A 92,821-nucleotide genomic window follows, 5' to 3' on the forward strand; every position below is an offset into this window, starting at 1 on the left:
ATCCGCGCCGTAGACATTCCCTTTCCCACCGGCACCGAAAGCGTGCTGGCCGGCGCGATCGATTTTGATCCCGACCCTCATTTCCCGCGCGCCCGGCTGCTGACCATGGACCGGGTCAGCCAGTTTGCGCTGGTGGCGGGCCGCGAAGCCATGTCGCAGGCCGGCCTGGGGGACCCCGCCGCCGTACACAACAGCTTCGCCGCCGAGCGCTTTGGCGTGTCCCTGGGCACGGGCAGCGGCGGCGCGAGTTCCACCGATGTGGCTTACACGGCCCTGCTCGAGCAAAAGGTTGCCCGCCTGCGCCCCATGACCGTGGTGCTGGCGATGAACAACGCGATTGCCGCCCATGTATCCATGGAGTTCGGCCTGAAGGGGCCGAGCAGCACCATCTCCAACGCCTGCGCCTCCTCGGCCGCCTCCATCGGCGAGGCCTTCCGGCAAATCCGCCACGGCTATGCCGACGCCATGCTGGCCGGCGGCTCGGAGGCGCTGCTCAACCGCGGCACCATCAAGGCCTGGCAGGCCATGCACACCCTGGCCAAACCCCACCCCGAAGGCCCCGAAACATCCTGCCGCCCATTCTCTTCCGACCGCAGCGGCCTGGTGCTGGCCGAAGGCGCCGCCATGCTGGTGCTGGAAGAGTGGGAGAGCGCCAAACGCCGCGGCGCCACCATCCTGGCCGAGCTGTGCGGCTACGCCTCCACCACCGACGCCCACCACCTGACCCAGCCCGATGCCCAGGGCCAGGCGCGTGCCATGACGCTGGCACTGGCCGACGCGGAAATGCGGGCCTCCGACATCGGCTACCTCAATGCCCACGGTACCGCGACCGACGTGGGTGACGTGGTGGAAACCAGCGCCATCAAGCTGGCCTTCCAGGAACTGGCCTGGAGCCTGCCCATCAGCTCCAGCAAGGGCGTGCACGGCCATGCCATGGGCGCGGCTGGCGCCATGGAATTCATCGCGAGCGTGATGGCCCTGCGCGCCGGGCAACTGCCGCCCACGGCTTTTTTGCACCATCCCGATCCGCGCTGCGACCTGGACTACGTCCCGCTGACGCCACGCGGCGCCAAGGGCCTGCGCGCGGTGATGTCCAATTCCTTTGCCTTCGGCGGCTCCAATGCCGTGCTGATCGCCAGGAACGCCTGAGGCCGCCGCACCGGCCTCAAGCGCCGCCCGCGGCCCTGATTTTTTTCACCAGCGCGGTGGTCGAATAGCCGTCCACAAACGGGATCGCCCGGGCATCGCCGCCATAGGCCCTGACCACCGCAGTTTCCGCGAGCTTGTCCATGTCGTAGTCGCCGCCCTTGACCAGCAGGTCGGGCCGCAGCTCGGAAATCAGCTCCAGCGGCGTGTCCTCGTCGAACCAGGTGACCAGGCTCACGGACTCGAGCGCGGCCATCATGATGGCGCGGTCCTGCTCGTTGTTGAGCGGCCGGTCCGGGCCTTTGCCGAGCCGCCGGGCCGAAGCGTCGGTGTTCAGGGCCACCACCAGGCTGCCGCCCAGCGCGCGCGCCTGGGCCAGGTAGCTGGCATGCCCGCGGTGCAGCACGTCAAACACCCCATTGGTGAAGACGACAGGGCGGGGCAGCGCAGCCAGGCGCTGTGGCGCCTCCTCTCGGGAGACGATTTTTTTCAGGAATTCGGGGGGCTGGGGATGGCTGGGCATCCCGCGACTTTAACGGAAGGCCTGGGCCACGATCTCGACCAGCAGGCCGCCGTCCAACTGGGCGCCCACCACGGCGCGCTGGGGCCAGGCGGTGCTGTCCTCGCCTATCCACGCACGCCAGGCGGTGTCCAGATGCTTTTTGTGCCGCATGTCGGCCAGGAAGATCTGCACGCTCAGCAGCGATGCGCGCGAAGCACCCACGTGCGCCAGGTGGGCGTCAAGCATCTCCAGCGTCTGCAAAAGCTGTCCATCGAAATCCAGCTTGGCGTCGCTGGCGTTCGCCACCGCGAACACCTGCGCGCCGCGGGCAACCACCCGACTCCTGCCGCCGGCGCTGCTCGGCCAGCGCAGGTCCTGCATCATGCGCCGGCGGGCGAGGGCTTGGCGGCGGCGATGGAGTCGGCAAGCTCCTTGCCGATTTCCTTGCGGTAGCGGTTGAGCTCCTGCACGGTCTTGAAGCTCTGGTTCATCAACAGGCTCAGGTTGTGCAGGATGCGCTCAACCACCTTGCCCTCCCACACCGCGTCGAACTTGATCTGCGTGTCCAGCCAGTGCTCCAGCCATTCCGGGTTGGGCAGGCGGCTCTGGATGGTGTCGCGCGGAAACAGGCTCTTATTCACGTGCAGATTTGTCGGGTGCAGGGCCTGCGCCGTGCGGCGGGCGCTGGCCATCAGCACGCCGACCTTGGTGAAGGCGGTCTTCGCTTCATTGCCGAAATTGTTGATGGCGCGTTTCATGTAGCGCAGGTAAGCGCCGCCGTGGCGCGCTTCGTCCTGGCTCAGCTGGGTGTAAATCTGCTTGATGACCGGCTCGGTGTGCCACTCACTGGCACGGCGATACCAGTGGTTCAGGCGGATCTCGCCGCAAAAATGCAGCATCAGGGTTTCCAGCGCCGGAGCGGGCTCGAACTCGAAGCGAACCTCATGCAACTCTTTTTCGGTGGGCGCCAGGTCGGGCCGGAAGCGCTTGAGGTATTCCATCAGCACCAGCGAGTGCTTTTGCTCCTCGAAGAACCAGATCGACATGAAGGCCGAGAAATCGCTGTCATCCTTGTTGTCGCGCAGGAACATTTCCGTGGCGGGCAATGCGGACCATTCGGTGATGGCATTCATCTTGATGGTCTGGGCCTGCTCATCGGTCAGCTTGGCCGGGTCAAAACTGGCCCATGGAATGTCTTTGTCCATGTCCCAACGGACGGATTCAAGTTGTTTGAACAGTTCAGGGTAAAGCATATGAACTCCTTCGCGATCAAATTCGCGGATAAATCTGCCTTGGATACTGTTAGGCGCATCCTGGGTATTGGGGGTGATTTTAGGCGGCTAATGTGACAACTTGCGATTTGTCGGCAATTTACCGGCAAATCAGGCAAATTCAGGCCCATTCCGGCGTGTTTGCCTACGTGAGGCTCGATTCCGGCCGCATTTTTCACTCAAAAAGGCTTGAATCCCACAAGTGCCGCAACGCCTGCAGTGGGGTCTCCCGTCCAGGCGATTTGTGCCGCCAACCGAACAGCGCCAGAATGGACCGCCGTCAACCCACCGCCCCATTGCCCGTGAGTTTAACCATGCCCGCCTTCAAGCCCCGAAACCCCATGTGGGCCATGTTTTATGGCGGCGCCCTGCTGGCCGCCTCCCTCGCGTCGGCCGCTCCGGCTGGCCCGGCGCCCACCGCCTGCCCCGGTCTTTTGCAACAAAACTTTTTGCGCCTGCAGGACGAAAAGCCGCAGTCGCTGTGCCAGTACAGCGGAAAAGTGGTGGTCGTGGTCAATACCGCCAGTTTCTGCGGCTTCACGCCTCAATACCAGGGGCTGGAGGCGCTTTACGCCAGATACAAGGACCGGGGGCTGGTGGTGCTGGGCTTTCCTTCCAACGACTTTTCGCAGGAAACCGGCAGCAACAAGGAGATCGCGGACTTCTGCGAAAACACCTTCGGGGTGAAATTTCCGATGTTCACCAAGACCAGCGTAACCGGCAAAGACGCCAATCCGCTTTTCAAGCAGCTGGCGGCCAAAACAGGCACCACGCCGCGCTGGAATTTCTACAAATACGTGATCGCGCGGGATGGCAGCAGCGTCACCAGTTTCAACTCCACGGCCGATCCGGGCGGCCGATCCTTCATTCAGGAGATCGAGAAGCAACTTGTGGTGGCGCCATGAAGTGCGATGCCGTCCGAGGCCGTTTCGGCATGCCACACCGGCCGCTGCGTCGTTAACAAAAATTTACCTGATGCAGTGTGGCCGCGGGGAACTCCGGGCCGCTTGTGCGCTCATACTTAGGCAAGCGCATATTTGCTGTCACAAGCAGCGCTGGCACAAAACAGTTTCATTGTTGCGAAGCCTTCTGAGCCGTCCAGGCTTAGCTGCAATCCCGGGGCGCTCCTCCTCCTCCCTCCCTCCCTCGTTCGCGCCGGGGCGCTTCGCAGCATTTTTATATTCCAGCCAGCAAGGCCCCGCCCATGGGCGGCGTGCCCTTGCGCGTTGCGGTCCTTTGGCTGCGGGTGCTCACCCTCTGTTGCGGCGAGCGACCGGGCGGAAGCTCCCCTGTCTGATCAGCCCGGCGGAATCGTTTCCGCGAAGCTGGGGCGCTGCATCAGCTTGTCCTGCAGCCGGGTCAGGTTGGGATAGAGTTCGCGCCAGTTGACCTGCGTGAAGCGCAGATCAAGATAACCCAGCGCGCAGCCGACCGCCACGTCCGAGAGGCTGAAGTGGATGCCGCTGCAAAAGGCCTTGTCACCCAGGCCGGTGCTCATGGCCTTGAGGGTGGCGTCAATCTTGCCCATCTGGCGGTCAATCCAGGCGTCGCTGCGCTGCTTGGCGCCGCGGCCGCTCCAGGTGGCTTCCAGGCGCGCCAGGATGGCGGCGTCAATAAGGCCGTCGGCCAGGGCTTCCCAGGTCTTGACCTCGGCACGCTCACGGCCCTGGGTCGGAGTCAGCTTGCCGACAGGCGACAGGGTGTCCAGGTATTCGACGATCACGCGGGAATCGAACACGGCTTCGCCGCCTTCCATGACCAGGCAGGGCACCTTGCCCAGGGGGTTGGACGCGCTGATGGTGGTGTTCGCCGCCCAGACATCTTCCAGGATGAACTGGAAGTCGAGCTTTTTCTCGGCCATTACGATGCGCACTTTGCGCACATAGGGGCTGGTGGCGGATCCGATGAGTTTCATGGTGGTGTGAGATCGTGGTCCGAGGGAAGTGCATTCTATCGAGTAAGCCCGGGCCCCGGCTGACAGCTTCCTCCAAACGTCGCAAATCTGGACAGTCCCACAGGCCGGCCCCGGGGCCGCCCCTACAATTGGAGGATGAGCTCTTCCACCCCGTTTTCCACCATCAACGCCCTGTCCCCGCTGGACGGCCGCTACGCCGGCAAGCTTGCCCAGTTACGCCCCCTGATGTCCGAGCAGGGCTATATGCACCGCCGCGTCCAGGTGGAAGTGGCCTGGTTCATTGCACTGTCCGACGCCAAATTCGCCGAATTCAAGCCGCTGAGCCCGGGAGCCCGCACCTATCTGCTGGGCCTGGTGAAGAATTTTTCGGAAACCGACGCCGCAGCCATCAAGGACATCGAAAAAACCACCAACCACGACGTGAAAGCCGTCGAGTACTGGATCAAGTCCAAATTCGAGGCCAGGCCCGAACTCAAGGGCGCCAGCGAATTTGTGCACTTCGCCTGCACCAGCGAAGACATCAACAACACCAGCCACGCGCTGCAGCTCAAAAGCGGCCGCGACCTGGTGGTGCTGCCGGCGCTCGACAAGGTGATCGCCCAGTTGCGCGAGATGGCCCATCTGTTCGCCGCCGAGCCCATGCTCAGCCGCACGCACGGCCAGACCGCCAGCCCGACCACGGTCGGCAAGGAAATCGCCAACGTCGTGGTGCGCCTGGCCAATGCGCGCGAGAAGATCGCCGCCGTCAAGCTGATGGGCAAAATGAACGGCGCCGTGGGCAACTACAACGCCCACCTCTCGGCCTGGCCCGATTTCGACTGGGAGGCCTTCAGCCGCAGCGTCATCGAAACGCCCGAGCCGCTGGGCCTGGGCCTGACTTTCCAGCCCTACAGCATCCAGATCGAGCCGCACGACTACATGGCCGAGCTGTTCGACGCCGTGGCGCGCGCCAACACCATCCTGATCGACCTGGCCCGCGATATCTGGGGCTATGTGAGCGTGGGCTACTTCAAGCAGCGCTTGAAGGACGGCGAAATCGGCTCGTCCACCATGCCGCACAAGGTCAACCCGATCGACTTTGAAAACGCCGAAGGCAACCTGGGGCTGGCCAACGCGCTGCTGCGCCACCTGAGCGAAAAGCTGCCGATCTCTCGCTGGCAGCGCGACCTGACCGACTCCACCGTGCTGCGCAACATGGGCGTGGCGCTGGGCTATGCCGTGCTGGCCTACAACTCCATGAGCGTGGGCCTGAACAAGCTCGAGCTGAACCGCGAAGCGCTCAACGAGGACCTCAACAATTCCTGGGAAGTGCTGGCCGAGCCGATACAGACCGTGATGCGCCGCTACGGCGTGCAGGGCGCGTACGAAAAGCTCAAGGAAGTCACGCGCGGCAAAACCGTGAAGGCCGAAGACCTGCACGCGCTGATCCGTTCGCTGGAAATTCCCGAAGCCGAAAAAACCCGCTTGCTGGAAATGACGCCGGGTAGTTACGTCGGCCTGGCGGCCGAACTCGCAAAGCGCGTCTAGGCCGACACCGCGGGCGGCGTCGGCATGTCCGCGCCGCACTGCCAGCACTGCTCGAACCCGCCCTCCACGATCTCTCCGCAGGCGCACAGCCAGCGCCGTTGCGGCATGTTCTGCAGGCTGTGCAACAGCTCCTTCGCGCGCGCCTCTTCGTGGTCGTGCGTGAGCCAGACTTCGGGCAGGCACTGGTCGGGCGGCAGCTCGCCAGCCACACTGCCCAGGAAGTAGCGCTGCACGCTGGCCGCAAAGCCGGCCTGTCGCAGGGCGTCCACCCACAGCGCGGCAATAGCGATATTGGGGGCGCGGGCCAGTCTGAGCATGCAGGCAGTGTAGCCCGCTTCACAATCGCTCGCTACCAAATTGATAGCTGTTCTACCCGCGAAATCAGGTCTTTTCGTCGGCCGGGGCCGGCGCTTTCCCCTCCAGCGCCCGGTCGGCGTAGCGGCCGAAGCGCCAGGCGCTCGCCTCCTGTGTGATGCGCCGCCAGGTGGCACGCTTTTCGCCCGGCGTCATTTCGGGCCAGTGCTGCACTTCGTCGAAGGTACGGCCGCAGCCCTTGCACAGGGCGTCGCCCTGGCTGGTTGAGCAGATGGCGATGCAGGGCGTGTCGGCGGTGGTGTCGTACCAGGCCCGCCAGGCCGCGAGCGCCTTGGGCGGAAAGGTTTTTTCGTCGGCTTCATCCTCATGGTAGAAAACCATGAGCGCATAAACCTCGGCCAGGGCGCGCAGCTCGGGCGCCAACGTCACGCCGTCGGGCGAGGGCTTTTTGTCGCGCCAATAATTGATGGCGGCTTCGATATCGGTGATGTGGATGCCGGGCATGGGAAATAAGGTACCAAATTAGGGGGCTGGCCGCGTCAAGGAAGAAGGATGCGCGAAGCTGCAGAGCCGGGCCGTTCATTATCAGCCAGACGCCAAAATCGCTTTCCCCGCGCGGGTTTAGCCGCCATCAGCGAGATCGGGCTCCCAATCCCCAGAGGAATAGGGCCCCACAACCCAGCAGCCCCACCCACTTGGCCAGCGCCGCCACCGTCATGGCCAGACCCAGCAGCGGCTCCACCCCGGCCAGCAGCGGCCAGGGAAAGGCCGACACCAGGGCCAGCGTCAGCAGGTTTTCCGCGATGTCGCCCAACACGGCCGTCATGGCGGCCAGCCCCAGCGCATTGAGCAAGGCCGGCGGCCTGTGCCCGGCACGCTGTACACGCACGATGCGGGCAAACGCCCAGGTCACGGCGCGGGCCAGAATGCAGGCATAGGCAGCGATCAGACCGAAATCGGCCCACACGGCACCGGCCACGCGGTCGGCCGGCTGCGGCAGTGTGGCCAGCGGATAGGCCCAGGACGCCACCCAGTCGATCTGCCAGCGCGCCAGCGTCAGGTTGGCGGCCGCCGCCTGGCCCGCATCCCGGCCCAACGCCAGCAGGCACTCCCACAGCGTCATGCGGGCCGGCACAATGCCGCCGTTCAACAGCCCGCCCACCAGCAGCCAGAAAGCCACCGCCAAGGCCAACGCCACCAGTAGCCCCGCTACAGGCCGGCGGCGCGCCCAGACCGTATCAGCGGGAAAGGACAGGCCCAGCGCCGCCACCGAAGGATGCTCCAGCGGCACCACCTGCTGCGGCTTCCCGGCGTCCAGCACCACGTGCGGGTTGCGCTGCTGCAGGCCGGCCAGCGCCCACAAGGCCGTGGTGTAGGTCTGGCTGTGGATGCGGGGCTGGGGCGGCTGGCCGCCGGGGGTGGGTGGCGCCAGAGCAGCCAGCACCGCCTGCGTATCGAGCTGACCCGCGGCGTCCACCAAGCCGGCGCGCAAGCGCAACTGGCAGGCCCCTGCCTCCTGCAGCATCCAGAACAGCGGGTCGCGCGACAGGCGTGCCTCGGCCTGGGCGTAACCCCCGCCCACGTCGCAATGCGCACCCGAAAACCACAACTGGGCAATGCTCTGCCCGCCGGCCGCGTAGTCGTGCGCGGGATCCACGTAGTAGGGGCGCGGCTCGAAGGAACGGCGGTATTCGTCGAGGGCCAGTGCCTGGCGCACATGGTGAAAGCGCTTGCCGACAATCGTCGGCGAGGCGGTGATGGTACGGCTCAGCAAGGGCGCGCCCACAGAAGACACGGTCTCCCAGACACCGACAAACCAGACCGGCGCCGCACGGGTCTGCTCGGAGGCAAAGAGCCGGCTGATCTGGTCGCGGATCGCGGTGTACCTGCGCCCGCCGCGTTCGCGGTCCGAAAAATAGACGTGCAGCAGGGTAGGCACCAGGCCCTCCATCTCGGGGCGCAGCAGGCCGAATTGGGTGACCAGTCCGCCTATGCTGCGCGCCGTGAAGGCGCCGCGCGAAAAGCCGAACAGGAAAATCTGGTCGCCGGGCCGGTAATTGCGCATCAGGAACACATAAGCCTCGGCGATGTTTTCATACACGCCCTTGCCGAAGGCCAGGCCGTGCAGCCGCTCGAAAATACGGCTGATGCTGTCGGTCAGGGACGCGCCGGGCAGCTCGCCGGGGTTGCCCACGCCGGGGTCGTAATACAGCAGTTGGTCGTTGTCATCCGGCGCCAGCAGACCGCACAGCTTGGTGACGTTGGTGTCCCTGGCACCGCCAGTCAGGTTGTTGTTGGTGCCGTCGCAGCAGATGATCAATTGCCTGTTCATGGACGCGCTCCTTCACCGTGGATGGGAACGGGAGCAACCTTAAGCCCGGCGCGGGCCGCTGTCACCCTCCGGATGGAGGAGCCGGACGCACCCGGGCCCGGATGAACGGGGGGATTTGCAAAAAATCCATTTTTATTGTCAAATATCCAGACGAAGGGGAGTAACTCCCTCGTTTTGCTGCAATATTCGATAACAGACACCACAGCAAAATCGCTAACAGCAAGTCGTCATTACGAAGTTCACACTTCCGGCTTGTTGGGCATGCAGCGACACTGCATGTCGAGCCAGACCTTCGATTGAAACCTGAACAGGTTTGATCGAGGCGTTCGCGGCATCAGTCCCTGACCCGAACCATCCACAAACCTGTTCCGGTTTCACGAACCGGAAATCCGTCCATTCGGATTTCCAAGTCGAAACTTGACATGGAGTGTGAGCTTTGGAACTATTTACCGCCCCCTGGTGGTCCGCCTTGCTGGCGATCATCCTCATTGACCTGGTGCTCGCCGGCGACAACGCCATCGTGATCGCCCTGGCCGCGCGCAACCTGCCGTCCCACCTGCAGAAAAAAGCCATTGTCTGGGGCACTGTGGGCGCCATCGTGGTCCGCTCCGCCATGACCGTCGGAGTGGTGTGGCTGCTGAAAATCCCCGGCCTGATGCTGGTAGGCGGCTTGGGCCTGCTGTGGATCGCCTACAAGCTGCTGGCCGACCAGGGCGACAAGGAACACGACGGTCCCGTCGCCAGCACCTTCTGGGGCGCCATGAAGACCATTGTGGTGGCCGATGCCCTGATGGGCATCGACAACGTGCTGGGCGTCGCCGGCGCCGCGCATGGCTCTTTCGACCTGGTCGTCATCGGCCTGCTGGTGAGCATCCCCATCGTGGTCTTCGGCAGCACCATGGTGCTCAAGCTGGTGGAGCGCTTCCCCGTCATCATCAACATCGGCGCCGCCGTGCTGGCCTTCACCGCCGCCAAGATGATCGTGAGCGAACAGCTGCTCGACCCGATTTACGGCGGACCCGGGGCCTTGCCCTCCGCCGCCACCCTGCACACGGCCGCCCAGTGGGTCACCTATGCGGTGGCGGTGGCCGGCGTGCTCGGCGCGGGCTGGTGGGCCACCCGGCGCAACCGCTCGAGCCGCGACGCAGACCTGATCCCGCACTGAAACCCGCAACCAGCAAGCTTTCTAAAACGACGACAACTCAAGGAGAACTTCATGGACAACATCATCGTGTACGTTGACGACGCCGCATATGCCCTGCAGATGCTGCAACCCATGCTGCCCACAGGCGGCTCCCGCAACCCCACCCGCTGGATCGTGGTCGGCTGCGCACCCCGGGTGACGCACCGCGTCAGCAAATGGGTGACGCACAGCGCACGCGAAAGCTGGCGCGGCAAGTGGGCGGAAAAAGTCTTCGCCCAGCTGATGCCCCTGCTGGAACAAGAGGGTGACACAGTGCTGACCCAGCTGGCACAAACCACCCTGATCACCCAGACCGAGTCCCTGATCAAGCAGCATGGCGCGGCACGCGTGCTGGATGCGCGCCGGCCGAAGTTCGGCCAGGACATGCAGCCGGTCACGGCCTCGCAGGCCCAGGAAAGCCACGGGGTGCTGGGTTACGCCACCGCGCTGGCGGGCGCCGGCCTGCTGGTCGCGACCGACTGACCGGCCCGCCAGCCCTTGCCAATGCGCCCCCAGGGGCGCATTTTTTCTTTGGGCGGCCCGATGGTATTCTTTGGGTATGAAACTCATCCTCAAATGGATTTTCAGCGCGGCCGCCCTGCTGGCGGTCGCTTACCTGTATTCGGGCGTGGTGGTGAGCAGCTTTACCGGTGCGCTGATCGCGGCCGCCGTGCTGGGCGCGCTCAATATGGTGGTGCGTCCCATCCTCGTGCTGCTGACGCTGCCCGTGACGCTGGTGACGCTGGGGCTGTTCCTCTTCGTCGTCAACGCGCTCATGTTCTGGGCCGCGGCCGGCCTCACCAGCAACTTGATGAACGTCACGGGCTTCGTCGCCGCGCTGATAGGTTCGCTGATTTATTCAGCGCTGCAGCTAGTGATCGACTTTGTCCTGGAGCGCCTGTTCCTTGACAAGTGATTCCGTCTGGCGCGTTCGCGTGTCGAGGATGGAGCCTTCCATGTAATCCGCGCTGCCGGGGTTGCTGCGCATCAGGGCCTGTGCCGCCTTGAAACGGTCCAGCGCCGCCGGATAGTCCAGTTGCGCCGCCCGGCTTTCCGCGTCGGCCCGGATCGCCCGCACATTCTGGTTCTGGTTGCCGTAGGCGACCGCGAGCAGCTGCCAGGCGCTTGCATCCTTGGGATGCGCGGCCACCCAGGTCTGCAGCCGGCTTGACACATCCTGGGCCCGCTGCGCCGCCAGCAGCGAGCGTGCCTGGGTCAAAACCTCCGCGCGCGATGCCGCCTTTGAAATATCGAAGCTCGCGGCCGTGGCCGGGACCACGCCAGCCAGCAGGTCGATGTCGACGGCAAGCAAATCCGCCGCGCCGGCCGCCTGCGGCAGCTCCGCGACCAGCGGCCTGAGTTTTGCCAGCAGGCTTCGGGCGCCCGCGAAATCGCGCAGCTGCGCCGCCGCATACGCGCCCGCGTACATAACCCCGGCATCGCGCACGTTGTCCGCCGAGGCCGGTGACTGCAGGACCAGGGGGGCGCTGCGGCGCTGGGCCTCCGCCACCATGGACCGCAGCGCGTCAACCCCGGGCGCCGCCAGAATGCGCGCGCGCGAGGCCATCATCGCGTGCAGCACGCGAGCCTTGCCGGCCTCGAGCAGCTTTTCACGCGAAGGCTTTTCGGCCTCCGCGGAGGCCAGCTGCACGCGCGCCTGTGCTGCGGCAATCCGTTCGGTGGTCAGCGGATGGGAGCGCAGGTAGGGAAAGGAGCCGTTGTCGTTCAGGCGTGAGGCCTGCTGCAGCTTTTCGAACATGGTGGTCACGCCGCGGCTTTCAAAACCGGCATCGGTCATCACGCCGAACCCGATGCGGTCCGCTTCCCTTTCCATGTCCCTTGAGAAATTGAGCTGGTTTTGCACCGCGACTGCCTGGCCGCCGACGATGGCGGCACTGGCGGCATCGCCGTTTTTTCCGGCCGCCAGGGCGCCCAGAACCATGGCGGCAATCATCCACGGCGTCTGGCGCGATTGCTGCGTCAGCATGCGCGAAATATGCCGCTGCGTGACGTGGCTGAGTTCGTGGCCGAGCACCGCGGCCATTTCATCGGCATTGCCGACCGCGGCGATCAGGCCCAGATGCACGCCGAAATAACCGCCGGGCAAGGCGAACGCATTGATGCTGCGGTCCCGGATCAGGAACACCTGCCAGGCAAAGCGCTCTTCAAGCTCCGCATGCAGTTCCCCGCGCGTGCGCGCCGCGGCCACCAGTGGTTGCCAAATGCTTTGCAGGTAGTCGGTCAGCACCGGATCGTCGATGTAATCAGGGTCCCGGTAAATGCTCGCGGCGATGCGGTCGCCGATCCGGCGCTCCGCGGCGGCCGCCAGTTCGGAAGTCTCGCCCAGCGAGGGCAAGGAACCCGTCGTGGCGCCGGGCACGCTGGCGGGTGCCTGGGCCAGCGAGAAGTTGGCTGAGGCCGCCCATGCGAGCACAGCCAGCGCCAGTCGGCCCAAGACGGGGCCTCGCCTCGGCGGCCGGGTCTGTTTAGAACGAATCAATGGGTACAAAAGCGATGACCTCTGCGGTGTTGGTGTCCAGCAAGACCGTCCAGAATGTTTTCCGCCCCACCATGGGGATATAGCCTACAGGCTTGGCCTTGTCACTCCCTCCAGAGGCTGATTTCAACGCGGCATCAATTTCGCCCACCTGGGCCGGAAAGCGCTTCTTCAGGTCGTCCAGCGGCTTGGCACGCGCCAAAACCTGGGATTTACCCTGATCGTAGCGCTGCCAGAACCCGGGACGCGTGCCCAGGGGCTTACCCGCCAAGGCCTCAAAAGTCATTTCGGAACGCTCCTTGTCGTCCTTGAATTCGCGCACCGAGAGCAGCGTCGGCCCGGTCAAGGGCAGCGTGGCCAATCCGGCCGATGCCAGCCCCAACTCCTCTTTGGGCACCTCGATGGCATGGACCACCCTGAAACGGTCTATTTCAAACACCAGGTGCACTGGACGCACCACGAACACCGTCCATAGACCGTAGGCCAGGGCGACCAACTGGAGTAACCCTATCACCGTCAGGTCAAGCCGAAGCAGTTTGGCAGCCTTTTTGACATTAAACACCGCCAATGTGAGCAAAGGACCCATGACCACATCGACAGCCACCACGATCATGAACAGCTCGCGGCCGCCTGAGATTTCCCGGTAAGGGTAGGGGTACCAGACCACAAAAACCAGCGCCGCCGCGAGAGCGGCAATGGTCACACTGATACCAAAGTGAACACCCGCCGCCAGCAAACGGCTCTTGAGAGGACTCTGACTCGCAAACATGGTCTTATGATGAGGGCCCGTTGTAAAGGTTTCGTAAAAGCATGGCCTCCCCTCCCGCACTCACCCACTTTGACGGCCAAGGCCAGGCCCATATGGTTGACGTGGCGGGCAAGGCGGCCACACACCGTGTCGCCATTGCGCAGGGCCGTATCGTAATGAATCCGGCGACCTTGTCCATCATTCTTGAAGGCAACGCCAAAAAGGGGGACGTGCTGGGCATCTCGCGTGTCGCCGGCATCATGGCCGCCAAAAAAACCAGCGAACTGATTCCCCTGTGCCATCCGCTGGCCCTGACCCGCGTGGCCATCGACTTCCTGCCGCAGGAGAGCGATTCCAGCATCGCCTGCCGCGCCACCGTGGAAACCGTCGGTCCGACGGGGGTGGAGATGGAGGCCCTCACCGCGGTGCAAGTGGCGCTGCTCACGATTTACGACATGTGCAAGGCGGCCGACCGCGCCATGACCATCACCGACGTAAAGCTGCTCGAAAAACACGGCGGGAAATCCGGCAGCTTTACCAATCCCTGAGCTAAGGCAAGCGCTCCACGCCTTCGGGTATACCGGCCTTTGCCGCGGCCCAACGCGCGTGCTCCTTCGGGAAAGCCGCCCTGAAACGCGCCAGATGCATCAGGGCCTCGTCGTCGAGCCCCAGCATGACAGCGCTTTCAATCACTTTTTCGATCATGGACGGCTCAGGCGAGTAGTGCAGCAAGGCGGTCGCCGTATCGTAGGTCCACCGGGCGTTGTCCCGTGTCAACGGCGTCAGGTTCAGTTCGGCAAAACTAACCTGGTTGCGAAACAGCCATGAGTCCCGGATCTTGGCCAAAGTGCCGTCGCGGTAGGCCGCACTGCGGTCCTGCGGTGCCAGGTAAATCTGGCTGACCCGGTGGTAATCCCATGCGGCGTAGGCGCAACACACCATCGCCGCCGCGGCCAGCAGCCTCCTCAAAACAAGCGCTCTTGGCACGCCAGAAACCGGCGCGTCGTCGCTGCCGCGCCACAGCAAGCCTACACACAAGCCGAAAGCGATCTGGAACGGCCCGTACCACAGGGGGTATTCGAGCAGGCTGTGCAGCAGGATCACCGCCAGCACGCTCCAGGCCAGCTGGCGTGCGGCATCCGTCTCGCGCCAGGGCCGCCGCCGCACCACCCACCACCCGCCCAGGCCGCAAACCAGCAGCGCCACCGGAATGCCCAGCTCCACCGCCAGGTGCAAAGGCAGGTTATGGGCATTGTCCAGGATCTCGCAAAACCGCGGTCCGGCATACAAGGTGGCGTAATGCGCATAGTCCAGCTCCCCCCAGCCCCAACCCAGCCAGGGTTTCAGCGCGATCAGGTCCAGCACGTTAGACCACAGCACCATGCGGCTCGCGCATGCCAGTTCACCGCCGCGCAGCCGGGCCAGCATGCCATGCGCCGCCGGGTCCAACCCCAGCAGCCAGGGCAACGCCAGCGTCGCCACGGCATAGGCCAGCACCGCCGTGAGCAAAAGGCGCAAAACGGGGGGCTGGCGCCACGCCCCCCATATCCCCGCCAGGACACAGAGCACGACCAGCTCCAGCAAGCCCGCGCGCGAGGAAGACGCGGCGTTGCCGATCGCCAGCAAGAAAGCCCCCAGATACACCAGCCACTGGCGAGGCCCGTCGGTACCGCGCCGGCTGGCGACCCAAATCAGAGCCGCCAGGGCGATATTGGTGAGGCTGGCAAACTGATTGCGCTGGCGGAGGTTGGCAAACGCCTCTCCGGGCGCCGGCGTCTGGCTTACCCACGCCCCCAGCGCCGCCGTGGCGCCGAAGTATTGGAGCAGGCCTATCAGGCTGCTGAGCAGGCCCGCAAGCAGCCAGGCCCAGGCCGCCGCTGCCACCCAGCGCTGGGCAAAAGAAGCTTCACTTAAGGGCTGGCCCGAAACAGCGCGCAGCGGGGCCAGGCACACCAGGGCGGCCGCCGCGGCGAGCGAGACCAGCCAGGGCACCACGCCTGGCGAAGGGCCGGGCGCAAGCGGGTTAAGCCAGGGGAGTGCCAGAAAAAAGATGGCGATCAATTGCATAAAGGTAGGACGCCGGAAGGCTCGAAACGATCACTCACCCGAAACGATGAGAACAAGACCGAAGCTTGCGAGATTAACTGATCCGGGGACTGGGAATTTGCATCGGCACGGGCAAATGGCAAGCAGGCAATCAGGCCAATCCCCAGCCGCCGGTCCGCCGGCTTGCACCGGCAAGACATTCGAAGCGCAACAGCAGCGACTTTTCAGGCTCTCATGCGTTAGCATCGTGCCGTTACGCCTTGGAACCATGTAAGAACAAGGCTTTTCGCGCCGGTACCGCCATCCATCACCGAAAACCATGCACACCCCCCGTGAACAAGCGCGATCCAAGCTCCCTCGAGCCGGGCTTGCTACCTTAGCCGCTGGAGCGCTTGCCAGACCATGAGCTCGGATGTTTTCAACCCTCTTCGGATCATTTCCGATATCTGGCGCCACCGCTACCTGCTCGGCCAGCTCATCAAACGGGATGTGCTGTTGCGCTACAGAGGCGCGATGTTCGGGGTGTTGTGGATTTTCCTCAGCCCATTGCTGATGCTGGCGATCTTTGCCTTCATCTTCGGCGAGGTCTTCCAGACGCGCTGGCCCCAGCAAGATAGCGGCCTGCCGTTCTGGTTGCTGCTCTACAGCGGCCTGATCACTTTTAATGTCTTCGCCGAAACCGTCTCCCGTGCGCCGGCATCCGTACGCGGCTATCCCAGCTTTGTGAAGAAGATCATCTTTCCCGTGGATATCCTGCCGGTTGTTCCGCTGGGGGCCGCCCTGGTCCACGGCACGTTCAACTTCCTGATCCTTGTGGCAGCGCTGGCATGGGTGGGCGGCCTGCACGGCCAGATCGTGCTCTTCCCGCTTCTGCTGCTTCCAGTTGTGCTGCTGGCCCTGGGACTCTCGTGGTTTGTGGCGGCCTGGGGCGTATTCATCAAGGACATGACCCAGATCCTGCCGGTGTTTGTGCAAATGCTGATGTTTCTGTCACCGGTCTTTTATCCGATGAGTGCGGTACCGGCCGCCTTGCGCCCCGTTTACCACTACAACCCCCTGGGCATAGTCATCGAAGCCTCACGCGCTGTCGTCACCGGGCAGGCCATTGACTGGAACGCATGGACCATGGCGCTCGGTTTTTGCCTGCTTGTGTCGGTGCTGGGCTACGCCTTCTTCCAGCACAGCCGGGAGGAGTTCGCCGATGCACTCTGATGTCGCCATTTCCGTCAAGAACCTGACCAAGACTTACCGCATCTTCGGTCACCCTGGTGACCGGATCAAGCAGGCGCTCACCTTCGGCCGGATGCGTTTTCACCGCGAATTTACCGCGCTGAAAGATGTCTCTTTTGAGATCAGGAAAGGGGAAACGGTCGGCATCATTGGCCGCAATGGATCTGGAAAAAGCACGCTGCTGCAGTTGATCTGCGGAATTCTGAAACCGACCTTGGGCTCAGTCCAAACGAATGGACGAGTTTCGGCGTTGCTGGAGTTGGGAGCGGGTTTCAATCCGGAGTTCACAGGACGGGAAAACGTTTATTTCCAGGGTGCGGTGATGGGCCTCAAGCGTTCCGAAATAGATGAACGCTTTAACGAAATTGCCGGGTTCGCAGATATAGGAGAGTTTATTGATCAGCCTGTAAGGATTTATTCCAGCGGCATGTTTGTCCGGCTCGCGTTCGCAGTAGCTGTCAACGTTGACCCGGACGTCCTGATTGTGGATGAGGCTTTGGCCGTGGGAGACATGGAATTTCAGGAGCGATCCATCTCGCGGATGAAAAGCTTGCAAAGCGCCGGAACCACCATTCTTCTCGTGACCCATGCCATGCCCGCAGTCAGAAACTTTTGCCAACGGGCGATCTGGCTGGATGACGGAACGGTGATGCAAAGCGGCGAGGCTTCCCAAGTTTGTGCTGCCTATCAGGAGCGGATCAATCAAGATGTCCGTAGACAAAATCAGACGAGAGACTCCCTCCCCGCCCCTCAAGAGAATCGGGACGATTTTCCGTCAAGGCAAGGCAAGATCATCTCCATCGCAAAGGCCGAAGTGGAAAACAGGCGACTGGATGTCGGCGGGAGTTTGGCACTGCGCTTTTCGTTGCGCTTTTCCGGGTTAAAACCGGCGCCGGCTGAATTTGGCCTGGGGGTGCAAATCCACAATGATCAAGGCAAATTGATCGCAATTTTTAACACTCTCCGGGACAATATTTTTCTCTCCGGCACAGCGCAAGACATTAGCCTTTGTTTGCCCAATATCGGATTTATGCCTGGTCACTATTGGGTTTCAGCGAATGTTTGTGATCGTGACGCCATGTTCGCTTACGATGAGTTTGAGAGGTGCGCTTCATTTGAGGTCTTGGATGAGTTCAACCACAAGGGAATTCCTCGATGGGAAGGAGAGGTCGCCTGTGCGCATACCTGGCTTTGGTAAATGGCATCTGCGCAAGTCCGAAACCGTCGTGATCGGCAACAAGGCGCTACTATCGGGAAAACACGACTTAATTGGAATCACTCGGGTTCGCAATGAATCCCTCATACTTCGGGACACTCTGAACTACATCGGAGCACAAGTTGATGCGATTGTTGCTTATGATGACGCAAGTACCGACGATACGCTTGAGATCCTTCGAAGCCACCCAAAAGTTGCGATGGTCGTCGCAAATGCCTTGTGGGAAAGTGACGCGGTGGCACGGCTTTCTGCCGAAACACGACACAGAGGACTTTTGCTTCAGCTGGCGCGCTCAAAGTTGAATTTCGACTGGACCCTTTGTTTTGATGCCGACGAACGGATTACAGGCGATTTGCGCGGATTCATTGGCAGCGCCCCTGCCAGTCGATGCAATGGCGTGCGGGTCCGACTGTTCGACGCTTACATGACAGCCGACGATCACGCCCCCTTTCGACAGGGACAGCGCTTGCTCGGCTTTCGACGATTTTTCGGCCCCGAACAAAGAGATATCTTGATGTTGTGGCGAAACCTTCCGACGGTGCGATATGAAGGACTTGACTCCAGAGAGCCCACCGGGGTCGATCAAGTCACTACGGATTTTTTCTGCCAGCACTATGGAAAAGCCATTTCCGTCGAACAATGGGAAGAAACCTGCGACTACTATGTCCGACATTTTCCGGCTGAGACCTATGGACAGAAATGGCTGGCTCGCAAAGGGCATGCGATACATGCGCGGTCCGATTTCGCGAGACCATTGTTCGAATGGGGACCATCTCTTTTCGGCAATTCAGTCCAGATAGGCCCGCCGGCCCCCGAGGCCTCAGAAGACCATAAAGACGGACCTGCGCCCAATTGAACGCCACTCCTGTCAAGCGCGCACTTATCGCAACTCACAATCTGGTCGGCTATGCAGGCTCGGAAGTGTTTACGCTCGAGCTCGCTGTCGAACTGCGCGGTATGGGCTGGGAGGTTCTGGTTGCGGCTTTGATGACAGGCGATCCCATGGCACCAGAATTTGAGAACCGCGGTTTTCGAATTGTTGATTTGCTTACTGAATCGTCGGCTATTGAAGGTATCAAGTTCGACTTGGCATGGATTCATCATGCGCCGGTTTTTTATGAGGTTTTTTTAACACAGAAGATCGAGGCAGGCACTGTCGTTTTCTGCAGCCTCTCTCATTTTGAGCCGCTTGAAGCGGTGCCCGCCTACCGGGATAAATTCGACCTGTTGCTGGCCAATTCCATTGAGAATAAAACCCACATCAAAGAAACCCTTGGATTAGACGAAAGCCAAATTGTCGTTTTCCCCAATGCCGTTCCCAGCAATTACCGAGGTCTGCGCAACAAGGTCAATAGCCCTTCCGTGAGGCAGGTAGCCATCATTAGCAACCATCCACCTCTCGAAGTACTGGAAGCAGGGGCTCTTCTTGAGAACCAAGGAGTGGCGATCACGCACATTGGCACGGGTGGCACTCCGACACTGATGAGTCCCAGCCTGCTGCTTAACTACGACGCCGTGATAACCATCGGGAAAACCGTCCCCTATTGTTTTGCATTGGAGATTCCCGTCTATTGCTACGATCATTTTGGCGGGCCCGGCTGGTTGACTGAAGCAAACTTCGACATTGCCAGTCGGAACAATTTCTCCGGCAGGGGATTTTTTAAGAAAACTCCCGCAACCATTGCAGATGAGGTCCTGGCAGGATATCGCGACGCCCTCGGCCGGCTCAATGCGTACATGACGCTGGCCGAGAAGTTCCTTAGCCTGCGAAAGAACTTGGCTTCTCTTTTTACCCACCCCAGAATTGCGTATTCGGAGAAGGAAAATACGATCAATGTCGGCCAGATTTTGACGCAACATGCGCAATACATTCGACTCGTAAAAATACTGCGCGGCCGAGAAGCGGAACTTTCGGGATTCCACAAAGAACTGTTGCGCATCAAATCCACCGTTTCGTGGCGCATTACAAAGCCGCTACGATTTATCTGGAACAAGCTTTTTCTACGCGCCAAATAGCGAGCGCCCGAATCTCGATCACGACTGACGGAAGACGCTATATTAGTCGGCCGTGCGAAGATCGAGGCCGCGCCTTTGCCACCAGTTGCAGCCGCATGGTACGCCTGCTCACCCGACGTGTCGAAGCTCGGCCGATCATTGGATATGGGGCGTATAGCTCGCTTGCGTCTTATATTGAATGGCTGTTGTTGAGGCGAGAAGGAACTATGGGTTACGCACAATGATGCATCCAAACCACGAGACTATCGATCGCCTGCCGATCATTGATCTGTCGGCGGTCACTTACAACTCATCAAAATGGATAGCCGGTTTTTTCGGAAGCCTCGTCGAGCAGGACTATCCGCTCGACAGGATCAGAGTGTTTGTCAGAGACAATCATTCAAGCGATGACACCGTCGCAGCCTGCCGCCAAGCGGCCTTGTCTTATGGCAAGCTGTTTCAGGAATTCCATATCACCACAGGAGAAAATCTTGGCTTTGGCCGTGGGCACAACCACAATCTGGAGCAAGGCAACGCAGCTTATTTTCTCGTCACCAATGTAGATCTGGAGTTTTCTTCGGATTCACTTCGGCAGGTGGTCTCCATGGCCGCGGCCGACACTCCGGACGTGGCATCCTGGGAGTTCAGACAAAAGCCTTTCGAGCATCCGAAGTGGTACAACCCCGTCAGTCTCGAAACGCACTGGTCCTCAAGTGCCTGCATACTTTTCCGCCGATCGGCGCTCCGAGCGGTTGGCGGTTATGAGAAGCGCATGTTTATGTACGGCGAGGATGTGGAACTCTCCTACCGTCTGCGCGACCACGGATATAAGCTTAAGTACTGCCCCAAAGCCGTCTGTTGGCACTATAGCTACGAAACACCAGGGCAGTTAAAGCCTATTCAGTTTTTCGGAAGCACCCTCGCCAATTTCTATATTCGGTTGCGCTACGGCTCGCTTCCTCAAGTTCTGATGGGGGTCTTTTTGCAGCTCACGCTGTACCTGTTTCACCCCCCTGTTCCGCGCCTTTGGAATGGACTGCTGCGCAACGGCTTATCTATGATTCGCAACGCCCCCTACTTTCTTCTTTCGAGAAAAAAGAGTAAGGAGCTTTTTCCTCTGTCCGGTTGGGACTATGAGCGCGCGCGAGAAGGGGCATTTTATTCATACCCGAAGTCGCCAGCCTCTGCGCTTCTGGTCAGCGTCGTGATGCGAACGTATCGGGGAAGGCTTGCCTGGCTGCGAGAAGCGGTGGGTTCGGTGCTGAACCAAACCCATCCCAGTATCGAATTGATCGTGGTGGAAGACGGGTCGGATGAGGCTGAACCCTACCTGAGGGAGGTAGCCGGAACCGGCCGACTTGCTTCCGTGGTTTACCGGGCATTGCCCAAGGTGGGCCGCTGCAAAGCAGGCAATGCGGGGCTAGAGTTGGCGTCCGGGGAGTTCCTGGTTTTTCTCGACGACGACGATCTTTTCTTTGCTGAACATGTTGAAACCTTGATCGCTGAACTGGTGGCGCGACCGGACCTTGGCGCCACGTACTCATTGGCTTATGAAGTTCCAACTGAAGTTCATTCTCAGAGTCCTCTGCACTACGAGGAAGCGAGGCAGGACATCATCCACCGGCAGCCCTTTTCTCGTTCCATACTGTGGCACCACAACTATTTGTCCATTCAGGCGGTTTTGTTTCGGCGAGCCCTGTACGAACAGTACGGCGGCTTCGATGAATCCATGGAGAACCTGGAAGATTGGAACTTGTGGACGCGTTACTCGCTTCGACACGATTTTTTGCTTGTGGAAAAGGCAACTTCTCTCTATCGAGTACCTGCGAACCGAAAAAAATCCCGGGATCGGCAATTGCAACTTGATGCGTATTACGCCCTAGCCCAAAGGAAGCAGGAGGAAATGATTGTTTCTCTCAGTCCTGCCGATGTCATCAGGTACGCGACCGAGCTCTCCGACAATATCTATGCGGTTGTGATACCGAAATCCCGAATAAGAAATTTACTGGTAAGAAGCCGGTGGCTTAATATTTTCTACTACGTAGCGATCAAAGTCGTCACCAAGATTCGGGCCAGGCAACGTCAGGTTCGCCGAACTTGAGCACACCAATTTATCGCTTTTGAGCCAGCAACAGGATGTGATGAGGCCCTATCTCTTCCACGGCATGGATCTTGAATCCGCCGTGTTCGACAAGCTCACGGGCTAGACTCGTATCAAACACATGATGGTGTAAACATCGGTTCTCCACATTGCGCAGGGAACGCGCCTTGAAGGCCTCCATGTCACCCGCATCGGGATCGCGCTCCAGGTCGTGTAGCGCCAGGATTTCCGGTAAATGCGTCAGATCGTCCTCTCCCATTCCGGCGTTGAAGTCATCTATCAGGTGCGACAGTGTTGTCACCGGGCGGCGGTGGTCAAAGGTATGGTGCCTGTCGGGCAACAAAAGCACCAGGGTTCCACCATCGGCCAACAAGCGCTTCCACTCCAGCAGGGCGAGTATGGGGTTGGCGGTGTGCTCCAGCATGTGAGAGGACAGCACAAAGTCGTAGGTTTCCGATGGGAGCTCATTCAAAGTCGTGGTTTCTGCAAGGTACTGTTGGCCGGCGGGCTTTGCCGGATCAAACACAAAGGTTTTCCCTTGTTGGAGAGTTCCTTCCCACACCGTACTTGCGCTGAAATTGCAGTTGTCGAGAGTTCCAACCATGGGGTAAACGGGAAAGACGCCTCTTCGTGAGAAGGCCTGGCTGGGTCCGCCAATCTCGATTCCGGATTTGCCTATAAACCTGTCCTGGTAAATCGGCAGCAGCGAGGATGGTTTCGCCAACAAGCTGCGCGCACGAACTATCGCCGCGCGCGCAAGGCTCCTGATTCCCCGCGATTGCAGTATATGAATGGCTCTTCGAATCATGGCGTTACGACCGGGGGAGTTCAGGGCTGGAGGAGGGAATTGGTTGGCAGCCAAAACATGCGTGGAATGAGGTCAGGATATCCCGGAGCGAGGGCGCAGCACGGATTCCCTCGTACAAGGACCCATGCGCCCGCGCAAGCCGTCCGCGATGCCACCCGCGAATGCACGGACTTTGGCAAAGCCCTGCTTCTCCAGAAGAGCCATGCCTCCCAGCCCCAGCAGCAGGCGCGCCAGCCGCCGCAGGCACCAATCGGGCTCTCGCCGCCAATAGGTCATCACCGTGACCACCGTATTGCGGGCAATGTAGTACTTGCGCACCGGCGGATGATTCGGAAGTGCGCCCAACAGGGGAAGCCGCACACCGCCGGATTCGCCGACGCTGTGCGTCATGACGGGCTTGCGACTGATGATTACTTGATGGCCATGTGCCCGGGCCCGCAGGCAGAACTCGTGATCCACCTGGTCGATGAAATAGTCTTCCCGGAATCCTCCTATCGCCAATGCAAGACGCACGTCGACAAGGCTGCCTGACGTGATGACTGTTTTTTGCACCAGGAAGGTCGCAGCCTCTCCGATTGGGACCTTGGGATGCTTGCTCCTTGGATCCAGATAGTTCCCCCCGATTACGGCGGGCGCGAGTGAGCAGGCTTGGGACACGCCAAGAAGCGTGCTCACCATATCCGGAAAGCACTGGGTGTCCTGGTCCAGTGTCAGTGCCCATTTGCATCCGGCACTCAAGGCATAGTGAAGGCCCTGGTTGAGTGCCGCTGAAATACCCAGATTGGCGCGGTTTGAAACCAGATGGATGTTTGCTGCGTCCCCCGGTAAATCAAGTTGGCGCACGACACCTTCAGCCGGCGTGTTGTCGACAACGACCACACGCGCTACCTGGGGCAGCAGGCCGCGAAGCCGTGTTTTGAATTCCTCGTCGGGGTAATAGGCGACGACGACCGCGCACACCAGGCCCTGGGACGCGTCGCAGGCGTCTTCCCGCAGAGGAACTCCTTCTGTCCCGGCCCGTGACACTGCGTTCTCCGCCGTGTGTGATTTCATGGCTGGTCCAATAGCCATTTCCAGCTTCCCTGGATTCCTTCTTCAAGGGGAATGCGCGGCGTCCAGGACAGGCGGCTTTGCAGCAACGAAATGTCCAGCACGATGTTGCGCACATCCACGGTACGAGCCGGGCGGTACGCTCTCTTCACCTCGCGCCCGCCGACGTTCTCTGCGATACGCAACACCTCGTTGACGCTGTGCCCTTTGCCGCTGCCAAGGTTGTAAGTTCCGCTATCTTCCCGCAGGGATACCAGGCGCGCGCACGCTTCAGCGACGTCGTCGACGTGAATGAAGTCGCGCACACTCTCACCGTCGCCCCAGATTTCCATCTGCGTGCCCAGCCGGGCATGCTCAAGCACGGTGCGCACCAAGCCAAAGCCGCTTTTCACCGTCTGCCCGGGACCGTAGGCATTCGAAGGGCGAAGAATGGTGACTGCATGGCCGCGGGCCCGCAATGCGCCGCAAAAAACTTCTTGTGAGGCCTTGCTTGCCCCGTGGTTGGAAAGCGGCGCTATCGGGCTATCCTCCGTCACGGGCAGGTTTTGGGGGTTGCCGTACACCGTCCCTCCCGACGAAAAAAAGATCAGGTGTGTCTGCGGCTGGCTTTTCAGCAAGTCCAGCAGGCGCAAGGTCAAGGTGAGATTGCCCAGTTCCCGGCCGGGGCTGGCGGCGGATGCGCCCGGCGTGGTGGAGCAGGCGAGGTGCACCACCGTGCCGCATTGAGGCAGCAGCTGCTCAAGCTGCGCTTCCTGCTGACGGCCGAGGATATGCACAGGCCTCTCCTCACGCCGCAGGCGTCCGGCAAGGGCGCTGCCGATAAAGCCCGCGCCGCCCAGCAGCAATACGCCGTCGCGCCTCACGCGCTGCGCTCCAGAAGATTTTGGTAGGCTGCCACATAACGGCCGGCGCAGCCGTCCCAGGTACCTATCGTTTCCTTGACCCAATCACGGGCCGCTTGTCCTGTTGCCCGGTTATGCATAGGGTCTTCGAGCCAGTCCAGGCCCTGGGACAGCTCGTCACGGCTGGCCGCAAGCCACCCCGTGACGCGGTGTTGCACCATGTCGCGGTGGGCCGGCAAGTCGGACGCAAGAACCGGCAAGCCCGCAGCCATCGCTTCCAGCATCACCTGCGGCCGTCCCTCGTCGTGACGGCTAAGGGTGATCAATCCGCAGGCCTGGGGAAACCAGTTTTCAAGCAAATCGGCCGGATGCGTCGGGCCGTGGTAACGCACCCAGGAAGGAAGTTCGAGCATCTCCTGCATGGGGCCAAACAAGTGCAATTGCCGTTCACCGTCGAAAAGACCCTCGCCCCAGGCAAACAGGTCCCCGATCTTGTCGCGGGTCAGGCGGGTCACCGCCAGCCATTGCCGCGCATTGCCTGCAGCGGGCCGGTGCACCACCTCAAACCAGGGGTCGTCCACGCCAAAGGCGATGGGGCGAATTTCAGCCAGATCGCCGAAGGCCTGCTCCAGCGCCGGCCGCATCCACTCGGCATTGGGGGCCAGGATCGCGCGGCGTTGCCGCAGCACGGAGCGCAGCAAAACTTTCATGCCGGGCAGGCGCAGCAGGCCAAAGTCGCTGCCAAGCACCGTGATCAACGCCGGCGTTGTGGTGCCCCACAAAGGCAAGGCATTCTGGAGCCAGTTGACATGGACGACGTCGGCCGGCTGGCGGCGGTAGGTGCGGCCCAAGCGCGCCAGCAAGGTCAGGATGGTTCCGGCGGCGAGCGCCTTCCGGGTGCGCAGCAGGTGCGCGATGCCGCCTTGTTTCGACAAGCGTGCAAGCCAAAGTGCATCTGCCGGCGTCGTAGCGGTGGCCACATGGGCTGGCAACTGTCCCGGCGGCGCCCACAGCGAAAGCCGAACGTCGCCGCGCCGTGCCAGCGCGCCGGCCTGGTTGGCGATGAAACGGCCGCGCCAGTCCTTAGGGCTTTCCGGGTAGGAGGTGCTGCTCATCAGAATGTTCAAACCATGACTTTCTAGATCGATGGGAGCCAGCCAGTATTCAACGGTACGGACAGCAGGTGCCGGGGCATCCCGCGGCCATGCTAATCACTTTCGCGGTCGCTGGTATCAATGTTCTTGTAATGCAATGCGGATATCTGCTCGGAAACGATACCTATCAGGAACGTGAAAACCGCCGAGATGAACAGCAGCGCACTCATGTTGGTGAACCGGCCCGCCGTTATATAGGTGTAAAGATAATAAGCAAGCCCCGTCAGGAAAAAGCCCGCACTGATCGGGAGAAAAAGCTTTTGAGGCGAAAAAAGCGTGCCGATCTTGATGATGATCAACAGGAAACGCAGGCCGTCGCGCAGCGGATGGATATGGCTGGTGCCGCTGGCTCTGCGCGGCGAATGGATAGGCACATACGCCACGCCGTAGCCGGCGCGGAAAAAACTCATCGTGATCGTTGTCGGGTACGAGAAGCCATTGGGCAGCAGATAGAGGAACTGGCGAAACCGGGCCGCGCGAACCACCCTGAATCCCGAGGTAAGGTCGGCAATCGGCTGCATGACCATCCAGCTGGCGAAGCGGCTGAAAACGTCGTTGGCCGCCGCACGGTGCAAGCCGGCCTGGGAGCCGGCCTGCCGTGCGCCCACCACCATGTCGTAACCCTTGTTGAATTCCTCGAGCAAACTGGGAATGTCTTCGGGCTTGTGCTGGCCGTCGGCATCCATGAAAACAATCACCTCCCCAAGCGCCGCCCGGGCGCCGGTCTTGATGGCCGCGCCATTGCCCTTGGCGTAATGGTGCCGCAGGTGTTTGACCCGATGCTCGGCGCACACGGCGGGCGTGTCATCGGTGGAGCCGTCATCAACCACCAGCACCTCAGCGCCAGGGACCACGGCCAGGATGCGAGGCAGGATATCCCGCAAACCCGTCGCTTCGTTTCTGGCGGGAAGGACGATGGAGAGTGGGACGGTATGGGGCATTGGCAGGCGGCCGGTTGGTGTCAACGTGCCGTCATGTTAAGCGCAGCGAGCAGCTCATCGAGCGTCTTTCGCTCCTCGGCTGGAAAATAACCCGTCCGCAAGCTCTCCAGCAATTGCCGGGCCTGTGCCATCTCCCCGGAGAGCATGAGCAGCTGCGCCCATTTGAGGCGATTGCTCGGGTTGGACGGGTTCAGCGCCAGTGATTGCGACAAGGCGCGCCGCGCCGCTGCAAGGTCGCGCTCACGCAGCCACAGATAATCGGCATGCCAGGAATGCAGCATGGCCTGGATCCCTGGTGATACCCCGGGATTGGCAAGCGCGGCGGCGAACACCGCGTCTGTTTCGACCCGGGTGAGGCATATCGATCCGGCAATCGACATTTCCTTCAGGTTGTACAGCACGCCGGTATCGCCAGGCGCAAAAGGGGTCTGCCTCAGGCGGCGCGCCAGTTCGTCGACGTCGGCCTGCTTTGCCGGCATGCCCGCCTGGCAGCTCAGGTGGATCAAGCCGAGCCAGCTCATCTTGAGGTTCGGGTCGAGCTTGCCGGCCGTTTCGTAATGCGTACGGGCCAAAGCATAAGTGGGTGAATCTCGCAAGGCGGCCTCCGGCAGCCCCGCCAATGAGACCCCGGCTTCGTGCTGGGCGCGGGCCGATGAAGGATGGTTGCGGGCCTCGACCTGGGTGCGCCGCACTTCCTCGCCGAACTGGTGTGAACGCAAGGCTGTGACAAGCAAGGAATAACCCAGTGCCGCCGCCGCGAGCATGACGCCGATCCTCCTGTGCGTCCCCTGCCGCTCCAGCGCGAGCGTCAAAGCCCATCCTGCCACCATCAAGATACCCAGGACAGGCAGGTAATTGCGGTGCTCGTGCACAAGCTCCAGGGGCAATACGGTGGATTCCAGGGCGTGCCCGATCAGAAACCACAAGATGCCCAACGCGACAAGCGGCGCGCGCCTTCGCGTCCACCACGCGAGCAATGCCAGACCAGCCAGCCCCAGCAACGCGGGCAGCGTCGTCCACGGAGTAAGCAGACCGGTGGAAACCACAAAGTCGTCGTGGTACAGGCCGAAGGCCTTGAGGTTCGGGGCCACAATCAGGTCAAGGTAAAACCAGAGTACCCGACTCTCCGTCAGCAGGCGCTCCGTCAGCGAGAACGGACGCAACTGATAACCGGCCCACAACCATTGCGCGCGAGCAGACAGCGCATAGGCCAGTCCTGCCGCCAGGAGCAGGGCCGTCAAGGCCATCAATCCACGTGCAAAACGATCGAGGTGCCCGACTGAGTTCCGGCGCACCAACAGCTCCCAGGCGAGTACAAACACGGGAAACAGCAGGCCGCTTTCCTTGCTGAGACAGGAAAGCGGCCAGAAAACAGTCCATGCCAGCAAGAGCCACGCGGCGGCCACCCGGCCCGCGCTTTCCCGGCCGCGGATATGCAGCAACAGCGCGGCGAGCAGAAAGAAGGCCGACAGGCTGGTCATGCGCTGCACGGCGTGGAGAACCGGAAGCAACTGGATAGGGTGCAGCAGCCACAGCGCGGTCACAGCGCCGGATGCGATCAACAGGTTGCGCTGTTGGGCCAGCGGCCTGGCCGTGCCCAGCAAGCGTCGTGACAAGGCTAACACCAGCAAACCGCAGGCAAAGTGAATGGCGAGATTGGTCGCCTTGAAAGCAAAGGGGTTGAAGCCGCTGAAATAGTGGTTGAGCGCAAAGCTCAACTGGGCTACTGGCCTGCCCGAGGGGCCGGCACCACCGCTGGCCAGGGCCTGGCGGAGGGACTCTGAAGACAGGGTTTCAAGACGCACACCGTCTGCGAGGGTAATGCTGGGACCGTCGTCAAAAAAGAAGTTGCCGTGCAAACCCGGCCAATAGATGGCAGCCAGCAATGCGGCAGCGAGAACAGCCGCGGCCGCAGCGAAGTATCGGGTTCGAATCATGCGCAAAAAAGAAAAAAGCCCCTTGGCAAGGCCAAGGGGCTTTGTATCCAATCAACCGATCAGAAGTCTTTGCACGAGCTTGGCAGGTACTTCTTGGGGATGGCGGTGGCGGAGTTATCGGTACCGCAGGTCCAGGCAACAGTGCCCGTGCCGGTGTTACCTTGGCCGCGCAGGATCATGGTCTTGCTGGCCGCAGCGGACAAACCGGTGTCCGTGGAGGACGTCACGATGATGTCGCCTTGGGTGGAGTTGGTGCCCGAATAGACCACCGTCGCGACGTAGCGCGAAGTCTGGGATTGCACGCCCATCGATGCCTGGTTCAGCGCCATCGTGGATTTTTGCGAGAAAGTCTCAGACACAGCCGTACGGCCAGAAGATGCGGCCAGCACAACTTCAGAGACCTTGGCGCGGACCATGTAGTCCTGGTAAGCCGGCAGGGCCACAGCAGCCAAAATACCAATGATCGCAACCACGATCATCAATTCAATCAGGGTAAAACCCTGCTGGAGAGAACGCTTCATAAAAAGCTCCTTAAAAAAAACAAACAAAAGCGGATAGCCGACGACTTAGAGCAGTTTCTGTGCCAAACCGGGCCTAACCCCTGAAATCGCGGCTTTGACAAGGGGAACGAACCAAAAGCCGGCTTGCTTGTAGCGCTTCTTGTCAGTTCCAACCACCGAAGGTGGCATTTTTGTCAGCCCACTTCCCCCAAACCGACTTGAAAGCGAGCCTCTGGGGCACTTACCCAGCTCACCCAATATGCCGGATAAGCCACTTGGTCAGTTCATCCGTATAGTCGGGCGCAACACCGGCATCCTTGAGCTTCCATTTGAAGGCATTACCCAGCTGGGCCTTCTTGTAGGTATTTAGTTTGTGCTGCCTTTTGAAATGGTAGATCTGGTCCGCCATTTTCCCGAGCAGCTTGGTGGACTTCTGCGCGAAGGCCTTGTCCCCAATCTGGTTGGCCGGGGGCATGCCTTCCAGGAAATACCGTGCGAGGGATTCGCCAAACGTCTTCGCTTCACGAGCGTCAAACCAACTCAATATCATGTGGCCTCCAGGTGCTTTTCGCGATTGTGGCATTATAAAAATAGGGTCATGGCAATACACCGTGTTCGCGGCGGTTTGCCTTTCGTCCGAATCGCAATTCAAGGGCAATGACTTCAGGCGTCCAATGCCTTCGAGCCGACGGGCGGCCATCCGCATTCAACAAAACAACTGCATAGACGTCTTTTCAGCGCACCCATTAAACCATTCGGCCGAGGCCGCAAAAATCGAAGAGGCAAGGGATGGGGATATTTGATCGAGTAGTAAAGGCCGGGCGTCCTGCCGCCGGGGTTGCCGGGGAAGAGCCTTTGAGCCCCACTGGGCCATCCGCCGGGCAGCTGCTGGAGCAAGGCATGGCGCTCGAAGAGCAAGGACAACTCGAAGAGGCACTGCGCTGCTACGACAGGGCTGTGAGCCTGGAGCCCGAGCTGGCGCGGGCGCACTTCAACCGGGGCACCATCTTGCTGGACCGCGGCGATGCGCAGCAGGCCCTGGAAGCCTTCATGAAAGCCGTGCGCTACAAACCAGACTCGGCCGGCGCCCACTTCAATCTGGGGGCCACTCACGCGCGGCTGGACCAGCATGAGGCAGCCGCGTCGTCCTACCGCGAGGCGCTGGCGCTCAAGCCGGATTTCGCCGAGGCGGAGCTGGCCCTGGGCGCGGCGCTTGAAGAGCTCGGGCAGGACGAAGCGGCCGCGGAGAGCTATCGCCACGCGTTGGAGCTCCAACCTTCCTATGCGGACGCCGATGACAAACTGGTCAATCTCCTGAGGCGGCTTGAACGTTTCGAAGAACTCGCGGACACCTACCGCCGGATGCTGGAAACCAACCCCCACAATGCCGATTGGCTCAATAACCTGGGAGCCGTCCAGAGAAAACTCGGGCGGTTCAAAGATTCGGCCGCCAGTTTTCGCCGGGCAGTGGCGGCCGACCCGGATGATGCGCTGGCGCACAACAACCTCGGCGCCACATTGCGCACGCTCGGGCAGCTTACGGAGGCTGTGGACTGCTATCGGCAGGCGCTGAAGATTCGGCCGAACTTCATCGAGGCCCATCACAACCTGGGCAACCTCCTGGCCGAGCTGGGGCAGGCCGATTCCGCCGTGGCAAGCTACCGCGAAGCGCTGGAGATCAACCCTGACTTCGCCGAATCGCTCACCGCCATGGGCGCGGTTCTTCAGACACGGGGACAATTTGACGAGGCGGTTGAATGCCACCGGCGGGCTTTGGCCATCAAGCCTGATTACGCGCAGGCTCATAGCAATCTCGGAAATGCCCTGCAAGATCTTGGGCAGCTTGAAAGCTCCCTGAAAAGCACGCGCCGCGCGCTGGAGCTCCAGCCGGACTTCACCGAAGCCCACAACAGCCTGCTCTTCGTACACAACTATCTGGCCGACCAGCCTGTTGTGAATTTGCTGATCGAGGCGCGGCGTTTTGGCGATGTGCTTGCGCGCCGTGCCCGGCCCGCGCTGGCTTGGGCCAACACACCCGACCCACATCGCCGCCTGCGCGTGGGCCTGGTTTCCGGGGATTTTTGTATCCACCCTGTGGGCTACTTTCTGGATGCTGTTATGGCGGCTTTGGCGTCCAGCGCCACCTCGCTGGAGCTGTTCGGCTATCCCACACGCAGCTGCGATGACGAGCTCAGCCAGCGGCTCAAGGCCTGCTGCCGCGCCTGGCATTCGCTGGTCGGACTTTCGGACGAGCATGCGGCTGAACTGATACGCGAAGACGGTATTGACATCCTGATCGATCTCTCGGGACATACCGCGTTCAACCGCCTGCCGGTATTTGCCTGGAAACCCGCACCTGTGCAGCTCTCCTGGCTAGGCTATTTCGCGACCACCGGCGTGCCGGCCATGGACTACCTCCTCGCCGACCCCTGGACCTTGACGGCCAGCGAGGAAGCCAGCTTCACGGAGAAAATCTGGCGCCTGCCGGAAACACGGCTGTGCTTTACGCCCCCAAGTGCGGATATCGGCGTCTCGCCGCCTCCGGCCTTGTCCAATGGCTACGTCACATTCGGCTGCTTCAACAACCTGACCAAGATGAATGATGCCGTCGTGAAACTGTGGGCCCAGATACTGAATACCGTGCCGGCGAGCCGCCTGTTTCTCAAGGCCCGCCAGCTGCAGCAGGCGTCCGCACAACGCGAGGTCATGGCCCGTTTCGCCGCCCACGGCATTGAGCCTGGCCGGTTGATCCTGGAGGACTATGTTCCTCGGGAGAACTATCTGGCCGCCTACCAGCGGGTGGATATCGCCCTGGACCCCTTTCCTTATCCGGGCGGGACCACAACGGTTGAAGCCCTGTGGATGGGCGTGCCCGTTTTGACGCTGGCCGGTGAACGCTTTTTATCGCGCCAGGGCGTCGGCCTGATGATGAACGCGGGACTGCCCGAATGGGTCGCCTCGGACCCCCGCGACTATCTCTCCCGTGCCGTCGCGCACGCCGGGGACTTGCAGAAGCTGGCCACGTTGCGCGCAGGCTTGCGGTCGCAAGCGCTGGCCTCACCGATCTTTGATGCGCCGCGCTTTGCCGGACATTTTGAAACGGCGTTGCGCGGCATGTGGCAAGCATGGTGCGCGGAAAATACCGCGCCCGCGGCCACACAGGCGGGAAGCAGGCAATGAGTGCGCTTGAGCCGGTGGCCAAGGCTGGGGAGCCCACCGCGGGCGCCGCCAGCGGGGCGCCCTTGAACCCCGGACGATCGGCCGAGCAATTGCTGGAGCAAGGCATGGCATTGGAGCAGCAAGGGCAGCCCGAAGAGGCCCTGCTGCGCTACGACTCCGCCATAGCCCTGATGCCGGAACTCGCACGGGCGCACTTCAACCGTGGCACCATTTTGCTGGACCGCGGCGATGCGCAGCAGGCCCTGGAAGCCTTCACCAAAGCCGTGCAATACAAGCCGGACTCGGCCGGCGCCCATTTCAACCTTGGAGCCGCTTATTCACGGCTGGATCAGCATGAGGCGGCCATGTCCGCCTACCGCCAGGCGCTCTCGCTCAAGCCGGATTTCGCCGAGGCGGAGATGGCACTGGGTGCAGCGCTGGAGGAGCAGGGGCGCGACGAAGAGGCCGTGAGGAGTTATCGCCGTGCCCTGGAAATTCAACCCGGCTACGCCGAAGCCCAGGACAAGCTGGCTTACAGCCTGGTGCGGCTTGATCAATTCGACGAAGCCGCAGCCTGCTTCCGCCGGATCCTTGTTCGAGACCCCCACAATGTGGAAGCCCTCAACAGCCTGGGACTCCTCCTGAACATCAAGGGCCAATTTCACGAGGCGGTCAGCCAATACCGGCTTGCGGTGAAATTGAAGCCGGACTTTCTGGCCGCGCATGGCAACCTCGGCAATGTACTGATGGACTTGCACCAGTTCAGCGACGCGGCAGCAAGCTATCACAGGGTGCTGGAGCTCAACCCCGATAGCGCGGATGCGTACAACAACCTCGGAAGCGCATTCAAAGACCTTGGTGATCTGGACAAGGCCCTGGCGAGTTATCGCAAGGCCATGACGCTCAAGCCGGATCTTTTGGTGGCCCACAGCAATCTGTTGATGGTCCAGAACTACCTGTCCGAACAGCCGCCGCAGGAGTTGGTGGAGGAAGCACGCCGGTTTGGTGAAACGGCCGCCCGCCTGGCCCCGCCGGTGGAGCCTTTGGACAACAGCCCGATGCCCGACAGATGCCTGCGGATCGGCATTGTCTCGGCGGACTTGAGCGCCCATCCCGTCGGTTATTTCATCGAGAGCATTCTTGCCGCCCTGGTGGCCGAAGCAGCCGGACGCCTGGAACTCTTCGCCTACGCCAATTCATCACAATCGGACGAAGTGACGGCGAGGATCAAATCCCATCTTCAGGGCTGGCATCCGGCGCACGACCAGTCCGATGAATCCCTGGCGCAGCGCATACGCGATGACCGCATAGACATCCTGATTGACCTGTCCGGTCATACGGGAGGGAACCGTTTGCCCGTCTTTGAACGGAGGCCGGCCCCTGTTCAAATCAGCTGGCTGGGTTACTTCGCCACCACGGGCGTCCCGTCCATCGACTACCTTGTTGCCGATCCATGGACGCTGCCCTCCCAACTGGAGCAGCATTTCACCGAAAAGATCCTGCGCTTGCCGGAGACCCGCCTTTGCTTCACGCCTCCAACGCTTGACCTGAACACGGGTCCACTGCCCGCGCTGGCCAACGGCTACGTGACCTTCGCCTGCTTCAATGCTCTGCCGAAAATGGGCGACGCCGTCGTGGCCCTGTGGGCCAGGATATTGCAGGCAGTGCCCGGGAGCCGCCTGCACCTCATGGCCTCTCAACTCAGCGAAGCCTCAACCCGGCAAACCACCCTGGAGCGGTTCATGGCGCATGGGATTGATGCGACGCGGCTGCTGATCCAAGGGCCCATGCCGCGGATCAAGTACCTGCAAACCTATCAGCGCGTGGACATCGCCCTTGACCCATTCCCCTACACGGGCGGCACCACCACGGCCGAAGCGCTATGGATGGGGGTGCCGGTGCTGACATTGGCGGGCAACACCTTTTTGTCGCGCCAGGGCGTTGGACTGCTGATGAATGCGGGCTTGTCCGAGTGGATTGCCTCCGATGCGGATGACTATGTGAAGCGGGCGGTTGCGCACGCCGGCGATTTGCAGAAACTGTCCGCACTGCGCTCGAGTTTGCGGCCCCAGGTGATGGCCTCGCCGCTTTTCGACGCGCCGCGCTTTGCCCGGCACTTTGAAGCCGCCCTGCGTGGTGTATGGCACAGGTGGTGTGCCCAGGCGAGGTCACCCTCGCCTCGGCCGCATATTGAAGAGGCGAGAGATGGGAAGATTTGACCAAGCCATGGGCGCCGGGCAAGAAGCTCCGGGCAATGGACTATCGGCCGCGCAGCTGCTGGAGCAAGGCATGGCGCTTGAGCAGCAGGGACAACTCGAAGAAGCGCTGCGGTGCTACGACACGGCCATCAGCCTGATGCCCGAACTCGCGCGGGCGCACTTCAATCGGGGCACCATTTTGCTGGACCGCGGCGATGCGCAGCAGGCCCTGGAGGCTTTCACCCAGGCCGTGCGCTACAAGCCGGAATCCGCCGGCGCCCACTTCAACCTGGGGGCCGCCCACACGCGGCTGGAGCAGCATGAGGCAGCAGTCTCCGCCTACCGCCAGGCGCTTGCACTCAAGCCGGATTTTCCCGAGGCGGAGATGGCCCTGGGAACGGCGCTTGAAGAACTCGGGCAGGACCAGGCGGCAGTGGCAAGCTATCGCCGCGCACTGGAAATGAAGCACGACCACGTCGAAAGCCATGAAAAGCTGGTCAAGCTTTTGGGGCGGCTCGGGCGCTCCAATGAGCTCGCGGCTGTCTATCGCCGTGTGCTGGAGCTGGATCCTGACAACGTAGAGATACTCTACAACTTGGGCCTGATCCTGCGCCACCTGGGCCGCATGCAAGACGCCGCCATGAATTTCCGGCGCGCGGTGGAGCTCAGGCCCGGCTTCATTGATGCCCTTTGCAATCTCGGAGACGTCTCCATCGGGCTACGCCTCTTCGACGACGCGGTGGCAAGTTACCGCAAGGTGCTGGAGCTCGAACCAGAGAATGCGGGGGTGCACCACAACCTGGCGGCCGCGCTGAAGGACATTGGCCGGCTGGACGAGGCGCTGGAGAGCTACCACCGCGCATTGGCCATCAAGCCCGATTTCCCGATCGCACAAAGCAACGTTTTACTGATTCAGCACCTGCTGTCCAGGCTCTCTGTCGAACAGCAACTGGAAGAAGCCAGGCGCTTCGGTACGATGGTTGCCCGGCTGGCCCCGGCCCCTGCCGCCCCGGGAAATCTTGCGGATCCTTTCAGATGCCTGCGAATCGGATTTGTCTCGGGCGACCTGCACTCGCACCCCGTGGGCCACTTTATTGAAAGCGTGCTGGCTGCGTTGTCGGCAGGGGCGGCCGGCCGATTGGAACTCTTTGCCTATTCCAACTCATTGACAGCGGACGAGGTCACAGCCCGTATCAAGCGCCATTTCCAGAGCTGGCAATCCGTGGTTGGCCTGGCCGACGAAGTGATGGCCCAACGCATCCGCGACGACGGGATAGACATCCTGATCGACCTGTCCGGCCATACGGGCAAGAATCGCCTGCCGGTCTTTGCCTGGAAACCCGCCCCCGTGCAGATCAGCTGGCTGGGCTACTTCGCCACCACGGGCGTCGAGGCCATCGATTACCTGATTGCCGATCCCTGGACCTTGCCCTCCGAGCTGGAGAGTCATTTCACCGAAGAGATCCTGCGCCTGCCGGAAACCCGGCTTTGTTTCACCCCGCCTGCGCACGACGTGGAGATCGCTCCCCTGCCTGCTTTGCGTAACGGCTATGTGACCTTTGCCTGCTTCAATACCCTGTCAAAGGTGAACGATTCGGTTGTCGCCCTATGGGCCCGGGTACTGCACGCCGTACCGGGCAGTCGCCTGCAACTCGTGGCGCCACCGGACCAGCAAGTCCATTGGCAGCGTGTTGTGACGGAGCGTTTTGCCGCCCACGGCATCATCGTCGAGCAGCTGCAATTACTGAGCGCGGGACCTCGCGCGGCCTACCTGGCGACCTACCAGCAGGTCGATATCGCCCTCGACCCATTCCCCTATACCGGTGGAACGACCACGGCCGAAGCCCTGTGGATGGGTGTGCCGGTGCTGACGCTGGCCGGCAAGAGTTTTCTGGCTCGCCAGGGTGTTGGGTTGCTGATGAACGCCGGATTACCCGAGTGGGTGGCCGAGGATGCCGATGATTACGTGAGGAGGGCGGTCTCGCACGCCGGCGATTTGCAGCGCCTGGCATCGCTGCGCGCCGGCATGAGGGAGCAAGTGCTGGCTTCACCGCTTTTCGACGCGCCGCAGTTTGCCCGGCATTTTGAAGAGGCCTTGCGCAACGTGTGGCGCAAGTGGTGCGAGGCGCAAACCGCCTCGAAGGCGCGCGCCGGGAACTGAATCAGCGGCGTCGCGGCTTCCCCGCAAGACCTTACTTGATGCAGACGGAACGGACCATCTTCAGGTCGGTCAGGCCCATCAGCACTTTCTCCATGCCGTCCATCTTCAGCGTGTGCATGCCGCTGCTGACCGCGCTGGCGAACAGCTCCGCGACGCGGGCGCGCTCCTGAATCAGTTTTTTCGCGGCGTCGTCGGCGATCATGAGTTCGTGCAGGCCGACGCGGCCCTTGTAGCCGGTCTTGCCGCATTTATCGCAGCCCACGGCGCGATACACGGTGAGTTTGCCGTCCTTGCCGTAGCGCTCCATCCAGTCTTCAAACAGCTTTTGCGACTCGCCGCCCTCGTCGGCTTTCCAGGCGTCGGTGTGCCGCAGCTCTTCGGAGTATTCCTTGATGAAATCCTTGATTTCCTGCGAGCTCAAGACATGAGCCTCCTTGCAGTCGCACAGTTTTTTGGCCAGGCGCTGCGCCAGGATGCCCAGCAGCGCATCGGCGAAGTTAAACGGATCCATGCCCATGTCCAGCAGGCGCGTGATGGATTCGGGCGCCGAATTGGTGTGCAGGGTCGAGAACACCATGTGGCCCGTGAGCGAGGCTTCGACGCCCATGGCCACGGTTTCCTTGTCGCGCGACTCGCCGACCATGATGATGTCCGGATCAGCCCGCAGAAAGGCGCGCATGACCAGCGCGAAGTCGATGCCTGCCTTGCGGTTGATCTGCACCTGGCGCAGGCCCTTTTGGGTGATTTCAACCGGGTCCTCCGCCGTCCAGATCTTGGTGTCCGGCGTGTTGAGGAATTTCAGGATGGAATGCAGCGTGGTGGTCTTGCCCGAGCCCGTGGGGCCGCAGACATAAAAGAGGCCGTAAGGCTTGGAAACGGTTTTCTCCAGCCGCTCCTTATTGTGCGCCGTCAGCCCGAGTTTTTCCAGCGGAATCGGCTCACCCGCGGCCAGGATACGCATGACCACGTCTTCCACGCCGCCGGCCGAGGGAATCGTGGCCACGCGCAACTCGATGTCCAGCGGGCCGTACTTCTTGAACTTGATCTTGCCGTCCTGCGGCTTGCGCTTTTCCGAAATATCCAGGTCGCACATGATCTTGAGCCGGGTGACCATGGCCTGGCGGAACTGCGCCGGCACCTCGATATAGGGCTGCAGCGTGCCGTCCACGCGAAAGCGTATGCCGGTCTTGGCCTTGCCGGGCATGGGCTCGATGTGGATGTCCGACACCTTCTGGTTGTAGGCGTCGATGATGACCTTGTTGACGAACTTGACCAGCTCGTTGTCGGCCGCCGCGGACTCCAGCGAGGAATCGTCGGCGGCTTCGCCCTCCAGGGGCGAGTCCATGTCCGCCAGCAGCTGGTCGATGGAACTGCTGTCCGCGCCGGCGCCGAACAGCTGGTTCAGCGTCTCATCAAACTCGGTCTGGGTGGTGACGCGGTAGGCGAACCTGGTGATGCGCGGAAACACCTGCGGCACGACGCGCGCCCCGCGCACGGCCTCCGGGTCCATGCACATGATCACCAGGCCTTCGGTGGTTTCCTCCAGCGGTATCCAGCCTTGCTGTTCGATGAAGTCGCGCTTGAGCGGGCCGTGCAGCATTTCGGAGCGTATGCGGCCGGTGTTGAAGGGCTCGTAGCCCACACCGAAAAACTTCGCCAGGGACTGGCCGATCTGGGCGGGACGCAGACGGTAGTTGGCCATCAGCATGTGCTCGACCGACTTGCCCTCCTCGCGCGCCTGCTGGATGCATTGCTGCAACTCGTCCTGCGACAGCACGCCTTCGGTGACCAGCCCGTCGTACTTGGTCGCCTTGCGGCGCAGGCCGTCCTCCGCCCTCTGCATGCGCTGGCGTATCGCGATGCCCAGCGTTTTGCAGAGCTGGCGCGCACCGTCCTCCTCGAGCTTGCCGAAAGGTTGGTCGCTGCGGTTGTTGATGACCTGAAGCACGCCATACAGCGTGTCGCCGTCCATGACCGGCGCCACCAGCATCTGCTTGGTCCTGTAGCCCGAGCGCTTGTCGACCTCCTGGAGGAAGCTCAGGGCCGGGTGGATTTTCTTGAGGGCCTCTTCATCGTAGACATCGGCGATGTTGACCATCTGCCGGGACATGGCCACATAGCCGGCGATGCTTTGCGCGCTGACCGGAAGCTTCAGGTCGCGGCTGGTGTTGAGTCCGGTCTTGACCTTGGAGACGATGGAGCTGCGGTCTTCATTGACCGCGTACAAGGTCAGCCGATCGGCATTGAAGAGCTTGCAGATGTCCTGGCTCGCCTCCAGCATGATCTGGTCGATGTTTTCGGTCTCATGGATGCGGTTGGTGACCAGCTGCAGCTGCCGGAAGTACAAGGCCTCGAAGGTAACGCCGCGCTCCTGCGGCGGCAGCATCTGCGAGTCGAAAAACTCGTCCTGGGGATCGCGTTGCAGTACGGCGCTCATAGTTCAAACTCCTGGCCGGCCCGCAACCACCGGATGTCGTGCGTCACATTGGGGCCAAACGGTCGTGTCTGGTCAAACCGCTGTATCTCGGCCATGATGAGGTCGGTCTCGGCGGGCTTGGTGTGGGTGATGTAAATCGGGTAGTTTTTGCCGCGCTCTATGCAGTCGAGCTCATTGGCCAGCGCATGGGGCGACAGGTGCAGGCTGCGCTTGGCAAGGTCGCGCTCGCGGTTGCTGAAGGCGGTTTCGATGACCAGCATGGCCACGTTCATCTGGTTGATGCGGGCCCACAGCGCCGGGTTCTGCTCGGTGTCGCCGGTGAATACCCAGCAACCCTTGCCGGTGGCCACGGCGTACCCCACGGCCGGCACGGTGTGCACGGCGGGCAGCACTTCCACGTGCTTTCCCGCCAGCAGCAGGGTCTGCCCCACATCCAGGGGGTGAAAGCTGACGAACGGCGCCTGCGGCGTGGGGATCCTGGAAAAATCCGGCCAGATGGTGTTGTTGAAGATATGCGCCTTCAGCGCGTTGATCGTGCCCTGCAGGGCGTGTATCTGTATCGGCGTGGTGCGCCGCGCCGCGATGGCGTCGACCATCAGCGGCAGCGCGGCGACGTGGTCCAGGTGCGAGTGCGTCAGCAACACGTGATCTATACCGGCCATCTCGTCGAGCGTGAGATCGCCCACGCCCGTGCCCGCATCGACCAGCAAATCATGGTCCAGCAGAAAAGACGTGGTCCGGCAGTCCTTGGCGATGGCTCCCGAGCAGCCTAGTACACGTACTTTCATGTGGTTTTCCGGTTGGCCCTGAGTTGGTCTTTGTATTATTTGGTCTCAAAATTGGTTGCGCCATCCCACTCCGGATCAAACGGCAACAGCCTCATCGAGGCTACACGCTCCGCATACAGCCGGTAAAGGAACTTTTTGCCATTTGCCCGCTGCAAATTTAGTAACTGCACGTCACATTGGTCCCAATCCTGGGCCCGGTAGGCCTTCAGGGCCAAGCCCCAGGTCTTCAGTTCGTCGGCATTGTCCTTGTCGATCCGGTCCGCAGGCGCCAATGGCCAAAAAATGGCCACAGCCTGATCTTTGCCCTTCACGCGGACTTTGTCCAGTTCCTGCCATGCAAAATCCCCTGCCAGCTTGCGGGTGGACTCGCTGACCACGATATCGACGCCATAGGTTTTGGACAAGCCCTCCAGGCGCGAGCCCAGGTTCACGGCATCGCCGATCACGGTGTAGCTGCGGCGGATGTCCGATCCCATGTCGCCCACGCACATCGTGCCGGTATTCAGGCCTATGCCGATACCGATCTCGGGTAAACCCTTGGTCCTGTGCTCTTCATTGATCCTGCGCACGGCGTTTGACATCTCGAGCGCGGTTTTCACGGCCAGCGCGGCGTGGTCGGGCGTGTCGACAGGAGCGCCCCAGAACGCCATCACGCAGTCGCCCATGTATTTGTCGATGGTGCCGCGGTTGCCGCGTATCAGGTCTGTCAAGCGGCTGAAGACGCTGTTGAGCAGGGCCTGCAGCTGGGTCGGCTCCATGGTCTCCGACATCTTGGTGAAACCGCGCATGTCGCAGAACATGACGGTCAGCTCCTTGGTGGTCGCCTTCATGCTGTAGCTGTCGGGGTCTTTCACCATCTCGTCGACCAGCTCGGGCGGCACATAGGTACCGAACAGGTTGGCCAGTTCGCGCTTGGAACGGCTTTCCACGAAATAGCCATAGCTCATGTTGAGCGCGAAGGCCGTCAGCGCCATGACCAGCGCGCTGGCCAGCGGCAGCACCAGGCCGTAACCCGCATACAGCCAGAAATTCAGCCCGCCGATGGCCGCAATCACGGCCAGGCTGACCAGGACCGCGCGGGAAGCCGACAGCAGGGGCAGCGCGAAAGCCAGCGTCAGGCCCGACAGCAGCAGGATGACAATCTCAAAGCCGACGGCGTAATCGGGCTTCACGAACACCTTGCCGTCCAGGAAACCCGAGATCACGTTGGCATGGGTTTCCACGCCGGGGTAGGTCTCCCCGACCGGCGTCACCCGCAAATCGAGCAGGCCGGGGGCCGTGGTGCCTATCAGGACGATCTTGTCCTTGAGTGCACCGGGCGCCAGACGCTTGCCCAGCACGTCGGCCGCCGAGATGTAACGAAATGAACCGCCGCTGGCGCCGCCATGGCCCCGGAACGGCACCAGCGTGGCGACCCGGTCGTCGACCGGAATCGCCAGGGTCTTGCTGCCCTGCTTGAGCAAAATACTCTCCAGCCCCTGGTAGTTGCGGGTGAGGAATTTTTCCGGCGGAAAACCGGGCTCGACCCGGGGCAGGCCCGCCAGCATGCGGAACATGGCCAGCGCCAGCGATTCGTAGTACTGCCCCTTGTATTCCGCCAGCAGCGGGATGGAGCGCACCACGCCGTCGCCCTCGGTGATGGAATTGAAAAAGCCGCCCAGCGGCGCGGCCTTGGCCAGCTGCTCGATGTTGGCGCCGTAGCCGTTCCAGCTGGTGAACTTGATGGGGCGGCCGGCCAGCGCATCACGGCTCATGACGGGCGCCGGCAGGACGCCGTTGACGCGCCCATCGCGGTCGCTGGTGAAGTAATAGCCCATCACGACGGGCCGCTTTTCGATCGCCTTGGCGAACACCGCGTCGTAGTCCAGGCCGGCCTGCAGCTGGTTGAGTTTTTCCGAGAAACCGGGCTGGTCCTTGAGCTCGGCCTGCGCCAGCTGCTTGAGCCGTTTCAGGCCCGAGCTTTCGTCGGCCTCGGCGAACACCACGTCAAAGCCCATCAGGGCCGTCTTCTGGCGGTCCTGCAGTTCCTCGACCAGCTCCGCGAGCTTGTTGCGCCCCCAGGGCCAACGGCCGACCTCGGCCAGGCTTTTCTCGTCAATGTCGACGATGACGATGCGTTCATCGAGCGTGCGCGGCATGGTTGCCCGAAGCCGCGCGTCGTAGATGATGTCGTCCAGCCGCTGCAGCACCCCGAGGCGCATGACGCCGCCGGCATGCAGCAAGGCAAACACAAGCGGTATCAGCGTGACGGCGATGCGAGGCCAGTGCCGGGAGAGGAGTCTCATGAGACCTCGGGTGTTGGGTGCTGACGGTCCGCGTTATGGCGAAGCCCGGGCGGGCACCCGGGTCAATGTTGGACGAACTGCATCTGCGTTCCGGCCAGCTCGAGCATGTCGCCGTTTTTCAGGATGACAGGCTCGGCCCCGATAGGCGCGCCGTTGAGGGTCGGTTTCCCGGCCCCTTCCACGTGGGCCACGACAAAGCCCTGGGGCCGTTTGGTGATCGCGGCCACCGCGACGCCCGGCTTGCCGATGGTGGTCACCACCTTGACCAGCGCCACTTCGCGGCCGGCAGCGGCACCCGACATGACCTTGATGGCCGCGCTGATGTTGCCGCCCACATCGGCGGCGGGCGCCGCCGCCGGCGCACCGGCAGGAGGCGCGACCAAGCCCGCGGAGCCGGCCTTGATGATCATGGTTTTCTCGAAACCGGCAGGCTGGGCCTCGTTCACGTACTTGATCTTGTACTTGCCGATTTCCACCGTATCGCTGTTTTGCAGCAGCAGTTTTTTCACGGCCTTGCCGTTGACGTAGGTGCCGTTGGTGCTGTTGAGGTCTTCAAGATAGACCTCGTTGCCGGACATCTGCAGGACGGCGTGCTCCCCGCTGACAGCGAGGTTGTCAATGACGATATCGTTGTAGGGCCTGCGGCCCAGGGACGTCCTGTCTTTCGTCAACTGGACTTCCTTGATCACAACGCCGTCAATAGAGACGATCATTTTCGGCATGGCCGACTCCTGTCTGTTTTTAAATTTTCAGTCACCGCTTATTTTCCCAGCATTCTCGACAAAAGGCCGCGCTTGGCCGAGTCTTCTTTCGCGTAAGCCAGCAAGACGGAAATATTATCGCGTCCGCCGGCCTCGTTCGCCGCCGCAATCAGCTGCTTTGACTTCTGCTCCAGCGTCCCCGCGCCCGTCAGGATGGCGGCGATACCCGGATCGACCACCATGTCCGACAGGCCGTCGGAACACATCAGGTAAAGATCGCCCGCCTCCACGCGGTGCTCGTTGACCTCCACCAGCACGGTGTCCTCCACGCCCAGGGCGCGCGTCACCAGGTTCTTGTTCAGGGAGGTCAGCGCCTGCTCGGGCGTGATCAACCCGGCGTCGATCTGCTCCTGGAGCAGCGAATGGTCCTTGGTGATCTGCTGGAGTTCCTGGCCGCGCAGGCGGTAGCAGCGCGAATCGCCGATATGGCCCAGCATCAGGCGCCCGTCCTGGAAGACGCCCACGACCAGCGTGGTGCCCATCCCCGTGTACTGGGGATTGGAGTTGGCCGCGTTGAAAATCGAATGATTGGCGTTCTCCACGCAGATTTCCATCGCCCGGCGCACTTCCTTGGCATTCGCATGCCGGCCTGCCTGGGACAGCCAGCGCCCCATTTCCGACTTGATGAAGGCCACGGCCATGCCGCTGGCGATCTCACCGGCGTTGTAGCCGCCCATGCCGTCCGCCAGGATGCAAAGCCGCGTCGCCGGGTCAAACGCCACCGCATCCTCGTTGTTGTCCCGCGTCAGCCCTGGGTCGGTATGTGTACAAATCTCGTAGATCATCTTGTTCGTGTTGTCACTGGGTATCTTTGTCGGCGGCGGGCGGCCTGGAGACAACGGTTTTTTCAAAGGTCTGGGCTCCGCCGGCATTCAAGGCCTGGGTGGCATCATAGGCCCTGGGCTCGGGCGCCTGCGCGGCGGAAGCGGATTGCACCACGGTGGCATCGAATGAGGGCGCGGCCGGCGGGGCGGCATGGGGAGAAGGGGCAGGGGCGGCCAGCGGCGCGCCGCCTTCCAGGGCCGCGATGACCTCGCGCAGGTCGGCGGCGAAACGATCGCCGTCCTGGTAGCGGAGCTCGGGCTTTTTGGCCAGCGACAGCGCGACCACCTCGGCCAGCCGGGCGGGCAGTTCCTTGCGGATGATGCGGATGTCCGGCGCCTCTTCGTTGGCGATCTTGTACATCAGCTCGGCCATGGAGTCGCCCCGGAAAGGCAGCACGCCGGCCAGCATCTGGAACAGCATCACTCCCAGCGAATACAGGTCCGAGCGCCCGTCGACCTTCTTGCCGGCGATCTGCTCGGGCGACATGAAGCTGGGCGTGCCCAGCACCAGGCCGGTCTTGGTCTTGCTGGAGTCCGTGATGCGGGCGATGCCGAAGTCGGTCACCTTCACCGTATCGCTGTCGATCTCGTACATGATGTTGGCCGGCTTGATGTCCCGGTGCACCACATTCTGCTTGTGCGCGTAGGCCAGGGCTTCGGCCACTCGCGCCACGATGGACAGGACCTTGGGCACCGGCAGCAGGCTTCCATCCTTGGTGACGTCGGCCAGGTCCTTGCCCTTGAGGAACTCCATCGCGATATAGGCCAGGTCATGCTCTTCGCCGGCATCAAAAATTGTCACGATGTTCTGGTGCTGCAGGCGCCCGGCCGTCTCGGCCTCGCGGAAGAAGCGTTCGCGCGCGTCGTCGAGTTCCTCGCCCTCGAACTCCTGGCTCAGCGCCATGGTCTTGATGGCCACGACACGGCCTATCTTGGGGTCCTTGCCGAGGTAGACCACGCCCATGGCGCCCTTGCCCAGCTCTTTTTCCACCTGGTAGCGGCCCAGCATGGGCTTTTCGACGGCGCCGCCATCCAGCAGCATGGTGCCGCCGGGGTGGGAGCCGCCACCGCCCAGAATGACCGTCTCAGACAGATTTTTGGCGCGGTTGAGCTTGGACTGCAGGTCCTTGTGGTTCTTGTTGTAGGTGGCCATGTATTCGTACACGGCCTGGGCCTTGTTGAACTGCCGCTTGCGCTCGAAGTCCAGCGCGAGGTTGTTCATGTTGTCCATCAGCGCGTCAGTGAAGGGCACGCGGCGAAAGCGGTCAAAGGCCATGTCCAGCTGGCCCTGGCCTTGCAGCGCCAGGCCCATCATGCGGTTGGTTTCAGCGGACTCTTCGTCGGACTTGAGCTTGCCGGCCTCGGTCATGAGGAAGCGCTTGGTGGTCAGCGCCAGGTGGCCTATCACCAAAAGCGCGGCGGGGAAGACAAATTTGAGCCAGGTCGCGGCCGTCGACAACAAGCTGAACTCGACCACCAGCAGCACCACGAAGAGCAGCAGCGTGACGATGGCGGCCTTGCCCGCCGACAACCGGGGCAGGCCGGCGATCAGGTAGCCGGCCACCAGCAGTAAAACGCCCAGCGTGACCCACACGCCCCAGCCCGGCTGCACGATGAAATGCTCGCTCAGGATGCTGGAAGTGATGTGCGCGATGGTTTCCGCCGGCGAAAGCCCGGGGCCGGCCGGGGTCGGGAACTGGGTGCCAACGCCTGCGGCGGTGGCACCGATGATCACGATCTTGTCGGCGTATTTGGCGGCCGGGATCTTGCCGGAGATCACGTCGTAGAACGAATCCACCGCGAAAGCGGGCCGGCCGTCCCTACCCTTGTAGAACTGCGGCAGCATCAAGGCCGATTCGTCGGTCTTGATCATCAGCTTGCCGATCTGCACCGACTCACCCACATTGAGCTTGATGTCCGCCGGCCCGAGGTTCAGGCTCTTGGCCGCCACCAGCAGACTCATGGAGGGCACGGCCTTGCCGTAGTAATTGATCAGCAGCGGCTCCTGGCGCACGGCGCCGTCCACGTCGGGCAGCTGGTTAAGGTGGGCGATGCCTGCAGCCGCCGCGCCTATCTGCTCGATGGGCTGCTGCCCGCGTATGGCCGGCAGCGAGAAGTTGTTGGTTTCATCCACCGCGCTCTTCAGGGCATAGGCCGGCAGCGGATTGTCGGGGCGGCCCTGCGGCACGCCCAGCTGGAAAACAGAGGGCACCAGGACGTTGCCGGCCTTGCCCATGCTGGCCGCGAGCTTGGCGTCGGTGTCCAGTGCGACTTCGGCCTCGGCGATGACCTTGCCGAGCTGCTCGGGCAGCCCGCCCTGGGCCGCCGTCGCCGGATCGGCGGCCGGGCCCAGCGCTTCCTTCATCTTGCGGATGAACACCAGCCCGCGGTCCGTCTGCGGCTCAAAGAAAAACGCCGTGTGCGCGATGGTTTTGGCCTTGGCGGCCGAAAGCTGGTCGATCAACTGCGCATGCACGTCGCGCGGCCATGGCCAGCGCCCTATGTTGGCAATGCTCTGGTCGTCGATGGCGATGATAGCGATGCGGTCTGAAGGCTGGCGCGAAGTGCTGGTGCTCGCGAAGTCGTAGTAGCGGCGCTCCAGGGTGCCGAAGAAATCGGTCAGGCCGTGCAGAAAAAGGACGGCCAGCACCACCAGGACCCCGACAAACCAGTCTGCCCGCCAGAACTGACTCAGCTTTCTAGATGATTTGGCCACTACCCGTCCCTTGTCCTGTTTCGCTGTGCATAAGCTAGACGATTTTTAATTGCTTTGTATTACCGGCCGTCCGGTGACGCCGTCGTTTTGGCGCACCAGACGACGCCTGCCGCCCTTTGTTTCGGCAGGTTACAAGTCTCCTGATAGGGGACATTAACAGACGGGGTGCGGCTGGACAAGGGACTTTTGCACGGCAGCCATGCCGACTGTTGCAAATAAGTGGTATTTCAGCAGATGTGCAAAAGCCCGCACCATGCGGGCTTCAGGCAAGTGCAGGCTTGCCGTCCCGCAGCCGCGGGACGGGCGGGCGGATTTCAGGCGGAAGGGGCTTTTTTCTGCTGCCGCTTGGTGAGGTAGGTACCCAGCGCCACAACCAGCACGGCGCCCAGAATCCCGCCAAAAGTCACGGTTTGTTCGCTGACGGGGCCGAAATAGCCGGCCACAGCCGGGTCGGTCAGCAGCATTTCGCCGGCCAGGAAGCCGAGCAGGGCGGCGCCTATGGTGATGATGATGGGGAAACGCTCCATGACCTTGGTCAGCAGGGTGGCGCCGAAAATGATCAGCGGGATGCTCACCAGCAGGCCCAGTACCAGCAACGGCAGGTTGCCCTTGGCGGCGGCGGCCACGGCCAGCACGTTGTCCAGGCTCATGACCAGGTCGGCGATCAGGATGGTGCGGATAGCGGCGGCCATACCGTTGATTTCATGGCCTTCACCGTCTTCGTCTTCCTCGCCCTTGAGCAGGTCCACGCCGATGTAAACCAGCAGGATGGCGCCTATAAGCTTCAGGTAGGGCAGGGTCAGCAGCTGGATGGCCACAATGGTCAGCACGATACGCATGACGATGGCCGCGGCGCTGCCCCAGAAGATGGCCTTGCCGCGCTGCTCGGGCTTGAGCGTGCGCGCCGCCATGGCGATCACCACGGCGTTGTCGCCCGACAGCACGATGTTGGCGAGGATGATGGAGCCAAAAGCGCTCCAGAAAAGCGGGGACGCGAGGTCCAGTCCGAAAAACATGGCTATCTCCTGTTATGAATGAAAAAAAGCGCTATGCAGCGCTTTTTTTGTTTTTGCGAGTTTAGCCCGTATGGGCGCAGGCGGCGTTCGTAGTAATGCTTACGGCCGCCGACCCCGGCCTTACAGCAGGCCCTTGAGCAGCTTGCCCATTTCCGAGGGGTTGCGCGTCACGGTGAATCCGCAGGCTTCCATGATGGCCAGCTTGGCGTCGGCCGTGTCGGCGCCGCCGGAGATCAGCGCGCCCGCATGGCCCATGCGCTTGCCGGCCGGAGCCGTCACACCGGCAATGAAGCCGACGATGGGTTTTTTCATGTTGGCTTTGCACCATTGGGCGGCTTCGGCTTCATCGGGGCCGCCGATTTCGCCGATCATGATGACGGCGTCGGTGTCCGGGTCGTCATTGAAGGCCTTCATCACGTCGATGTGCTTGAGGCCGTTGATCGGATCGCCGCCAATGCCGACGGCGCTGGATTGGCCCAGGCCGATTTCGGTGAGCTGTGCCACGGCTTCATAGGTCAGCGTGCCGGAGCGGCTGACCACGCCGATGCGGCCCTTGCGGTGGATGTGGCCGGGCATGATGCCGATCTTGATTTCATCGGGGGTGATCAGGCCGGGGCAGTTGGGGCCCAGCAGCAGGGTTTTCTTGCCGCCGGCGGCTTCCTTGGCCTTCATGCGGTTGCGCACTTCCAGCATGTCCTTGACCGGAATGCCTTCGGTGATGCAAATCGCCAGGTCCAGGTTGGCCTCCACGGCTTCCCAGATGGCGGCGGCCGCGCCCGCGGGCGGCACATAGATGACGGACACCGTGGCGCCGGTGGCCTTGGCGGCCTCGGTCACGTTGGCGAAAATCGGAATGCCTTCGAAGTCTTCGCCGGCTTTCTTGGGATTCACACCGGCCACAAAGGCCTCTTTGCCGTTCGCGTAGTCGCGGCACATGCGGGTGTGGAACTGACCGGTCTTGCCGGTGATGCCCTGGGTGATGACTTTGGTGTGTTTGTTGATGTAGATCGACATGCTTGTGTTCTCCTGGGCTTACTTGACGGCGGCCACGATTTTGGTCGCGGCTTCGGCCATGGTGTCTGCGGCAATGATGGGCAGACCGGAGTCGGCCAGCATTTTCTTGCCCAGGTCTTCGTTGGTGCCCTTCATGCGCACGACCAGCGGCACGGAGAGGTTCACGGCCTTGCAGGCGGTGATGACGCCGTCGGCGATGGTGTCGCACTTCATGATGCCGCCGAAGATGTTGACCAGGATGCCTTTGACATCGGGGTTCTTCAGCATGATCTTGAAGGCTTCGGTGACTTTTTCAGCCGTCGCGCCGCCGCCCACGTCCAGGAAGTTGGCCGGCTCGCCGCCGAACAGCTTGATGGTATCCATGGTCGCCATGGCCAAGCCCGCGCCGTTGACCAGGCAGCCGATGTTGCCGTCCAGGCTGATGTAGGCCAGGTCGAACTTGCTGGCTTCGACTTCGGCCGGGTCTTCCTCGTCCAGGTCGCGGTAGGCGACGATTTCGGGGTGGCGGAACAGCGCATTGGCATCGAAGTTGAACTTCGCGTCCAGCGCCATGACTTCACCCTTGCTGTTGCGGTTCAGCGGGTTGATCTCCACCAGCGAAGCGTCGGTGTCCATGTAGCATTTGTAGAGCTTTTGCAGGATGTCGACGGTCTGTGGCACGGAGTCGGCAGGCATGCCGATGCCGCTTGCGATTTCCTTGGCCTGGGCGTCCGTCATGCCGACCAGCGGATCGACAAACACCTTGATGATTTTTTCGGGGTGGGAATGGGCCACCTCTTCGATGTCCATGCCGCCTTCGCTGGAGGCGATAAAGGCCACCTTTTGCGACTCGCGGTCGGTCACGGCCGAGACGTAATATTCTTTCTGGATGTCGGCGCCGTCTTCAATATAGAGGCGGCGGACTTTCTGGCCTTCGGGGCCGGTCTGGTGCGTCTTCAGCTGCATGCCCAGGATTTCGCCGGCGATGCGCTTGACGTCCTCAATGGTCTTGGCGACCTTCACGCCGCCGCCCTTGCCGCGGCCGCCCGCGTGGATTTGCGCCTTGACCACCCATACCGGGCCGCCTAGCTTCTGGGCGGCTTCCACCGCTTCCTGCACCGTGAACGCCGGAATGCCGCGCGGCACAGGCACACCAAAATTGCGCAAGATTTCCTTGCCCTGGTACTCGTGAATTTTCATGAAAGACCTTCAGAATTCAGTAAAAGAGGGGGTGCAACTGGGATTTGGACAGGGCTGTGGGGTGTCGGAAACAGGCCACACCGGCCCAAAAAACCACGTCGGCGGTCACTGCAGGCAGCAACGCAGAACTGTATCATGGTGCGACGCACAATTCTTGTGCCCGGCTTACACCCCAAAATAGCCCCGAATTGGGTATTTTTGAGGTGGTTTTGGCCTGCCAAGGCGCCCCTGCGCTTGCCTTATTGGCGTATTTCGTTCAGTTGTCAGTACCTGGAAGTCCTCATTCATGCCCAAAGTTTTCATTGACGGAGAAGCCGGCACCACGGGCCTGCAAATCCGCGAGCGGCTGCAAGCCATGCCGCAGATCGAGCTGGTCAGCATCGCGCCCGAGCTGCGCAAGGATGCGGCGGCCAAGCGCGCGCTGATGGCGCAGGTGGACATGGTGATCCTGTGCCTGCACGACGATGCGGCGCGCGAATCGGTGGCCATGATCGATTCCCTGCCCGGCAAAAAACCCAAGGTCATCGATGCCTCCACCGCGCACCGCACCGTGCCCGGCTGGGTCTATGGCTTTCCCGAACTCACACAGGCGCAGCGCGCCGCCGTGGCGACCGCCGAGCGCGTCGGCAACCCCGGCTGCTATGCCACCGGCGCGATCGCGCTGATCCGCCCGCTGGTCGACGCCGGTGCCATACCGCCCGATTTCCCCCTGAGCCTTCCCGCCGTGAGCGGTTACTCCGGCGGCGGGCGGCAAATGATTGAAGACTACGAGGCCGGAACCGCGCCCGCGTTTGAGCTCTACGGCCTGGGCCTGAAGCACAAGCACCTGCCCGAAATCATGAAGTACACCGGCCTGTCACGCCGCCCGGTGTTCATCCCTTCCGTCGGCAACTTCAAGCAGGGCATGCTGGTGCAGTTGCCGCTGCACCTGGACCTGCTGCCCGGCAAGCCGACCGGCGCGCAGTTGCAGGACATGCTGGCCAAACACTACGCCGGCAGCGAATGGGTGACAGTGCAAGCCGCGCCCGAATCGAACAAACTCGATGCGCTGGCGCTCAACGACACCAACAAGATGGAACTGCGCGTATTCGCCAATGAAGAGCACCGCCAGGCGGTGCTGGTGGCGCGGCTGGACAACCTGGGCAAGGGCGCTTCGGGCGCCGCCGTGCAAAACCTGAAACTGATGTTGAGCCTCTAAGCTCAGTCCTCGTCGGTCTGCGATACGACGCGGCGGATGACTTCACCGCCAAAGCCCCGGGCCGCCAGGAAGCGCATTTGTTTGGCGCGGCCGGCCGCATCGGGCGCCGGCCCCTCGAATTTTTTGCGCCAGATCTCGCGGGCGCGTTCCAGCTCGCTGCCCTTGAGGCTGTCCATGGCGCCGGCCACGCGTTCCGCGCTGAGGCCTTTGCCCAGTAATTCATGCTTGATGCGTGCCGCTCCAAAACGGCCCGCGCGCCGGTTAATCACCGACTCGACCACGCGCGCCTCGCTGATGAAATCCTTGGCCTGCAAGTCGTCCAGCACCTGGGCCAGCTGGCCCGGCATTTCCTCATGGGGCGCGAGTTTGCGCTCCAGTTCGGCGCGCGAATGCTCGCGCGCGGCAAGGTAACGCAGCGCGCGGCCCTTCAGGGAAAGGCCAAAACCCGCACGGGCGGGTTTGGCTGGTTTGTGATCTGCCGGATTGTCCATGGTCAACAGGCCAGGCCCCACGCGCAATTCGCTATCGTTTTAATAGCTCTTAGTGCGTGCTCCATCTGGGCCAGAGCCTTATTCGCATTAAAAATCAGGCAGCCGCTTTGGCAGGCTTCTCAGCCTTCTCGGCTTTATCGGCCTTGGCTGGCTTTTCGGCCGGGGCATCGACACTGCCGGCCACCTGCACCAGCGGGATGCCCAGCGATTCGCGCACCTTGTTTTCGATCTCGATCGCGAGTTCGGGGTTTTCCTTGAGGAATTCACGCGAGTTGTCGCGGCCCTGGCCGATTTTTTCGCCGTTGAAGGCGTACCAGGCGCCGGCTTTCTCGACGATGTGGCCAGCCACCCCCAGGTCCAGCACCTCGCCCAAGCGGCTGATGCCCTCGCCGTAAAGAATGTCGAACTCCGCCGTCTTGAAGGGCGAGGCCACCTTGTTCTTGACCACCTTGACGCGGGTTTCGTTGCCGATCACCTCTTCACCCTTCTTGATCGAGCCGATGCGGCGGATGTCCAGGCGCACCGAGGCATAGAACTTCAGCGCATTGCCGCCGGTGGTGGTTTCGGGCGAACCGAACATCACGCCTATCTTCATGCGGATCTGGTTGATGAAGATGACCGTGCAGTTGGCCTTCTTGATGGTGGCGGTGAGCTTGCGCAGCGCCTGGCTCATCAGGCGGGCCTGCAGGCCGGGCAGCGAGTCGCCCATTTCGCCTTCGAGCTCGGCCTTGGGCGTGAGCGCCGCCACCGAGTCGACGATGATCAGGTCCACCGCGCCGGAGCGGGTCAGGGAGTCGACGATTTCAAGCGCCTGCTCGCCGGTGTCGGGCTGGGAAATCAGCAGGTCCTGCAGGTTCACGCCCAGCTTTTGCGCGTACTGGATGTCCAGCGCGTGCTCGGCGTCCACAAAAGCGCAGGTGCCGCCCAATTTTTGCATTTCGGCGATGACCTGCAGGGTCAGCGTGGTCTTGCCGGACGATTCCGGGCCGTAGATCTCAACCACCCGGCCGCGCGGCAGGCCGCCCACGCCCAGGGCGATGTCCAGGCCCAGGGAACCGGTGGAAACGACCTGGATGTCTTCAATCACTTCGCCGTCGCCCAGCTTCATGATGGTGCCTTTGCCGAACTGCTTTTCGATCTGGGCCAGCGCGGCTTGCAGGGCCTTGGCCTTTTCGGTGTTCAGGGCGGCGCTTTGCACGGGGTTCTGGGCGGGGTTCAGCTTGTTGGTCAGTTCCATGAAAAACTCCTTGAAAATCAATGATGTAAAACTTGTTGCCTGGATTCCAGCATCTGCTTTTAATCACAGCGCTGGATGCATGACCAGTACTTTATGGGCGCCATAAAAATAAGTAAACCCTATTTTTAGTCAGTTTGCCTGATCAAATGGCTTACCATCGTTTTCATGGCGGAAATGACACCCCCACCTCCCATGCCCAGCCCCTTCGGCGCGACCGAGGCCGGCTGGCGGCAGACCCACCTGGGGCGACTCATGGGCCATGCGCTGCGCCGCTTCGACGAGCGCGTGCTCTCGCTGATGGCCAGCAGCGTGGAGGTGCCGCTGGCGCTGTCCAACCTGGCGGCGCGCGACCAGGTCGGCGCCGCCCATATCCACATCACGCGCCACCTGGCCGTGGCCGGTTCGCGCCTGACCGACCTGGCGCACAGCGCCGGCATGAGCAAGCAGGCCATGGGCGACCTGGTCGACCAGTGCGAGGCCTGGGGCCTGGTCACGCGCCAGCCCGACCCGCACGACAAACGCGCCCGCCGGGTGGTGTTCACCGAATCAGGCCTGCTCTGGCTGGAAGCCTTTCACCAGGCCGTGCGCCAGGCCGAGGACGAATTTCGCCAGGCGGTGGGGCATGATGTGGCCACCGTGGTGGCGCTGGGGCTGGAAGCTTATGCGGGCGCTTGATCGCATTGCCGTGTCAGCAAAGCAGAGGCGACAAAAGCCTAGAATTTGTCCGGGAACACACAATCGCCCCAGGCCACAAGGGGCGGATATCTGGAGACAACCATGCGTATTCTGATTGCCGAAGACGACCAGGTGCTGGCCGATGGCCTGCTGCGCACTTTGCGCGCCTCCGGCGCGGCGGCCGACCACGTGGCCAGCGGCACCGAAGCCGACGCCGCCTTGCTCACCAACACCGAATTCGATTTGCTGATCCTGGACCTGGGCCTGCCGCGCATGCACGGCCTGGAAGTGCTCAAGCGCCTGCGCGCCCGCGGCTCGGCCATGCCGGTGCTGATCCTGACGGCCGCCGACAGCGTGGAAGAGCGTGTCAAAGGCCTGGACTACGGCGCCGACGACTACATGGCCAAACCTTTTTCGCTGCAGGAACTCGAAGCCCGCGTGCGCGCGCTGATACGCCGCGGCATGGGCGGCGCCAGCAGCACCATCAAGCACGGCCCGCTGGTGTACGACCAGGCCGGCCGCGTCGCCACCATAGACGGCCAGATGCTGGAGCTGTCGGCGCGCGAACTCGGTTTGCTCGAAGTGCTGCTGCAGCGCGCCGGCCGCCTCGTCAGCAAGGACCAGTTGGTGGAGCGCCTCTGCGAATGGGGCGAGGAGGTCAGCAACAACGCGATCGAGGTTTACATCCACCGCCTGCGCAAGAAAATTGAAAAAGGCCCGGTGCGGATCGCGACGGTGCGCGGCCTGGGCTACTGCCTCGAAAAAATACCAGGGTAGCCATTTGATATTTGCTGTTGCCGCTTCGCCGGTTTTCACCCAAAGCGTGCCGTGGCATTAAGGCTGTTTCAGCGCGAACGCCGCAGCCTCTTCGGCGAGATCCTCGACTGGATGCTCACGCCGCTGCTGCTGCTGTGGCCCATCAGCCTGGCGCTGACCTGGCTGGTGGCGCAAAACATCGCGGGCAAGCCTTTTGACCGCGCGCTCGAATACAACGTGCAGGCACTGGCCAAGCTGGTGGTGGTCAAGAACAACCAGGTGCAGTTCACCCTCACGGCGCCCGCGCGCGAAATCCTGCGCGCCGACGACACCGACCTCGTCTACTACCAGGTGGTGGGAACGCAGGGCGAGCACCTGAGCGGCGAGCACGACCTGCCTGCGCCGCCCGACGAGGACAAGCCCACCAACGGCGAAGTGCGGCTGCGCGAGGACGTGATCCAGGGCGAGGACGTGCGCGTGGCCTACACCTGGCTCAAGGTGGACGTGAAGGGCACGCCCGCCGGCTCGCAGCCGGTACTGGTGTTGGTGCAGGTGGCCGAGACGCTGGAAAAACGCAAGACGCTGGCCACCGAAATCGTCAAGGGCACCATGGTGCCGCAGTTCGTCACGCTGCCGCTGGCCGTGCTGCTGGTATGGCTGGCGCTGGTGCGCGGCATCAAGCCGCTGGCCCAGCTTGAAAAGCGCATACGCGCGCGCAAGTCCGACGACATGAGCCCGCTGGACGAAACCGCGGTGCCCGAGGAGGTCGCGCCGCTGGTGTCCTCCATCAACGACCTGCTGAGCCGGCTCAAGGTCTCGCTGACCACGCAAAAACGCTTCCTGGCCGACGCGGCCCACCAGCTCAAGACGCCACTGGCGGGCCTGCGCATGCAGGCCGACCTGGCGCAGCGCGAGACCGACGCCGACGAACTCAAGAAGTCTCTCAAGCACATAGGCCGCGCCAGCATCCGTGCCACCCACACCGTCAACCAGCTGCTGGCCCTGGCGCGCGCCGAAACCACCGGCCGCAGCCTGGCCAAGCAGCATATCGACCTGGTGCACATCGTCTCGGAAGTGATGGCCGACTCGGTGCCGCGCGCGCTCGAAAAGCAGATCGACCTCGGCTACGACGGGCCCGACGCCGGCGAGCAGGCCACGCAGCTCGAAGGCAACGCGACCCTGCTCAAGGAACTGGTGCGCAACCTGCTGGACAACGCCATCAACTACACGCCCGAAAAAGGCCAGGTCACCCTGCGGCTGATGACGGACCGCTTCAGCGGCGTGCTGGTGCTGCTGGTGGAAGACTCGGGGCCCGGCATCCTGGAGTCGGAACGCGAACTGGTGTTCCAGCCCTTTTACCGCGCGCTGGGCACCAACGTGGACGGCTCGGGCCTGGGCCTGGCCATCGTCCTGGAAATCGCCAAGCAGCACGGCGCGACGATTTCGATCGAGGATGCGGCCCTGCCGGGCCATACACAAACGCCGGGCACACGCGTTACCGTGCGGTTTGTCGGCATGGATTTGCCCGAGGGCGCATAAAGAACTCAACCGGATTTTGCAGGCGGCCAGCGGTCGTAGAGCTTCACGCCCACGCGCTCACCCCACAGCTCGATCTGCGCCGGCGTTCCGTCATGCGCATGGTTCGCGCTGCCGCCGCGCACATAAGCCAGGGCCACGCAGGCGCCGGCCAGCGGGCTCCAGCCGACCGAGGAGATCTCTCCCACCGATTGCCCGCCCAGCATGATGGCCTCGCCGCCCCAGGCAAAAGCCTTGTCGGTGTCGAACACCAGCGTCACCAGCTTCTTGCGCAGCGCCAAGCCCTGCGAATTGAGCAGCGCGGCCCTGCCGATGAAATCGGCCGGCTTGTCCAGTTTGACGCTGAAGCCCAGGCCGGCCTCCCACGGAGTTTCGTCCGGCCCCAGCTCCGCGCCCCAGGCACGCCTGCCCTGTTCTATGCGCAAGGCATCCAGCGCGTAATAACCCGCGTCGCGAATGCCCAGCGCCCGGCCGGCGTCCATGAGCGCGAGGTAGACATGGCGCGCCATTTCAACCGGCACGTACAGCTCAAAGCCCGGTCCGCCCACATAACTCATTCGCGCCGCGCGCACACGCGCAAAGCCCAGGTCTATTTCTTTCGTCCATGAAAACTTCAGCGCCTCGGGCGACAGGTCGTCGGGGCTGACCAGTGCCAGCAGCTCGCGCGCTTTTGGACCCATGAGCGAGAGCACCGAATACAGGGCGGACACATCGGTCAGCACCGCGTGTTCGGTGTCGCCGATGTGCCGCGTGATCCAGTCGAAGTCGCGCACGGTCTGCGCCGAGCCGGTGATGACCATGAAGCGGTCCACAGCCTGCCGCATCACCGTGAGGTCGCTTTCAAAACCGCCCCGCTCGTTGAGCATGGCGGTGTAAACCATCTTGCCGACGGGCACGTCCATCTCGTTGGCGCACAGGCGCTGCAACACGGCCAGCGCATCGCGTCCCTGCAGCAGGTATTTGGAGAAGGACGTCTGGTCGTAGAGGGCCACGGTTTCGCGTGTGGCTTTTTGCTCTTCAATCATCCAGGGGAGCCAGCCGGGTTTACCCAAGGTGTGCTCGGGCCTGGGCACGCCTTGAGGCCTGAAATAGTTGGCCCGCTCCCACCCGTTCTTACTGCCGAACTCCGCCCCCTTGGCGGCCAGCATGTCGTACAGGGGCGAGGTGCGCAGCGGCCGCGCCGTCTCCAGTTCCTGCCGGGGCCAGCGCATGGCGTAATGCAGGCCCAGGGTTTCGCCGGTGCGCTCGGCCAATGCCTTGCGGTTGCCGGTGAAGCTGCCGAAGCGGCGTATGTCCACATCCCACAAATCGGTGCCGGGTTCGCCGCCCACAATCCATTCGGCCATGAGCCGGCCCGCCCCGCCGCTGTTGGCGATGCCGGCCGAGTTAAAACCCGCGCAGACAAAATAATTGCGCAGCTCGGGCGCCTCGCCGAGGATGAAATTGCCGTCGGGCGTGAAGCTTTCCGGGCCGTTGAGCAGCATCTTGACCTCGGCCGTCTCCAGGCAGGGCGTGCGGTGCAGCGCGGCGGTCATCAAGGGCTCGAACTGGTCCCAGTCCTCGTCCAGCAGCTCGAACTGGAAGGTCGAGGGAATCGGGTCCATCTTCCAGGGCTTGGCTTGCGGCTCAAAGCCGCCCATCACCAGGCCGCCGACTTCTTCCTTGTAGTAGATGTAGCCGTCCGGGTCGCGCATCACCGGCAGCATGGGGTGCACCCCGGGAATCTTGCCGGTGACGATGTAAAAATGCTCGGCCGAGTACAGCGGCACGTTCACGCCCGCGAGCCGGCCGAACTGCCGCGCCCACTGGCCGGCGCAGTTGACGAGGACCTCGCAGCGCACCTCACCCTGCGCGGTGCGCACACCCGCTGCCCCGCCGTTTTCGGTGATGACGCCCGTCACTTCGACGCCTTCCAGCATCTTCACGCCGCGATTGCGCGCGCCTTTGGCCAGCGACATGCACAGATCGGCCGGGTTGGCCTTGCCGTCACCGGGCAGCCAGATCGCGCCCTGCAAGTCGTCGGTGCGCATGATGGGGTATTTGTCGCCGGCTTCCCGCGGCGATATCTCATGGCATTCGACGCCAAAGCTGTTGGCCATGGCCACCTGCTTCCTGAGCACCTTCATGCGCTCGGGCGTGCGCGCCACGTTGACGCTGCCGCATTGCTTCCAGCCCGTGGCCAGGCCGGTCTCGGCCTCCAGCGAGGCATACAGCTCTATGCCGTACTTGCTCATCTGCGTCATGTTGCGGTTGGGCCGCATCTGGCCGACCAGGCCGGCCGCATGCCAGGTGGTGCCGCTGGTGAGCTTGCCCTGCTCCAGCAGCAGCACGTCGGTCTTGCCCATCCTGGCCAGGTGGTAGGCCACCGAGCAGCCGGCGATGCCGCCGCCCACGATGATGATTTCTGCATGGCCGGGAAATGTCGGGGTGGTCATGGTGCGGACCTCATCTCAAAAGGTGCGGGGCTAGGCCAGCCGTATGGCCATCACGCCGCCCACAATCGCGCAGCTGCCGGCGAAGCGGCGCAGCGTGAAGGCCTCCTTGAGCAGCCAGCAACCGAGCAGCACCGCGAACAGCACGGAGGTTTCGCGCAGCGCCGCCACCGTGGCCACGGGCGCGCGCGTCATGGCCCACAGCGCGATGCCGTAGGAGCCCAGCGAAGCCAGGGCGCCGCCGGTGGCCACCGGCCAGCGGTGGCGCGCGTAGTCGGCCATGGCCCGCCCGCGGCGCGCCATCATCAGGAGGCCGAAGGGCCAGCCGTCGAGCAGGAACAGGGCGGCGACATATTGCAGCGCGTTGCCCGAAGCCCGAACGCCCAGCCCATCGACCACCGTGTAGATCGCGATGATGACCGCATTGGCCAGCGCGAAGCCCACGGCCTTGCGCGCATGCAGCGCATGGCGGCTCAGGCCCAGCACCAGCACGCCGCCGCAGATGCCGATGATCCCGGCCCATGCCAGCGGCGTCAAGGTTTCGCCCAGCGTGAAGGTGGCCGACAGCGCCACCAGCAGCGGCGCCACGCCGCGCATCAGCGGATAGGTCAGGCCCAGGTCGCCGTGCTTGTAGGCCTGGGTGGTGGCGATGTAGTAGCCGATGTGGATCAGCACCGAGGCGCCTATAAACGGCCAGGCCTCCACGCGCGGCAGGCCCGCCATCAGCACCAGCGGCAAGGCCAGCACCGAGCCGATCAAATGGATGACCGCCATGTCCATGGACTTGTCGGCGCTGGACTTGACCAGCGCGTTCCAGCCCGCGTGCAGCAGCGCGCCGAACAGCACGGCGCACAGCACCGGCCAGGTCAGGGCCAGGACTTCAGGCGGCAAGCGAAGGCTCTGCGGCGGGAAGGGCGCAGCGCCGGGCCCGCGCCAGATAGTGGGCCAGCGGCGGTGTGGCCTTGTTCGCGTCCTTCGCGAGGTCGTCCCAGAGGCGCAGTTTTACCGCGTCTTCAGCGCCGGGCTGGGCCATGAAACGGGCGGCCTCTTCAGCCGTAAAAATGCCGCCCTGCAGCAGCAGGCTGCGTTTGGAGTCCGCCGAAAGGCTGGAATGGTAGCCGCGCCGGGCCGCACACAGGTAGCGCTTGGCATCCACATGCAGTTTGATCGCGTCCAGCACCGCGTCGGGAAACAGGCCGCGCAAAAACGGCAGTGCGCGGTACTGGTGCACATCGTCCACGCCGCGCAGAGAGGGTGTCTCGCCCAGGTCGTGCAGCAAATGGCCCAGGTCGTGCAGCAGGGCGGCGGTGACCAGTGCGTCGCTCGCGCCTTCGGCCTCGCCCCATGCGGCGGTCTGCAGCGCGTGCTGCAGCTGCGTCACGGGCTCCCCGCTGTATTGTTCGCCGCCGCGCTCTTCGAAGAGTCGTTCGATGTCGTCAAAGCTCAGCATATGAGTTCCTCAGAGGTCATGCATTCCAGGGGAGGGAATAGGTCTTGAGGTTGGTAAAGCTCTTGATCGCTTCCTGCACACCTTCCTTATACCCCAGGCCCGAATCCTTGATGCCGCCAAAAGGCGTGAGCTCCAGGCGGTAGCCCGGCACCTCGCGCACATTGACCGTGCCGACGTGCAGCTCGCTCACAAAACGGTTGATGTAGTCCAGGCGGTTGGTGCAGACCGCGCTCGACAGGCCGTAGGCCGTGCCGTTGGAAATTTCAATGGCTTCGTCGATGTTTCTAAAACGTATGACCGGCGAAACCGGCCCGAAGGTTTCCTCGCGCACCACCGTCATCTGCGGCAACACATGGTCCAGCAGCGTGGGCGAATACAGCGCGCCGCGGCGCTGGTTGCCGGCCAGCAGTTTTGCGCCCTGCGCCACCGCCTCGTTGACGCGCGACTCGAACAGCATGGCGGCCTGCTCGTCGATCACCGTACCCATGTCGTTGGCCTTGTCGGCCGGGTCGCCGTATTTCCAGGCCAGGGTCTTGGCCCGCACCTGCTCCACGAACTCGCCGGCCACCGCTTCGTGCACCAGAAGCCGCTTGATGGCGGTGCAGCGCTGGCCCGAGTTTTTGTAGGAGCCCTGCACGGCCAGGGTGGAGGCTTCGTCGATGTCGGCATCCTCCATCACGATGATGGGGTCGTTGCCGCCCAGCTCCAGCACCACACGGCGGTAACCGGCTTTTGAAGCGATGTACTTGCCTATCGCCACACCGCCGGTAAAGGTCACCAGGTCGACCAGCGGGTTGGTGATCAGCTCGTCGGCGATCTCGCGCGGGTCGCCCGTCACCACGCTGAGCATCTCGGGCGGCAGACCCGCCTCGTACAGGATGTCGGCAAACAGCAGGGCCGAGAACGGCACCTTCTCGGACGGCTTGAGCACCATGCGGTTGTTGGTCGCGATGCTGGGCACCACCTTGTGCGCCACCTGGTTCATCGGGTGGTTGAAAGGCGTGATCGCGGTGATCACGCCCAGCAGCGGCGAGCGGTGCGTGTAGACCCGGCGCTTTTTACCGTGGGGCGTGAGGTCGCAGCTGAAGATCTGGCCGTCGTCCTTGAGCACCTCGGTCGCGCCGAACAGCAGCACGTCGCTGACGCGGCCGGCTTCATAAAGGGCGTCCTTCAGGCACAGGCCCGCTTCGGCGGTGATCAGGTTGGCGACCTCCGAAAGGCGCGACTGGATGATGGCGGCCGCGCGGTTCAGGATGGCGGCGCGTTCGTAGCGCGTGAGCTGGGGCTTGTAGGCATGGGCCCTGGCAAAGGTTTGCCGCACCTCCTCCAGCGTGGCCTTGGGCACGGTGCCCAGCTTTTTTTCGGTGTAGGGGTTGAACACCGCGATGGAGCGGTCGCCGCTTCGGCCCGAGCCGACCTTGCGGCCCGACAGGCGCATGGCATTGAGCTGGTGGTCGCGGATGTATTGGTCAATCACACTGCGGCTTTCATGGCGTGGGGCCTGGGCTTACTGGGCGTAATTGAGCGCCAGGTCAAAGGCATCAAAATTGCGGAAGCGCCGGTTGCGGTCCAGCCCGGGCAGCGCGCGGTTCACGATCAGCGGCACGCGCTGCTCGCTCATGCCGCCGTGCGAGCGCAACGGCACTTCAAGCGCCGAGAGGTCATGGCGCGACACCGAGGTGCCTATCACGGTGAAGCGCTCGGACACCGCCACGATGTCGCCTATGCGGTCGGCCGGCAGTTCGAAACGTTCGGCGGCCTGCTCGCGCGAGAGCACCAGTTCCATGCCCTTGAGCGCCGCCAGCCGCTTGCGCGCGACCTCGATGTTGGTGCCTTCCGGCAGGTAGACCGTGGCAAAGGAACCCAGGGCGCCGTGGTGCACCACATAGGGGTCGGTGATGGGCAGGATCACGCGCGCGATGGTGGCGCCCAGCCAGTTGTCGAACCAGTCCTGCAGGTAGATCACGTCGGGCGTGCCGTCCATGGCGACCTTGGCGTTCATGCCGTGGTCGGCGGTGAGCACGATCACGCAGCCCAGGTCTTCGAGCTGCTGCATGTAACCGTCCATCATGCGGTAGAAGGCATTCGCCCCTTCGGTGCCGGGCGCGTGCTTGTGCTGCACATAGTCGGTGGTCGAGAGGTACATCACGTCGGGTTTGTGCTTTTGCATGATCTTCACGCCGGCCGCGAAGACGAACTCCGACAGGTCGGCGCTGTAGACGCCGGGCAGCGGGAGCCCCACCAGTCCCAGCACGTCCTCGATGCCGTTTTCCTCCAGCGACACCTGATCGGCCTTCTCCGACGAAAAGCAGATGCCCTTCATCTGGTGGCCCAGCAGCTTGCGCAGCTTGTCCTTGGCCGTCACCACCGCCAGGGATTTGCCGGCACCGGACAGCGCGGCCAGCAAGGTCGGCGCGCGCAGCCATTTGGGGTCGTTCATCATGACCTCGGTGCCGCTGGCCGTGTCGAACAGGTAGTTGCCGCAGATGCCGTGCACGCTGGGCGGCGCGCCGGTCACGATGGACAGGTTGTTCGGGTTGGTGAAGCTGGGCACCACACAATCGCCCGTCAGGCCCGAGCCCAGCGCCAGCGTGCGCTTGAGCCAGGGCATCTGGCCCGTGGCCACGGCCTGCGCCAGGTAGTCGGGTTCGCAGCCGTCCACGCAGACCACCACCGTGGGCTGGGCCGGCAGCTTGTAAGTCCTGCCGTTCACCGTCAGTTCGCCATTCGGCTCAGTGTTTGCCACGTGACGATCCTTCCTTGTTTTTGTCCTTGCGCGCGGCTGTGCTGTTGGAGACGAGTTTCACGGGAGCTGGCTTGTCAGCCGCATCGGCCTGCCCGGCCTGGCGCCGCAAGTCGTTTTCTATCGTGCGCTCCTTGCTTTCGATCACATGCTGGAACATCGCGCGGCCGGCCGCGTCGGCGTCGCCCGAAGCGATGGCCTTGACGATCAGCCGGTGCTCGTTGGCCGACATGGGCATCAGCCAGCCGTCGGCAAGGTTCAGGCGCCGGAACAGCGACAGCTCCTTGATCAGCTTGCGGTAGATCTCGGTCAGTTTGCGGTTGCCCGCCATCTCGACCATGCGGTCGTGAAAGCTCAGATTCAGCAGGTGGTAGGCCTGCGGGTCTTCGGCTTTGACGGCTTTTTCCATGGCGTCGACCAGGGCCTTGAGTTCCTTGACTTGGGGCCCCGTGATGTTTTCCGCGAGCCGGCGGCCCACGAGTTCATCCATGGCCGCGCGCAAATCGAATATCTCGACGGCCTCGTCGATCGGGATGTCGCGCACAAAGACGCCGCGGTTTTTCTCGGTACGCACCAGGCCGGCCTCTTCGAGCATGCGAAAGGCCTCGCGCACCGGGCCGCGCGAGACGCCCATTTTTTCGGCCAGCGTGGCCTCTATCAATTTGCTGCCGGGCTCGTACTCGCCGGCAAGAATCGCGCGCTCGATTTCCTGTTGCACCACTGTGGTGAGGGAGCTGTTCTGGAGTTGCGCGATGGTGGGATGCAAAGCAGCGTTCATGCCCTGAATTGAAGCACAGAAATGTAGATTGTCAACAATCTGCAATAAACAATTGACAAGATAGAAGGGTCGGCGTTAAATAAAAAACGAGCTGGGTTGACGGGCCTGCACTCAGGTTGGTCATCGCAGTGTCACCGCCGACACGAACGAGTCAACAACATTGCAGGCTTTCCACAAAGGACTTTTTATGCGACTGGCTTCCCACCTCAAATCCCTGTCAAAGGCGATCTGTCTTCTTGGCCTGCTGGCCGCCTCCACCGGCGCCTTCGCCCAGAAAACCCAGTTGCTGGTTTACACCGCGCTGGAAACCGACCAGATCAAGGCCTACCAGGAAGGCTTCAACAAGGTGTATCCCGACATCGAAATCAAATGGGTGCGCGACTCGACCGGTGTGATCACCGCCAAGCTGCTGGCGGAAAAATCCAATCCCCAGGCCGACACCATCATGGGTGTGGCCGCCTCCAGCCTGGCGCTGCTCGACAAGCAGGGCATGCTCGAGCCCTATGCGCCCATCAATCTTGACGGGATCATGAGTCAGTACCGTGACAAGAAGAAAGTCCCCGCCTGGTTCGGCATGGACGTGTGGGGCGCCACCGTGTGCTTCAACACCGTCGAGGCCAAGAAGAAGAACATCCCCACGCCCGAAACCTGGCAGGACCTGACCAAGCCCATCTACAAGGGCCAGATCGTCATGCCCAACCCCGCCTCCAGCGGCACCGGTTACTTCGACGTGACCGCCTGGCTCACGCTGTTCGGCGACAAGGACGGCAAGGGCGGGGGCTGGAAGTACATGGACGCGCTGCATGAAAACATCGCGCAGTACACCCACTCGGGCTCCAAGCCCTGCAACATGGCGGCCGCCGGCGAATTCCTGGCCGGCATCTCGTTCGAGTACCGCGGCAACACCAACAAGGCCAAGGGCGCACCCATAGACCTGGTGTTCCCCAAGGAAGGCCTGGGCTGGGACCTGGAAGCCTTTGCCATCCACAAGGGCACGAAAAAACTGGAGGCTGCCAAAAAGCTGGCCGACTGGGCGTCGAGCAAGGACGCCATGATGCTCTACGGCAAGAACTTCGCCATCACCGCGCAGCCCGGGCTGGCGCCGCCGCTGGCCAATGTACCCAAGGACTACGAGGCCCGCCTCGTCAAGATGGACTTCAACTGGGCCGCCGACAACCGCGAGCGCATCCTGAACGAGTGGACCAAGCGCTATAACTCCAAAACTGAAAAAAAGTAGCCCCCCTGTCAGCGGCCTTTGGCCGCTGTCTCCCCCCAGGGGGGCAGCCGCTGTGGCCCGGCGAAGCCGGTTCCACGCGGCTGCTTGCTTGATACCGCGCTGCCTGTCCAGGTAATCCACGTACGGCCCACGAATGACCCAAGACACTTTTCTGAACCTGCGCCATATCCGCAAGGAGTTCGGCGGTTTTACGGCCTTGCAAGACATCAACCTGGACATCCGCAAGGGCGAGTTTGTCTGTTTTCTCGGGCCTTCGGGTTGCGGCAAGACGACACTGCTGCGCATCATTGCCGGGTTGGAGGTGCAGACATCCGGTGAGGTGCACCAGGGCGGGCGCGACATTTCGCGGCTGCCGCCGGCGCTGCGCGATTACGGCATCGTGTTCCAGAGTTATGCGCTGTTTCCCAACCTCAGCGTGGCCGACAACGTGGCCTACGGCCTGGTCAACCGCAAGACGCCGAAGGCAGAGGCCGCCAAACGCGTGAGCGAACTCGTCAAGCTGGTGGGCCTGCCGGGCAGCGAAGCCAAGTACCCCAGCCAGCTCTCGGGCGGCCAGCAGCAGCGCATTGCGCTGGCGCGGGCGCTGGCCACTTCGCCGGGCCTGCTGCTGCTGGACGAGCCGCTGTCGGCGCTGGACGCGCTGGAGCGCGTGCGCCTGCGCCAGGAAATACGCGCGCTGCAGCAAAAGCTGGGCGTGACCACCATCATGGTCACGCACGACCAGGAAGAAGCCCTGAGCGTGGCCGACCGCATCGTGGTGATGAACCACGGCCTGATCGAGCAGGTCGGCACGCCCATGGAAATCTACCGCGAGCCGGCCTCGCCATTTGTCGCTGACTTTGTCGGCAAGGTCAATGTGATGCCGGTGCGCGTGAGCGGCGGCGAAATGAAATTCGGCGCGCTGTGCCTGCCCTGCGACGGCGCCGACCGCGAGGCCAAAATCTACCTGCGGCCCGAGGACGTGCTGGCCCGCCCGATTGCCGCCGGCGACGCCCATGTGTTTGATGCCACCATCGAGAAAATCGAGTTCCTGGGCTCCTTCTGCCATGTGCATGTGGCCTCGCCCGCGCTGGGCGGCCACAAGCTCACGGTGTATCTCTCGCTCAATTTCCTGTCGGAGCAGTCGCTGCAAGTGGGCTCCTCGCTGCCCCTGAAGCTGCTGCCCGAGCGCATCAAGGTGTTTTGATGCCGGTCTTCACGCCCCCCGCGCCGCCCATGGTCAGGCAGCGCGCGCACTGGATAGACCACCTCGCCTACGCGGCCCTGGCGCTGGCCGCCCTTATCCTGGTCGTGTTCCTCGCGGCGCCGCTGCTGGCCATCCTGCAGCAGGCGCTGCTGGGCAAGTCCGGCGACTTCATCTGGTTCGACAACTTCATCGAGTACGCCAAGACCCCGGCGCTGCTGGAAAGCCTGTGGAACAGCCTCTGGGTCTCCGCCGTGGTCACCCTGGTCGCCGTGCCGCTGGCTTTCGGTTTTGCCTACGCGCTGGCGCGCTCCTGCATGCAGTACAAGGCGCTGTTTCGCGGCATCACGCTGATCCCGTTGCTCGCGCCTTCGCTGCTGTCGGCGATTTCGCTGATTTACTGGTTCGGCAACCAGGGCGTGCTCAAGGCCTGGATGCAGGGCATAGGCATAGACCAGATCTACGGCGCCCCCGGCATCGTGGTGGCCGAATGCTTCGCGGTGTTCCCGCATGCGCTGATGATCCTGGTCACGGCGCTCACGCTGTCGGACGCGCGCCTGTACGAAGCCGCCGACGCCATGGGCACCAGCGCCAGGCGCAAGTTCTTCACCATCACCCTGCCCGGCGCCAAATACGGCCTGATCTCCGCCGCACTGGTCACCTTCACGCTGGTCATGACCGACTTCGGCATCCCGAAAGTGATAGGCGGCAATTTCAACGTGCTGGCCACCGACGTCTTCAAGCTGGTCATAGGCCAGCAGGATTTCGCCAAGGGCGCGGTCGTCGCCATCCTGTTGCTGGCGCCCGCCGTGCTGACCTTCGCGGTCGACCACTACGTGAGCAAGCGCCAGACCGCGATGCTGACGGCGCGCGCCGTGCCCTACCGGCCCACGCCCTCGCGCGGCTACGACTGGGTCATGACGCTGTACTGCTGCGCCATCGCCTTCCTGGTGCTGGCCATGCTGGGTATGGCGGTGTTCGCCTCCTTTGCCAGCTTCTGGCCCTACAACCTGACCCCCAGCCTGCGCCACTACACCATGGGCCTGGTCGACGCGGAAGTCGGCGTCGGCTTTGTCAACAGCCTGAAGATGGCGGCGGGCACGGCCGTCTTCGGCACCGCGCTGGTGTTCTGCAGCGCCTACCTGCTCGAAAAAACCAAGGGCATGGACGGCCTGCGCGGCTTCGTGCGCATGCTGGCCATGCTGCCCATGGCCGTGCCCGGCCTGGTGCTGGGCCTGGGCTACATCTTCTTTTTCAACGCGCCCGGCAACCCGCTGAACGGCCTGTACCACACGCTGACCCTGCTCACGCTGTGCACCATCGTGCACTTCTACACCACCGGCCACCTGACGGCGGTGACGGCCCTCAAGGCGCTGGACGGCGAATTCGAGGCCGTCAGCGCCTCGCTCAAGGTGCCCTTCTTCAAGACCTTCTGGCGCGTGACATTGCCCATCTGCACGCCGGCCCTGGTCGACATCGCGCGCTACTTCTTCATCAACGCGATGACGACGATCTCCGCCGTCGTGTTTCTCTACTCGCCCGAAACCAAGGTCGCCTCCATCGCCATCCTGAACCTCGACGAGGCCGGCGAGATCGGCGCCGCGGCGGCCATGGCCGTGCTGATCGGTGCTGCCTCGACGGTTGCCACCCTCCTGTTCATGGCGCTCGCGTGGTGGGTCAACCGCCGCACCCAGGCCTGGCGAGGCGGCGCGCGCTGAGCACAGGCATGCAGGATCATCGCCACCTTCGCATGCTCACGCGCTACGCGGCCTGGGCGAACGACCGGCTCTTCATCGCGCTGGAGCAGCTGCATCCCGATGAAGTAACAGCCCCACGCGCAACCTCCTTCGGCAACATGATCCGTACGTTGAACCACGCTTATGTGGTCGACCTGATCTGGCAGGCGCACCTGCAGGGCCGGCCGCACGGCTTTACCTCCCGCAACACCGACACCACGCCAACACTGGCGCAACTGCGCGAGCAGCAGCAGGCGCTCGACGACTGGTACATCCTTTATGCGGACGGCTTGACCGGTGGCACGCAAAGCGAGGTTGTGCACTTCAAGTTTGTCGACGGCGGCGAAGGCGCCATGACCCGCGGCGACATGCTGTTGCACGTCGTCAACCACAAGACCTTCCACAGGGGTTATGTGGCCGACATGATGTACCAGGTGCCGGCAAAGCCGCCCAGCATGGACTTGCCGGTTTTCCTGCGCGACGCGGCACCCGAGCTGAAGTAAACCAGACCCCCAAAAAACAAAGAGGCAAGCCATGGACAGAGACAAAATCCTTTTAACTCCCGGGCCGTTAACCACCACCTTGCGGACCAAGCTCGCCATGCTCAAGGACTGGGGCTCCTGGGACAGCGACTTCAACGCCGTCACCGCCAGCGTGCGCAAAAGCCTGCTGGCCATCATTCATGGGCAGGCGTCGCACGTCGTCGTGCCGCTGCAGGGCAGCGGCACCTTCAGCGTGGAGGCCGCGGTGGCCACCGTGGTGCCGCGCGACGGCCATGTGCTGGTGCTGGACAACGGCGCCTATTGCAAGCGCGCGGCCAAACTCACCACGCTGATGGGCCGGCGCTGCACCGTCATGCCCTTCGACGAGGCGGCGCAGGTCTCCCCCGTCGCGCTGGACGCCATGCTGGAAGCCGACACCAGCATCACCCACGTGATGCTGATCCACTGCGAGACCGGCGCCGGTGTGCTCAATCCGCTCCAGGAAATCGCCGACGTCTGCAAGACCCACGGCAAGGGCCTGCTGGTGGATGCCATGAGTTCCTTCGCCGCGATAGAAATCGACGCGCGCAAGGTGCACTTCGACGCGCTGGTGGCCGCCAGCGGCAAATGCCTGGAGGGCGTGCCCGGCATGGGGTTTGTGTTTATCCGCAAGGCGGTGCTGGAGGATTGCGCCGGCCGCAGCCAGTCGCTGGCCATGGACCTGCACGACCAGTACACCTACATGGAAAGAACCACGCAGTGGCGCTTCACGCCGCCCACCCATGTGGTGGTGGCGCTGGCCGAGGCGATTGCCCAGTTCGAGGAGGAAGGCGGCCAGCCCGCGCGCCTGGCGCGCTACGAGAGCAATTACCGAACGCTGGTCGCGGGCATGGCAAAACTCGGCTTCAAGCCCTTCCTGGACCCGGCCATCCAGGCGCCCATCATCGTGACCTTTCATGCACCGGCCGACAACCGCTACGACTTCAAGGCCTTTTATGCCGCCGCGCGCAATCGCGGCTTTGTCCTATACCCCGGCAAGCTGACCCAGGTGGAAACTTTCCGGGTCGGCTGCATAGGCGCCATAGGCCCCAACGAAATGGCGCAGGCGGTGCAGGCCGTGGCCGGCGCCCTGCAGGACATGGGCATCAGATCCGCGGCACCAGCCGCCTGAGCAAGAGCCACGCGGGTAACAACGTTCTCTTCACCAGCAGGGGCCGCGGGACTGGCTTTGCCAGACCGCAGGCGCAGCGGCCCCCTCCGTCATGAAAGGGGCAGGGAGAAGGGCCGCAGGCCACACGAAGTGAGCGACCGTGGGGGCCCTAATGCCACCGGCGAAACGATTCAGAAGGCAGCTCGCCAAACATTTGCTGGTAGTCGTGCGCGAAATGACCAAAATGCCAAAAACCCAGGTGCGTTGCAGCTTCCGTCACGGACGTGGCGGTTTTCAACGCCTGCCTGGCGGCGTTCAAGCGCACGGCGCGCAGATAAGCCAATGGGCTGATGCCCAGCGTCGTCTGAAAACCGTTTTGCAGGGTGCGCCGGCTCACACCCAGCTGTTGGCACAGCGCCAGCACACTGGGCGGCTGCTCCAGCTGCGCATGCACCAGCTCGCGGGCACGTCGCGTCAGCGTCCAATGCCCATGGGCGCCGACCGAGTCCGCGCTACCCGCGGGTGCAAGAACGCGGCCAAGTTGCTCCATGACGGTGTCAAGCATGGCGGCCTGAACAGCGGGCGACTGCAGCAATGCCGGCGCCGCCTCGACCGTATCCAGCACCCCCGTCAGGCACTGCCTGAGCCCCGCCTGCGCGGCGGCATCCAGCGGGCGCAGGCCGGCCTGCGCACCGAGCCGCGCCTGCAGGGCCGGGTCGTGTTCGCCGCAGCGGCGCCAGGCCGCTTCATCGAGCTCCAGCCCCAGCATGACATGGCGCCGGGAGGAGCGGAACTCAAAACCCGACGCCCCCGAAAACACGTGCAACGCCCCGGCATCGCTGGGCGCGCCGCAAAAAACGCTGGGCCCTTCAACCTGCAGCGGCAGCCCCAGGGCCAGCGCACCATCACGGATCTGGCCGGTCTGATAGACAGACTCCCGCAGGCTTTCCACAAAGAGGCGCAGGCCCGCGAACTCCAGCTGGCGCACCTCCCCGCCAAAGGCGCCTCGCGAGAGCTGGAGGTAGCTCTGGTTCCAGCCCGTGAGCGCTGCCGCCTGCTCGTCCGCGTCGGCAAACGACGCGCGAGACAGCAGGGCTGGCTGGACGGTGTCGGAAGGGTGTGGCATCGCCGCATTCTTGCAGGATTCGTGCCGCATGCAAGCTACGGTTTGAAACAGTTCGACTTACTTGCCTCCCCTTTTGCGCCCATTCCCCGGGCAAGCTTGCCGCCCTATTTGCCGAAATGGGATTTCAACCCACCCATCGCCGCCCTACGATGCAAAACGGCCTCACCGGGCCACCAACCTCGCAACCTATAGGGAGCCACCATGTCAGAACGTTCCGGCGTCCAGTACGCGAAAGTCGACGGCAGCTACTTTGAAAAGAGGGGACTGCGCCGCTATGCCGGCGTCTGGTCGCTCTGGGCCCTGGGGGTGGGCGCCGTGATCTCCGGCCACTTCGCGGGCTGGAACCTGGGCCTGGCCAACGGCTGGGGCAGCATGCTGCTGGCCACCATCATCATTTCCGTGATGTACCTGGGGCTGACTTTTTCGCTGGCCGAAATGTCGCCCGCGCTGCCGCACACCGGCGGCGCCTATTCCTTCGCGCGCACCGCCATGGGGCCCTGGGGCGGCTTTCTGACCGGGCTGGCCGAGAACGTGGAATATGTGCTGACGCCGGCCGTCATCGTGTTTTTCATCGGCAGCTACATGGGCAGCATCTTCGGCACGCCGCCGGCCTGGCAGCCGCTGTGGTGGATAGGCTTTTACGTCGTCTTCATAGGCCTGAACATCGTCGGCGTCGAGCTGTCCTTCAAGATCACGCTGGCCGTCACGCTGCTGGCGCTGGCCTGCCTGGTGGCCTTCTGGGTCAGCGCTTTCCCGCGCATAGACTTCGCGCGCTGGGCCATGAACGTGGGCGCCGGCGGCGCCGTGCTGCCCGAGGGCCGCGGCCCCTTCCTGCCGCTGGGATTCGGCGGCGTGCTCGCGGCCCTGCCCTTTGCCGTGTGGCTGTTCCTGGCGATAGAGCAGCTGCCGCTGGCGGCCGAGGAGTCGGTGGACCCGCGCCGCGACATGCCGCGCGGCATCATCGCCGGCATCTTCACGCTGATCCTGTCGGCCTTCATGATCCTGTGGCTCAACCCCTCGGTCGCGGGCATAGGCTCACACGCGCTCAGCACCTCGGCCGAGCCGCTGCTGGACGGCTTCAAGGCGATCTACGGCGGCGGCATCGCCAAGGTGCTGGCGCTGGTCGCGGTGCTGGGCCTGGTGGCGAGTTTCCACACCATCATCTTCGCCAAGGGCCGGCAGATCTATTCACTGAGCCGGGCCGGCTACTTCCCCTCGGCGCTGTCGGTCACCCACGGCAGCCGCAAGACGCCGCACATCGCCATGATCGTCGGCTCGGTGGTCGCGCTGGTGGTGATGTTCGTGCTGTGGTTCACACTGGGCGTGGACAAGGGCTCGGCCGTGATAGGCGGCACCTTGCTCAACATGGCCGTCTTCGGCGCCATGTTTTCCTATGTGATGCAGGCGCTGTCCTTCATACGGCTGCGCAGCAAGCTGCCGCACATGGAGCGCCCCTACCGCAGCCCGCTGGGCGTGGCGGGCGCCGTGCTGACTCTGCTGATCGCGCTGGTCACCATTTACTTCCAGCTCAGCGACCCGGTCTACCGCGTCGGCGTGCTCTGGGTTGCGCTGTGGTTCGCCATCGGCGTCAGCTACTTTGCCGTGGCCGGCCGGCACCGCCTGATCCTCTCGCCCGAAGAAGAATTCGCGATCAGCCTGGCCGAAAAAGGCCGGGCTGCGGCCTCTACCTGAAACACAAGGCGCGCACACCATGGCTAAAAAAGCTCCCACCCCTTCCGCATCCCGCGGCGCGCTGGACTCCCTGCGCAAATCGGGCGCCAACAAGATGAAGGTCGCCGTCAGCGACATCGACGGCGTGTTGCGCGGCAAATACCTGCACAGGGACAAATTCCTGGGCGCGGCCGAGCCCTACCCGGCCGGCGGCTTCGGCTTTTGCGATGTGGTGCTGGGCTGGGACATGATGGACAACTGCTACGACAACACCACGGTGACCGGCTGGCAGCACGGCTTTCCCGACGCGCTGGCCCGGCTGGACCTGGCCACCCTGCGCCATGTGCCCTGGGACAACAAAGTGCCTTTTGTGCTCGGCGAGTTCGTCAACGCGGACGGCACGCCGCATGCCGTGTGCCCGCGCCAGACGCTCAAGCGGGTCTTGAAGCGCGCCGAAAAAATGGGCTTCACGCCCATGACGGGCATGGAGTTCGAGTGGTTCAACTTCCTCGAAACCCCGCACAGCTGGGCCGCCAAAAACGGCGTGGGGGCCGAAAAACTCACGCCCGGCATGTTCGGCTATTCGCTGCTGCGCATGAACCAGAACCAGGGATTTTTTAACGCCATCATGGACGAGATGCTGGCCTTCGGCATCCCCATCGAGGGCCTGCACACCGAAACCGGCCCCGGCGTCTACGAAGTCGCCATCGCTTTCAGCGAAGCGCTGGAGCAGGCCGACCGCGCCATCCTGTTCAAGACCGGCACCAAGGAGATCGGCTCACGCTTCGGCATCATGCCCAGCTTCATGGCCAAACCCCATCAGCAGTTGCCGGGCTGCAGCGGCCACATCCACCAAAGCCTGTCCGACGGCAAGAACAACCTGTTCTACGATGCGAAGAACCCGCGCAAGATGAGCAAGCTGTTTGAAAGCTATATCGCCGGCCAGGTCGCCTGCATGATGGAGTTCGGCCCCATGATCTGGCCCACCATCAACAGCTACAAGCGCCTGGTCGACGGCTTCTGGGCGCCGGTGAAACCGACCTGGGGCATGGACAACCGCACGGCGAGCTTTCGCGTGATCGCCAGCAGCCCCAAGGCCACCCGGCTGGAGACCCGCTGCCCAGGCGCCGACGTCAATCCCTACCTGGCCATGGCGGCCGTGATCGCGGCCGGCCTGCACGGCGTCGAAAAAGGCCTGAAGCTGGGCGCGCCCATCACCGGCACCAATGCCGGGGCCGAGCACATCCCGCGCGCACCGCGCACCCTGATAGAAACCACGCGAATTTTCCAGAAATCGGCCATCGCGCGCGACTGGCTGGGCGATACTTTCGTGGATCACTTCGCGGCCACCCGCGAGTGGGAGTGGCGGCAATGGCTGGACGCCGTGACCGACTGGGAAATGAAACGCTATTTTGAAATCATCTAGGGCCGCTGACACGATGCAGATTCGCCGACTTGAAGTTTCCGACGCACCGGTCTACCGAGCGCTGCGCCTGCGCGGCCTGCGCGAGCACCCCGACGCCTTCACCTCCAGCTTCGAGGAGGAAAACCAGCGCCCGCCGGCCGACACCGAAAAGCGCCTGTCACCCGCGTCGGACACCACCATGTGGGGCGCCTTCGTGGAGGGCACGCTGGCCGGTGTGGTCGGCATGACGCGCGAGACGCGCCTGAAGAACCGCCACAAGGCCACGCTGGTCGCCATGTATGTCGCGCCCGAATATGGCGGGCAAGGCTTGGGCCTGGCGCTGGTCAACACCGTGGTGCAGGCCGCCAAAGCCGAGGGTGTGGAGCTGCTGGTGCTAACCGTGACCGAGGGCAACAAGCAGGCCGCCGGCCTCTATGCCCGCGCCGGCTTCGCGCCCTTCGGCATAGAACCCGACGCCATTCGCGTGAACGGCGTACCGTTCGGCAAACAGCATATGTTCCTGCAACTAACCTCCGCCGCCTGACTCTTTCAGCCAACCGAAAAAAGACACCCCATGAGCACCACCAACTTCTCTTTCCCCACCGCCATCCGTTTCGGCGCCGGCGCGCGCAAGCAGGTCGCCGAGACCCTGCTGGCCGCCGGCTGCAAACGCCCGCTGATCGTGACCGACAAGGCCCTGGGCGCGCTGCCGGTGCTGGCCGAATTCAAGACCCACCTGGGCGGGCTGGACGTGGCCGTGTTCTCCGGCGTCTTCGGCAACCCGACCTGCAGCCAGGTCATGGACGGCGCCGCGGCCTACAAGGCCCACAAGGCCGACTGCGTGATCGGCTTCGGCGGCGGCGCGGCGCTGGACGTGGCCAAGGTGGTCGGCATTGCCGCCACCCACGAAGGCGACATCCTGGAATACGTCTGGGACCACCCTCAGGTGCGGCCCATCGTCAACGAGCTGCCCTACTTCGTCGCCCTGCCCACCACCTCGGGCACAGGCTCCGAGGTCGGCCGCTCCTCGGTCGTCAGCGAAAACGACACGCACTTGAAGCGCGTGGTCTTCAGCCCCAAGATCCTGGCCAAGGTGGTGTTCGCCGACCCGGAACTCACGCTGGGCCTGCCGCCGCATGTGACGGCCGCCACCGGCATGGACGCGCTCACCCACAACATCGAGAGCTACCTCTCGCCGGCCTACCACCCGCTGTGTGACGGCATCGCACTCGCGGGCACGCGCATCGCGGCCCATGCCCTGCTCAAGGCCGTCAAGGAGCCTTCCAACCTGCAGGCGCGCAGCGACATGATGATGGCCTCCATGATGGGTGCCATCGCCTTCCAGAAAGACCTGGGCGCGGTTCACTCCTGCGCGCACGCGCTGGGTGCCGTCTGCGACCTGCACCACGGCCTGGCCAATGCGCTGATGATTGACACCGTGCTGGCCTGGAACTACGAATCGGCGCCCGCCAAGTTCGACGAACTGGCCCACGTCTGCGGCGTGGCCGGCGGCGGCAAGGCGCTTGTGCCCTGGCTTAAACAGCTCAAGGAAAGCGTGGGCATCACCGGCCCGCTGTCGGCCCATGGTGTCAAGCGCGAACAGCTGCCTCGCCTGGTCGCGATCGCCACGGCCGACATCTGCCACCAGACGAATCCACGGCCTTGCAAGGCCGAGGACTTCCAGAAGCTCTTTGAGGCCGCTCTATGAACGCTAATAGGGAAACTCTCGCGATGACTATGCGTCGTGCGATACAGGGTATTCATTCAGCAGGGGCCGCGGAACCGGCTTTGCCGGGCCGCAGGCGCAGCGCCCCCTCGGGGGGAAGCGTAGTACGCGAAGCGACAAGCGTGGGGGCTTTATGACTTCCGCCAGCCGCCTGAAAATCGGGCTGTCGGCCTGCTTCTCGCACGCCGACCCGACGCGCTCCTACTTCACCGGCAAGACGCTGCAGTACGTCGAGCAGTCGATCGCGCACTGGGTCATGTCCTCGGGCGCCATGGTGGTCATGGTGCCCTGCCCCACGGGCAGCACGCAGCGCGGCGACGTCACCTATGAACATTACGCGCAATGGCTGGACGGCCTGGTGCTGCACGGCGGCGCGGACGTCTGGCCCGGCAGTTACGGCGAGGAGCCGCTGGACGAAAAATGGTCGGGCGACCGCATCCGCGACGAATACGACAAGGCCCTGGTGGCCGCGTTCGAAAAAGCCGGCAAGCCGGTCTTCGGGGTTTGCCGCGGGCTGCAGCTGCTCAACGTCGCCTTCGGCGGAACGCTCTACCAGGACATCAACACCCAGGTACCCGATGCTTTTGTGCACCGCGACGCCGCGACCTACGACCTGAACTTCCACAGCGTCAACATCGTCCAGGGCTCCAGGCTGTCGGCGCTGTACCCCGGTGTGGAGCGCGTGCGCGTCAACAGCATCCACCACCAGGGCATCAAGGACCTGTCGCCCGAATTCGAGGCCGAGGCCTTCAGCGTGGACGACGGCATCGTGGAAGCCATACGCCGCAAGGACAAGCGCAAGAGCTATATCGCCGCCACCCAGTGGCACCCCGAATTCCACAAACCCGGCTCCGACACGATCGACGACGCCGCCGTGCTCGACGACTTCCTCACGGCCGTGGCCGCCGCCAAACACAAGGCAAAACAAGCATGAACACACTCGCCGTCCACAACCCCGCCACCGGCGCGCTGATCGCCGAACTGCCCGCCGACGACGCGGCCTCCGTCGCCGCCAAGGCCAGGCGCGCCCGCGCGGCGCAGCCTGCCTGGGCGGCTGTGCCCCTGGCCGAACGCAAGGCCTGCATCACGCGCTTTCGCGCCGGCATCGTCGCCGAGCTCGACGCGCTGGCCGCCGTCATGACGCGCGAGACCGGCAAGCCGCTCAAGATGTCGCGCAATGAATTGAACGGTCTGCTCGGGCGCATAGACTTCTTCCTGGCCGAGGTCGGCGGTGCCACCGGCACGCAGACCGTGTTCAACGAGGGCGGCATGGCCGAGCAGATCGAGCACACGCCGCTGGGCGTGGTCGCCAACATCTCGGCCTGGAACTACCCCTGGTTTGTGGGCGGCAATGTATTCATCCCCGCGCTGCTCACAGGCAACGCGGTGCTCTACAAACCCTCGGAATACGCCGCGATGTCGGGCCTGGCCATGGCGCGCCTGCTGCATGCCGCCGGCGTGCCGCAGGACGTGTTCATCCCGCTGATTGGCGGCGGCGCGGTGGGCGCGGCGCTGATGGAGCAAAAGATCGACGGCCTGTTTTTCACCGGCTCGCACGCCACCGGGGCAAAAATCGCACAGGCGCTGGGCCCCCGCCTGGTCAAGCTGCAGCTCGAGCTGGGCGGCAAGGACCCGACCTATGTCAGCGAAGACGCCAACGTCAAGAACGCGGCCGAATCGCTGGCCGACGGCGCGATGTACAACACCGGCCAGAGCTGCTGCTCGGTCGAACGCATCTACGTGCACGAGAAAATTTACGACGCCTTTGTCACCGCCTTCCTCGAAACGGTGAAGACCTTCAAGACCGGCGACCCCATGAGCGAAGAAACCTATATAGGCGCGATCACGCGCGCGCCGCAGCTCGACGTGCTGGACGCCCAGGTGGCCGACGCCAAGGCCAAGGGCGCCACCCTGCTGGCCGGCGGCAAGCGGGGAGCCGGCCCCGGCAACTGGTACGAGCCCACGGTGTTCGCCAACGTCAACCACAGCATGGAACTGATGCGCGAGGAAAGCTTCGGCCCCCTCATAGGCATCCAGAAGGTCTCGGGCGACGCCGAGGCCGTCAAGCTCATGAACGACACGCGCTACGGCCTGACGGCCGGCGTCTTCACGCCCGACGAGGCGCGCGCCAAAGCCTTGCTGGCCCAGGTCAATGCCGGGAGCGTCTACTGGAACTGCTGCGACCGCGTGAGCCCGCGCCTGCCCTGGAGCGGCTACGGCGATTCGGGCGTGGGCCTGACGCTGTCGACCTACGGCATCCAGACCTTCACAAGGCCCAAAGCCTGGCATTTGCGCCAACCATGAAGCTCACCCTTTTCGATCTGGACCACACCGTACTCAACGGTGACAGCGATGTGCTGTGGTGCGATTTCCTGATCGAGAAGGGCCTCCTGGGAAAGACCGAATTCACCGCGCGCAATGCCGACATGGCGGCGCGCTACAAGGCCGGCACCGTCGGGCTGAAAGAGTTCGCCGATTTTTACGTGGGCACGCTGGCCGGCCGCACCGTTCAGGAGTGGGAGCCGCTGCGCCAGGAATTCCTGGCCAAATGGATAGTGCCGCGCATCACGCCGGCCGCCGTCGCACTGGTCGACAAACACCTGGAGGCGGGCGACCTGGTGGTCATGACCACGGCCACCAACCGTTTCATCACCGAACTCACAGCGATCTACTTCGACATCGAACACCTGATCGCCACCGAACCCGAGATGCGCGGCGACCTGTTCACCGGCAGCACCACCGGCGTGCTCAATATGCGCGAGGGCAAGGTCGAGCGCCTGCACGCCTGGCTCACGGCGCGCGGCCTGCGCTTCAAGGACTGCAAGAGCACGGCCTACAGCGACTCCATCAACGACCTGCCGCTGCTCGAAGCCGTCAAGCACCCGGTCATGGTGAACGCCGACGCGACGCTGGCGGCCATAGGCGGCGAGCGCGGCTGGCCGGCGCTGCAACTGCACTGAGACTGGCCCGCCCGGCCGCGACCGGCCGGATTCACAGCGGTATGCGCCGGCACACAAGCCTGAGGCGCGCCTGCCCAAGCGATGCGGGAAACGCGGCGCAACAATGCCTGCAAGCCGCGCGCCCCTGCCGGCCGCGCATCCGCCCTTCCACCTTCCAAGGCCCTCCGCGTGCAGACCAACTTCTCGCCCGACCAGCTGGCCGACGTGCACATCGCCGAGGCCGACAAAATCCTCAAGTCCTGCCAGCATTACGGCTTTTGCACTTCAGGCTGCCCCACCTACGTGCTGCTGCACGACGAGAACGACTCGCCGCGCGGCCGCATAGACCTGATCAAGGAGATGCTGGAAAGCGGCCCGGCGCCCAGGGCGCAGACCGTGGCGCACCTGGACCGCTGCCTGTCCTGCATGTCCTGCATGACCACCTGCGCGGTGCAGGTGGACTATATGCACCTGATAGACACCGCCCGCGTGCACATCGAAAAAACCTATTCCAGGCCCCTGCCCGACAGGCTGCTGCGTGAGCTGCTGGCTTTTGTGCTGCCGCGGCCGCGGCTGTTTGCCGCGATGCTGGCACTGGGGCGCCTGGGCCGGCCGCTCAAGCCGCTGCTGCCGGCCGGGCTGCGCCGCCTGGTGGACTTCATCCCGCCGCCGGCCGCCGCACGCAGGCCCGCCCTCACAATTTACCCCGCAGCCGGCCCGCGCCGCTGGCGCGTGGCCCTGCTGGCCGGTTGCGTGCAGCCGGTCATCGCACCGCACATCAACGACGCCACCCTGCGTCTGCTGACACGTTTCGGCTGCGAGGTCGTGGTGCCCGAATCAGCCGGTTGCTGCGGCTCGCTGAACCTGCACATGGGCAAGGCCGAGGCGGCGCGCGCCTCGGCCAGGCGCAACGTTCTGGCCTGGCTGGCCGAGATGCAGGGCGAAGGCCTGGATGCGATCATCGTCAACGCCTCAGGCTGCGGCACCACCGTCAAGGACTACGGCCACCTGTTCCTGGACAACGAAGCCGAACGCCTGGATGCCGAAAAAATCGCCGCACTCTGCCACGACATCTGCGAATGGCTGACCGCCATGGCCTTGCCCGAACCGGCCGAACCGCGCCGCCTGCGCGTGACCTACCACGACGCCTGCTCGCTGCGCAACGCGCAGAAGGTGACGGCCGAACCACGTGCGCTGCTCAGGCATGCGGGCTTCATCGTGAGCGACGTGCCCGAATCGCATTTTTGCTGCGGCTCGGCCGGCACCTACAACCTCCTGCAGGCCGACATCGCCCGGCAGCTCGGCGAACGCAAGGCCAGTCACATTGCCGGCACCCGCCCGCAAATCATTGCGGCCGGCAACATCGGCTGCCTCACGCAGATCGCCCGCTACAGCGCCGCGCCCATCGTGCACACCGTCGAGTTGCTGGACTGGGCACACGGCGGCGAGACGCCGCCGGCGCTGCGGGACCTGGTGCTGCAGGCGCATCCGCCCGGCATCGAATCCCCAATTGCCGACGCAGCAGGCAGCAGCCAGCCGATCCGTATCCACCCGCGCGGCACGGCCACCGACGCGGCCGGCCAAGCCATCTGGTAGGCCGCCAACCCCTCACGCCAAACAGGAGACAAAACATGGGCACATCAATGGACGCATTCCTGCAAGAAGCCGGGCAGGCCATAGGCGCGCAGTGGGTCGACACCCGCGACGCCACGCTGGCGCGCTACGGCGAGCACACGCTGCCGGCCGGGCGGCGCACGCCGGGCGCGGTGCTGTTTCCCGACTCCACCGCCGACGTGCAGGCCATCGTCGCGGCGGCCAACCGCCACGGCGTGCCGCTGTATCCCATCAGCACCGGCAACAACATCGGGCTCGGTTCGCGCGCGCCCATCGCCACCGGCCAGGTGGTGGTCGACCTGGGCTTTCGCATGAACCGCATCCTCGAAGTCAACGAGGAAATCTGCTACGCGGTGCTGGAGCCCGGCGTGAGTTTCCAGATGCTGCACGACGAGCTCGCGCGGCGCGGCGACAAGCTGATGATTTCGGCCACCTCGGGCCCGCCGCACGGCGGCGTGATCGGCAACGCGCTGGACCGCGGCGCGGGCTACGGTCCTTATTTCGACCACTTCGGCATGCTTTGCGGCATGGAGGTCGTGCTGGGCAACGGCAAGCTCATACGCACGGGCGACGGCAGCCTGCAGACCGATAACCGCCTGAACTGGCACGTCTCCAAATACTCGGCCGGCCCGGCGCTGGACGGCTTGTTCTCGCAGTCCAACTACGGCATCGTGACGCGCGTCGGCGTCTGGCTGATGCCGCGCCCGCCGGCGGCGCGCTCATTTCACTTCACCTTCCCGGATGACGACGACCTGGCAGAGATCGTCGACCTGTGCCGGCCCCTGAAGCTGTCGAACTTCGTGCCCACGCTGTTTCGCATCTCCAACGATCTCTACGCCATCAGCTCGGAAGCGAAGAACCAGGAATACCTGGCCGGCAGCAAGGCCTCGATCAGCGACGGCGCGCGCCGCGCCCTGCGGGAAAAGCACGGCCTGGGCGCGTGGCAGGTCTCGGGCCTCTTTTACGGCGCCAGCGACGCCGCCATCGAGCCCATGATCCAGCGCGTGCGCGCGCATTTCGAGCGCAGCGGCAAGGCCCGCTACATCGCCCACGAGGAAGCCACCGCGATCGCGCCGCTGCGGGTGGCCATCGAATCCATGACCGGCCGCCCCGGCATCATCGAGCTCGGCATGCTGCAGTGGCGCCCCGGCAGCGGCAACTCCTGGTTCCTGCCGGGCACACCCATGGCCGGGCGCCACGCGCTGGAGCTGGACCACCTCGGCCGCGGCATCTTCAAAAAATACGGCATGGACTACATCGTCATGCACGTGGCCAGTGCCCGCTTCGCGCGCGGCCTGCATGTGCTGGTGTGGAACAAGGACGATGCCGACGAAAACGCCCGCGCCGACGCCTGCTACCGCGAACTCGCGGTGGAATTCGCCCGGCGCGGCGTGGGCGTGGGCCGCGCGCCGGTGGACTACCAGTCGCTGCACATGGACCAGGTGATGCCGGAGCTGCGCGAAACCTACAGCGCCATCAAGAAGGCGCTGGACCCGAACGGCATCATCGCGCCCGGCAAATACGGCATCACAGTGGCTTAGGCCAGGCCGGCCCCGCCCTCGGGGCTCCTCAAATGGCACAATGGCCCGCACCACCTTCTCAGGGGACCGGCATGGACGTATTGACCTTCAGCACCGAGCGGCACGCCCCGCCCGACCGCGCGGAGTCCTGGCAGAAATTCATCTGCGACATGATCCACAACGTCGCGGTCAAACGGTTTTCCCCGGCCGATTTTTCAGCGCAGATTTCGGCCCGGCGCCAGGGTGATGTCAGCTGCGCGGCCTTCCGCTCCCGGCCCCACGACCTCGCCGGCCGCGGCGAGCGGGCCAGCGACGCGGGGGGCGCCGGCTACCTGCTGAGCTGGCAGCTCGCGGGCAAGGCCTACATCACCCAGGGCGACACGCGCATCGTGCTGCACCCCGGCGAACTGGCGGTGATCGACGGTCGGCTGCCCATGCAAATCTCCTTTCCCGATGACGTGAGCCGCATTGTGGCCAAGCTGCCGGTGCGCTCCATTGAAAGCCGCCTGCCCGACATACGACGCTCGCACGCCTTCGCCTTGCGCCCCAGCGGGCCGTTTTCCGAGGTGCTGCTGTCTTACCTGAAGGAACTGGCATCGGGCACGCAGGACTTCACGCGCGACGAGGTCAACCTGCTGGCGGACAACATCTGCAACCTGCTGAAGATCACCTCGCGCCAGGGCGGTGTCGCCAGCGCCGCGCCGCGCGACCTGCAGCGTGAAGCCGTGCTCAATTACATTCGCCGGCGCGCCGGCGACCCGGCACTGTCGCTGGACGTGGCTGCCGGCCAGCTCAACATGTCGACGCGGCTGGTGCAAAAGCTGCTGCAGGAAGTAGAGACCAGCTTCACCGGCCTGCTTACGCGCGAACGGCTGGCGCTGGCGGCGCAGCTGCTGGCAGCGCAGCGCGGCGCTTCGGTGGCGGACGTCGCCTTCAGCGCCGGCTTCAACGACGTCTCGCATTTCAACCACCTGTTCAAGCGTCACCACGGCATGACACCGTCGGAATACCGGGCGGGGGTCTGAAGGTTTTTCGGGCGCCCCCCTTGGCGGCCCCCTTGCCGCGTCGCAAGTCCGTTAACGGCGAGCCAGGCCGGGCCGGCGCGCGCACCATGCGGTCTTTCAGGAACTGTCACCCATGCAAGCATCGCTTCCGCCCGACTTCCAGCGCCTGGCCTGGTCCAACCTCGCGGCCCAATCGGCCGAACAGCTGAGCCTGGCGGCCGTGCCACTGGTCGCGGTGCTGGTGCTGGGCGCCGGACCCGGCGAAATAGGTCTGCTGGCGGCGCTGCAGACTTTGCCCTTTTTGCTGCTGGCCATTCCCATGGGCCTGCTGGCCGACCGCGTCTCGCGCTGCCGGCTGATGGTGGCGGCCGAGACCCTGCGCGCGCTGTCACTGATGGCGCTGCTGACCATGGTGCTCACGGGCCGGCTGTCGATCGCGGGGTTGGCGCTGCTGGGTTTTATCGGCGCCGTGGGCACCGTCTGCTTCAGCGTGGCGGCACCCGCGCTGGTGCCGGCCATCGTGCCGCGCGAGGCGCTGGCACGCGCCAACGGCCGGCTGGAGTTGGCGCGCAGCATGGCTTTCGCGGCCGGGCCGGCGCTGGCCGGGGCATTGGTCGCCTGGGCCGGCGCACCTGCCGCCTTTGTGCTGGCCGCCGTGCTGTCGGCATCGGCCGCAGGCTTGCTGTTCAGCCTGCGTGAGCCGGCCCGCACGCCGGCCGTGGGGCGCCACGCGCTGCTCGAAATTCGCGACGGCGCGCAGTTTGTCTGGCGCCAGCCCTATTTGCGGCCCATGGTGCTCACCGGCATTGTCTGGAACATCGCCTGGTTTGTGCTGCAGGCCGCTTATGTGCCCTATGCGGTGCGCGTGCTGGGCCTGACGGCGCAGGGCGTGGGCATCACGCTGGGGGCTTACGGCGCCGGCATGGTGGTGGGCGCGCTGCTGTCGCCGCGCGTGGTGGCGGCCATGGCTTTCGGCCGCGCTATCCAGCTCGGCCCGGCCGTCTCGGTGCTGGCCGCCGCAACCATGGTGGCCACGCTGTTCATTCCCAGCGGGGTTCTGGCAGGCATGGCGTTTTTCCTGTTCGGCGCCGGGCCCATCGTCTGGACCATCACCTCGACCACCTTGCGCCAGAGCGTCACGCCGCACGCCATGCTGGGCCGGGTCTCGGCCGTGTTCCTGACCGTCAATGCCGGCTCGCGGCCCCTGGGCGCGGCGCTGGGCGGCGTGGTGGGCGCGTCCATGGGCGAGGCCGCCTGCCTGTGGCTGGCGCTGGCCGGTTTTGTCCTGCAGGCAGCGGTGATTTTTGCGTCACAGCTGCACGCGCTGCGGCAGCTGCCCGAGCCGGCGGGCTGAAAGACCACCAGCGCTCCGCGAGGCCTTATTCTGCGGTGAGGTGCTTGCCGACAATGCCTGCCAGTTCAAACATCGTGACCTGCGGCTTGCCGAACACCGGCAGCAGCTTGGCGTCGGCATTGATGGCGCGCTTGTTGGCCGCGTCCTGCAGGCCCTCGGCCTTGATGTAGTCCCAGAGCTTTTTGATGACCTGGGTGCGCGCCACCGGCTCGGCGCCTATCACCGCGGCCAGCGCGTCGCTGGGCTTAAAGCCGGCGCCCGGCTTGGCGACGCGCGGCGTCTTCGGCTTGGCGGTTTTGGCCGCGGGCGCCTTTTTGGCTGCGGCTTTTTTCGCGGCCGGTGCTTTCGCGGCCTTGGCCGCGACGGTCTTGCCGAAAGGCGTTTTCACCGTGCCTGTCTTGGCGGCCGCCGGCTTGCGCGGCGGGAATTTGGAGGGCGCGAATTCGAAATTCACCTTGTCGGCCTCCTTGTCCCAGGCCAGCATGGCCTTGAAGGGCCGGCGCGTGCGCATGGAGACAAACTTGTCGAGCAGGTCGGTCTTGCCGGTTTCCAGCAGCTTGTGCATCTGCTCGCGCTCTATGGGCTGCTGCAGGATGACCTGGCCGGTCTTGAAGGTACAGCTGGGTGTCGGCTGCTCAAGTGTCGGCACAGACTTTTCGCAGACGTAATTCTTGCCGAGCTCGAACACGCGCGAGGCGCAGCGCGGGCAGGGACCCAGCGACTGCTGGCCGGCGAAGTCGACGATCTCGCCGGTCTCGGCGTTCTTGTCGTCGCCGAAATCAAACTCGAGCTTGTAGTTCTTCGTCTCTTCGTCGAACTTGATCACCATCTCGGCGGTGAAAGGCCAGCCGGCCTTGGAACGGAAGCCGTCCAGCGGGCCGATTTTTTTGTCGCGCAGGAACTGCTCGACCTCGGCCACCTCGAAGGTGCGGCCGGCCGGCGTCTTGCCGAAGCTGAAGCCGCAGCCATCGTCGCCGTTCTTGCCGGTGCAGGTGTAGCGCCGGTAGTTTTCCTTCATGACGCCGCCGCAATTGGGGCAGGGCGCGGACAGCGTGGCGTAGTCGCCGGGAATCGTGTCCTTGTCGTAGCCCTTGGCCTTGTTGACCAGGTTTTCCGTCATGGCGGCGATCTCGGCCATGAATGTTTCGCGGCTGAGCTTGCCGTGCTCCATCTGCGCGAGCTTGTGCTCCCACTCGCCGGTCAGCTCGGCCTTGGAGAGTTCCTCCACACCCAGGCCGCGCAGCAAGGTCATGAGCTGGAAGGCCTTGGCCGTGGGGATCAGCTCGCGGCCTTCGCGCAACATGTATTTCTCGGCGATCAGGCCTTCAATCGTGGCGGCGCGCGTGGCCGGCGTGCCCAGGCCTTTTTCCTGCATGGCTTCGCGCAGCTCGTCGTCGTCAATCGTCTTGCCGGCGCCTTCCATGGCGCCCAGCAGGGTGGCTTCCGAATAACGCGCGGGCGGACGGGTCTTCAGGCCCTTGGCTTCGACCACCTCGGCGCGCACCATCTCGCCGGGCTTGACCGGCACCAGGCTCTGCCCCTTGTCGCCGTCCTTGGCATCGGCCACCTCGTCGGCCGCTTCCTTGCCGTAAATCGCGAGCCAGCCCGGCTTGACCAGCACCTTGCCCTCGGTCTTGAAGCTGTGGCCCACCGCCTGTGAGATGCGTGTGGTCACCAGGTATTCGGCGCTCGGGAAGAACACCGCCATGAAGCGGCGCACCACCAGGTCGTAGAGTTTCTGCTCGGCTTCGCTCAGGCCGCTGGGCGCCTGCAGCGTGGGGATGATGGCGAAGTGGTCGCTGACCTTGGCGTTGTCGAAGATGCGCTTGCTGGGCTTGATGTAGCCGCCCTTGAGCGCGGTCGCCGCATGCGGCGCCAGGTGTTTCATGCCGCTGTCGGCGAGCATTTCAAAGGTCTGCCTGACCACGGGCAGGTAGTCTTCCGGCAGCGCGCGCGAGTCGGTACGCGGGTAGGTCAGCGCCTTGTGGCGTTCATACAGGCTTTGCGCGATCGCCAGCGTGGTCTTGGCCGAGAAGCCGAACTTGCCGTTGGCCTCGCGCTGCAAAGAGGTCAAATCGAACAGCAGGCCGGCCGCCTGCGTGGTGGGCTTGCTTTCTTCGGTCACCGTGGCGGCCTTGCCGCGCACGGCCTCGGCGATCGCCAGCGCCTCGCGCTCGGACCAGACGCGGTCGGCCTTCAGCTCGGGGTCGGGCTCGGCATTGTCGGCATTGGCCGCGGCTTTTTTCCACTTGGGGTCGAACCACTTGGCCGGGTATTCGCCGGCCTCGGCCAGGAAGGTCGCGTGGATTTCCCAGTAATCGCGGCTCACGAACTTGCGGATTTTTTCCTCGCGCTCCACCACCACCGACAGCGTCGGCGTCTGCACACGGCCCACGGTGGTCAAAAAGAAACCGCCGTCGCGCGAGTTGAAGGCCGTCATGGCGCGTGTGCCGTTGATGCCGACCATCCAGTCGGCCTCCGAGCGCGACCGCGCCGCGTCGGCCAGGCCCTGCATCTGCTTTTCGCTGCGCAGGCTGTCAAAGCCCTCGCGTATCGCGGCCGGCGTCATGGACTGCAGCCACAGGCGCTTGACCGGCAGCTTGCTGCCCGCGTATTGCTGGATCAGCCGGAAGATCAGCTCGCCCTCGCGGCCCGCGTCGCAGGCGTTGACGAGCGCGCCCACGTCCTTGCGCTTGGCCAGCTTGACGATGGCGTTGAGCCGCGTCTTGGTCTTGTCGATGGGCTTCAGGTCGAAATAGGGCGGGATCACCGGCAGGTTGGCGAAACTCCATTTGCCGCGCTTGACGTCGAACTCCTCGGGCGCCTGGATCTCGACCAGGTGGCCCACGGCCGAGGTCACCAGCCATTCATCGCTTTCAAAGTACTCGTCGTGCTTTTCAAACTTGCCCGCCGTGGACGTGATCGCCCGCACAATGTCTTGCGCGACCGATGGTTTTTCTGCAATCACCAGGGTTTTCATAAGTACTTCTTCAAACCTTCTACATCTTCGGGGAACATTTCCCCGCTTTCCGCGAATACGACTTTGCCTTCACGGCCGTCCGCCGACACCTTGAGCACCACCACCACGGGCAGTCCCGCCGGCTTGGGCAGGCGTTTGGCGACTTCCGGCGTCAGCATCCCGGCGGGGAAACTGTAGCCCTTGGCCTTCATATAGGCCGCGGCGGCGGCCGGCTGCTTGTCGATGGACAGTGCCAGCACCTCCAGCCCCTTGGCCTTCTGGGCACGCCACAGCGCTTCTATATGGGGCGATTGCAGCGCGCAAAAAGGGCACCAGCTGGCCCACCAGTACACCACAAGCGTCTTTGCGCCCACATCGGCGGGCTTCCAGGCGCTGCCGTCCAGCAGCGCCACGGCCGGCAAAGCCAGGCTGCTGCCGACCCTGGGCAGGGGGCTTTCCCCGTCCTTGGCCCACGCCGGCAGGCCCAACCCGGCCATCAGGACGGCGGTCGTCTTCAGCAGGTTTCGGCGCTTGAACATGAGGGGCTCCAGGGGTGCGTCACGATGCATCACTACAATAGCGGCTTCTCGCGCATGTACGCGCGCGGGTGCGCACGCATACGCGCGCACGCGCACATGCATGAATTAACCATACCAAAAAAATATCCCGTGTCAAAAAACCAGGCCAACGCGCCCATCGCGCCCCTTTCTTCCATGCCCCCCGCGCCGGCCCCCGCCGCCGACGGCCGGCGTATCCAGACACGGCGCTCCGGCGTGCACGGCAAGGGCGTGTTCGCCGTGCAGGACCTGGCCGAGGGCGAGACCCTGATCGAATACGTGGGCGAGGTCATCAACTGGAAGGAAGCGCTGCGCCGCCACCCGCACGACCCCAAGGACCCGAACCACACCTTCTACTTCCACATCGACGAAGACCATGTGATCGACGCCAAGCACGGCGGCAATTCCTCGCGCTGGATCAACCACAGCTGCAAGCCCAACTGCGAAGCCGACGAAGAGGACGGCCGCGTTTTCATCAAGGCGCTGCGCAACATCAAGGCCGGCGAAGAGCTGTTCTACGACTACGGCCTGATCATCGACGCGCCCTATACCAAGAAGCTGCTGGCCGAATACCCCTGCTGGTGCGGCGCCAGGAACTGCCGCGGCACCTTGCTGGCGCCCAAGGACGAGGACAAGAAAAAAGCCAAGGGCAAGAAAAAGTCCGCCAAGAAATCCGAAAAGAAGTCCGAGAAGAAGGCCGAAGCCAAAGCGGACAGGAAAAAAGCGGAAAAGAAGGCTGACAAGAAAGCTGATCAAAAAGCCGACAAAAAGCCCAAGAAGAAAAAGAAGGACTGAGCCGGTACTCACCGGTCCCCAGGCCGGCCCCGCCCGCCGGCCGGATTCCCGGGCCCTGAGCTTTCATGAGCACATCCTCACCCAACCCCTTACGCTGGCCCGCCGAGGCCCTCTGGGAGGCCCTGGCGCCCTCGCTGCCGGGCTTCACGGTCGAGGTGCTGCCCGAGATCGATTCCAGCAACACCGAGCTGATGCGCCGCTTCCGCGGCGGCCCCGGCGTGGAACCCCGTCCCGAGCCATTGCTGCTCATCGCCGAGCAGCAGACCGCCGGGCGCGGCCGCCTGGGCCGCCAGTGGCACAGCCGGCGCGGCGACAGCCTGACCTTTTCGCTGGGCCTGCCGCTGGCGCCCACCGACTGGTCGGGCCTGTCGCTGGTGGCCGGCGTCAGCGTGGCCGACAGCCTGGAGCCCTTGGCCTCCTCGCAGTCCTCCCAGGGCGGCAAACCGCGCATAGGCCTCAAATGGCCCAACGACCTCTGGCTGTCCACGCCCGAGGGCGAGCGCAAGCTGGCCGGCATCCTGGTCGAGACCGCGAGCTGGGAAGGCATCCGTTATGTGGTGATAGGCATAGGCATCAACATCCGCGCCGTGGCGCTGGATACCGCAGCCCCGGCGGCGGCCCTGCCCGCCATCCCGCCCGGCGGCCTGCAGGAACTGCTGCCCGCCCTCGACGCGCCGGCCACGTTGCTGCGCATCATCCCGCCGCTGGTGCAGGCGGTGCAGGCCTTTGAGCGCTTCGGCTTCGCGCCCTTCCAGGCGCGTTTCGCGGCGCGCGACGTGCTCGCGGGCCGGGCCGTGCAGCTGTCCGACGGTACCACCGGCACGGCCCACGGCGCCGCCGAAAACGGCGCGCTGCTGGTGCATACTGCGGCTGGCATGAAAGAAATCACCAGCTCCGAAGTCAGCGTGCGGCCCGTGGCGGCCCACCACCCGCAAGGCGCGCGCCCATGCTGAGGCTGCTGGTGCTGGCCCTGTTGCTGGCCAATGCCGGCTACTTCGCCTGGACACACGGCCTGCTGGCCGACTACGGTTTTTCCCCGGCCGTCCAGGCCGAGCCGCAGCGCCTGGCCCAGCAGATCCGGCCCGAGGCCATGCGGCTGCTCACAAGCGCCGAGGCGCGCCAGATCGAAAACGAACCCAGCCCCGCGCCCGCAGCGCAGGCCGCCCCCGAATGCCTGCAGGCCGGCCTCTTCAGCCCCGAACAAAGCAGTGCGCTGCGCGCCGGCCTTGAAAGCAGCTTTCCCATCGGCAGCTGGACGCTGGAAAGCAGCGTGGAGCCGGGCCGCTGGATCGTTTACATGGGCAAGTACAGCAGCGAGGACGCCCTCAACAAAAAACGCACCGAGCTGCGCGGCCTGGGCGTGTCCTTTGAAGCCCTGGTCAATCCCGCGCTGGGGCCCGGCCTGTCACTGGGCCACTACACATCGCAGGCCGAGGCCGAACGCGAGCTGGCCAAGGTGGCCACGCGCGGCGTGCGCACCGCCAAGGTGGTGCTGGAGCGGCCCGAGGCGCGCGGCCAGTTGCTCAAATTGCCGGCCGCCGATGCGGCGCTCAAAGCCAAGCTGGAAGCGCTCAAGCCGCAGCTGGCCGGCAAGCCGCTACAGCCCTGCTGAAATCAGGCCTCGACGGTCTTTATCTGCGTAAATCTGCGAAATCTGTGGATATGGATTTATCCGCAGATTTCGCAGATTTACGCAGATTGAAAACAAGGCAAGGCATTGATCAGCATCCTTGATGCTTATTCAAGTTCCAGGGGTAGGGTGAGGGCGCGACCGCAGTTGATGCCCCTTGTCGATATTTGATCTTTGAATATCGCAGCGCTACACGGCTTTCCAGGCGCGCAACGGCACACAGGTCTGCAAGCGCGTCACCGCCTGGTCCATCAGCGCCGGGTGCAGCTCATGGCCCAGCGAGCGGGCCACGTCCAGGGTCGCGTCGGCGCCCAGTTCCATCAGGTGGTCAAAATCGCTGCGCGTGCGCGCCAGCGGCACGATCTCGTCGTTCTGGCCGTGCAACAGGTGCAGGGTGGTCAGCGCGGGTGCGCGGGCCGGCCAGACCTGGTAGCCGCCGCCAAAGGACAGCAGGCGGCCCGCCAGGCCGTCGTGCGCATCGCTGAGCGCCAGTGCCAGGCTGGCGCCCGCGCCAAAGCCGGCCAGCGCGGTGTCCGATTGCAACACCTCAAAACGCTGTTGCTGCGCGCGCAGATAGGCGGCCAGCGCTTCCACGCGCGCGGCCAGTGCCGCCGCGTCATCCAGCCCCGCCGCCGCCGCGCCCGCCGCATCGGCATGCGGGCCCGTCAGGCCTTCGGGGATCAGCACGGCCGCTTCGGGAAAGGCGCCGCCCAGCAGGTTGCCCAGCTCCAGCATGTCGGCGGCCGAGCCGCCCGCGTCGTGCAGCAGCACAAACAGCTGGCGCGGCGTGGCGCCCGCGGGCAGCAGTTCAATGGTGACGGTGTCCAGGGGATTCATGGCGGGGCAGGGCGTTGGAGGGGCTGAAAAAAAGCACTTGGGGCCTGTGCGGCGGCTTTCAACCACTTTAGCCGAGCCCGCTATGCCGGGGCCGTTTCACCGCTGTGCGCCTCCTGCATCACCAGCAAGGCATGCAGGCCTATGCCGGCCGCCACGCCGCTCGCGCAGGCAAAGGTGATGCTGTGCGGCACGCGGGCCATGTCGCCGCCCGCATAGACGCCGGCCACGCTGGTCAGGCCCCAGGGATCGATGCGCACGACGGGCCCCATGGGCGTGTCGTCAAAGGCGCAGCCCAGCGCCGCGGCCAGCGGGCTGGCCATCCGCACCTGGGCGCCCACCAGCAGCGCCTTGAGCGGCAGGCGGCGGCCGTCCTGCAGCAGCACGCCGTCCAGCGCGGGTGATGCGCCCAGCAGCCCGGCGACGGGCGAAGCCTCGACCTTGACCTTGCGCGCCGCCAGCAGCGCCTGCTCTTCGGGGGACAGTTGCACCAGGCCCTGCGTGAACAGCGTCACCTCGCCCCAGTCGGCAAACAGCATCGCCTGGTGCACCGACATCGGCCCGGCGCCCAGCACGCCCACCGCGCCGCCGCCGATCTCGTAGCCATGGCAGTAAGGGCAGTGCACCACGGTTTGGCCCCAGCGCTCCTGAAGGCCGGGTATCTCGGGCAGCACGTCGGCCACGCCGGTGGCCAGCAGCAGGCGGCGACCGGTGAACCAGCGCATGCCGTCCTCGGCCTCCACCACAAAACCGGCCTCGCCGCTGTCCACGCGGCTCACGCGGCCACTGAAGAGTTTCACCGTCGGGTAGGCCTGCAGCTGCTGCCTGGCCTCGGCCAGGATCAGCGCGCCCGGCTTGCCGTCGTGGCCCAGCACGCCGTGCGATTCGGCGGCAAAGCGGTTGCGCGGCAGGCCCGCATCGATCACCAGCACCTGCCGCCTGGCGCGCGCCAGCTGCAGCGCGGCGGACAGCCCGGCAAAGCTGCCGCCCACAATGATGGCGTCATGCAGCATGGGAGGCCTCCGGCGAGGGATGGCGCGCCGCATGGGCGGCCATGGCGCGGTTGAAGTCGGCCGACAGGTCGGCCAGGGTCACCTCGCCCAGGCGCTTCATCAGCAAGGCCTCGGCCTCGCGCAGGCTGCCGGCCAGCGCGCGCTGCACCGACTGCTCGATGACGCAGCCGTCGGCATGCGGGCTTTCGCCGTGCGCCGGCGCGCTGCCCGCATCACCGACGGCCATCTGCACGTCCAGCAGGGTGACCGAAGCCAGGTCGCGCGCCAGCACCCAGCCGCCGCCGTGGCCGCGCTCCGACACCACAAAACCAGCCTCGCGCAGGCCGGCCATGGTGCGCCGCACCACCACCGCGTGCGTGCGCAGGCAGGCCGCGAGTTCGTCCGAGGTCATGGGCCCGCCGCGGTGGGCCATGTGCAGCAGGGCATGCAGGACGGCCGAAAGCCGGCCCTTTGATTTCATGTAACTTATCATGTTGCATGATTCTAGGGATACGGCCGCCGCGCGCCAGCCGGTCCCCTCAAAGCCCCACGCGGCCAGGGGCCAATGTCCCCGGATCCGGCACCCGTGCGGCCCGCCGGCGCCGGCTGGGCGAAAATCAGCGCTTTTATGCACGGGACACACATCCCGGATACCCCGGAAACACACCATGAAAATCGCAAAAGACACCGCAGTCACACTTAGCTACAAGGTGGCGGACGCCCAGGGCAAGCTGGTTGAGCAAAGCAACGCGCCCATGGTTTACCTGCACGGCGGCTACGGCAACACCCTGCCCAAGATAGAGGAAGCGCTGGACGGCAAGGAGCCGGGCTTCCAGACCGTGCTGGCGCTGGAGCCGCAGGACGCCTTCGGCCTGCGCGACGAAAGCCTGGTGCAGACCATCCCGCGCACGCAGTTCCCGCCCGGGGTCAAGGTCGGCGGCCAGCTCGAGGGCCGCGGCGAAGACGGCCGCCGGCATGTCTTCAACGTCACCAAGATCAAGGGCGACATCGTCATGCTGGACGGCAACCACCCCCTGGCCGGCAAGGCCCTGCGCTTTACCCTCAAGGTGACCGACGTGCGCGCCGCCTCCGAAGAAGAAATCGCCCACCGCCACGTCCACGGCGAGCACGGCCACCACCACTGACCCCCACCGACCCGCCACTGGTCGCCGCCCGGCGACCGGCCGGCGGCTGGCTGCCGGTAATATTCCCCGCGTTACCCCCCGTTACGGCAAAAAGATGCCCTCTGGCCTACAGTGGGATTGAGCCTACACATCCCGAAGGAGCCCGACGACAGGTGGGGCGCTGGATGGCGGCTAACTTCATGGATTAACTTCGGGGGCTCCATGGTCATCAACGCGTTTCTTGTCGAGGACAAGCCGGAAATACGCAATACCCTGGTCGAGGCCATGGAAGAAATCGCGCCGTTGCGCTTTGTCGGCCACGCCGATTCCGAGACCGGCGCGCGCCTGTGGCTGCACGACCATGAAGACTGGGACCTGGCCATCGTCGACCTCTTCCTCACCGAAGGCTCGGGCTTCGGCGTGCTCAAGGACTGCCAGCGCCGCAAACCCAGCCAGAAGGTCGTGGTGCTGACCAGCCACAACCAGGAAAACCTCCTGCTGCGCTGCCGCGAGCTGGGGGCCGATGAGATTTTTGACAAGTCGCATGATGTGGAGAAGTTGGTGAGGTTTTGCCAGCGACATGCGGATAGTCTGGATGGCGTCTTGCCGCCTACGCAGTGAGCCGGGTCTTGCTCCGGCGGCGCGCTCTTCCTCCTCATCTTCCTCCTTCTTCTGCTTGGTCCTGCTGGCCGG

At 63.7% G+C, this 92,821-nt stretch carries 81 protein-coding genes (1 of these 81 only partly in view); 40 read left to right on the forward strand and 41 right to left on the reverse strand.

Annotation, left to right across the window (positions count from 1 at the left end):
• On the forward strand, positions 1-1,149 hold the 3' portion of the coding sequence (locus PMI15_RS14250; protein ID WP_007870143.1) for a beta-ketoacyl synthase. 96 nt of this gene lie to the left of the window's left edge; 1,149 of the gene's 1,245 nt are visible here — the last part of the coding sequence; the start codon falls outside the window, past its left edge; its stop codon occupies positions 1,147-1,149.
• Between the two features lie 16 nt (positions 1,150-1,165).
• On the opposite strand, the gene rfaE2 is transcribed toward PMI15_RS14250, so the two are convergent.
• The 3 genes from rfaE2 to PMI15_RS14265 are packed head-to-tail and all read right to left on the reverse strand — an operon-like array spanning position 1,166 to position 2,901.
• Positions 1,166-1,669, reverse strand: a complete 504-nt coding sequence (gene rfaE2, locus PMI15_RS14255; protein WP_007870145.1) for a D-glycero-beta-D-manno-heptose 1-phosphate adenylyltransferase — start codon at positions 1,667-1,669, stop codon at positions 1,166-1,168.
• Positions 1,670-1,678: 9 nt separating this feature from the next.
• Complete coding sequence (locus PMI15_RS14260) at positions 1,679-2,032, reverse strand: Rid family hydrolase (RefSeq protein WP_007870148.1); 354 nt, start codon at positions 2,030-2,032, stop codon at positions 1,679-1,681.
• Complete coding sequence (locus PMI15_RS14265) at positions 2,029-2,901, reverse strand: hypothetical protein (RefSeq protein ID WP_007870151.1); 873 nt, start codon at positions 2,899-2,901, stop codon at positions 2,029-2,031. Before PMI15_RS14265 ends, PMI15_RS14260 begins: the two co-directional genes overlap by 4 nt.
• 359 nt (positions 2,902-3,260) lie before the next feature.
• On the opposite strand from PMI15_RS14265, the gene PMI15_RS14270 reads away from it, so the two are divergent.
• The gene (locus PMI15_RS14270) at positions 3,261-3,824 is read left to right on the forward strand and encodes a glutathione peroxidase (protein ID WP_051001975.1); all 564 of its coding nucleotides are present in this window, start codon (positions 3,261-3,263) and stop codon (positions 3,822-3,824) included.
• A 392-nt stretch (positions 3,825-4,216) separates the two neighbouring features.
• On the opposite strand, the gene PMI15_RS14275 is transcribed toward PMI15_RS14270, so the two are convergent.
• Positions 4,217-4,834, reverse strand: coding sequence for a glutathione S-transferase family protein (locus PMI15_RS14275; protein ID WP_007870157.1), 618 nt, complete (start codon positions 4,832-4,834; stop codon positions 4,217-4,219).
• 135 nt (positions 4,835-4,969) lie between these two features.
• Between PMI15_RS14275 and purB the strand changes: the two genes are divergently transcribed.
• Positions 4,970-6,361, forward strand: coding sequence for an adenylosuccinate lyase (gene purB, locus PMI15_RS14280; protein WP_007870160.1), 1,392 nt, complete (start codon positions 4,970-4,972; stop codon positions 6,359-6,361).
• Here purB and PMI15_RS14285 read toward each other — a convergent pair.
• The 3 genes from PMI15_RS14285 to PMI15_RS24070 all read right to left on the reverse strand — a co-directional run bounded on the left by PMI15_RS14285 (position 6,358) and on the right by PMI15_RS24070 (position 9,008).
• Positions 6,358-6,678, reverse strand: coding sequence for a hypothetical protein (locus tag PMI15_RS14285; RefSeq protein ID WP_007870163.1), 321 nt, complete (start codon positions 6,676-6,678; stop codon positions 6,358-6,360). The two genes, purB and PMI15_RS14285, sit on opposite strands and share 4 nt — an antisense overlap.
• A gap of 64 nt (positions 6,679-6,742) precedes the next feature.
• Positions 6,743-7,180 carry a DUF3717 domain-containing protein gene (locus tag PMI15_RS14290; protein WP_007870165.1) on the reverse strand — a complete coding sequence of 146 codons (438 nt, stop codon included), beginning with the start codon at positions 7,178-7,180 and terminating at the stop codon, positions 6,743-6,745.
• Positions 7,181-7,307: 127 nt separating this feature from the next.
• Entirely contained in the window at positions 7,308-9,008 is a 1,701-nt protein-coding gene (locus tag PMI15_RS24070) for a DUF2235 domain-containing protein (protein ID WP_007870168.1), read from the reverse strand.
• Positions 9,009-9,444: 436 nt separating this feature from the next.
• On the opposite strand from PMI15_RS24070, the gene PMI15_RS14300 reads away from it, so the two are divergent.
• From PMI15_RS14300 to PMI15_RS14310, 3 genes are all read left to right on the forward strand, one after another.
• Positions 9,445-10,173: a TerC family protein gene (locus PMI15_RS14300; protein WP_007870169.1), complete on the forward strand. Its 729-nt coding sequence runs from the start codon at positions 9,445-9,447 to the stop codon at positions 10,171-10,173.
• A 51-nt stretch (positions 10,174-10,224) separates the two neighbouring features.
• Positions 10,225-10,674, forward strand: a complete 450-nt coding sequence (locus PMI15_RS14305; RefSeq protein ID WP_007870172.1) for a hypothetical protein — start codon at positions 10,225-10,227, stop codon at positions 10,672-10,674.
• 76 nt (positions 10,675-10,750) lie between these two features.
• Entirely contained in the window at positions 10,751-11,107 is a 357-nt protein-coding gene (locus tag PMI15_RS14310) for a phage holin family protein (protein ID WP_007870174.1), read from the forward strand.
• Here the strand turns inward: PMI15_RS14310 and PMI15_RS14315 are convergent.
• Positions 11,063-12,646 (reverse strand): M48 family metalloprotease, encoded by a 1,584-nt coding sequence (locus tag PMI15_RS14315; RefSeq protein ID WP_007870175.1) that lies wholly within the window; start codon positions 12,644-12,646, stop codon positions 11,063-11,065. The genes PMI15_RS14310 and PMI15_RS14315 overlap by 45 nt on opposite strands.
• Positions 12,647-12,677: 31 nt before the next feature.
• Positions 12,678-13,457, reverse strand: coding sequence for a TfpX/TfpZ family type IV pilin accessory protein (gene tfpZ, locus PMI15_RS14320; protein WP_007870177.1), 780 nt, complete (start codon positions 13,455-13,457; stop codon positions 12,678-12,680).
• Between the two features lie 41 nt (positions 13,458-13,498).
• Here tfpZ and moaC point away from each other — a divergent pair, with 41 nt between their 5' ends.
• Complete coding sequence (moaC, locus tag PMI15_RS14325) at positions 13,499-13,984, forward strand: cyclic pyranopterin monophosphate synthase MoaC (RefSeq protein WP_007870179.1); 486 nt, start codon at positions 13,499-13,501, stop codon at positions 13,982-13,984.
• 1 nt (position 13,985) lies between these two features.
• Here moaC and PMI15_RS14330 read toward each other — a convergent pair whose 3' ends face one another.
• The gene (locus tag PMI15_RS14330) at positions 13,986-15,503 is read right to left on the reverse strand and encodes a PglL family O-oligosaccharyltransferase (RefSeq protein ID WP_007870182.1); all 1,518 of its coding nucleotides are present in this window, start codon (positions 15,501-15,503) and stop codon (positions 13,986-13,988) included.
• Between the two features lie 381 nt (positions 15,504-15,884).
• Between PMI15_RS14330 and PMI15_RS14335 the strand changes: the two genes are divergently transcribed.
• The 5 genes from PMI15_RS14335 to PMI15_RS14350 all read left to right on the forward strand — a co-directional run bounded on the left by PMI15_RS14335 (position 15,885) and on the right by PMI15_RS14350 (position 22,024).
• A complete protein-coding gene (locus PMI15_RS14335; RefSeq protein WP_007870185.1) occupies positions 15,885-16,694 on the forward strand; it encodes an ABC transporter permease in 810 nt (269 codons plus the stop codon).
• Positions 16,684-17,910 carry a polysaccharide ABC transporter ATP-binding protein gene (locus tag PMI15_RS14340; protein WP_007870187.1) on the forward strand — a complete coding sequence of 409 codons (1,227 nt, stop codon included), beginning with the start codon at positions 16,684-16,686 and terminating at the stop codon, positions 17,908-17,910. Before PMI15_RS14335 ends, PMI15_RS14340 begins: the two co-directional genes overlap by 11 nt.
• Positions 17,888-18,784, forward strand: a complete 897-nt coding sequence (locus PMI15_RS24405; RefSeq protein ID WP_007870188.1) for a glycosyltransferase family 2 protein — start codon at positions 17,888-17,890, stop codon at positions 18,782-18,784. The genes PMI15_RS14340 and PMI15_RS24405 overlap by 23 nt, the downstream gene beginning before the upstream one ends.
• Positions 18,781-19,944, forward strand: coding sequence for a glycosyltransferase family 4 protein (locus PMI15_RS14345; protein WP_157214629.1), 1,164 nt, complete (start codon positions 18,781-18,783; stop codon positions 19,942-19,944). The genes PMI15_RS24405 and PMI15_RS14345 overlap by 4 nt, the downstream gene beginning before the upstream one ends.
• A 223-nt stretch (positions 19,945-20,167) precedes the next feature.
• Positions 20,168-22,024, forward strand: a complete 1,857-nt coding sequence (locus PMI15_RS14350; RefSeq protein ID WP_238541127.1) for a glycosyltransferase family 2 protein — start codon at positions 20,168-20,170, stop codon at positions 22,022-22,024.
• A 10-nt stretch (positions 22,025-22,034) separates the two neighbouring features.
• On the opposite strand, the gene PMI15_RS14355 is transcribed toward PMI15_RS14350, so the two are convergent.
• The 8 genes from PMI15_RS14355 to PMI15_RS14390 form a co-directional block, all read right to left on the reverse strand.
• Positions 22,035-22,832 (reverse strand): methyltransferase domain-containing protein, encoded by a 798-nt coding sequence (locus PMI15_RS14355; protein ID WP_007870194.1) that lies wholly within the window; start codon positions 22,830-22,832, stop codon positions 22,035-22,037.
• A 72-nt stretch (positions 22,833-22,904) separates the two neighbouring features.
• A complete protein-coding gene (locus PMI15_RS14360) occupies positions 22,905-23,885 on the reverse strand; it encodes a glycosyltransferase (RefSeq protein ID WP_007870196.1) in 981 nt (326 codons plus the stop codon).
• Positions 23,882-24,745: an NAD-dependent epimerase/dehydratase family protein gene (locus PMI15_RS14365; RefSeq protein WP_007870199.1), complete on the reverse strand. Its 864-nt coding sequence runs from the start codon at positions 24,743-24,745 to the stop codon at positions 23,882-23,884. Before PMI15_RS14365 ends, PMI15_RS14360 begins: the two co-directional genes overlap by 4 nt.
• A complete protein-coding gene (locus PMI15_RS14370) occupies positions 24,742-25,839 on the reverse strand; it encodes a glycosyltransferase family 4 protein (protein ID WP_007870201.1) in 1,098 nt (365 codons plus the stop codon). Before PMI15_RS14370 ends, PMI15_RS14365 begins: the two co-directional genes overlap by 4 nt.
• A gap of 92 nt (positions 25,840-25,931) precedes the next feature.
• Positions 25,932-26,819 carry a glycosyltransferase family 2 protein gene (locus PMI15_RS14375; protein ID WP_007870204.1) on the reverse strand — a complete coding sequence of 296 codons (888 nt, stop codon included), beginning with the start codon at positions 26,817-26,819 and terminating at the stop codon, positions 25,932-25,934.
• A gap of 20 nt (positions 26,820-26,839) precedes the next feature.
• Positions 26,840-28,807, reverse strand: coding sequence for a tetratricopeptide repeat protein (locus PMI15_RS14380; RefSeq protein WP_202948890.1), 1,968 nt, complete (start codon positions 28,805-28,807; stop codon positions 26,840-26,842).
• 8 nt (positions 28,808-28,815) lie between these two features.
• Positions 28,816-29,277, reverse strand: coding sequence for a pilin (locus PMI15_RS25450; protein WP_007870211.1), 462 nt, complete (start codon positions 29,275-29,277; stop codon positions 28,816-28,818).
• A gap of 229 nt (positions 29,278-29,506) precedes the next feature.
• On the reverse strand, positions 29,507-29,806 hold the full coding sequence (locus PMI15_RS14390) for a hypothetical protein (protein WP_007870212.1): 300 nt from the start codon (positions 29,804-29,806) through the stop codon (positions 29,507-29,509).
• A 239-nt stretch (positions 29,807-30,045) separates the two neighbouring features.
• On the opposite strand from PMI15_RS14390, the gene PMI15_RS14395 reads away from it, so the two are divergent.
• Genes PMI15_RS14395 through PMI15_RS14405 form a run of 3 tightly spaced genes read left to right on the forward strand, consistent with a single transcriptional unit; the run spans position 30,046 to position 36,774 of the window.
• Positions 30,046-32,436 carry a tetratricopeptide repeat protein gene (locus PMI15_RS14395; protein WP_369751956.1) on the forward strand — a complete coding sequence of 797 codons (2,391 nt, stop codon included), beginning with the start codon at positions 30,046-30,048 and terminating at the stop codon, positions 32,434-32,436.
• Entirely contained in the window at positions 32,433-34,634 is a 2,202-nt protein-coding gene (locus PMI15_RS14400; RefSeq protein WP_007870222.1) for a tetratricopeptide repeat protein, read from the forward strand. The genes PMI15_RS14395 and PMI15_RS14400 overlap by 4 nt, the downstream gene beginning before the upstream one ends.
• On the forward strand, positions 34,621-36,774 hold the full coding sequence (locus PMI15_RS14405) for a tetratricopeptide repeat protein (protein ID WP_007870224.1): 2,154 nt from the start codon (positions 34,621-34,623) through the stop codon (positions 36,772-36,774). Before PMI15_RS14400 ends, PMI15_RS14405 begins: the two co-directional genes overlap by 14 nt.
• Positions 36,775-36,805: 31 nt before the next feature.
• On the opposite strand, the gene PMI15_RS14410 is transcribed toward PMI15_RS14405, so the two are convergent.
• The 9 genes from PMI15_RS14410 to sucC all read right to left on the reverse strand — a co-directional run bounded on the left by PMI15_RS14410 (position 36,806) and on the right by sucC (position 49,794).
• The gene (locus tag PMI15_RS14410) at positions 36,806-39,211 is read right to left on the reverse strand and encodes a GspE/PulE family protein (protein WP_007870226.1); all 2,406 of its coding nucleotides are present in this window, start codon (positions 39,209-39,211) and stop codon (positions 36,806-36,808) included.
• Positions 39,208-39,999: a 3',5'-cyclic-nucleotide phosphodiesterase gene (locus tag PMI15_RS14415; protein WP_007870228.1), complete on the reverse strand. Its 792-nt coding sequence runs from the start codon at positions 39,997-39,999 to the stop codon at positions 39,208-39,210. Before PMI15_RS14415 ends, PMI15_RS14410 begins: the two co-directional genes overlap by 4 nt.
• 35 nt (positions 40,000-40,034) lie before the next feature.
• Entirely contained in the window at positions 40,035-42,284 is a 2,250-nt protein-coding gene (locus PMI15_RS14420; protein ID WP_007870229.1) for a CHASE2 domain-containing protein, read from the reverse strand.
• A 62-nt stretch (positions 42,285-42,346) separates the two neighbouring features.
• Entirely contained in the window at positions 42,347-43,006 is a 660-nt protein-coding gene (locus PMI15_RS14425) for an FHA domain-containing protein (RefSeq protein ID WP_007870233.1), read from the reverse strand.
• A 38-nt stretch (positions 43,007-43,044) separates the two neighbouring features.
• Complete coding sequence (locus PMI15_RS14430; RefSeq protein WP_007870236.1) at positions 43,045-43,830, reverse strand: Stp1/IreP family PP2C-type Ser/Thr phosphatase; 786 nt, start codon at positions 43,828-43,830, stop codon at positions 43,045-43,047.
• Between the two features lie 13 nt (positions 43,831-43,843).
• Complete coding sequence (locus PMI15_RS25485) at positions 43,844-46,585, reverse strand: CHASE2 domain-containing serine/threonine-protein kinase (RefSeq protein WP_007870240.1); 2,742 nt, start codon at positions 46,583-46,585, stop codon at positions 43,844-43,846.
• Between the two features lie 314 nt (positions 46,586-46,899).
• Positions 46,900-47,601 (reverse strand): TerC family protein, encoded by a 702-nt coding sequence (locus tag PMI15_RS14440; RefSeq protein ID WP_007870242.1) that lies wholly within the window; start codon positions 47,599-47,601, stop codon positions 46,900-46,902.
• Between the two features lie 120 nt (positions 47,602-47,721).
• A complete protein-coding gene (gene sucD / locus PMI15_RS14445) occupies positions 47,722-48,615 on the reverse strand; it encodes a succinate--CoA ligase subunit alpha (protein WP_007870244.1) in 894 nt (297 codons plus the stop codon).
• A gap of 18 nt (positions 48,616-48,633) precedes the next feature.
• Positions 48,634-49,794, reverse strand: coding sequence for an ADP-forming succinate--CoA ligase subunit beta (sucC, locus tag PMI15_RS14450; protein ID WP_007870246.1), 1,161 nt, complete (start codon positions 49,792-49,794; stop codon positions 48,634-48,636).
• 286 nt (positions 49,795-50,080) lie between these two features.
• Between sucC and argC the strand changes: the two genes are divergently transcribed.
• On the forward strand, positions 50,081-50,992 hold the full coding sequence (gene argC / locus PMI15_RS14455; protein WP_007870249.1) for an N-acetyl-gamma-glutamyl-phosphate reductase: 912 nt from the start codon (positions 50,081-50,083) through the stop codon (positions 50,990-50,992).
• Between the two features lie 2 nt (positions 50,993-50,994).
• Here the strand turns inward: argC and recX are convergent, their stop codons facing one another.
• Positions 50,995-51,483, reverse strand: coding sequence for a recombination regulator RecX (gene recX / locus PMI15_RS14460; RefSeq protein ID WP_007870253.1), 489 nt, complete (start codon positions 51,481-51,483; stop codon positions 50,995-50,997).
• Positions 51,484-51,577: 94 nt separating this feature from the next.
• A complete protein-coding gene (recA, locus tag PMI15_RS14465; protein ID WP_007870255.1) occupies positions 51,578-52,720 on the reverse strand; it encodes a recombinase RecA in 1,143 nt (380 codons plus the stop codon).
• A gap of 192 nt (positions 52,721-52,912) precedes the next feature.
• Between recA and PMI15_RS14470 the strand changes: the two genes are divergently transcribed.
• The 3 genes from PMI15_RS14470 (at position 52,913) to PMI15_RS14480 (ending at position 55,690) form a co-directional block, all read left to right on the forward strand.
• Positions 52,913-53,395: a MarR family winged helix-turn-helix transcriptional regulator gene (locus tag PMI15_RS14470; RefSeq protein WP_007870257.1), complete on the forward strand. Its 483-nt coding sequence runs from the start codon at positions 52,913-52,915 to the stop codon at positions 53,393-53,395.
• 102 nt (positions 53,396-53,497) lie between these two features.
• On the forward strand, positions 53,498-54,172 hold the full coding sequence (locus PMI15_RS14475) for a response regulator transcription factor (RefSeq protein ID WP_007870259.1): 675 nt from the start codon (positions 53,498-53,500) through the stop codon (positions 54,170-54,172).
• A gap of 111 nt (positions 54,173-54,283) precedes the next feature.
• Entirely contained in the window at positions 54,284-55,690 is a 1,407-nt protein-coding gene (locus tag PMI15_RS14480) for a sensor histidine kinase (protein WP_051001980.1), read from the forward strand.
• 5 nt (positions 55,691-55,695) lie between these two features.
• Here PMI15_RS14480 and PMI15_RS14485 read toward each other — a convergent pair whose 3' ends face one another.
• The 6 genes from PMI15_RS14485 to PMI15_RS14510 all read right to left on the reverse strand — a co-directional run bounded on the left by PMI15_RS14485 (position 55,696) and on the right by PMI15_RS14510 (position 63,090).
• A complete protein-coding gene (locus PMI15_RS14485) occupies positions 55,696-58,122 on the reverse strand; it encodes an FAD-dependent oxidoreductase (RefSeq protein ID WP_007870262.1) in 2,427 nt (808 codons plus the stop codon).
• A 30-nt stretch (positions 58,123-58,152) separates the two neighbouring features.
• On the reverse strand, positions 58,153-59,010 hold the full coding sequence (locus tag PMI15_RS14490; RefSeq protein ID WP_007870264.1) for an EamA family transporter: 858 nt from the start codon (positions 59,008-59,010) through the stop codon (positions 58,153-58,155).
• Positions 59,000-59,569: a phosphonate degradation HD-domain oxygenase gene (locus PMI15_RS14495; RefSeq protein WP_007870266.1), complete on the reverse strand. Its 570-nt coding sequence runs from the start codon at positions 59,567-59,569 to the stop codon at positions 59,000-59,002. Before PMI15_RS14495 ends, PMI15_RS14490 begins: the two co-directional genes overlap by 11 nt.
• Before the next feature lie 16 nt (positions 59,570-59,585).
• Positions 59,586-61,007: a phosphonoacetaldehyde dehydrogenase gene (gene phnY, locus PMI15_RS14500; RefSeq protein WP_051001984.1), complete on the reverse strand. Its 1,422-nt coding sequence runs from the start codon at positions 61,005-61,007 to the stop codon at positions 59,586-59,588.
• A 69-nt stretch (positions 61,008-61,076) separates the two neighbouring features.
• Positions 61,077-62,315, reverse strand: a complete 1,239-nt coding sequence (gene phnA, locus PMI15_RS14505) for a phosphonoacetate hydrolase (protein ID WP_007870272.1) — start codon at positions 62,313-62,315, stop codon at positions 61,077-61,079.
• Positions 62,302-63,090, reverse strand: coding sequence for a phosphonate utilization associated transcriptional regulator (locus PMI15_RS14510; RefSeq protein WP_007870276.1), 789 nt, complete (start codon positions 63,088-63,090; stop codon positions 62,302-62,304). Before PMI15_RS14510 ends, phnA begins: the two co-directional genes overlap by 14 nt.
• Positions 63,091-63,277: 187 nt before the next feature.
• Here PMI15_RS14510 and PMI15_RS14515 point away from each other — a divergent pair, with 187 nt between their 5' ends.
• The 5 genes from PMI15_RS14515 to PMI15_RS14535 all read left to right on the forward strand — a co-directional run bounded on the left by PMI15_RS14515 (position 63,278) and on the right by PMI15_RS14535 (position 68,899).
• Positions 63,278-64,327 (forward strand): putative 2-aminoethylphosphonate ABC transporter substrate-binding protein, encoded by a 1,050-nt coding sequence (locus tag PMI15_RS14515; RefSeq protein WP_007870279.1) that lies wholly within the window; start codon positions 63,278-63,280, stop codon positions 64,325-64,327.
• 133 nt (positions 64,328-64,460) lie between these two features.
• On the forward strand, positions 64,461-65,513 hold the full coding sequence (locus PMI15_RS14520) for a putative 2-aminoethylphosphonate ABC transporter ATP-binding protein (protein WP_007870282.1): 1,053 nt from the start codon (positions 64,461-64,463) through the stop codon (positions 65,511-65,513).
• On the forward strand, positions 65,513-67,228 hold the full coding sequence (locus tag PMI15_RS14525) for a putative 2-aminoethylphosphonate ABC transporter permease subunit (RefSeq protein ID WP_007870287.1): 1,716 nt from the start codon (positions 65,513-65,515) through the stop codon (positions 67,226-67,228). Before PMI15_RS14520 ends, PMI15_RS14525 begins: the two co-directional genes overlap by 1 nt.
• Positions 67,229-67,236: 8 nt before the next feature.
• Positions 67,237-67,749: a DinB family protein gene (locus PMI15_RS14530; protein ID WP_051001981.1), complete on the forward strand. Its 513-nt coding sequence runs from the start codon at positions 67,237-67,239 to the stop codon at positions 67,747-67,749.
• A gap of 31 nt (positions 67,750-67,780) precedes the next feature.
• On the forward strand, positions 67,781-68,899 hold the full coding sequence (locus PMI15_RS14535) for a 2-aminoethylphosphonate--pyruvate transaminase (RefSeq protein WP_007870290.1): 1,119 nt from the start codon (positions 67,781-67,783) through the stop codon (positions 68,897-68,899).
• A 148-nt stretch (positions 68,900-69,047) separates the two neighbouring features.
• On the opposite strand, the gene PMI15_RS14540 is transcribed toward PMI15_RS14535, so the two are convergent.
• Entirely contained in the window at positions 69,048-70,004 is a 957-nt protein-coding gene (locus PMI15_RS14540; RefSeq protein WP_157214632.1) for a helix-turn-helix domain-containing protein, read from the reverse strand.
• 201 nt (positions 70,005-70,205) lie between these two features.
• Between PMI15_RS14540 and PMI15_RS14545 the strand changes: the two genes are divergently transcribed.
• The 11 genes from PMI15_RS14545 to PMI15_RS14595 all read left to right on the forward strand — a co-directional run bounded on the left by PMI15_RS14545 (position 70,206) and on the right by PMI15_RS14595 (position 83,237).
• Entirely contained in the window at positions 70,206-71,696 is a 1,491-nt protein-coding gene (locus PMI15_RS14545; RefSeq protein ID WP_007870293.1) for an amino acid permease, read from the forward strand.
• A 19-nt stretch (positions 71,697-71,715) separates the two neighbouring features.
• On the forward strand, positions 71,716-73,101 hold the full coding sequence (locus PMI15_RS14550) for a glutamine synthetase family protein (protein WP_007870295.1): 1,386 nt from the start codon (positions 71,716-71,718) through the stop codon (positions 73,099-73,101).
• Positions 73,102-73,114: 13 nt separating this feature from the next.
• On the forward strand, positions 73,115-73,624 hold the full coding sequence (locus tag PMI15_RS14555) for a GNAT family N-acetyltransferase (RefSeq protein ID WP_007870298.1): 510 nt from the start codon (positions 73,115-73,117) through the stop codon (positions 73,622-73,624).
• A 30-nt stretch (positions 73,625-73,654) separates the two neighbouring features.
• Entirely contained in the window at positions 73,655-74,788 is a 1,134-nt protein-coding gene (locus PMI15_RS14560; protein ID WP_007870301.1) for an iron-containing alcohol dehydrogenase, read from the forward strand.
• A gap of 151 nt (positions 74,789-74,939) precedes the next feature.
• Positions 74,940-75,740: a gamma-glutamyl-gamma-aminobutyrate hydrolase family protein gene (locus PMI15_RS14565; RefSeq protein WP_007870305.1), complete on the forward strand. Its 801-nt coding sequence runs from the start codon at positions 74,940-74,942 to the stop codon at positions 75,738-75,740.
• A complete protein-coding gene (locus PMI15_RS14570) occupies positions 75,737-77,110 on the forward strand; it encodes an aldehyde dehydrogenase family protein (RefSeq protein ID WP_007870308.1) in 1,374 nt (457 codons plus the stop codon). The genes PMI15_RS14565 and PMI15_RS14570 overlap by 4 nt, the downstream gene beginning before the upstream one ends.
• A complete protein-coding gene (locus tag PMI15_RS14575) occupies positions 77,107-77,766 on the forward strand; it encodes an HAD family phosphatase (RefSeq protein ID WP_007870310.1) in 660 nt (219 codons plus the stop codon). Before PMI15_RS14570 ends, PMI15_RS14575 begins: the two co-directional genes overlap by 4 nt.
• A 168-nt stretch (positions 77,767-77,934) precedes the next feature.
• Complete coding sequence (gene glcF, locus PMI15_RS14580) at positions 77,935-79,341, forward strand: glycolate oxidase subunit GlcF (protein ID WP_007870312.1); 1,407 nt, start codon at positions 77,935-77,937, stop codon at positions 79,339-79,341.
• 35 nt (positions 79,342-79,376) lie between these two features.
• Positions 79,377-80,900 carry an FAD-binding oxidoreductase gene (locus PMI15_RS14585; RefSeq protein WP_007870314.1) on the forward strand — a complete coding sequence of 508 codons (1,524 nt, stop codon included), beginning with the start codon at positions 79,377-79,379 and terminating at the stop codon, positions 80,898-80,900.
• Between the two features lie 71 nt (positions 80,901-80,971).
• The gene (locus PMI15_RS14590; protein ID WP_007870317.1) at positions 80,972-81,904 is read left to right on the forward strand and encodes a helix-turn-helix domain-containing protein; all 933 of its coding nucleotides are present in this window, start codon (positions 80,972-80,974) and stop codon (positions 81,902-81,904) included.
• Positions 81,905-82,016: 112 nt separating this feature from the next.
• Entirely contained in the window at positions 82,017-83,237 is a 1,221-nt protein-coding gene (locus tag PMI15_RS14595; protein ID WP_007870321.1) for an MFS transporter, read from the forward strand.
• A gap of 25 nt (positions 83,238-83,262) precedes the next feature.
• Here PMI15_RS14595 and PMI15_RS14600 read toward each other — a convergent pair whose 3' ends face one another.
• Positions 83,263-86,217: a DNA topoisomerase III gene (locus tag PMI15_RS14600; protein WP_007870325.1), complete on the reverse strand. Its 2,955-nt coding sequence runs from the start codon at positions 86,215-86,217 to the stop codon at positions 83,263-83,265.
• A complete protein-coding gene (locus PMI15_RS14605; protein WP_007870331.1) occupies positions 86,214-86,735 on the reverse strand; it encodes a TlpA disulfide reductase family protein in 522 nt (173 codons plus the stop codon). The genes PMI15_RS14600 and PMI15_RS14605 overlap by 4 nt, the downstream gene beginning before the upstream one ends.
• A gap of 174 nt (positions 86,736-86,909) precedes the next feature.
• Between PMI15_RS14605 and PMI15_RS14610 the strand changes: the two genes are divergently transcribed.
• The 3 genes from PMI15_RS14610 to PMI15_RS14620 all read left to right on the forward strand — a co-directional run bounded on the left by PMI15_RS14610 (position 86,910) and on the right by PMI15_RS14620 (position 89,160).
• Positions 86,910-87,548, forward strand: a complete 639-nt coding sequence (locus PMI15_RS14610; RefSeq protein ID WP_036839189.1) for an SET domain-containing protein — start codon at positions 86,910-86,912, stop codon at positions 87,546-87,548.
• Between the two features lie 65 nt (positions 87,549-87,613).
• A complete protein-coding gene (locus tag PMI15_RS14615; RefSeq protein WP_007870338.1) occupies positions 87,614-88,501 on the forward strand; it encodes a biotin--[acetyl-CoA-carboxylase] ligase in 888 nt (295 codons plus the stop codon).
• A complete protein-coding gene (locus PMI15_RS14620) occupies positions 88,495-89,160 on the forward strand; it encodes an SPOR domain-containing protein (RefSeq protein WP_007870341.1) in 666 nt (221 codons plus the stop codon). The genes PMI15_RS14615 and PMI15_RS14620 overlap by 7 nt, the downstream gene beginning before the upstream one ends.
• A 207-nt stretch (positions 89,161-89,367) precedes the next feature.
• On the opposite strand, the gene ypfH is transcribed toward PMI15_RS14620, so the two are convergent.
• From ypfH to PMI15_RS14635, 3 genes are all read right to left on the reverse strand, one after another.
• Positions 89,368-90,015 (reverse strand): esterase, encoded by a 648-nt coding sequence (gene ypfH / locus PMI15_RS14625; protein WP_007870355.1) that lies wholly within the window; start codon positions 90,013-90,015, stop codon positions 89,368-89,370.
• An 80-nt stretch (positions 90,016-90,095) separates the two neighbouring features.
• Positions 90,096-91,025: an NAD(P)/FAD-dependent oxidoreductase gene (locus PMI15_RS14630; RefSeq protein WP_007870358.1), complete on the reverse strand. Its 930-nt coding sequence runs from the start codon at positions 91,023-91,025 to the stop codon at positions 90,096-90,098.
• Positions 91,015-91,485 (reverse strand): Rrf2 family transcriptional regulator, encoded by a 471-nt coding sequence (locus PMI15_RS14635; protein ID WP_036839122.1) that lies wholly within the window; start codon positions 91,483-91,485, stop codon positions 91,015-91,017. Before PMI15_RS14635 ends, PMI15_RS14630 begins: the two co-directional genes overlap by 11 nt.
• Before the next feature lie 187 nt (positions 91,486-91,672).
• On the opposite strand from PMI15_RS14635, the gene PMI15_RS14640 reads away from it, so the two are divergent.
• Both PMI15_RS14640 and PMI15_RS14645 read left to right on the forward strand, forming a co-directional pair.
• Positions 91,673-92,149 (forward strand): peptidylprolyl isomerase, encoded by a 477-nt coding sequence (locus PMI15_RS14640; protein WP_007870363.1) that lies wholly within the window; start codon positions 91,673-91,675, stop codon positions 92,147-92,149.
• A gap of 201 nt (positions 92,150-92,350) precedes the next feature.
• On the forward strand, positions 92,351-92,749 hold the full coding sequence (locus tag PMI15_RS14645) for a response regulator (RefSeq protein ID WP_007870366.1): 399 nt from the start codon (positions 92,351-92,353) through the stop codon (positions 92,747-92,749).
• The last annotated feature ends 72 nt before the right edge of the window (positions 92,750-92,821 follow it).

Origin of the sequence: Polaromonas sp. CF318 (assembly GCF_000282655.1) — a bacterium.
Lineage (GTDB): Bacteria > Pseudomonadota > Gammaproteobacteria > Burkholderiales > Burkholderiaceae_C > Polaromonas.

Bases quoted from the DNA above. Each gene is read 5' to 3' on its own strand.
- rfaE2 (WP_007870145.1), bottom strand. From the start codon at position 1,669: ATGCCCAGCCATCCCCAGCCCCCCGAATTCCTGAAAAAAATCGTCTCC.
- PMI15_RS14260 (WP_007870148.1), bottom strand. From the start codon at position 2,032: ATGATGCAGGACCTGCGCTGGCCGAGCAGCGCCGGCGGCAGGAGTCGG.
- PMI15_RS14265 (WP_007870151.1), bottom strand. From the start codon at position 2,901: ATGCTTTACCCTGAACTGTTCAAACAACTTGAATCCGTCCGTTGGGAC.
- PMI15_RS14270 (WP_051001975.1), top strand. From the start codon at position 3,261: ATGTGGGCCATGTTTTATGGCGGCGCCCTGCTGGCCGCCTCCCTCGCG.
- PMI15_RS14275 (WP_007870157.1), bottom strand. From the start codon at position 4,834: ATGAAACTCATCGGATCCGCCACCAGCCCCTATGTGCGCAAAGTGCGC.
- purB (WP_007870160.1), top strand. From the start codon at position 4,970: ATGAGCTCTTCCACCCCGTTTTCCACCATCAACGCCCTGTCCCCGCTG.
- PMI15_RS14285 (WP_007870163.1), bottom strand. From the start codon at position 6,678: ATGCTCAGACTGGCCCGCGCCCCCAATATCGCTATTGCCGCGCTGTGG.
- PMI15_RS14290 (WP_007870165.1), bottom strand. From the start codon at position 7,180: ATGCCCGGCATCCACATCACCGATATCGAAGCCGCCATCAATTATTGG.
- PMI15_RS24070 (WP_007870168.1), bottom strand. From the start codon at position 9,008: ATGAACAGGCAATTGATCATCTGCTGCGACGGCACCAACAACAACCTG.
- PMI15_RS14305 (WP_007870172.1), top strand. From the start codon at position 10,225: ATGGACAACATCATCGTGTACGTTGACGACGCCGCATATGCCCTGCAG.
- PMI15_RS14310 (WP_007870174.1), top strand. From the start codon at position 10,751: ATGAAACTCATCCTCAAATGGATTTTCAGCGCGGCCGCCCTGCTGGCG.
- tfpZ (WP_007870177.1), bottom strand. From the start codon at position 13,457: ATGTTTGCGAGTCAGAGTCCTCTCAAGAGCCGTTTGCTGGCGGCGGGT.
- moaC (WP_007870179.1), top strand. From the start codon at position 13,499: ATGGCCTCCCCTCCCGCACTCACCCACTTTGACGGCCAAGGCCAGGCC.
- PMI15_RS14330 (WP_007870182.1), bottom strand. From the start codon at position 15,503: ATGCAATTGATCGCCATCTTTTTTCTGGCACTCCCCTGGCTTAACCCG.
- PMI15_RS14335 (WP_007870185.1), top strand. From the start codon at position 15,885: ATGAGCTCGGATGTTTTCAACCCTCTTCGGATCATTTCCGATATCTGG.
- PMI15_RS14340 (WP_007870187.1), top strand. From the start codon at position 16,684: ATGCACTCTGATGTCGCCATTTCCGTCAAGAACCTGACCAAGACTTAC.
- PMI15_RS14350 (WP_238541127.1), top strand. From the start codon at position 20,168: ATGCATCCAAACCACGAGACTATCGATCGCCTGCCGATCATTGATCTG.
- PMI15_RS14355 (WP_007870194.1), bottom strand. From the start codon at position 22,832: ATGATTCGAAGAGCCATTCATATACTGCAATCGCGGGGAATCAGGAGC.
- PMI15_RS14360 (WP_007870196.1), bottom strand. From the start codon at position 23,885: ATGAAATCACACACGGCGGAGAACGCAGTGTCACGGGCCGGGACAGAA.
- PMI15_RS14370 (WP_007870201.1), bottom strand. From the start codon at position 25,839: ATGAGCAGCACCTCCTACCCGGAAAGCCCTAAGGACTGGCGCGGCCGT.
- PMI15_RS14375 (WP_007870204.1), bottom strand. From the start codon at position 26,819: ATGCCCCATACCGTCCCACTCTCCATCGTCCTTCCCGCCAGAAACGAA.
- PMI15_RS25450 (WP_007870211.1), bottom strand. From the start codon at position 29,277: ATGAAGCGTTCTCTCCAGCAGGGTTTTACCCTGATTGAATTGATGATC.
- PMI15_RS14390 (WP_007870212.1), bottom strand. From the start codon at position 29,806: ATGATATTGAGTTGGTTTGACGCTCGTGAAGCGAAGACGTTTGGCGAA.
- PMI15_RS14395 (WP_369751956.1), top strand. From the start codon at position 30,046: ATGGGGATATTTGATCGAGTAGTAAAGGCCGGGCGTCCTGCCGCCGGG.
- PMI15_RS14400 (WP_007870222.1), top strand. From the start codon at position 32,433: ATGAGTGCGCTTGAGCCGGTGGCCAAGGCTGGGGAGCCCACCGCGGGC.
- PMI15_RS14405 (WP_007870224.1), top strand. From the start codon at position 34,621: ATGGGAAGATTTGACCAAGCCATGGGCGCCGGGCAAGAAGCTCCGGGC.
- PMI15_RS14410 (WP_007870226.1), bottom strand. From the start codon at position 39,211: ATGAGCGCCGTACTGCAACGCGATCCCCAGGACGAGTTTTTCGACTCG.
- PMI15_RS14415 (WP_007870228.1), bottom strand. From the start codon at position 39,999: ATGAAAGTACGTGTACTAGGCTGCTCGGGAGCCATCGCCAAGGACTGC.
- PMI15_RS14420 (WP_007870229.1), bottom strand. From the start codon at position 42,284: ATGAGACTCCTCTCCCGGCACTGGCCTCGCATCGCCGTCACGCTGATA.
- PMI15_RS14425 (WP_007870233.1), bottom strand. From the start codon at position 43,006: ATGCCGAAAATGATCGTCTCTATTGACGGCGTTGTGATCAAGGAAGTC.
- PMI15_RS14430 (WP_007870236.1), bottom strand. From the start codon at position 43,830: ATGATCTACGAGATTTGTACACATACCGACCCAGGGCTGACGCGGGAC.
- PMI15_RS14440 (WP_007870242.1), bottom strand. From the start codon at position 47,601: ATGTTTTTCGGACTGGACCTCGCGTCCCCGCTTTTCTGGAGCGCTTTT.
- sucD (WP_007870244.1), bottom strand. From the start codon at position 48,615: ATGTCGATCTACATCAACAAACACACCAAAGTCATCACCCAGGGCATC.
- sucC (WP_007870246.1), bottom strand. From the start codon at position 49,794: ATGAAAATTCACGAGTACCAGGGCAAGGAAATCTTGCGCAATTTTGGT.
- argC (WP_007870249.1), top strand. From the start codon at position 50,081: ATGCCCAAAGTTTTCATTGACGGAGAAGCCGGCACCACGGGCCTGCAA.
- recX (WP_007870253.1), bottom strand. From the start codon at position 51,483: ATGGACAATCCGGCAGATCACAAACCAGCCAAACCCGCCCGTGCGGGT.
- recA (WP_007870255.1), bottom strand. From the start codon at position 52,720: ATGGAACTGACCAACAAGCTGAACCCCGCCCAGAACCCCGTGCAAAGC.
- PMI15_RS14470 (WP_007870257.1), top strand. From the start codon at position 52,913: ATGCCCAGCCCCTTCGGCGCGACCGAGGCCGGCTGGCGGCAGACCCAC.
- PMI15_RS14475 (WP_007870259.1), top strand. From the start codon at position 53,498: ATGCGTATTCTGATTGCCGAAGACGACCAGGTGCTGGCCGATGGCCTG.
- PMI15_RS14480 (WP_051001980.1), top strand. From the start codon at position 54,284: ATGCTCACGCCGCTGCTGCTGCTGTGGCCCATCAGCCTGGCGCTGACC.
- PMI15_RS14485 (WP_007870262.1), bottom strand. From the start codon at position 58,122: ATGACCACCCCGACATTTCCCGGCCATGCAGAAATCATCATCGTGGGC.
- PMI15_RS14495 (WP_007870266.1), bottom strand. From the start codon at position 59,569: ATGCTGAGCTTTGACGACATCGAACGACTCTTCGAAGAGCGCGGCGGC.
- phnY (WP_051001984.1), bottom strand. From the start codon at position 61,007: ATGCGCCTGTCGGGCCGCAAGGTCGGCTCGGGCCGAAGCGGCGACCGC.
- PMI15_RS14510 (WP_007870276.1), bottom strand. From the start codon at position 63,090: ATGAACGCTGCTTTGCATCCCACCATCGCGCAACTCCAGAACAGCTCC.
- PMI15_RS14515 (WP_007870279.1), top strand. From the start codon at position 63,278: ATGCGACTGGCTTCCCACCTCAAATCCCTGTCAAAGGCGATCTGTCTT.
- PMI15_RS14520 (WP_007870282.1), top strand. From the start codon at position 64,461: ATGACCCAAGACACTTTTCTGAACCTGCGCCATATCCGCAAGGAGTTC.
- PMI15_RS14525 (WP_007870287.1), top strand. From the start codon at position 65,513: ATGCCGGTCTTCACGCCCCCCGCGCCGCCCATGGTCAGGCAGCGCGCG.
- PMI15_RS14530 (WP_051001981.1), top strand. From the start codon at position 67,237: ATGCAGGATCATCGCCACCTTCGCATGCTCACGCGCTACGCGGCCTGG.
- PMI15_RS14535 (WP_007870290.1), top strand. From the start codon at position 67,781: ATGGACAGAGACAAAATCCTTTTAACTCCCGGGCCGTTAACCACCACC.
- PMI15_RS14540 (WP_157214632.1), bottom strand. From the start codon at position 70,004: ATGCCACACCCTTCCGACACCGTCCAGCCAGCCCTGCTGTCTCGCGCG.
- PMI15_RS14545 (WP_007870293.1), top strand. From the start codon at position 70,206: ATGTCAGAACGTTCCGGCGTCCAGTACGCGAAAGTCGACGGCAGCTAC.
- PMI15_RS14550 (WP_007870295.1), top strand. From the start codon at position 71,716: ATGGCTAAAAAAGCTCCCACCCCTTCCGCATCCCGCGGCGCGCTGGAC.
- PMI15_RS14555 (WP_007870298.1), top strand. From the start codon at position 73,115: ATGCAGATTCGCCGACTTGAAGTTTCCGACGCACCGGTCTACCGAGCG.
- PMI15_RS14560 (WP_007870301.1), top strand. From the start codon at position 73,655: ATGAGCACCACCAACTTCTCTTTCCCCACCGCCATCCGTTTCGGCGCC.
- PMI15_RS14565 (WP_007870305.1), top strand. From the start codon at position 74,940: ATGACTTCCGCCAGCCGCCTGAAAATCGGGCTGTCGGCCTGCTTCTCG.
- PMI15_RS14570 (WP_007870308.1), top strand. From the start codon at position 75,737: ATGAACACACTCGCCGTCCACAACCCCGCCACCGGCGCGCTGATCGCC.
- PMI15_RS14575 (WP_007870310.1), top strand. From the start codon at position 77,107: ATGAAGCTCACCCTTTTCGATCTGGACCACACCGTACTCAACGGTGAC.
- PMI15_RS14585 (WP_007870314.1), top strand. From the start codon at position 79,377: ATGGGCACATCAATGGACGCATTCCTGCAAGAAGCCGGGCAGGCCATA.
- PMI15_RS14590 (WP_007870317.1), top strand. From the start codon at position 80,972: ATGGACGTATTGACCTTCAGCACCGAGCGGCACGCCCCGCCCGACCGC.
- PMI15_RS14595 (WP_007870321.1), top strand. From the start codon at position 82,017: ATGCAAGCATCGCTTCCGCCCGACTTCCAGCGCCTGGCCTGGTCCAAC.
- PMI15_RS14600 (WP_007870325.1), bottom strand. From the start codon at position 86,217: ATGAAAACCCTGGTGATTGCAGAAAAACCATCGGTCGCGCAAGACATT.
- PMI15_RS14605 (WP_007870331.1), bottom strand. From the start codon at position 86,735: ATGTTCAAGCGCCGAAACCTGCTGAAGACGACCGCCGTCCTGATGGCC.
- PMI15_RS14610 (WP_036839189.1), top strand. From the start codon at position 86,910: ATGCCCCCCGCGCCGGCCCCCGCCGCCGACGGCCGGCGTATCCAGACA.
- PMI15_RS14615 (WP_007870338.1), top strand. From the start codon at position 87,614: ATGAGCACATCCTCACCCAACCCCTTACGCTGGCCCGCCGAGGCCCTC.
- PMI15_RS14620 (WP_007870341.1), top strand. From the start codon at position 88,495: ATGCTGAGGCTGCTGGTGCTGGCCCTGTTGCTGGCCAATGCCGGCTAC.
- ypfH (WP_007870355.1), bottom strand. From the start codon at position 90,015: ATGAATCCCCTGGACACCGTCACCATTGAACTGCTGCCCGCGGGCGCC.
- PMI15_RS14630 (WP_007870358.1), bottom strand. From the start codon at position 91,025: ATGCTGCATGACGCCATCATTGTGGGCGGCAGCTTTGCCGGGCTGTCC.
- PMI15_RS14635 (WP_036839122.1), bottom strand. From the start codon at position 91,485: ATGAAATCAAAGGGCCGGCTTTCGGCCGTCCTGCATGCCCTGCTGCAC.
- PMI15_RS14640 (WP_007870363.1), top strand. From the start codon at position 91,673: ATGAAAATCGCAAAAGACACCGCAGTCACACTTAGCTACAAGGTGGCG.
- PMI15_RS14645 (WP_007870366.1), top strand. From the start codon at position 92,351: ATGGTCATCAACGCGTTTCTTGTCGAGGACAAGCCGGAAATACGCAAT.